93 protein-coding genes, 5 tRNA genes and 1 pseudogene (2 of these 99 cut by a window edge) are annotated in these 115,343 nt (G+C 60.0%); 44 read left to right on the top strand and 55 right to left on the bottom strand.

Annotated features, from left to right (window positions below):
* The 5 genes from LPB405_RS06435 to asd form a co-directional block, all read left to right on the top strand.
* On the top strand, nt 1-2,011 hold the 3' portion of the coding sequence (locus tag LPB405_RS06435) for an RNA degradosome polyphosphate kinase (protein ID WP_219100783.1). The gene continues 263 nt to the left of window position 1, outside the view; only the last 2,011 of its 2,274 coding nucleotides appear in the window; the start codon falls outside the window, past its left edge; the stop codon is at nt 2,009-2,011.
* Nucleotides 2,012-2,262: 251 nt separating this feature from the next.
* A complete protein-coding gene (locus tag LPB405_RS06430) occupies nt 2,263-3,270 on the top strand; it encodes an NUDIX hydrolase (protein WP_219100781.1) in 1,008 nt (335 codons plus the stop codon).
* A gap of 153 nt (nt 3,271-3,423) precedes the next feature.
* Complete coding sequence (locus LPB405_RS06425) at nt 3,424-4,305, top strand: thymidylate synthase (protein ID WP_219100779.1); 882 nt, start codon at nt 3,424-3,426, stop codon at nt 4,303-4,305.
* A gap of 22 nt (nt 4,306-4,327) precedes the next feature.
* Entirely contained in the window at nt 4,328-4,978 is a 651-nt protein-coding gene (locus tag LPB405_RS06420) for a dihydrofolate reductase (protein WP_219102060.1), read from the top strand.
* A 95-nt stretch (nt 4,979-5,073) separates the two neighbouring features.
* The gene (gene asd, locus LPB405_RS06415) at nt 5,074-6,213 is read left to right on the top strand and encodes an aspartate-semialdehyde dehydrogenase (RefSeq protein WP_219100777.1); all 1,140 of its coding nucleotides are present in this window, start codon (nt 5,074-5,076) and stop codon (nt 6,211-6,213) included.
* 125 nt (nt 6,214-6,338) lie between these two features.
* Here asd and LPB405_RS06410 read toward each other — a convergent pair whose 3' ends face one another.
* Nucleotides 6,339-6,635: a PGPGW domain-containing protein gene (locus LPB405_RS06410; protein ID WP_257604877.1), complete on the bottom strand. Its 297-nt coding sequence runs from the start codon at nt 6,633-6,635 to the stop codon at nt 6,339-6,341.
* A gap of 308 nt (nt 6,636-6,943) precedes the next feature.
* Here LPB405_RS06410 and LPB405_RS06405 point away from each other — a divergent pair, with 308 nt between their 5' ends.
* On the top strand, nt 6,944-8,371 hold the full coding sequence (locus LPB405_RS06405; RefSeq protein ID WP_219100773.1) for an MFS transporter: 1,428 nt from the start codon (nt 6,944-6,946) through the stop codon (nt 8,369-8,371).
* Between the two features lie 134 nt (nt 8,372-8,505).
* Nucleotides 8,506-9,465, top strand: coding sequence for a histidine kinase (locus LPB405_RS06400; RefSeq protein ID WP_219100771.1), 960 nt, complete (start codon nt 8,506-8,508; stop codon nt 9,463-9,465).
* Nucleotides 9,466-9,595: 130 nt separating this feature from the next.
* Here LPB405_RS06400 and LPB405_RS06395 read toward each other — a convergent pair whose 3' ends face one another.
* The 3 genes from LPB405_RS06395 to LPB405_RS06385 form a co-directional block, all read right to left on the bottom strand.
* Entirely contained in the window at nt 9,596-10,702 is a 1,107-nt protein-coding gene (locus LPB405_RS06395; protein ID WP_070690990.1) for a UDP-N-acetylmuramate dehydrogenase, read from the bottom strand.
* 247 nt (nt 10,703-10,949) lie between these two features.
* Nucleotides 10,950-11,411 (bottom strand): MaoC family dehydratase, encoded by a 462-nt coding sequence (locus LPB405_RS06390; RefSeq protein WP_005508334.1) that lies wholly within the window; start codon nt 11,409-11,411, stop codon nt 10,950-10,952.
* A complete protein-coding gene (locus LPB405_RS06385) occupies nt 11,411-11,863 on the bottom strand; it encodes a MaoC family dehydratase N-terminal domain-containing protein (protein ID WP_005504824.1) in 453 nt (150 codons plus the stop codon). The genes LPB405_RS06390 and LPB405_RS06385 overlap by 1 nt, the downstream gene beginning before the upstream one ends.
* A gap of 201 nt (nt 11,864-12,064) precedes the next feature.
* Here LPB405_RS06385 and LPB405_RS06380 point away from each other — a divergent pair, with 201 nt between their 5' ends.
* Nucleotides 12,065-13,066: an LLM class flavin-dependent oxidoreductase gene (locus LPB405_RS06380; protein ID WP_049347348.1), complete on the top strand. Its 1,002-nt coding sequence runs from the start codon at nt 12,065-12,067 to the stop codon at nt 13,064-13,066.
* A gap of 183 nt (nt 13,067-13,249) precedes the next feature.
* On the opposite strand, the gene LPB405_RS06375 is transcribed toward LPB405_RS06380, so the two are convergent.
* From LPB405_RS06375 to LPB405_RS06355, 5 genes are all read right to left on the bottom strand, one after another.
* Nucleotides 13,250-13,321: transfer RNA gene (locus tag LPB405_RS06375), tRNA-Thr, on the bottom strand.
* Nucleotide 13,322: 1 nt separating this feature from the next.
* Nucleotides 13,323-13,396, bottom strand: a tRNA-Met gene (locus tag LPB405_RS06370).
* Between the two features lie 38 nt (nt 13,397-13,434).
* Nucleotides 13,435-13,506, bottom strand: a tRNA-Thr gene (locus LPB405_RS06365).
* A gap of 285 nt (nt 13,507-13,791) precedes the next feature.
* A complete protein-coding gene (locus tag LPB405_RS06360; RefSeq protein ID WP_070506996.1) occupies nt 13,792-16,005 on the bottom strand; it encodes a DEAD/DEAH box helicase in 2,214 nt (737 codons plus the stop codon).
* A gap of 648 nt (nt 16,006-16,653) precedes the next feature.
* Nucleotides 16,654-18,498: a DUF2079 domain-containing protein gene (locus tag LPB405_RS06355; RefSeq protein WP_070633757.1), complete on the bottom strand. Its 1,845-nt coding sequence runs from the start codon at nt 18,496-18,498 to the stop codon at nt 16,654-16,656.
* A gap of 224 nt (nt 18,499-18,722) precedes the next feature.
* On the opposite strand from LPB405_RS06355, the gene LPB405_RS06350 reads away from it, so the two are divergent.
* A complete protein-coding gene (locus LPB405_RS06350; protein ID WP_257604875.1) occupies nt 18,723-20,000 on the top strand; it encodes a DNA-3-methyladenine glycosylase family protein in 1,278 nt (425 codons plus the stop codon).
* Nucleotides 20,001-20,096: 96 nt separating this feature from the next.
* Here the strand turns inward: LPB405_RS06350 and trxA are convergent, their stop codons facing one another.
* The 3 genes from trxA to LPB405_RS06335 form a co-directional block, all read right to left on the bottom strand.
* Nucleotides 20,097-20,474 carry a thioredoxin gene (gene trxA / locus LPB405_RS06345; protein ID WP_219100767.1) on the bottom strand — a complete coding sequence of 126 codons (378 nt, stop codon included), beginning with the start codon at nt 20,472-20,474 and terminating at the stop codon, nt 20,097-20,099.
* A 412-nt stretch (nt 20,475-20,886) separates the two neighbouring features.
* A tRNA-Tyr gene (locus LPB405_RS06340) sits at nt 20,887-20,968 on the bottom strand.
* A 237-nt stretch (nt 20,969-21,205) separates the two neighbouring features.
* The gene (locus LPB405_RS06335; protein WP_049341066.1) at nt 21,206-21,592 is read right to left on the bottom strand and encodes a hypothetical protein; all 387 of its coding nucleotides are present in this window, start codon (nt 21,590-21,592) and stop codon (nt 21,206-21,208) included.
* A 141-nt stretch (nt 21,593-21,733) separates the two neighbouring features.
* Between LPB405_RS06335 and LPB405_RS06330 the strand changes: the two genes are divergently transcribed.
* Nucleotides 21,734-22,225, top strand: a complete 492-nt coding sequence (locus LPB405_RS06330) for a YajQ family cyclic di-GMP-binding protein (protein WP_005504808.1) — start codon at nt 21,734-21,736, stop codon at nt 22,223-22,225.
* Nucleotides 22,226-22,426: 201 nt separating this feature from the next.
* Here LPB405_RS06330 and htpX read toward each other — a convergent pair whose 3' ends face one another.
* Nucleotides 22,427-23,311 carry a zinc metalloprotease HtpX gene (gene htpX / locus LPB405_RS06325; RefSeq protein ID WP_219100764.1) on the bottom strand — a complete coding sequence of 295 codons (885 nt, stop codon included), beginning with the start codon at nt 23,309-23,311 and terminating at the stop codon, nt 22,427-22,429.
* A 140-nt stretch (nt 23,312-23,451) separates the two neighbouring features.
* On the bottom strand, nt 23,452-23,715 hold the full coding sequence (locus LPB405_RS06320; RefSeq protein ID WP_219100762.1) for a hypothetical protein: 264 nt from the start codon (nt 23,713-23,715) through the stop codon (nt 23,452-23,454).
* A gap of 194 nt (nt 23,716-23,909) precedes the next feature.
* Here LPB405_RS06320 and LPB405_RS06315 point away from each other — a divergent pair, with 194 nt between their 5' ends.
* Nucleotides 23,910-24,500 (top strand): Fur family transcriptional regulator, encoded by a 591-nt coding sequence (locus tag LPB405_RS06315; RefSeq protein WP_306823283.1) that lies wholly within the window; start codon nt 23,910-23,912, stop codon nt 24,498-24,500.
* A gap of 109 nt (nt 24,501-24,609) precedes the next feature.
* Here the strand turns inward: LPB405_RS06315 and LPB405_RS06310 are convergent, their stop codons facing one another.
* Complete coding sequence (locus LPB405_RS06310; protein ID WP_219100760.1) at nt 24,610-25,944, bottom strand: SseB family protein; 1,335 nt, start codon at nt 25,942-25,944, stop codon at nt 24,610-24,612.
* A 280-nt stretch (nt 25,945-26,224) separates the two neighbouring features.
* Here LPB405_RS06310 and LPB405_RS06305 point away from each other — a divergent pair, with 280 nt between their 5' ends.
* Together LPB405_RS06305 and rarD are read left to right on the top strand one after the other, a co-directional pair.
* Nucleotides 26,225-27,550 carry a DUF6882 domain-containing protein gene (locus LPB405_RS06305; RefSeq protein ID WP_219100758.1) on the top strand — a complete coding sequence of 442 codons (1,326 nt, stop codon included), beginning with the start codon at nt 26,225-26,227 and terminating at the stop codon, nt 27,548-27,550.
* A gap of 164 nt (nt 27,551-27,714) precedes the next feature.
* Entirely contained in the window at nt 27,715-28,686 is a 972-nt protein-coding gene (gene rarD, locus LPB405_RS06300) for an EamA family transporter RarD (protein ID WP_219100756.1), read from the top strand.
* A gap of 95 nt (nt 28,687-28,781) precedes the next feature.
* On the opposite strand, the gene LPB405_RS06295 is transcribed toward rarD, so the two are convergent.
* The 4 genes from LPB405_RS06295 to LPB405_RS06280 form a co-directional block, all read right to left on the bottom strand.
* Nucleotides 28,782-28,925 (bottom strand): methionine/alanine import family NSS transporter small subunit, encoded by a 144-nt coding sequence (locus LPB405_RS06295; RefSeq protein WP_080974509.1) that lies wholly within the window; start codon nt 28,923-28,925, stop codon nt 28,782-28,784.
* Nucleotides 28,926-28,933: 8 nt separating this feature from the next.
* Nucleotides 28,934-30,517, bottom strand: coding sequence for a sodium-dependent transporter (locus LPB405_RS06290; protein ID WP_219100754.1), 1,584 nt, complete (start codon nt 30,515-30,517; stop codon nt 28,934-28,936).
* Between the two features lie 380 nt (nt 30,518-30,897).
* Entirely contained in the window at nt 30,898-31,959 is a 1,062-nt protein-coding gene (locus LPB405_RS06285; protein ID WP_219100752.1) for a polyprenyl synthetase family protein, read from the bottom strand.
* 54 nt (nt 31,960-32,013) lie between these two features.
* Complete coding sequence (locus LPB405_RS06280) at nt 32,014-32,745, bottom strand: demethylmenaquinone methyltransferase (RefSeq protein ID WP_219100750.1); 732 nt, start codon at nt 32,743-32,745, stop codon at nt 32,014-32,016.
* Nucleotides 32,746-33,000: 255 nt separating this feature from the next.
* Here LPB405_RS06280 and LPB405_RS06275 point away from each other — a divergent pair, with 255 nt between their 5' ends.
* The 3 genes from LPB405_RS06275 to LPB405_RS06265 all read left to right on the top strand — a co-directional run bounded on the left by LPB405_RS06275 (nt 33,001) and on the right by LPB405_RS06265 (nt 35,597).
* Nucleotides 33,001-33,840 carry an ABC transporter substrate-binding protein gene (locus LPB405_RS06275; RefSeq protein WP_219100748.1) on the top strand — a complete coding sequence of 280 codons (840 nt, stop codon included), beginning with the start codon at nt 33,001-33,003 and terminating at the stop codon, nt 33,838-33,840.
* A gap of 140 nt (nt 33,841-33,980) precedes the next feature.
* A complete protein-coding gene (locus LPB405_RS06270; protein ID WP_012902971.1) occupies nt 33,981-34,784 on the top strand; it encodes an amino acid ABC transporter permease in 804 nt (267 codons plus the stop codon).
* A gap of 33 nt (nt 34,785-34,817) precedes the next feature.
* Nucleotides 34,818-35,597, top strand: a complete 780-nt coding sequence (locus LPB405_RS06265) for an amino acid ABC transporter ATP-binding protein (RefSeq protein ID WP_219100746.1) — start codon at nt 34,818-34,820, stop codon at nt 35,595-35,597.
* 101 nt (nt 35,598-35,698) lie between these two features.
* Here the strand turns inward: LPB405_RS06265 and LPB405_RS06260 are convergent, their stop codons facing one another.
* The 3 genes from LPB405_RS06260 to LPB405_RS06250 form a co-directional block, all read right to left on the bottom strand.
* On the bottom strand, nt 35,699-36,532 hold the full coding sequence (locus LPB405_RS06260) for an oxidoreductase (protein ID WP_219100744.1): 834 nt from the start codon (nt 36,530-36,532) through the stop codon (nt 35,699-35,701).
* Between the two features lie 267 nt (nt 36,533-36,799).
* Nucleotides 36,800-37,177 carry a cupin domain-containing protein gene (locus tag LPB405_RS06255; RefSeq protein ID WP_005504776.1) on the bottom strand — a complete coding sequence of 126 codons (378 nt, stop codon included), beginning with the start codon at nt 37,175-37,177 and terminating at the stop codon, nt 36,800-36,802.
* 167 nt (nt 37,178-37,344) lie between these two features.
* Nucleotides 37,345-39,012: a phosphatase PAP2 family protein gene (locus LPB405_RS06250; protein ID WP_049341044.1), complete on the bottom strand. Its 1,668-nt coding sequence runs from the start codon at nt 39,010-39,012 to the stop codon at nt 37,345-37,347.
* Between the two features lie 293 nt (nt 39,013-39,305).
* On the opposite strand from LPB405_RS06250, the gene LPB405_RS06245 reads away from it, so the two are divergent.
* The 3 genes from LPB405_RS06245 (at nt 39,306) to LPB405_RS06235 (ending at nt 43,575) form a co-directional block, all read left to right on the top strand.
* Nucleotides 39,306-40,349 (top strand): o-succinylbenzoate synthase, encoded by a 1,044-nt coding sequence (locus LPB405_RS06245; RefSeq protein ID WP_219100742.1) that lies wholly within the window; start codon nt 39,306-39,308, stop codon nt 40,347-40,349.
* A gap of 78 nt (nt 40,350-40,427) precedes the next feature.
* Entirely contained in the window at nt 40,428-42,278 is a 1,851-nt protein-coding gene (gene menD / locus LPB405_RS06240) for a 2-succinyl-5-enolpyruvyl-6-hydroxy-3-cyclohexene-1-carboxylic-acid synthase (RefSeq protein ID WP_219100740.1), read from the top strand.
* A 277-nt stretch (nt 42,279-42,555) separates the two neighbouring features.
* Nucleotides 42,556-43,575, top strand: coding sequence for a glycosyltransferase (locus LPB405_RS06235; protein WP_219100738.1), 1,020 nt, complete (start codon nt 42,556-42,558; stop codon nt 43,573-43,575).
* A 108-nt stretch (nt 43,576-43,683) separates the two neighbouring features.
* On the opposite strand, the gene LPB405_RS06230 is transcribed toward LPB405_RS06235, so the two are convergent.
* Entirely contained in the window at nt 43,684-44,592 is a 909-nt protein-coding gene (locus tag LPB405_RS06230; protein ID WP_049356271.1) for an MBL fold metallo-hydrolase, read from the bottom strand.
* 307 nt (nt 44,593-44,899) lie between these two features.
* Here LPB405_RS06230 and gluQRS point away from each other — a divergent pair, with 307 nt between their 5' ends.
* The 6 genes from gluQRS to LPB405_RS06200 all read left to right on the top strand — a co-directional run bounded on the left by gluQRS (nt 44,900) and on the right by LPB405_RS06200 (nt 52,040).
* Complete coding sequence (gene gluQRS / locus LPB405_RS06225) at nt 44,900-45,925, top strand: tRNA glutamyl-Q(34) synthetase GluQRS (protein ID WP_219100736.1); 1,026 nt, start codon at nt 44,900-44,902, stop codon at nt 45,923-45,925.
* A gap of 381 nt (nt 45,926-46,306) precedes the next feature.
* Nucleotides 46,307-47,794: a sodium/proline symporter PutP gene (gene putP, locus LPB405_RS06220; protein WP_219100734.1), complete on the top strand. Its 1,488-nt coding sequence runs from the start codon at nt 46,307-46,309 to the stop codon at nt 47,792-47,794.
* Between the two features lie 143 nt (nt 47,795-47,937).
* Entirely contained in the window at nt 47,938-48,891 is a 954-nt protein-coding gene (locus tag LPB405_RS06215; protein ID WP_219100732.1) for a 1,4-dihydroxy-2-naphthoyl-CoA synthase, read from the top strand.
* Nucleotides 48,892-49,061: 170 nt separating this feature from the next.
* Nucleotides 49,062-50,456 (top strand): AMP-binding protein, encoded by a 1,395-nt coding sequence (locus LPB405_RS06210; RefSeq protein WP_219100730.1) that lies wholly within the window; start codon nt 49,062-49,064, stop codon nt 50,454-50,456.
* A gap of 126 nt (nt 50,457-50,582) precedes the next feature.
* Nucleotides 50,583-51,497 carry a 1,4-dihydroxy-2-naphthoate polyprenyltransferase gene (locus LPB405_RS06205; RefSeq protein ID WP_219100728.1) on the top strand — a complete coding sequence of 305 codons (915 nt, stop codon included), beginning with the start codon at nt 50,583-50,585 and terminating at the stop codon, nt 51,495-51,497.
* Between the two features lie 102 nt (nt 51,498-51,599).
* Nucleotides 51,600-52,040, top strand: a complete 441-nt coding sequence (locus LPB405_RS06200; protein ID WP_219100726.1) for a PLD nuclease N-terminal domain-containing protein — start codon at nt 51,600-51,602, stop codon at nt 52,038-52,040.
* Nucleotides 52,041-52,149: 109 nt separating this feature from the next.
* Here the strand turns inward: LPB405_RS06200 and LPB405_RS06195 are convergent, their stop codons facing one another.
* The 4 genes from LPB405_RS06195 to LPB405_RS06180 all read right to left on the bottom strand — a co-directional run bounded on the left by LPB405_RS06195 (nt 52,150) and on the right by LPB405_RS06180 (nt 56,838).
* The gene (locus tag LPB405_RS06195) at nt 52,150-52,839 is read right to left on the bottom strand and encodes a histidine phosphatase family protein (RefSeq protein WP_070507056.1); all 690 of its coding nucleotides are present in this window, start codon (nt 52,837-52,839) and stop codon (nt 52,150-52,152) included.
* Between the two features lie 149 nt (nt 52,840-52,988).
* Nucleotides 52,989-53,087: a 30S ribosomal protein bS22 gene (locus tag LPB405_RS06190; protein WP_005504750.1), complete on the bottom strand. Its 99-nt coding sequence runs from the start codon at nt 53,085-53,087 to the stop codon at nt 52,989-52,991.
* A 263-nt stretch (nt 53,088-53,350) separates the two neighbouring features.
* Entirely contained in the window at nt 53,351-55,417 is a 2,067-nt protein-coding gene (locus tag LPB405_RS06185; protein WP_219100724.1) for a GntR family transcriptional regulator, read from the bottom strand.
* A 95-nt stretch (nt 55,418-55,512) separates the two neighbouring features.
* Nucleotides 55,513-56,838, bottom strand: coding sequence for an ArsR/SmtB family transcription factor (locus LPB405_RS06180; protein ID WP_219100722.1), 1,326 nt, complete (start codon nt 56,836-56,838; stop codon nt 55,513-55,515).
* Between the two features lie 422 nt (nt 56,839-57,260).
* Here LPB405_RS06180 and LPB405_RS06175 point away from each other — a divergent pair, with 422 nt between their 5' ends.
* A complete protein-coding gene (locus tag LPB405_RS06175; RefSeq protein ID WP_219100720.1) occupies nt 57,261-58,880 on the top strand; it encodes a TrkH family potassium uptake protein in 1,620 nt (539 codons plus the stop codon).
* Complete coding sequence (locus LPB405_RS06170) at nt 58,873-59,535, top strand: potassium channel family protein (protein WP_005504725.1); 663 nt, start codon at nt 58,873-58,875, stop codon at nt 59,533-59,535. Before LPB405_RS06175 ends, LPB405_RS06170 begins: the two co-directional genes overlap by 8 nt.
* A gap of 132 nt (nt 59,536-59,667) precedes the next feature.
* Here LPB405_RS06170 and proC read toward each other — a convergent pair whose 3' ends face one another.
* Nucleotides 59,668-60,513, bottom strand: a complete 846-nt coding sequence (gene proC / locus LPB405_RS06165) for a pyrroline-5-carboxylate reductase (RefSeq protein ID WP_219100719.1) — start codon at nt 60,511-60,513, stop codon at nt 59,668-59,670.
* 331 nt (nt 60,514-60,844) lie between these two features.
* Here proC and LPB405_RS06160 point away from each other — a divergent pair, with 331 nt between their 5' ends.
* The 3 genes from LPB405_RS06160 (at nt 60,845) to LPB405_RS06150 (ending at nt 64,643) form a co-directional block, all read left to right on the top strand.
* Nucleotides 60,845-62,254 (top strand): chloride channel protein, encoded by a 1,410-nt coding sequence (locus tag LPB405_RS06160; protein ID WP_219100717.1) that lies wholly within the window; start codon nt 60,845-60,847, stop codon nt 62,252-62,254.
* A 470-nt stretch (nt 62,255-62,724) separates the two neighbouring features.
* Nucleotides 62,725-63,468 (top strand): DUF6318 family protein, encoded by a 744-nt coding sequence (locus LPB405_RS06155; protein ID WP_219100715.1) that lies wholly within the window; start codon nt 62,725-62,727, stop codon nt 63,466-63,468.
* 284 nt (nt 63,469-63,752) lie between these two features.
* Nucleotides 63,753-64,643 (top strand): peptide ABC transporter ATPase, encoded by an 891-nt coding sequence (locus LPB405_RS06150; RefSeq protein ID WP_219100713.1) that lies wholly within the window; start codon nt 63,753-63,755, stop codon nt 64,641-64,643.
* A gap of 399 nt (nt 64,644-65,042) precedes the next feature.
* Here LPB405_RS06150 and LPB405_RS06145 read toward each other — a convergent pair whose 3' ends face one another.
* The 6 genes from LPB405_RS06145 to LPB405_RS06120 all read right to left on the bottom strand — a co-directional run bounded on the left by LPB405_RS06145 (nt 65,043) and on the right by LPB405_RS06120 (nt 73,784).
* Nucleotides 65,043-66,062 carry a hypothetical protein gene (locus LPB405_RS06145; RefSeq protein ID WP_219100711.1) on the bottom strand — a complete coding sequence of 340 codons (1,020 nt, stop codon included), beginning with the start codon at nt 66,060-66,062 and terminating at the stop codon, nt 65,043-65,045.
* An 84-nt stretch (nt 66,063-66,146) separates the two neighbouring features.
* Nucleotides 66,147-66,695 (bottom strand): DUF6609 family protein, encoded by a 549-nt coding sequence (locus LPB405_RS09070; RefSeq protein ID WP_257604874.1) that lies wholly within the window; start codon nt 66,693-66,695, stop codon nt 66,147-66,149.
* A 580-nt stretch (nt 66,696-67,275) separates the two neighbouring features.
* Entirely contained in the window at nt 67,276-68,766 is a 1,491-nt protein-coding gene (locus tag LPB405_RS06135; RefSeq protein WP_219100709.1) for a hypothetical protein, read from the bottom strand.
* Between the two features lie 132 nt (nt 68,767-68,898).
* The gene (locus LPB405_RS06130) at nt 68,899-69,870 is read right to left on the bottom strand and encodes a Ppx/GppA phosphatase family protein (protein WP_219100708.1); all 972 of its coding nucleotides are present in this window, start codon (nt 69,868-69,870) and stop codon (nt 68,899-68,901) included.
* Nucleotides 69,871-70,128: 258 nt separating this feature from the next.
* On the bottom strand, nt 70,129-72,945 hold the full coding sequence (gene topA, locus LPB405_RS06125; RefSeq protein ID WP_219100707.1) for a type I DNA topoisomerase: 2,817 nt from the start codon (nt 72,943-72,945) through the stop codon (nt 70,129-70,131).
* Nucleotides 72,946-73,325: 380 nt separating this feature from the next.
* A complete protein-coding gene (locus LPB405_RS06120; protein WP_044145909.1) occupies nt 73,326-73,784 on the bottom strand; it encodes a pyridoxamine 5'-phosphate oxidase family protein in 459 nt (152 codons plus the stop codon).
* 144 nt (nt 73,785-73,928) lie between these two features.
* Between LPB405_RS06120 and LPB405_RS06115 the strand changes: the two genes are divergently transcribed.
* Entirely contained in the window at nt 73,929-75,680 is a 1,752-nt protein-coding gene (locus LPB405_RS06115) for a DUF7059 domain-containing protein (protein ID WP_257604873.1), read from the top strand.
* A gap of 2 nt (nt 75,681-75,682) precedes the next feature.
* Complete coding sequence (locus LPB405_RS06110) at nt 75,683-76,216, top strand: pyrimidine dimer DNA glycosylase/endonuclease V (protein ID WP_219100705.1); 534 nt, start codon at nt 75,683-75,685, stop codon at nt 76,214-76,216.
* 255 nt (nt 76,217-76,471) lie between these two features.
* On the opposite strand, the pseudogene LPB405_RS09175 reads toward LPB405_RS06110, so the two are convergent.
* From LPB405_RS09175 to trhO, 6 genes and pseudogenes are all read right to left on the bottom strand, one after another.
* A pseudogene (locus tag LPB405_RS09175) lies at nt 76,472-76,558 on the bottom strand (luciferase); the annotation flags it as partial.
* A gap of 38 nt (nt 76,559-76,596) precedes the next feature.
* The gene (locus tag LPB405_RS06100) at nt 76,597-77,247 is read right to left on the bottom strand and encodes a cation diffusion facilitator family transporter (RefSeq protein ID WP_049327488.1); all 651 of its coding nucleotides are present in this window, start codon (nt 77,245-77,247) and stop codon (nt 76,597-76,599) included.
* Nucleotides 77,244-77,603: a Cd(II)/Pb(II)-sensing metalloregulatory transcriptional regulator CmtR gene (gene cmtR, locus LPB405_RS06095; protein WP_219100701.1), complete on the bottom strand. Its 360-nt coding sequence runs from the start codon at nt 77,601-77,603 to the stop codon at nt 77,244-77,246. Before cmtR ends, LPB405_RS06100 begins: the two co-directional genes overlap by 4 nt.
* 198 nt (nt 77,604-77,801) lie before the next feature.
* The gene (locus LPB405_RS06090) at nt 77,802-78,905 is read right to left on the bottom strand and encodes an LLM class flavin-dependent oxidoreductase (RefSeq protein ID WP_219100699.1); all 1,104 of its coding nucleotides are present in this window, start codon (nt 78,903-78,905) and stop codon (nt 77,802-77,804) included.
* A 308-nt stretch (nt 78,906-79,213) separates the two neighbouring features.
* Entirely contained in the window at nt 79,214-79,711 is a 498-nt protein-coding gene (locus tag LPB405_RS06085) for a GyrI-like domain-containing protein (RefSeq protein ID WP_219100697.1), read from the bottom strand.
* Nucleotides 79,711-80,622, bottom strand: coding sequence for an oxygen-dependent tRNA uridine(34) hydroxylase TrhO (gene trhO, locus LPB405_RS06080; protein ID WP_049351919.1), 912 nt, complete (start codon nt 80,620-80,622; stop codon nt 79,711-79,713). The genes LPB405_RS06085 and trhO overlap by 1 nt, the downstream gene beginning before the upstream one ends.
* Before the next feature lie 234 nt (nt 80,623-80,856).
* On the opposite strand from trhO, the gene LPB405_RS06075 reads away from it, so the two are divergent.
* Complete coding sequence (locus LPB405_RS06075) at nt 80,857-83,631, top strand: DEAD/DEAH box helicase (RefSeq protein WP_219100695.1); 2,775 nt, start codon at nt 80,857-80,859, stop codon at nt 83,629-83,631.
* Between the two features lie 114 nt (nt 83,632-83,745).
* On the opposite strand, the gene LPB405_RS06070 is transcribed toward LPB405_RS06075, so the two are convergent.
* From LPB405_RS06070 to LPB405_RS06050, 5 genes are all read right to left on the bottom strand, one after another.
* A complete protein-coding gene (locus tag LPB405_RS06070; protein ID WP_257604870.1) occupies nt 83,746-84,330 on the bottom strand; it encodes an Rv3654c family TadE-like protein in 585 nt (194 codons plus the stop codon).
* Nucleotides 84,331-84,337: 7 nt separating this feature from the next.
* Nucleotides 84,338-84,841 (bottom strand): TadE family type IV pilus minor pilin, encoded by a 504-nt coding sequence (locus LPB405_RS06065; protein ID WP_219100691.1) that lies wholly within the window; start codon nt 84,839-84,841, stop codon nt 84,338-84,340.
* Nucleotides 84,842-84,922: 81 nt separating this feature from the next.
* Nucleotides 84,923-85,564: a DUF4244 domain-containing protein gene (locus LPB405_RS06060; RefSeq protein WP_219100689.1), complete on the bottom strand. Its 642-nt coding sequence runs from the start codon at nt 85,562-85,564 to the stop codon at nt 84,923-84,925.
* Between the two features lie 129 nt (nt 85,565-85,693).
* A complete protein-coding gene (locus LPB405_RS06055; RefSeq protein ID WP_219100687.1) occupies nt 85,694-86,947 on the bottom strand; it encodes a type II secretion system F family protein in 1,254 nt (417 codons plus the stop codon).
* Between the two features lie 40 nt (nt 86,948-86,987).
* The gene (locus tag LPB405_RS06050) at nt 86,988-88,571 is read right to left on the bottom strand and encodes a CpaF family protein (RefSeq protein WP_257604869.1); all 1,584 of its coding nucleotides are present in this window, start codon (nt 88,569-88,571) and stop codon (nt 86,988-86,990) included.
* 237 nt (nt 88,572-88,808) lie between these two features.
* Here LPB405_RS06050 and LPB405_RS06045 point away from each other — a divergent pair, with 237 nt between their 5' ends.
* Complete coding sequence (locus LPB405_RS06045) at nt 88,809-90,815, top strand: bifunctional 3'-5' exonuclease/DNA polymerase (protein ID WP_219100683.1); 2,007 nt, start codon at nt 88,809-88,811, stop codon at nt 90,813-90,815.
* Between the two features lie 165 nt (nt 90,816-90,980).
* Here LPB405_RS06045 and LPB405_RS06040 read toward each other — a convergent pair whose 3' ends face one another.
* Complete coding sequence (locus LPB405_RS06040; protein ID WP_219100681.1) at nt 90,981-91,784, bottom strand: NUDIX hydrolase; 804 nt, start codon at nt 91,782-91,784, stop codon at nt 90,981-90,983.
* A gap of 50 nt (nt 91,785-91,834) precedes the next feature.
* Entirely contained in the window at nt 91,835-92,761 is a 927-nt protein-coding gene (gene nth, locus LPB405_RS06035; protein WP_219100679.1) for an endonuclease III, read from the bottom strand.
* Between the two features lie 151 nt (nt 92,762-92,912).
* Between nth and aroQ the strand changes: the two genes are divergently transcribed.
* Nucleotides 92,913-93,353, top strand: coding sequence for a type II 3-dehydroquinate dehydratase (gene aroQ / locus LPB405_RS06030; protein ID WP_219100677.1), 441 nt, complete (start codon nt 92,913-92,915; stop codon nt 93,351-93,353).
* A gap of 116 nt (nt 93,354-93,469) precedes the next feature.
* Here the strand turns inward: aroQ and LPB405_RS06025 are convergent, their stop codons facing one another.
* On the bottom strand, nt 93,470-94,648 hold the full coding sequence (locus LPB405_RS06025) for a MarP family serine protease (RefSeq protein WP_219100675.1): 1,179 nt from the start codon (nt 94,646-94,648) through the stop codon (nt 93,470-93,472).
* 484 nt (nt 94,649-95,132) lie between these two features.
* Between LPB405_RS06025 and LPB405_RS06020 the strand changes: the two genes are divergently transcribed.
* Nucleotides 95,133-95,810, top strand: a complete 678-nt coding sequence (locus LPB405_RS06020; RefSeq protein WP_012902921.1) for a Crp/Fnr family transcriptional regulator — start codon at nt 95,133-95,135, stop codon at nt 95,808-95,810.
* A gap of 156 nt (nt 95,811-95,966) precedes the next feature.
* Here the strand turns inward: LPB405_RS06020 and LPB405_RS06015 are convergent, their stop codons facing one another.
* The 3 genes from LPB405_RS06015 to LPB405_RS06005 form a co-directional block, all read right to left on the bottom strand.
* Complete coding sequence (locus tag LPB405_RS06015; RefSeq protein WP_219100673.1) at nt 95,967-97,142, bottom strand: NUDIX hydrolase; 1,176 nt, start codon at nt 97,140-97,142, stop codon at nt 95,967-95,969.
* Nucleotides 97,135-97,617, bottom strand: coding sequence for a RidA family protein (locus tag LPB405_RS06010; protein ID WP_219100671.1), 483 nt, complete (start codon nt 97,615-97,617; stop codon nt 97,135-97,137). Before LPB405_RS06010 ends, LPB405_RS06015 begins: the two co-directional genes overlap by 8 nt.
* A gap of 185 nt (nt 97,618-97,802) precedes the next feature.
* Nucleotides 97,803-98,006, bottom strand: a complete 204-nt coding sequence (locus tag LPB405_RS06005; RefSeq protein WP_005504647.1) for a hypothetical protein — start codon at nt 98,004-98,006, stop codon at nt 97,803-97,805.
* A 166-nt stretch (nt 98,007-98,172) separates the two neighbouring features.
* Here LPB405_RS06005 and LPB405_RS06000 point away from each other — a divergent pair, with 166 nt between their 5' ends.
* From LPB405_RS06000 to LPB405_RS05980, 5 genes are all read left to right on the top strand, one after another.
* Nucleotides 98,173-100,317 carry a transglycosylase domain-containing protein gene (locus tag LPB405_RS06000; protein ID WP_219100667.1) on the top strand — a complete coding sequence of 715 codons (2,145 nt, stop codon included), beginning with the start codon at nt 98,173-98,175 and terminating at the stop codon, nt 100,315-100,317.
* Between the two features lie 40 nt (nt 100,318-100,357).
* Nucleotides 100,358-101,377, top strand: coding sequence for a metallophosphoesterase (locus LPB405_RS05995; protein WP_219102057.1), 1,020 nt, complete (start codon nt 100,358-100,360; stop codon nt 101,375-101,377).
* Complete coding sequence (locus LPB405_RS05990) at nt 101,377-103,407, top strand: ABC transporter ATP-binding protein (RefSeq protein WP_219100665.1); 2,031 nt, start codon at nt 101,377-101,379, stop codon at nt 103,405-103,407. Before LPB405_RS05995 ends, LPB405_RS05990 begins: the two co-directional genes overlap by 1 nt.
* Nucleotides 103,407-105,281 carry an ABC transporter ATP-binding protein gene (locus tag LPB405_RS05985; RefSeq protein ID WP_219100663.1) on the top strand — a complete coding sequence of 625 codons (1,875 nt, stop codon included), beginning with the start codon at nt 103,407-103,409 and terminating at the stop codon, nt 105,279-105,281. Before LPB405_RS05990 ends, LPB405_RS05985 begins: the two co-directional genes overlap by 1 nt.
* A 109-nt stretch (nt 105,282-105,390) precedes the next feature.
* Nucleotides 105,391-105,464 (top strand) — tRNA-Pro (locus LPB405_RS05980).
* 163 nt (nt 105,465-105,627) lie between these two features.
* Here the strand turns inward: LPB405_RS05980 and LPB405_RS05975 are convergent.
* Nucleotides 105,628-106,761 carry a hypothetical protein gene (locus tag LPB405_RS05975; protein ID WP_219100661.1) on the bottom strand — a complete coding sequence of 378 codons (1,134 nt, stop codon included), beginning with the start codon at nt 106,759-106,761 and terminating at the stop codon, nt 105,628-105,630.
* Between the two features lie 369 nt (nt 106,762-107,130).
* Here LPB405_RS05975 and LPB405_RS05970 point away from each other — a divergent pair, with 369 nt between their 5' ends.
* Both LPB405_RS05970 and LPB405_RS05965 read left to right on the top strand, forming a co-directional pair.
* Nucleotides 107,131-108,642, top strand: coding sequence for a cation:proton antiporter (locus tag LPB405_RS05970; protein ID WP_219100659.1), 1,512 nt, complete (start codon nt 107,131-107,133; stop codon nt 108,640-108,642).
* 594 nt (nt 108,643-109,236) lie between these two features.
* The gene (locus tag LPB405_RS05965) at nt 109,237-110,796 is read left to right on the top strand and encodes a molybdopterin-dependent oxidoreductase (protein WP_219100657.1); all 1,560 of its coding nucleotides are present in this window, start codon (nt 109,237-109,239) and stop codon (nt 110,794-110,796) included.
* 213 nt (nt 110,797-111,009) lie between these two features.
* Here the strand turns inward: LPB405_RS05965 and LPB405_RS05960 are convergent, their stop codons facing one another.
* The 3 genes from LPB405_RS05960 to LPB405_RS05950 are packed head-to-tail and all read right to left on the bottom strand — an operon-like array spanning nt 111,010 to nt 114,102.
* Complete coding sequence (locus tag LPB405_RS05960; RefSeq protein ID WP_219100655.1) at nt 111,010-111,654, bottom strand: LutC/YkgG family protein; 645 nt, start codon at nt 111,652-111,654, stop codon at nt 111,010-111,012.
* Nucleotides 111,654-113,291 carry a LutB/LldF family L-lactate oxidation iron-sulfur protein gene (locus tag LPB405_RS05955; protein WP_005504631.1) on the bottom strand — a complete coding sequence of 546 codons (1,638 nt, stop codon included), beginning with the start codon at nt 113,289-113,291 and terminating at the stop codon, nt 111,654-111,656. The genes LPB405_RS05960 and LPB405_RS05955 overlap by 1 nt, the downstream gene beginning before the upstream one ends.
* Nucleotides 113,292-113,307: 16 nt before the next feature.
* Complete coding sequence (locus LPB405_RS05950; RefSeq protein ID WP_005504630.1) at nt 113,308-114,102, bottom strand: (Fe-S)-binding protein; 795 nt, start codon at nt 114,100-114,102, stop codon at nt 113,308-113,310.
* An 844-nt stretch (nt 114,103-114,946) separates the two neighbouring features.
* Here LPB405_RS05950 and LPB405_RS05945 point away from each other — a divergent pair.
* A protein-coding gene (locus LPB405_RS05945) for an L-lactate permease (RefSeq protein ID WP_219100653.1) crosses the window boundary here: on the top strand, nt 114,947-115,343 show its beginning. The gene runs 1,277 nt beyond the window's last position; only the first 397 of its 1,674 coding nucleotides appear in the window; the start codon lies at nt 114,947-114,949; the stop codon falls past the right edge of the window.

Raw genomic sequence — 115,343 nt, 5'->3', positions numbered from 1 at the left:
GTTCCTGCTGGAGCGTCTGAACTTCCTGGCGATTGTGGCCTCTAACCTGGACGAGTTTTTCATGGTGCGTGTGGCGGGTCTGAAGCGTCGCATTGCGACCGGTCTGGCGGTTCCTTCGGCTGCCGGTCTGAGCCCCGAGGAGCAGATGGAAGAGATCGCTGAACGCGCTCACCAGCTGCAGGCTCGTCACGCTGATGTGTTCCACAACCAGGTGCTACCGGCTCTGGAGGAGCAGAACATCCGTATCGTGGGTTGGAATGACCTGGATACGGACGCTAAGCAGCGTCTGCGTCAGGAGTTCATGCAGGACATCTTCCCGATTCTGACTCCGCTGGCGGTTGACCCGGCGCACCCCTTCCCGTACATTTCGGGTCTGTCGTTGAACCTTGCGGTACTGGTGCGTAACCCTCAGACCGGCAAGGAGCTGTTCGCTCGCGTGAAGGTGCCCGATCAGCTGGACCGTATGATCTCTGTGGATGGTTCGCGTGCCGCCAACACTGCGGGCCGCGAGAGCCGCTACATTGCGCTCGAAGACATCATTGCTGAGCACCTGGATACGCTCTTCCCGGGCATGGAGGTTGTGGAGCACCACGTCTTCCGCGTGACTCGTAACGAGGATCTCGAGGTGGAAGAGGACGACGCCGAGAACCTGCTGAAGGCTCTGGAGAAGGAGCTTCTGCGCCGTCGTTTCGGTCCGCCGGTCCGTCTGGAGGTTGAGGACACCATCAACCCGACCATCCTGGATCTGCTGATTTCTGAGCTGAATATTGATGAGTCTGAGGTGTACCGCCTGCCGGCTCCGCTGGATCTGCGCGGCATGAGCGCGATTGTTCGTGCGAACCGCCCGGCGCTGCACTACCCCAAGCACATTGCGCACACTTCCCGCTGGCTCAACGCCACCGAGACTGCGAAGGCTGCGGACGTGTTCGCTGCCGCCCGCGACCACGACGTGTTGCTGCACCACCCGTACGATTCCTTCGCGACCAGTGTGCAGGCGTTCCTGGCTCAGGCTGCCGCTGACCCGCGTGTTCAGGCGATTAAGCAGACTCTGTACCGCACCAGTGGCGACTCCCCCATCGTGGATGCGCTGATTGAGGCGGCTGAGGCTGGCAAGCAGGTTGTGGCGCTGGTCGAGATTAAGGCTCGCTTTGATGAGGAAGCCAACATCTCCTGGGCTCGTAAGCTGGAGCGCGCGGGCGTGCACGTGGTGTACGGCATCGTGGGTTTGAAGACTCACTGCAAGCTGTCTCTGGTGGTGCGCCGCGAGGGTAACCACCTGCGTCGTTACGCGCACATTGGTACCGGTAACTACCACCCGTCGACCGCTCGTTTCTACGAGGATTTGGGCATTATCACCTGTGATGAGCAGATCTGTGAGGATGTCTCCCGCCTGTTCAACCAGCTGTCCGGTTACGCGCCGAAGACCAACTACCAGTCGCTGCTGGTGGCGCCGCGTACTCTGCGTAGCGGCCTGATTGAGTGCATCGATCAGGAGATTGAGAACCACAAGGCGGGTCGTCCGGCGAAGATTCAGATTAAGTGCAACTCCATGGTGGATGAGGCCATCATCGATTCGCTGTACCGTGCTTCGCAGGCTGGCGTGCCGGTGGATGTGGTGGTTCGCGGTATTTGCGCGCTGCGCCCGGGCGTTAAGGGTCTGAGCGAGAATATTCGCGTCCGTTCGGTGCTGGGTCGCTTCTTGGAGCACTCGCGCGTGTTTGCGTTTGAGAACGGTGGCGATCCGATTGTCTACATTGGCTCTGCCGATATGATGCACCGTAACCTGGATCGCCGCATTGAGGCTCTGGTACCGGTGAAGGATCCGCGCCATGTGAAGTACCTGCGTGACATGTTCACCATCTACATGAGTGATTCTTCGCGTACTTGGCACCTGGATTCTGAGGGTAACTGGACCCGCCACGACACCGATGATCAGGGCAACCCGCTGCAGGATGTGCAGTCGTACTACCTGAGCTCGCGTTCTCGTAAGAACGTGGTGGATAAGGTCTAAGGATGTACCGCTGACCTGCCGGTGATTTCTGGTCGTGAACCCCGTCTGTTCTCGCGCTTTATGGCGTGGGGCAGGCGGGGTTTTCCGCGTGTCGTGCAAAAACGTGCGGTGGACTAGTGCACTTAGCGCAAAAGTGAACAACAGGTTACGTTGAGATTACAACTTGACGCTTCTCTCCCCTACAATTAGACGCGGAGCATGGTGCCCTCTGGCATTGTGCACAAGCCTAGCGAAGAGGTTCAGAGAGAGATATGGCACCGCTGGATTCCCCCTCCATCTACTACTCGGCACGACGTTTTGACGCGGTCAACAGCATTGACCGTTCCCCCGCGAACACTGCGGATATTGTTGCTTCTGGCGCACTGATTTGGCGTATGCGCGATGGTGCGCTTGAGGTCCTGATCATTCACCGCCCTCGTTATGACGACTGGTCCTGGCCTAAGGGTAAGCAGGATCCGGGTGAGTCCCTGGCTGAGACCGCTATTCGTGAGATTCGCGAAGAGGTCGGCCTGCAGGTTGTTCTGGGTGTGCCCCTGGCGGTGACGTCCTACCCGGTGGGTGGCCGTCCGAAGGATGTTTTCTATTGGGCTGCTGAGCTACCCGATGGTGCCCGCGCCCTGGCTGATGAGGGTGAAGTGGATGAGCTGCGTTGGGTATCCACCGACGTGGCTCGCGCTCTGCTGACCAATCATGATGACCTGGCGCCTCTGGAGTCTCTGGAGGCTCTGGCGGAGGCGGATGCGCTGCGCACCCGCCCGATTCTGATTGCCCGCCACGCGAAGGCTAAGCCGCGTTCGAACTGGGCTGCTGCTGAGGATGACCGTCCGCTCGCGGCGACCGGCAAGCGTCAGGCGCTGGCTTCTAGCCGTCTCTTTGCGGCGTGGGCTCCGAGCCGTATTATTTCTTCCCCGTGGTTGCGTTGCGTTCAGACTGTGACCCCGTACTCGGTGGATTATGGTGTGTCGGTGAAGGAGAAGAAGTCCCTGTCTGAGGCGGGCGCTCAGCGTCACCCGGCGCGTGTTGCCCGTACCGTGGCGTCCCTGTTCGATAAGGATTCTTCCTCGCTGCTGTGCACGCACCGCCCGGTGCTGCCTCGGGTGATGGATGTTCTGCGCGAGTACCTGTTTGAGGGTTCCGCGGAGGTTCTGCCGACCGAGGACCCGTACCTGGAGCCCGGCGATGCCCTGGTTCTGCAGGTGACTGAGGGCGATGACCCGCGTATTGTCTCGGTGGAGCGTGTACGCGCTGCTCTGGACTAACACCCATATACTTTGATCTTCTAACGGCGAGCGCGCTGGGCTTTATGCTCAGCGCGTTTGCTCTACCTGCGCCCGTTCGAGGGTTTTACAATAGAGGGGCGGTTGATTCTTTGCCGTCTCTCACGTCTACTGACAGGATTCAAGGTTTTTCTTATGACTCACGCAATCCCCACCCCTTACGAAGATCTTCTGCGCGAAATCCTCGAGGAGAACAAGGACGCCATCGCGGCGGATGCGCAGCGTTCCGACCGTACCGGCACCGGTACCTTCGGCGTGTTTGGCCGTCAGATGCGTTTTGACCTGCGTGAGTCGTTCCCGCTGATTACCACCAAGCGCGTGCACTTCAAGTCTGTTGCCATTGAGTTGCTGTGGTTCTTACGCGGTTCCTCGAATGTGCGCTGGTTGCAGGAGCGCGGCGTGACCATTTGGGATGAGTGGGCTGATGAGAACGGCGATTTGGGCCCGGTCTACGGCGTGCAGTGGCGTTCTTGGCCGGCCCCCGACGGTGGCACGATTGACCAGATTGCGAAGGTTATCGATTCGTTGAAGAATAACCCGAGCTCTCGCCGCCATATTGTTTCGGCGTGGAACCCTGCCGAGGTGGACAACATGGCGCTTCCACCCTGCCACGCACTCTTCCAGTTCTACGTGCACGAACGCGCGGACGGTGTGAAGGAGCTGTCCTGCCAGCTGTACCAGCGTAGCGCGGACATGTTCCTGGGCGTGCCCTTCAATATCGCCTCCTACGCTCTGCTGACCTACCTGATTGCTGAAGAGGTCGGTATGGTGCCGGGCGAGTTCATCTGGACCGGCGGCGACTGCCACATCTACTCGAACCACCTGGAGCAGGTGAAGAAGCAGCTGGGCTACGGCACCGACCCGGAGGGTAACCCCTACCCGCCGCGCGAACCGTACCCGTACCCGAAGCTGGTTATTAAGACCAAGAAGCCTTCTATTTTCGATTACGAGTATGAAGACTTTGAGCTGGTGGATTATAAGCACCACCCCGGTATTGCCGCCCCGATTGCGGTCTAGCTGCAGGTTGTAAGGAGGCATGATGTTTCGTCTGGGCGCTATTTGGGCTCAAACTGATGCCGGCATCATTGGTCGTGACGGGGATATGCCCTGGTACGCTCCGGAGGATTTGGCGCACTTCAAGAAGGTGACGCTGGGTGCTCCGGTGATTATGGGTCGCCGCACCTGGGAGTCGTTCCCGCCGCGTTTTCGCCCGCTACCGGGCCGTACGAATATTGTGATTAGCCGTTCGGTCACCGAGGCAGAAGAACGCGATGGTGCACTGTGGGTTCCTTCGCTGGATGCGGCGCTGTACGCGGCGCGTGACGCCGCGGGTGCAGCGGTCGAAGATATCCCCGCAGATACCGCCGAAGTTGATGCTTGGATTCTTGGCGGCGGCTCCGTGTACGCGGAGGCGCTCTCCCGCACCGACCTGCCCGCCTTTGATCGGGTAGAGACGGTGGAGCGTACTCTCTTCTACTGCCAGGAAGGTAACGAGATCACCGGCGATACGCGAGCGCCCGAACTGCAGCTTGCAGATTCTGCGGGTAACTGCGAGGGTCAATCCCCGAACGGGTGCTGGCGGGTCATCTCCGAGAGTGCCTGGGAGAAGAGCGAGAAGGGCTACCTGCTCGATGAGTCGGGCATGAAGAACCCCATGTACTTCTCGTTCCAGCGGCTCGAGCGTCTGTAGCTCTCGCGCACGTGCCGGTACCGGGCCGTTCCGAATATCAAATTTTTTGTACGGTGTTAGTCCACACCCGCCAGCCTGAGAGTACACTGGGAACCATGAACTTTAATCCCGGTGACTCTGTAGGTTTTGTTGGCTGGCGCGGCATGGTGGGCTCCGTCCTCATGAAGCGCATGGTTGAGGAAGGCGACTTCGAGGGCATTACCCCCGTCTTCTTCACCACCTCTAATGTTGGTGGCGCAGCGCCCACCTTCGACGGCGTGATTGAGCCGTCCGAGCTGAAGGACGCATACGACATTGACGAGCTGCGCAAGCACTCGATTATTGTGACCGCTCAGGGCGGTGGCTACACCGAGGCTGTGCACCCGAAGCTGCGTGCAGCTGGCTGGGACGGCCTGTGGATTGATGCCGCTTCCACCCTTCGCATGAACGATGACTCCATCATCGTGCTGGACCCCATCAACCGCGACGTCATCGACCGCGGCCTGGCATCCGGCGTGAAGGACTTCGTCGGCGGTAACTGCACCGTCTCCTGCCTGCTGATGGGTCTGGGCGGCCTCTTCAAGAACGACCTGGTCGAGTGGGCAACCTCCATGACCTACCAGGCAGCATCCGGCGGCGGCGCCCGCCACATGCGCGAGGTGCTCGCACAGTTCCGCGACCTGGGCAACGAGGTCTCTGAGGAGCTGAACGACCCCGCATCCGCAATTCTGGACATCGACCGCAAGATTCTTGCTAAGCAGCGCTCCGGTGAGCTGGATTCCTCCCAGTTCGGTGTGCCGCTCGCAGGCTCCCTGATTCCTTGGATCGACTCGGATCTGGGTAACGGCCAGTCTCGTGAAGAGTGGAAGGCTGAGGTTGAGACCAACAAGATTCTGGGCCGTTCCGACGATAACAAGATCACTATGGACGGTCTGTGCGTCCGTATCGCTGCGATGCGCTCGCACTCTCAGGCGCTGACCATCAAGCTCAAGAAGGACCTGCCGCTCGAGGAGATTGAGCGCATCATCGCTGAGGACAACCCCTGGGTTCGCTTCGTGCCGAACGAGCGTGAGGCTTCCATGGAGCAACTGACCCCCGTGGCTGCTTCCGGTTCTCTGGAGATTCCGGTTGGTCGCGTGCGTAAGCTCGCGATGGGCCCCGAGTACATTAGCGCGTTCACCGTGGGTGACCAGCTGCTCTGGGGTGCTGCTGAGCCGATTCGCCGCATGCTGCAGATTGCTATTGGCAAGCTCTAAAGCTCACGACAAGCTATAACAAAAGCCCTCGCTACCATTCTTATTGGACGGGAGCGAGGGCTTTTTGTGTCTGCGTATAGCTTGCGCAGACCGGGTGAGCGCGAGCTGGATGAGCGCGGTCTGGGTTAGCGCCGGTTTGCGGCGGCTGCCTTACGTTCTGCCTTGCGTGCGGCTTTGCGTTCCTTACGCTGCTGTCGCCAGGCGCGGTAGCGGTACCAGGCGGTGAGCACCACGTGCTTCATGAAAATATTGGCGCGGCGTGCCCAGGTGAATTCGGTACCCCAAATGCCCAGGCCGATAAAGATGAACAGCCAGCCGGGGCCGGGGGTGACGAGCATAATCAGCCCGGCGATAAAGCAGAAGGCGCCCACGCCGATGACGAGGGGCTTGTAGAGATGACGCATGACCGGATGCGCGTGCATGCGCTCCTTGCGGGCTTCGAGCCAGCGGTGAAAGCGGCTGGTCTCGCTTTCTTTGACTTCATCTTCAAGGGTTTTCAGGGGTGGTCCTTCCAAACGTGCCGTAGGTGAGTTTCACCGGGCGGCGGTGGTTAGAGAATAGCATTCACTGCTGAATGGCGGCTGTGAAAGATTTCTTCATGTTGAGATTTTTCCGTCATCTTCAAAATTTTTTCGTTTCAATAGTGTTCAAGTCGAAAGTACCTTTATACACTGTAAGGGAACAATTCGCCCGGCATCATGCCTAAACACTAAGGAAGCGACCCACTATCGTGTCCTCCTCACGTCCCGTATCAACGGGCTCACCCCGCACCAACGCTGCTGCACCCGCTGGCACCTCTGCGCCCGCTACTGAACGCAACGCCGCTCCGACTCTCAACGAGCGCCTCGAAAACCTGCCCTTCACCCGCGCCCACGGCAAGCTCCTGGGCATCTCGGGTCTCGGCTGGGCGCTGGACGCCATGGACGTCGGCCTCATCTCCTTCGTCATGGCGGCACTCATCAAGGAATGGCAGCTCAGCCCCACCGAAGCCTCCTGGCTCGGATCCATCGGATTCGTAGGCATGGCGCTCGGTGCAACCTTCGGCGGTCTACTCGCCGATAAGCTCGGCCGCCGCTACATCTTCGCCCTCACCCTGCTGGTGTACGGTCTGGCGACCGGCGCCTCCGCCCTGGCAACCTCTCTGGGCGTGCTGCTCGTCTTCCGTTTCCTGGTCGGTCTGGGTCTGGGCGCGGAACTTCCCGTGGCATCCACCCTGATTTCTGAGTTCTCGCCGCGCGCTATCCGCGGCCGCGTCGTGGTCGCGCTGGAGGCTTTCTGGGCTCTGGGCTGGATCCTCGCCGCTCTCATCGGTACCTTCATCGTTCCGCAGGCGAACGGCTGGCGCTGGGCGCTTGCCATCGGTCTGATTCCCGCCATCTACTCGCTCGTGATCCGTATGGGAACCCCGGAGTCGGTGCGCTTCCTGGAGTCGGTCGGCAAGCACGATCAGGCTCGCCAGATTGTTGAACGTTTCGAGGCATCCCCCGCGCTCTTCTCCCGAACCAACAAGAAGCAGACCGAAGACGCTTCCGCACACGGCGCGGCAGAAAGCACCGACAACGCAGAATCCGCGAAGATCCACTCGATCTGGGCTGCCGGTCAGCGCCGCAAGACCATCGCCCTGTGCGTCATCTGGTTCTGCATCAACCTCTCCTACTACGGCGCGTTCATCTGGATTCCGGCGCTACTGAATGCCCAGGGCTTCAGCCTCGTGAAGTCCTTCGCGTTCACGCTCATCATGACCCTCGCTCAGCTGCCCGGCTACGCGGTCGCTGCCTACCTCATCGAAAAGTGGGGCCGACGCGCAACCCTGGCGACCTTCCTGCTCGGCTCCGCGCTGGCGGCTGCCGGCTACGGTATGGCGCACGCCGAGGTATTCATTATCCTCGCCGGCTGCATGCTCTCCTTCTTCAACCTCGGCGCGTGGGGTGCTCTCTACGCCCTGAGCCCGGAGATCTTCCCGACCCACCTGCGCGGAACCGGCACCGGTGCCGCCGCCGGTATCGGTCGTATCGCCTCCATCGCGGCACCGCTCATTGTGCCGCCGCTGGTCGCATTCGGTGGAACCCCGTTGCTCTTTACGCTCTTCTCCACCGCGTTCCTGGTAGCGGCAACCACCGTGTTCCTGTTGCCTGAACGCCGCGGCGAATCCCTCTAACGAGCCGCCCGCCCCCTACACAATGAGCTGTCCCTTCTGAACACTCTTTCCGAGCAGTCAGAAGGGACAGCTCATTTGTCATTTAAGCCCTCTAACCATGCACCACAACCTCAAACTATGAGAGGATACGTTCTATGCTCGATTCCTTCCTCTCCAACCTCTACAGCACAGAGTTCAGCCCCTGGCCCGTGAGCGAACACTACGCCGCAGAACGCGCTGGCGGCGTGCCCGAAGCCATGCTGCTACCCGGCGAACTCACCGTGCACCGTGGCGACGGGGCAAAAATGAGCTACTACCTGGACTGGCCCGAGGAATTCAACGAATATACCCGCGCAATCACCCTGCGCCCGCGCACTAAGAACGGCTACCCGCAGGACTTTATGTTCACCGTCGCCGTACGCGACGGCCAGGCTGTCTTCACCGCAACTGCTCTCAGCTTCTGGGAGCAGCGCGACGGACGCCCCTACGACCGTGAGCCCATCGCCCGCGGCTACGTGGACGTCGCCTCCTACGAATCCTGCGAGGAATACGCCGGCATTTCCGCCGCGCCCGCCCTCATCGGCTGGGATATCGCAGACCCCTACCCGGCACGCATGGCGCTCATCCGCGCCCTCTGCGAAGGAGTCGCCAGCAGCATCACGATGGGCACCCGAATCCTCGCGGACGGGCAGGTACAGGTCGACCACAAGGACGGGGATTTGCTCGCCCTACACGTAAACGCGATCAGCACCGTAGGCGGCATGGTCCGCGCCCTCATCATCGAGCAAGACCGCGTACCCAGCGGCGTATCTACCGGCACCTCCGAGCGTGCCGACCTGCAGACGCGCGCCTACTACGCCAACGTGCTCTCCCCCGTTCCCGGCGAGTTTGGAAATCTCGTCTGGTCCCACAGCGAGGACGCGGAATACTACCCGTACCGACCCACGCGCCATAAGCCGATTTTCCACGCCCCCAGCCCGCCGCAGAAGCTTCCCCTAGCGGTTCAGGTGTTGATGGAGCACCTACCCGCCGCTCCCCTGGCAGCAACGCGCACAGCGCCCAAGCGCAGGCCGTACCTGCCGGGGCAGGTGCGCCTCTCCTCGCCTCGCCACTAGCTCAGCGGGTCAATACAACGGTCAATGCAACGCTTCGGGCGGTCTCCCGATGAAGAGACCGCCCGAAGCGTTTATTCTGAAGCGTTTATTCTATGTGTCCTCGCGCGATGAGAGGCGAGAACTTGAGCGTTTAGATTTCGCCGTTGACCACGACAGGCTCAGGCACCAGGGTCACGCCGAAACGTTCACGCACGCCGTCACGCACAGCGCGGGCGATAGCGAAGATATCCTCAGCGGATGCGCCGCCGCGGTTCGTAATCGCCAGGGTGTGCTTGGTCGACAGGCTCGCACGGCCCTGAGCAATCTCGCGAGACTCACCCTCCAGGCCAAAGCCCTTCTCGAAACCGGCGTGCTGAATCAGCCAAGCAGCCGAAAGCTTCACGTGATCGGGGTCCTCGACACCCGCGGTGAACGGGGAAGTCTTCACGACCACCGGGAAGTTCGGGGCGCCCTCCGGCAGGGAATCCAGGGTCGAGCGCGGAACGATCGGGTTGGTGAAGAAGGAACCGGTGGAGAAAGTGTCACGATCCTCGGGGTTGAGCACCATGCCCTTGGAGCCACGCAGCTGAAGCACCTTTTCGCGTACCAGTGCGGATTCGGCGCGCTGACCGGGCTCAACGCCCAGGCTCCTCGCCAGCTCAGCGTAACGAATCGGGGAAGACAGGCTACCGAGGGTGAACTGGAAATCAACGGTCAGCACCACGTAGCGGGGCGAGCCGTTGACGGTTGCGCGCTTGAGCACCGAGTCGCGGTAGCCGAAGCGCAGGTCTGCGCTCGCGAAGGTCTTCCGAGTGTTCTTTTCGCGGTCCCAGGTGCGTACGGAGGCGATGAACTCGCCCACCTCAACGCCGTATGCGCCGACGTTCTGCACGGGGGTTGCACCCACGGTGCCGGGAATGCCGGAGAGAGCCGCGGGGCCAACCCATTCGTTCTCGATGCTGAGCTTCACGAAGTCGTCCCAGATGGTGCCCGCCTGCACGCGCACGTTCGCGCCGCCGCATGCGGGGATGGGCAGGACCTCTACGCCTTCGGAGGCGATGTGTACGACGGTTCCGTTGAAGCCTTCGTCGGAAACCAGCAGGTTGGAGCCGCCACCCACGATGAGGACGGGTTCGCCTGCGGCGTCTGCAGCGGAGACTGCTTCGATAATTTCTGCTTCGGAGGTGGCGCGGACGTAGGTCTTAGCGGGGCCGCCTACCTGGGCGGTGGTCAGTTCGCTCAACAGCTTTTCAGTCATAGGTTAAGAATACCGGTCGTTGTGCGGGGTCAACACCCGCCACGCGTTAAAGTCACAAAAACCTTATGGTGATTTTGCCTTCATTTTCCGGCGCGCCTCCCACACAAAAGAAGCGCCACCACCCGCCGGCGAGCGCGCAGCCGAACACACAGCCGAGCATGCAAAAGCCCCGGCACCACCGCATCGCGGTAGCACCAGGGCTTTCACATAGCTACTTTCACGCGGTTATCTACCCGCACAGAAAAATCTATGCCGAGAGACGAACCACAGCCTGGCTCTTCATCAGGACCTTCTGCTCCTTGCCTTCCTCATCACGAGCGGTGACGGTCAGGTCAATGCGGGCGGTGCGCTCTTCCTCGTTCAGGGCACCCACCTTACCGCTGATGGTCAGGGCGTTCGTGGGGGTGTCGGGGTTTTCGCCGCCGGGTGCATCCGCCACGGGAACGGGCTTGGTGAATCGAGTCTGGTAGTCCACGATCGCGCCGGGGTCGCCCACCCAGTCACTCACGAGCTGCACGGCGGTGCCCATGGTCAGCATGCCGTGAGCAATCACGCCGGACAGGCCCACAGACTGGGCAAAACGCTCGTTCCAGTGAATCGGGTTGAAGTCACCGGATGCGCCAGCGTAACGCACCAGCGAAGCGCGGGAGAGCTCCACGGTACGCGAACCGATGTCCTGGCCCTTTTCAAGATCTTCAAAACGCACCATTAGTTTTCCTCCTCAGCACGAACCAGCAGGGAAGAGATGCAGGTGGTGACCGGCTCGCCCTGCGCGTCAACGATTTCTTCGCGGGTGGTCAGCATTGCGCCGGCGCCCATGACGCGCACGGAGTCCACGTGGACTTCGGTGCGCAGCTCATCACCGGCAACAATGGGGCGGTGGTGGGTGAAGCGCTGGTCGGCGTGCACCACGCGGGAGAAATCAATACCGGCGGAATCGTCGTTGATGAGTGCCGCGTCAGCTGCCTGCGCCAGGATAATGGCGAAGGTCGGCGGGGCAATCACATCTGCGTACCCTGCCGCGCGGGCTGCCTCAACGTCGTGGTGGAGGGGGTTTTCTGCGTGAACTGCTCGGGCAAATTCGCGGATCTTTTCACGGCCGACAACGTAGGTGTTCTCGGACGGGTAGACCCTGCCCACAATCTCAGGGTTAATGCTCATGGTTTCAGTCTACCGTTCTTATGCACAGTGTTCAGCTCGAACGCGCAGAGTGGACGCATCAGCAAACAGCCAGCATGGATGCACGCAGTATTTCTTAGCATTGTTTACCTTCTAGCGAAGGCGCCCGGCGCGCCCCTACCCGTACAGCCCAAGCAGGCGTAGACTGAATGGGTACCCGCAATCAATCAAGAAGGAAAAGTTGTGTCTTCCAACGTAAAAATTTCGGTGCTTGACCTGATGCCGCACCGCCCCGATCAGCGTCAGCACCAGACCATGCTCAACACCATCGATGCCGCCCGCGCGGCTGAGTCCTACGGCTACGAGCGTTTCTGGGTCGCTGAGCACCACAATGCCGGTTCCCTGCTGTCCTCGGCGACCGTCGTGGTCATGGCGGAGATTGCCGCCGCAACCGAGCGTATTCGCGTGGGTTCGGGAGGCATTATGCTCCCCAACCACGCACCTTACGTGGTAGCGGAGCAGTTCGGTACCCTCAACGCGTTCCATCCCGGTCGTATTGACCTGGGTGTGGGCCGTGCGCCCGGCACTGACCCGATGACCGCCGCCGCTCTACGCCGCGACGATTCTGCCGCCATGAGCTTCCCCGCCGAGGTGCAGCAGCTGCAGCGGTTCCTGGGCGAGCCCTCCCCCATGCACCGCGTGCACGCCATTCCCGGTCAGGGCTCGAAGGTGCCCCTGTACATTCTGGGTTCTTCCCTGTTCGGTGCGCAGCTTGCCGCACAGCTGGGTCTGCCCTACGCGTTCGCTTCGCATTTTGCGCCCGCAATGCTGCAGGAGGCGGTGGACACCTACCGCGCGAACTTCAAGCCCTCGGAGCACCTGGAACAGCCCTACGTCATGGTGGGTGCAACCGCGATGCTCGCCGATACCGACGAGCGAGCACGCTACCTGTACACGACCCAGCAGCAGCATTTCCTGGGTGTGGTGCGCGGCAATCTGTCTTTCGCACCTCCCGTGGAAGATATGGACGCCGTCTGGACCGACGCGGAGAAGATGCACGTTGAACGCATGACCGCCGAAGCAATCGTAGGCTCTCCCGCCACCGCGCAGGCTCGTATTGAGGACCTGGTGGCACGCACGGGCGCTGACGAGCTCATCGTCATGACCGAGGCGTGGGAGCACGAGGACCGCCTGCGCTCCTACGAGCTGCTGTCCCAGCTGCCGGTGGTGCGCCGCGCCTCCTAACGCTTTGATCAGAGCATAAAGACGAAGCCCCCGAGTATTTTTCTCGGGGGCTTCGCTATGCCCGGTATCGAGCCGCAGGGCTGAGTACTATTGAGCGCCTGCAGACCGGGCTTCAGGCAAAGAAAATAGGCAGACAAAATTGGCAAACAAAAAAGCCTGCCTCCGAAGAGACAGGCCTATCTGAGCCCCGACCGGGAATCGATCCCGGGACCTCCATCTTACCAAGATGGCGCTCTACCACTGAGCTATCGGGGCGTAGCGGTGGACGGGCTCGATCCGTCGACCTCACGATTATGAGTCGTGCGCTCTAACCAGCTGAGCTACACCGCCACATCATTAATACGTGCTCTCGCATGAATTAATGAGAGAGCCCCGACCGGGAATCGATCCCGGGACCTCCATCTTACCAAGATGGCGCTCTACCACTGAGCTATCGGGGCAACAGGTAAAACTATACAGGTCTTCAGGAATGCTCGCAAGCGGAGAAGCTATGGCATACGCCACATTTATGCTTATCCGCTCTCCACACTGCCGCATGAGAGCCCAGCATTGACCAGGTATCACCACAACAGCTGATGCAAACACATCAACACACAAATACATAAAGACCGGCAGGAGAGCTCATCACTCCCCTGCCGGTCTTTGAATCATATGCGGATGACAAGGCTGCTAGCCGATAGCCTCAGCAAGCCCCTCGTACCGCAAATCCAGGCTTAGCCGAAATTTTAGTAGCGCTTGCCGCGGCCGCCAAAGTCACGGCCGCCCTCACGGTTACCGCGGTAGCCTCCATCGCGACGGTTATCACGGCCGCCGAAGTCGCGGCCGCCGAAGTCGCGGCCGCCATCACGGTTGCCACGGTAGCCACCATCGCGGCGGTTATCACGGCCGCCGAAGTCGCGGCCACCGAAGTCGCGGTCATTGCGCTTGCCACCGAAGTCACGACGCTTGAAGTCGCGGTCGCCACCGAAGTCGCGGCCACCGTCACGGTTACCGCGGTAGCCGCCCTCGCGACGGTTATCGCGACCGCCAAAATCGCGGCCACCCTCACGGTTGCCACGGTAGCCGCCCTCACGACGGCCACCACCGAAGCTGCGGCCACCGCCGCCACCCTTGGGACCGTTGTCCTTGCGGATGTTGATGAACTCGCCAGCAATCTTGGTGTCACGCAGACGGTCGAAGAAGTCGCGGGGCAGGTCCTCGGGCAGGCCAACAATGGTGAAGTGCTGGCGAATGTCGATGGAGCCAATCTGGGAGCCCTTAATACCACCCTCGTTAGCCAATGCACCCACAATAGCGCCTGCGGTCACGCGGGAGGAACGGCCAACGTTCAGCTTGTAGTTGACCATACCCTCATCGTTGTGCGCGCGCTTTGCCTTGCGGCCGCCGCGATCCGAATCTTCGTCAGAGAAGGGGCGGGACTTGTGGGCGATATCTTCGCTCTCATCGAGGAAGAAGGGGCGACCCTGCTGGGCGATAACAGCCAGTGCGGCCGCAATGTCCTCAGCGGTGGTGTCGTGCTCGTTCTCGTAGTCCTCGATAATCTGGCGGAAGAAGCTCAGGTCCTCAGACTCGATGGTCTCGGTAATCTGCTGTGCGAAGCGCTGCTTACGGGTCTCGTTCACTGCCTCTGCGGTGGGCATGTGCATCGGCTCGACCTTCTGGCGGGTTGCCTTCTCGATCTGACGCAGCATGTACTTCTCACGCGGGGTGACGAAGAGGATTGCGGCACCTTCGCGACCTGCACGACCGGTACGACCGATGCGGTGCACGTAGGACTCGGTGTCGTGGGGGATGTCGTAGTTGACGACCAGGGAGATGCGCTCAACGTCCAGGCCGCGTGCCGCCACGTCGGTTGCCACGAGGATGTCGATGCGGCCGTCACGCAGGGCGTCAACGGTGCGCTCACGCAGCTGCTGGGGGATGTCACCGTTAATCGCTGCCGCCGCGAAACCGCGTGCCTTCAACTTGTCGGCAACTTCCTCGGTTTCCTTCTTGGTGCGCACGAAGACAATGATGCCGTCGTAGTTTTCAACCTCGAGCACGCGGGTCATTGCGTCCAGCTTGTGGGAGTGCATGACCTGCATGTAGCGCTGGGAGATGTTTGAGCTGGTGGTGGTCTTAGCCTTGACGCGAACCTCGCGGGGGTCGTTCAGGTACTGCTGAGCAATCTTGCGGATCGAGTTGGGCATGGTTGCGGAGAAGAGGGCAACCTGCTTGCTGTCGGGGGTGCCTTCGAGGATCTTTTCCACGTCTTCGGCGAAGCCCATGCGCAGCATTTCGTCTGCTTCATCGAGTACCAGGTACTGCAGGTTGGACAGGTCCAGGGACCCCTTTTCCAGGTGGTCAATCACGCGGCCGGGGGTACCGACGACGACCTGCGCACCGCGGCGCAGACCAGCCAGCTGCGGGCCGTAGGGGGAGCCACCGTAGATGGGCAGGACGGTGAAGTCCTCCATGTGGGTTGCGTAGGAGGAGAAGGCTTCTGCAACCTGCAGAGCCAGCTCGCGGGTGGGTGCCAGGACCAGAACCTGGGTGTCGCGGGAGACGCCGTTGATGTCGGCGAGTTCAGCCATGCGGGACAGTGCCGGCAGCGCGAATGCTGCGGTCTTACCGGTACCGGTCTGTGCCAGACCAACCACGTCGTGGCCCTCAAGCAACAGGGGGATGGTCTGTTCCTGAATGGGGGACGGCTTCTCGTAGCCTACCTCTTCCAGGGCTGCCAGGACGCGTGCGTCCAGGCCCAGGTCGGTGAAGCGTACGCCTTCTTCTTCAGCCTTGTCGGCGGTTTCTTCGGCGGGTGCTTCTGCAGTAGCTTCTGCGATGGTTTCTTCTGCTTCTACAGCAGGGCTCTCAACGGTGTTCTCGGTGATGTTCTCAGTGGTCACAACGGTCTCTGCCTCGGCGTTCAGTTCGGCCGGGGTAGCAGTATTCTCAGTCAATTTTTCCTCTATACGGTAGGGGTGGATAGCGCACGCTTTTCGGCGCTTACCGGGTGTCCCCTTCACGGCCCAGCCACACATCATCCCCTGGGGAGTAGAGCGTCCAGGGGTCCTCCGTTACCGGCACATTCTGCAGAGGTGTTCTGCGGATGCTACGGGTAGCGGCTCTTTGCTGGGGGTGGTCTTGAATTTCTCGGCACATTATCCGCACGCTTGTTCGTACTCTACGCTCAACGCACAGTAGTTCCTGTGAATCAGGGTGTACAGGGTGGGTAATGCTCACATGCAATGTCACGTATTCCTGGTGGTTCGCCTTCCCGCTCTACGGCGGTGGTGTGTCTGTTACAGCAGACGCAGCAAAGACGCTGGACCAGAGATCGTTAAGAGAAGCCCGCGTGTACGGTGTAAACCGCAAATTTATGGGGCGTATCAATCGGTGATGGTGAGTACGGCGCACCTACAATTCCAGCACCACCTTGGGTGCCGGGTGCGCACAAGACCTTCATCGGGGGTTCCCGTGTTCTACCTAGTGTACCGCAGGGTCCCCTCCCGGGCTATAAAAAGGTGCTTAAAACCTCATCTCTTAAACGCGAGCGCCCACCCCGCTGCGTGCGGGGTGGACGCTCTTTCAGTTGCTGAGCCGAGGGGCTAGTCGACGCGTCGCACAATATCAATCGTGCCGACGGTCGCATACTTAGCGTAGGAGCTGCCGTAGCGGTCAGCCGCATACTGTGCGGCGTTGGTTGGCGGGTTGCCGCCCCAGGAGTTGCTCATGCGGTCGATGACCACGTAGTCGGGCGCTGGCTTACCGGTGTGTCCAATCCAGTAGACGGTACGACCGGGAATCAGCTGGGTCAGAATCGACAGGTCAGATGCGACCGATACCCCTTCAGGTACCTTCTGGACGGCGTCCTGCTTCATCTGGTCAGTCGTAGTCAGCGCGGAGGCGGTGAACTGCGCATTACCCAGGGACGCGAGGGGCTGCTGGGATCCGGGCACGAAAATCGGGGACGCGGCTAGGAAGAGCGCCACGGCAGGCAGAACCCACACGGGCATGCGGCGCGCCGTGGCGGTCAGGCGGCCGGGCTCGGTATTGGTCTGAGGTTCCTGCGCGGAGGCGCTATCGGCTGCGCGCGCGCCCAAACGCGCCGGAATCGCAGCGGGAACCACTCCGTAGCGTATCCGCATGACAGCGTCGAGCAGGGCGAGGAAGACGACGGGCATGAGCACGAGCGAGTAGTGCCAGGTGCTTGCCCAGTAGGATTCCATGGTGGAGAGTAGACGCCAGGCAAGGGTCGGCAGGGCAATTGCCGCGAGCGGAGAAATCACCCAGAGGACTGCTCCGGTAATGAGCAGCAGGCCGAGGGTTGCCAGCTTGGTGTTGTTGCTGAGCATCTGCAGTGCCGAGCCGAAGGGGTCGCCCAGGGCTGCGGAGAAGTTCACCTTGTCGGCGTAGTCGAAGTTTCCGCCGCTATTGAAGTAGGGCAGGATCACGTAGATGGCGACGGCGGACCAGAATACGCCCCAAATCATGACCATGGTGGATTCGGCGACGGCGGGGGTGCGCGCCCAGGAGGAGTAGAGCTGATGCACGCGGATTCGCATGGGGGCGGGGGTGCCCGCGGAGAGGCGCGGCATCAGAATGTCTACGGCGGTGCTCAGCCAGCCGGTGCGGATAAAGATGATGAGGCCGATGGCTGCGACAGTAATGCCCATATCTTCTTTAACGAAGGCAATGGGTAGAGCCCACCAGCAGGCGTAGGCGAGGTAGCGTGCGCGTTCGGTGCCACTCACTCGTGAGGCGAGCACCAGGTAGCCGAGGCTCATGGCCAGTAGCGGCACGGCGAAGGCTACTTCGTGGAATTGGGCGGCGATAGCTTGCTGAACGCCGAAGCTGAGGGCGAATCCGGCGCCGAGTAGCAGACCGGTGATGGTCGGGATAACGCCCTGAAGTTTTGCGGATTGAGCGTTCTGCGCGGGTTCACTCTTCTGCGCATCTTCAGTTTTTTGGGCGAGCGCGAAGGCACGCTGAGTGAAGCGCACAATGGCGAAGCTTGCGAAGGCGACCAGGGCGTTCTGCACGACCAGTAGCGTGGTCGGTGAGGGGAACAGCGCGTAGATGGGTCCCAGGAGCACCAGAATCGGGTGGAAGTGGTCACCCCAGAGGTTAAAGTCGGGCCCCTTAATGGGCACGATGGGCACGGAGAAGTGCGAGTACGCCTGAGCCATCTGGGTGAAAATCGCCAGGTCCCAGGAGGGGGTAATCCAGTGCTTCATCTGTTGCAGCGAGTAGTAGGTGTACAACGCCATGACGGCGGCGGCAAGCAGCAGGCCGGGTAGTAGTTCGAGGGGGCGGATGCTTTTGACGCGCTCGGTGAGGGACTGACGCGGCTGTTTCTTGGCGCGCTGAGTACGGCCCGCGCTGGTGTCGGTGCTGTTCTTCTGTTCAGGTGCGTCAGTATTCGAGGATGCTTCGTGTGCTTCCGCTGCCATAGGCGTCCTTCTCTCGGGGTGTGTGTCCGGGCTACAGGCGCCCACAGAGCGGGTGGAACGCATCGCCTTTGTCGTTGCCGGTAGCGGAGTTTGCGTTCGTTCTCGCTCTACCCTTTAGGGTATCGCATTAGCGCTGTGCCTGCCCTTCCTGCGCTTTTTGTATCTTGTCCCTCAAATATCTGCCCCGGATGTTGTTGCCCGGTTTGGGCGCATAGACTGGTGTGGTGAGTACGTTTCCTTCCTCAGCCCCCGATGGTGTCACCCCTAACTGTGCGACCCTTGACAGCCACCCGGTAGCGGGTGCTCGGCGCATCCGGCATCCTTTGGCGGCAGCTGGTGTGCCCTATGCGCCAGCGCTTGCGGATGTTCTTCAGGAGCCTACCGTTCTTCACCAGCCGCGCGTTCAGGTTCGTACTCTCTCCTCCGCTGCTTCGGTTCTTCCGGGGGCTCTGGCTCCCGAGGCGTGTGAAGTCGTGATTGAGCCGAATGTTCCGGTGCAGTTGTCGCAGACGTTGGGGTCGTTGCGCCGCGGTGCTCAGGATCTTTCGTATCGTGCGCTGAGCCGCGCGGATGGTGCCGAGAGAATCTGGTTGACGGCTCGCACGCCGTTTCATGAGTTCCCGGCGGTGCTGTACGCCGAACGATTGGCGCAGCCAGCTAAGCTTCCCGAGACTCTCCCCTCCCTGCATCGCCTGCTGATGCGCCCGGTGCGTATTCGTATCTGGGTTTCTTATAGTGCCGCTGATCAGCAGATGCAGGCGCGAGCCGACCTTCAGGCGCTAGCGCAGGAAATGACGTACTGGCTGGGGTTGCACGACCCCGCCGAACAGTTCGGTGCTCTGTCTTCTTTTGAGTCTCTTCCGCCGCGTGTTCAGCAGGCGTGGCGGCAGAATCCGGGGCTCCGCCTCAGCGCCTCGGGGCAGTTGGACCGGCAGATGCTCAACGCCATTGTGGAGCAGCGCATCACCCAGACCGAAGCGTTCAGGACCTTAGGCTGGGTTCTGCGCAAGTACGGCTCCCCCGCCCCTTCGACCGGGTTGGGGAATCAGCCGGAGGGGATGCGCGTCTATCCAAGCGCCCGGACCCTGGCGACGATTCCTACCTGGGATTGGCATCGGGCTGGCGTTGATAAAAGCCGCTACGATGCCGTGTACGCTTACGCTCGTTCCGCAGAGTCTCTAAAAAACATTGCGGCAGAAGGCGACGTCGCACTTCTGGCGCGGAGCCTGCACGCTGTGCGCGGCGTGGGCCCGTGGAGTATTTCCGAGGCCCTGCAGCGTGTGTGCGGGCACCCGGATGCCATCAGCGTGGGCGACTACCATCTGGCGCACGCGGTCGGTGAGCTGTTCATAGGTCAGCGCACCGATGATGCGGGAATGCTCTCCCTGCTGGCGCCCTTTAGCCCGCATCGGCAGCGTCTGGTGCGGCTCATGCATGCTTCGGGCTTTTCGAAGCAGCGCTACGGGGCGCGCATGACCATTGAGGATCACCGCGACCGCTAACGCTCCTGCACCCTCACGAGGTTAAAAGGGGGCGGGGCGCCCCTGCCGGTTGTGCCGGCGGGTGCGCCCCGTTCAAGCTCTTTTGTGGTGGTGAGCTTACTTCTTCTCTGCAGAGCCCTCTGCTGCTGCGATCTCTGCACGGACCTTGTCCATGTTGAGCTCGCGGATCGAACCGATTACGGTCTCCAGCTGGTCTTCGCGCAGTGCGCCAGCCTGCTGGTATACCAGGATACCGTCACGGAAGCCCATGATGGTGGGGATGGAGGTGATGCCTGCTGCCTGAGCGAGCTGGCCCTGGTCCTCGGTGTCGACCTTGCCGAAAACAATGTCGCTGTGCTTCTCCGAAGCCGCCTCGTAGACGGGGGAGAACTGCTTGCAGGGACCGCACCAATCTGCCCAGAAGTCCAGGAAGACAATATCGTTGCTCTCGACGGTAGCAGTCAGGTTCTGCTGAGTAATTTCATTAGTAGCCATGAGATAAAGCTACACCCTCAAGACCCCAATCGCTAATTGTTCGCTCTGGGATTCAAACATGTGAAAGATATGACAAATTGCGGTCATAGTAAATACTTTTTGCGGCTGTTTCAGCCGGTTCACGGGCGTGTCGCGAATACTCTGGCGAATGCCCCTGTAGCCGAATGATGGAGGCGCCCGACCCGGCGGGCGAAGCCCCGTGGTCGTCCCCTACAGCATCCTGAGGAAAGCACCCAATGCGGGCACCCAGAAAATACGGGCGCAACCATGAAAGACCGTTGCTGTGGAAGACCACTGTGGTGGAAGATTACCGCGGTGGAAAGCCGCTGGGTTGGAAAGCGGCTGCGGAATCCGCTATAAAACTGGTTTTAGATACACAAAAGCCCGGTTACTTTCGTAACCGGGCTATTTGTGGCAGGTGAGGGATTCGAACCCCCGTAGGCAGTGCCAGCTGATTTACAGTCAGCCCCCTTTGGCCGCTCGGGTAACCTGCCGCCTAGCTAGGTGCTAGTTGCTCGCTCAAGCGAACAGAGACTACTCTACAGCAGTTTTAGGGACTTGTACACTTCACATAGGGTTTTGTGACGAAGGTTATATGTCTGGTTGTATTTATCGTCTTTTCGTCACACAAGAGCGTCAGCGCACGCTCACCGCGCGCCCATATCTATCGCAGCGCCCACGCTCTCACCTTATGAATAAAGCCGCGAATAAAGCCACCGCCTACAGCAGTTTTAGAAGGAGCGGGAAGGAGTATCGCCATCCTGCTCAAGCAGAAGCACAATCTCCAGGTGCTCCAGATAGCGGCGCGCCTGCTCCACGGTGCACATGTCACCGGCAATCTCACGCTCCAGGTCACGGCGAACGCCACGGAAACGTGCCACCAGCGAAGGTTCCGTCAGGGTGATACCGATACCGTCAAAGAGAGAAGGCTCAGCATCTTCCTCGTGCAGGTCAAGGTGAATATCGTGGTGGTCAGACTCGCTGAGGCGCTCAGCCTCAGGAATATCTTCGGGCTCAGCGCCCAGAGAGGTATGCAAGTCAATGAAGAGCAGGGTTTGCAGGTCGTGAGCTTCCTCGCTCGTGTGTGCGTCCGTTGCAGACAGGTTATGAATGGTCATATCTCTATTGTCCTCTTTTTAGGTTGGTAACGCCTGTAAAACAGGCCCGTATTTCTGTTAGTTAGCTGTGAACAAGAGCCCCAACCCGGTAGGCTAGTACTAACCGGTGCCAGTAGCACCTCATTCACGAAAGGAAAACCCATGGCTAGCGAATCCTCATTCGACATTGTGTCCAAGGTGGACAAGCAGGAAGTTTCTAACGCACTGCACCAGGCGCAGAAGGAAATCTCCCAGCGTTACGACTTCCGTGGCGTTGGCGCAGAAATCGACTACTCCGGCGACAAGATCCTCATCAAGGCAAACGCCGAAGAGCGCGCACTGGCAGTGCTGGACGTTTTCCAGTCCAAGCTGGTCAAGCGCGGCATCTCCCTGAAGTCCCTGGACTCCGGCAAGCCCTACGCATCCGGCAAGGAAACCCGCATCGAGTGCTCCATCAAGGAAGGCATCGCGCAGGATCAGGCAAAGAAGATCTCCAAGATGATCCGCGAAGAGGGCCCCAAGGGCGTAAAGGCGAACATCCAGGGCGACGAGCTGCGCGTCTCCTCCAAGTCCCGCGATGACCTGCAGGAAGTCATTGCAATGCTCAAGTCCGCTGATCTTGAGATTGACCTGCAGTTCGTCAACTACCGCTAAGCTCAGGCGAGGCTCTCACCCTCTATCCCCGCCCAGCGATGGGTGAGGATAGAGGACTAGAAGCCGAAACGTAAAAATCCTCGGGGTGGCTACTTCCACAGTAGCCACCCCGAGGATTTTTTGTCTGCCAACCCGTCATCGCGGGTCACAATCGTCACCCCGGGTCATATTCACGCCCAGAGATGAGGGCGACAAAAAGACTTAGTACTGACCCATCTCACGAGCCTGCTGCTGCAGACGCGCAATACGCTGATCCATCGGCGGGTGAGTAGAGAGCATGCTCTTCAGCGAACCGAAGGGATTCGCAATCATCATGGCGCTCGCCGCCTCAGTGCTACGGTTGTTCGGGTCCATCGGGTACATGGACACGCCGCTCTCCAGCTTGTGCAGTGCCGAAGCCAGAGCCAGCGGGTCGCCGGTCAGACGTGCGCCGTCCTCGTCGGCATCAAATTCACGGGTGCGGCTAATAGCCATCTGAATAATCTGCGTAGCAATGGGAGCCAGCATGGCAACCACAAACATGGCGAGAGGGTTCGAACGTTCACCATCGCGGTTGGAACCACCGAACATCGCGCCAAACGAAAGGAACTGGGCAACAGTACCGATAATGGAGGCGATACCCGCCGCCACCGAAGAGGTCAGAATATCGCGGTTGTACACGTGCATCAGCTCGTGGCCGAGCACGCCGCGCATCTCGCGCTCATCCAACAGCTGCAGAATACCCTCGGTGCAGCACACCGCCGCATTCTGCGGGTTACGACCGGTTGCGAACGCGTTCGGGGTCATGGTCGGTGCCACGTAGAGGGCGGGCATGGGCTGACCCGCGCGGGAGGACAGCTCCTCCACAATGTCGTAAAGCACCGGAACCTCTTCACGGCTGACCGGGTACGCATTCATGGAGCGCAGAGCGAGCTTATCGGAGTTCCAGTAGGTGTACGCGACCGAAGCCAAGCTCACCAGACCCATAATCCAGATGAAAAAAGAGGTGCGGAAGGTCGCCGAAAGCAGGCCACCAATGAGCAGCATCATGCCCACCATGGAGCCCATTAACAGGGCAGTTTTCAGTCCATTGTTATGGCTGTGCATGGGTATCCTCCTGAGCAAATAGGTCAGCGCGTACAGCGTGTACTTGACTCTATAGAATACGTGCAAGCACCCGCCGGCGCACCTTATGGCACGCGGATTCACCCAGAGCGTCACCGACGCACCGAACTATGCGGGAGGCATTAGGGAATGGCGCCCGGGATATTCACCAGGGGCACCTGCTCCAGCACCTGCGCCGTAGCAGTCGGAAAAATACCCAGTAGCAGAATCGTGCCGTAAGCACCCAGAAAAAGAGTGAAGAGCAGACCGAGCATCAACTGCCCCTCCAGATCAAAACCGGTGGTAGTACTGCGGTACTGCCCGTAAATTACGGGGGTCACAATGGGTACACCAAAGAGCAGAACCATCAGCAAAATGTAGATGGGGTTTGTGAAGTCGTACACCATGACCCTATCCTCCTTGATGGTGATCGCCGGTGCGGGTTACTCTAGGTTCTTTGATTGTACGGCATCTCTTCACGCCCGAGGCCAGGGTGAGGAGGGGCGCCACAGAGTGGATGAAAGGGACGCCCCACCGGCTTATTATGAGTTTTTCATAAAATAATGATGAATTTCTCATAATAATGTGTAGACTTAAACCTATGACCGACGCAAAGACAACCTCCGATACGAAGAAGACCCAGCACCCAGACCATCACAATACCGGCTGCGCCCACACCACCGGCCTGCCCCTGCTCTCCGCAATAAGCCCCGAACAGCTCGAAGAAGCATGGACCACCGGTCTGCGCGCCAAGGGCCGCCGCGTCACCAAGCAGCGCCTCGCCGTACTCCACGCAGTGCAGGAACACCCGCACTCCACCGCCGACACCATCGTGCAGGCAGTGCGCGAGCGCATCCCCGCCATTACGGTTCAGTCGGTCTACGTGATTCTTGCCGACCTGACCGATATCGACCTGCTACGCAAGTTTGAGCCGCCGGGAACCCCCGCCCTCTACGAAACCCGCACGGGCGACAACCACCACCACGCCTTCTGCGTACGCTGCGGCAAGGTCGAAGACGTGGACTGCGCGGTCGGCTCCGCGCCCTGCCTGACCCCCAGCGATTTTCACGGCATGGCGCTCTTCAGCGCAGACGTGCTCTATCAGGGCGTGTGCGTAGACTGCCAGACCGAGCAGGAGGCGGCACTCGCCCGCGCTCAGCAGGAAGCGGCAGCACGCATCCTAGCGGCATAGCTTTTAGTCGGGTAGACCCGCTCCTCGGTCATGAGAGCTTTTAAACCGTTGAGGCGGCGACACAACTCGTGTCGCCGCCTCAACGGTTTAAGGTATATGAAGCAGGAACTTAGGCACCCATGCGGGGCTGCGAATCCACAATCTCCAGCAGCTCGCGAATCTGCGCCGCGCTCAGCACGGTCGAAGGGTTAATCGCGTTCACCTTCACGCTCGGTGCGCCAATATCCAGGGCGTAACGCAGAATATCCAGGGCGTTCGCCGAACGCACCTCAATATGCGGGTCCAGTGCCGCAATCTCAATGGGCGAGGTGAACACCAGCAGGCTCTGCGGGTTGCCGTTCTCATCCGGGTCAAACACGAAGGAGGTGCCGGACGGGTCGGCAGGGTCAACGCCCACCAGCAGTACGGACGCTGGGGACACCAGCGAGCCGAGCAGCATCTGCATGTTGTCCTGCACCAGCGCCATCTTCGCGCCGTCATTACGGGGAGAAGTGACAATCCAGTGCACCTGAGCGCGCTCAATGTAGCACTCGTGATCGGTGCCGGGATCAACCACAATCAGATCCAGCGCCTCATTGTTAAGGAAGTCAATGAAGACCTTCATCGCCGGTTCGCGCAGAATCAGCTCGTCACCCTCGGATTCCTGACGTACGTAGCTCTTGCCAATGTGCTCGGAAGAGGAGAACACGCACAGCGCCTGCATGCCGGTCTCGGGCATGCGAATAACCTGGTGAGCCAGCACCGATTCGGGGCCCATCGCGTCGGTCTCGGAGGGAATCAGCAGGGAGCCGGTAGCATCGAGCAGAACGTCACCACCGAGCATCGTACGAACCACGTTAATGAGGGTTCGCTCCTGCACATCGTTACGGAAGGTTTCCAGAGCGGAGACCAGGTACGGGTTCGGAATCTCATGCTCGCTCGAAGACAGTGCCGCGGCGGCGGAGTGGCGGGCACGACCCTCCATACGCTCACGAGCCCACTGCGGGATACGCGACGCATCGCGAGGGAACTCAGCCAGGTGCTCACGCACGTCGGTTGCGGTCAGGGTGCCCTCATTCTTCCAGCTAGCGGGCTCGTCGTCACGGTTGTAGGAGGCACCCACGCTGAACTGCGGGTTGGGCCAGCCGGTAGCCGCAACCACGATGGAGGCGGTAAACCAGGTGCCGCGGTTACCGTCGTAGGCGGCGCGCTGTAGCTTACGGACCTCAGCAATAATGGGCGAGCCGTCCTTGAGCGGGCCGATGGTGCCAATGAACTCTTCGCCGTCGCGGAATTCACGCACACGCACGAAAATCTGACCTGCCAGAGGCTTGACGTCCAGCACCATTTCGCTCCAGCCGGGGTCAACACTAACGACATCCAGCAGCCAGCTTCCAATGTTATTCAGCGCATCCTGGATGCGCGCGGCACGGCTACTCGTCTCGGCAAGGCGGGGTTCAGTCATAGTTCATACATCCTTGAGTGTGAATACGGCGCGGCTGGAGGCATCCGTGTTCGGTCGTAGTGTCGGCTTACAGGGTGCCGGAAGAAGCCGTCCCTTCGATTCTAACGAACACGGGCACTCCACGCAGATAGTTTACGCCGAAAGATATATGCTCTATCTCTCCCTCAGAGCTCTTGGATACGGCTCAAACAGGCGCCTTAGAGCCCAATACGCCTAAAGCACACACTAAAACCGGGGATACACGGCATAGTGAACGCTAAAAGGTTGATAATCTTGAAGCATGACGAATTCTCTGCAGGACCTTATCGACGCATCGATCTTTATCTCCACCGAGTACCAGGCTCGACTCGCCGAGCTCGTGGGTACCTCCGAGTGGAACGTGGATTTCACCTCCCAGTCTCTGGACTTTGAGACCACTCCCCCGCTCTCGCTCAAGCCGCATCTGCTGGGCACTGAATCTGAGAACCGCGGTACTTGGATTTGGTCATGGCAGCAGCTGGGCTACTTCCCCGACTCCGTTGTTTCTGCCGCTATTCAGGCGCGTGAAACCGGTGAGCGTGACGGCCTGACCGAGCTGACCACCGACGAGCTGCCTCTCTCCGAGTCCCTGGCACGCCGCCTGACCCTGGCGACCAAGACCATTAGCGGCCTGTACGCACACTACCCGCTGCCCGCGGGCGCTGGCGTGCGCGCATGGACCCTGCTGGAGGGCGCTGAGCTGACCCTCGAGGCACCGACCTACAAGGGTATTGGCCGCGTCATTGCTAAGACCCTGCAGAGTGAAGAGATCCACAACCAGGTTCTGGCGGTGGACTCCTACGCTCAGCAGCGTGGCTTCCACATTGCCTGGGACACCGAGGCAACCGCAGTGCTGACCGCAACCGACGGTGCCCTGCGCCTGTGGTTCGACGAGGGCCGCATCAGCGGCATCGAGCAGGCTGAACCTCAGGTTGGTCCCGAGGTCCTGGAGCAGTGCGCAGCCGCTGCCGCACAGCGTCGCGAATCCCTCGCGGCACTGCGCGCCGAGATTGAGCGCGTGGCAGCCGCTGAGGCAGCCGCACAGAACGCACAGCGCGAGCAGGAGGCGGCAGAACGCGCCGCCGCACGTGCCGAGGCCGAAGCAGAGCGCGCCGTCGAGATCGCCGAGCACGCACCGGTCGCAGAGACTGAGGTACCCGGCGTCGAGAGCACCGAGAACCTCTACCCCGCCGACGAGGCTCCCTTCGATCAGGAGCCGGCAGAGTACGCAGAGCCCGGCCTGGTCACCGTGGAGACCCTGCCCGGCGAGTACGAGGCAGAAGAGACCGAGCAGGCTCGCGTCTACACCGACGAGTCCATCGGCGCCGAGCAGCCCGAGTACGAGACCGTTGAGGCTTCCGCAGAGTACGCTGAAGAGCCGGTTGCAGCTGAGCAGCCCGTCGAGGTCGAGCAGGATGCAGCAGAATACGAAGAGCAGCACGTGGAGCCCATCCGCAACGCTGGCGCAGCTCCCGACCTGCAGGCAGAGCACGAAGAGGCAGCCCGCCGCAAGCAGGAAGAAACTGCACGCCGCGAGGCAGAGCAGCCCAAGAAGAAGGGCTTCTTCTCCCGCTTCTTCGGCCTCTAAACCGAATACGCAACATTCCTCAGGCGCGGTATCCTCGTGGTGCCGCGCCTGTGGCGTGCCCGGCGGGTAGAGTAGCCTCAGTGCGCATCAATGCCCCCGCTGGCGCATCCCGACGATTAGCATTAGAAGAACGTCACTAAAGAATCAGGTCAGAAGAAGAAACCATGTCAGAAACGCAGAAGCACACCACCCGCAACGGGTTTATCACCATCATCGGCACCTACCTTATTTGGGGCATGCTCCCCCTGTATTTTGTGATGATGGCACCGGCGGGACCGATTGAGATTGTCGTGGCGCGCGTGGTCTTCTCCCTCCTTTTCTGCGCCCTGCTGCTACCGATTTTGCGGGCAACCACTGACTTCCGCCGCGCGCTACGGGACCGCCACATCATGCTGGTGCTGACGGCGGCATCATTCCTCATCGGCGCGAACTGGCTTATCTACGTGATGGCAACGACCAGCGGTCACACCATTGACGTGTCCCTGGGCTATTTCATTAACCCGCTGGTCTCCGTGGTGTTGGGCGTGATTTTCCTGCAGGAGCGCCTACGCCCGTCGCAGTGGGTGTCCGTCGCGATTTCCTGTATTGCGGTGCTGATGATGAGCCTCATCTACGGCCAGGTACCCTGGACGGGCCTGGGCGTGGCGTTCTCCTTCGGCATCTACGGTCTGCTCAAGGCGCGCGTCGCCCACGACGTGAGCCCCATCGTTTCGCTATCTCTGGAGACCTTTATCCTGGCGCCCTTCGGCATCGCAGCATTGTTTATTCTCAACGCACAGGGGCAGATGACTCTCTTCAGTGAGGGCCCCGGACACTTCTGGCTTCTCGCCTCCACCGGCGTGGTCACCGTTGTACCGCTCATGCTCTTTGCGGCGGCAACCAAGGCTCTTCCGCTGTCGATTATTGGCATGGTGCAGTACCTGGGCCCGACCATCCAGTTTGTTCTGGCGCTGACCGTTCTGCACGAGCAGATGAGCGCCGATAAGGTACTGGGTCTGGGCCTCATCTGGATTGCTCTCATTATCTTCACCGTGGATGCGGTGCGTGCCTCCCGCTCCTACCGCGCCTCCGCACTGTCTGACCCGGAAACCGGCATGATCCCGCTCGTGCAGGCAGAAGACGTACAGAGCAAGTAGTGCTCTCCTCAATCCGCATAAAACACAGTGCATAAACACAGTGATGCCCCGCAGACGTTAGCCTGCGGGGCATCACTTTATATCGCGTTCACACGCTAAAGCTCAGAACCCTGAGCTTCAGCAGCATCATCGAGAGCATCCAGATCCGGCTGACGGTGCAGGTTCAGCAGAGCCAAACCCAGACCACCCCAAATGATCAGGATTGCCACAACGAGCATCACAATTGCGGAGATAGACATGAGGGCTCCTAACGGGTAACGGTCGAATCAACGTGGCCGTGCTCAACCTGACCGGCAATCACCGGAGGTGCCGGAGGCTCTTCAGCCGCACGAGACTTCTTCGACCAGGGCAGAAGAGAAACAACAATCGCGCCCACCAGAAGCAGTGCGCTCATGCCCCAACCAAAGATTGCCAGCAGATCCGCGGGGTAACCCTCATACGGAGTCTGAATCAGCTTGATAACGCTCTGAATCAGGGAGTAGCCCAGAACCAGCGGGGTCACGACAGCCAGCAGAATCATCCAGACCCTGCCGACCTTGATGGAGGAGTAGCGGTTCAGGTGCTCAGCCAGAGCGGGCAGCGCACGCACCACGTAAGCAACCACGATAATGGCGCACAGGCCAGCAGCCAGAATACCGAAGAGGTTCACGAAGTTATCGAGAATATCCAGCACGTACAGACCGGTGGTGGTCGGCATCAGCAGCAGCGAAATCAGAGCCATCGGAACAATCACCAGAACGGTAGATGCGAGACGGGAGGTCGCGAACTTATCCTGAATACCAGCAATAATCACCTCAAGAATCGAAATGAGGGAGGTGAAACCAGCAAAGAGCAAGGAGCCGAAGAAGAGGATACCGATCAGCACGCCACCGGGTGCCTGAGAAATAATGGTCGGGAACGCGATGAACGCCAGACCAATACCGCTGGTCGCAACCTCGCTCACCTGGGTGCCAGCAGCCTGAGCCATGAAACCAAGAGCAGCGAACACACCGATACCAGCAAGAAGCTCAAAACCGGAGTTCGCGAAACCAACCACAGCACCGGAACCGGTCAGGTCAGTCTTAGGCTTCAGGTAGGAGGAATAGGTGATCATAATGCCGAAGCCGATGGACAGCGAGAAGAAAATCTGGCCGTACGCAGCAACCCACACATCCGGGTTTGCCAGGGAGTCCCAGCTGGGGGTGAACAGAGCGTTCAGACCATCAATAGCACCGGGCAGGGTCAGCGAGTAAATCACCAGACCAACGAACATGACCAGCAGCAGCGGGATGAAGATAATGTTGGCCGCACCCACGCCCTTCTGAACGCCCAGAGCCATCACAGCGAGCAGAACGCCCCAGATCAGCACCATGGGGACCAGAACATCCATGTTGAAGTCCAGGGAGACGCCGGGATCCTTTGCAACCTTCAGGAACTCACCCTGGAAGAACGCCTTCGGGTTATCGCCCCACTCATTGGTGAAGGAGAAAACCATGTAACGCAGAGCCCACGCCACAATAGCGGCGTAGTAGATAGCAATCACGAAGTTAATACCCATGTGCCACCAGCCGATGAACTCGGTCTTACGGTTCAGACGGCGGAAAGCCAGCGGGGACGACGCACGCGCACGGTGACCGATAGCGTAGTCAAAGAAAAGGAAGGTCAGACCGGCGGTCAGCAGGGCGACAATGTAGGGAATCATGAAGGCGCCGCCGCCGTTATCAAATGCGATGTAGGGGAAACGCCAAATATTGCCCAGACCAACAGCAGAACCGATGGCGGCAAAGATGAAGACGCGACGGCTGGAGAAGCCTTCGCGCTTCGTGGGCGCCTTAGGGGTAGATGCTCCCATAGTTGTAAACCTCGAATGTGTGGGGACGCGGATGGTTGGTGCGAGAATAACCCGTCGGGGTGGGTGGGCTCTGCTCGCGTCCAGAAATAGTAAACGGCTCTCCAACACGGGTTGGGCGTGGGAGCCGTCAAAGGTCTGAGGGTCGGGTGTGCACCTCGGACATGCCTATAAGGTTTACCTTAAAGGTAGGGGCCGGTCAAGAAGACCCCAGCATGCGGAAGCTTTCGGAGGGTAAGAGGAGCCCCAAAGCACCCCTAAAATCGGCGCCGACTAGTCATAACGCAGAAAACCCCCGCCGAATCCGGGCAGATTCAGCGGGGGTTTTGAAGTATGAGACACCCGGAAGTCGTTAGACTCGGGTACACGCTACACGGCGGGTTTTAGCCTTCGCGGTGAACCACAGCGTGAGCGAAAGACTCCAGCGCAGCCTTCGCGGTGGACTCGGGCAGCGGAGCAATCGCGGCAATTGCACGGTCCGCCCAATCGTAGGCGATCTGCCATGCTTCCTGGGTGACCGGGTGGGCGGCGAGCGCCTCCACGGCTGCATCCAGTGCCTCGTCGGAGCTCAGGTCTGCATCCAGCAGGGCGCGAACAGCAATAGCGGGTTCGTCGCCGGCAGCTACCGCACGGTCCAGCAGGATGGTCGGCAGGGTGGGCACACCCTCGCGCAGGTCGGTGCCGCGGGTCTTACCGCTGGTCTTGCCGTCGCTAACGATGTCGATCACGTCGTCAGCCAGCTGGAATGCCACGCCGACCAGCTCGCCATACGCCTTGACCATGGAGATGACCTCTTCGGAAGCGCCCGAAAGCAGGGAGCCGTACTCGCCGGCAGCAGCAATCAGGGAGCCGGTCTTGCCCTCAATGACGGCAATGTAGTGGTCGAGCAGGTCCTGACCCTCGCGGGGGCCGGTGGTTTCGAAGAGCTGGCCGAGCACCAGACGCTCGAAGGTCTGGGCCTGAATCTTCATGGGGCGGGTACCCAGCTCGGACACCAACAGGGATGCTCGGGAGAAGATCAGGTCGCCAGTCAGAATCGCGACGGAATTGCCCCAAATCATCTGGGCGCTGTCCACGCCGCGGCGCTTGGGAGCATCATCCATCACGTCGTCGTGGTAGAGGGTTGCCAGGTGGGTCAGTTCAACGACCACGGCAGCTTCAATGACGTCATCGTTGATTTCGCCGTCTACGGCTGCGCAGAGCAGCGCCAGCAGGGGGCGCACACGCTTGCCGCCCGCGGAGAGCAGGTGACGGGATGCGACGTCCGCCAGGTGGTCAGTCTGTGCGATGGCTTCTGCCAGGCGCTCCTCAATACGTGCGAGAGAGGAGAGAATCTGCGGACCCAGCTTGGGGTCAGCGGCGATGAGTTCAAAGCCTGCGGGCAGTTTCAGGTCGAGGTCTCCCAGCAGGTCGGTTGCGGCAATGGGCTGCTCTGCGTTGCTCACGGTGTCTTCTATCTTCTTGGTGTTGGTGTCTTCGGTGGTGTGTGAACGCGGTGTCTATGCGTTATGTGCTTCGGGCTTGAAGCCGCGGTGAATGGCGACGATGCCGCCGGTGAGGTTGCGGTACTGCACGGAGGTGAAGCCCGCCTCCTTGAACTTCTGCGCCAGTTCCTGCTGGTTAGGCCAGGTGATGATGGACTCGGCGAGGTATTCGTAGGATTCGGGGTTGGAGGAGATTGCGCGGGCAATCGGCGGGATTGCCTTCATGATGTAGTTCTTGTAGACCGCGCCGAAGGGGGCGAAGGTCGGGGTGGAGAACTCCAGGACGACGATGCGTCCGCCGGGCTTGAGCACGCGGTAGATTTCACTCAGTGCCTTGGGGTAGTTGGCGACGTTGCGCAGACCGTAGGACATGGTCACTGCGTCGAAGGTTTCGTCGTCAAAGGGTAGGGCGGTGACGTCTGCCTGCACGAAGGCCATGTCGGGGCGACGGCGGCGGCCCACATCCAGCATGCCTTCGGAGAGGTCTGCTGCGATGACATCCACGCCGGCGTCGGCGAAGGGTTCGGAGGAGACGCCGGTACCTGCGGCTACGTCCAGTACTTTCTGGCCGGGGTGCGCGTCTACGGCGGCGACTGCCTGCTTACGCCAGTAGATGTGCTGGCCGAGGGAGAGGATGCCGTTCATGAGGTCGTAGCGTTCAGCGACGGTATCAAACATGGCGGCAATATCGCCGGTTTTCTTGTCTAGGGTTGCGCGGTTGGCGCGGGTGTTCTTCTCTGCGTTCACGCTCTCAATTGTGGCATGGAGGTTACTAGATTCGATAGTTGGGTAAACCGTAGTAGTGTCGCGCGGTGCGTTAAGGTGCGTTCTGGAGTGGTTTTCGAGTCGATAATTCTGGGTTTTATTCAGTTTTTGGGGGTGTGAATTATGCATATTCAGCAAAAATTTATGAATATTTATGTGTATGCTTGCATTTTTTAACATAGGCGCGCACAATAGACCATAGATTTCATAGAGCACACCCCACACAGGAGCATCCCAATGAACACCGCAATCCTCAAGAAGGCATCCCTCAAGCCCCTCGCGCTGCTGGCAGTACTGCCCCTGGCACTCACCGGCTGCGTCTCCACCGCCAACGAGAACTCCGACGCCAACGGCGAGGTCACCCTCGTCAAGTCCGGCACCCTCAGCGTCTGCACCAACACCCCCTACAAGCCCTTCGAATACGAAGAAAACGGCACCATCGTCGGCCTGGATGCAGACATCGCCAACGCTATCGCCTCCGACCTGGGCGTGAAGGCTCAGCTGACCTCCATCAGCTTCGAGGGTCTGGACTCCGGTACCGGTCTGGCCACCGGTCAGTGCGATATCGCCCTGGCGGGTATCGGCGTGACCGATGAACGGAAGAGCAAGATGGAATTCACCACCGTCTACTTCGATGACAACCTGGCAATCCTGGTCCCCAAGGGCTCCTCCATCACCTCCGCCGCAGACCTGAAGGGTGTGAGCGTTGGTGCGCAGCAGGCAACCAGCGGTGAAACCTACGCCAAGGAAAACGGTGCAGAGGTCATCCAGTACGAAGACACCTCCCTCATGTTCTCCGCGCTGAAGACCGGTCAGGTCAAGGCAGTCGCTGCGAACCTCTCCGTGGTTTCCGAGGCGCTGACCAACGACCCGGACTCCTTCAAGATTGCCTACCAGGATTCCGAAAACACCGAGCAGATTGCCGCAGCAGTTTCCTCCAACAACAAGGCACTGTTGGCCAAGGCAAACGCCACCATTACCAAGCTCAAGGAAAACGGCGAGCTCGACAAGATGAAGGCCAAGTGGGTTGGTGCCACTTCCTCCACCTCCGCGAGCGCCTCTTCCTCCGCTTCCTAAGCATCTAGCCGGTTAGTCTCTCTCTCCCCCCCCAATTCAGGAGTACCCTTATTACTTTTGGGTTGGGGGCTTCTCCGGCCTTCACCCCTTGTGAGCGTGTAGAACGCTCCTAACCGAACAGCACACGGATAAGAAAGCGCATGTCCTCTAAACTCTCACCCCGTCAGAAGCAGAAGCTCTTCCGCTATGCACAGTACGCCCTTCTGGCCGTTATTGCTCTGGCAGCCATTCTTCTGGCTGACTGGAAGACCCTCAGCCAACAGGTATTCAACCTGGACGTTGCGGCTGCCCAGTTCCCCGACGTCATCACCGTGGCGTTGAAGAACACCCTGCTGTACACCACCCTGGGCTTTATCGTAGGCCTCTCCGGCGGTTTGCTGCTGGCACTCATGCGTATTTCCTCCATCGCCCCCTACCGTTGGATTGCGACCCTGTACGTGGAGCTTTTCCGCGGTATCCCGGCGCTGCTGGTCTTCTTCGCGTTCGGTTACGGTATTCCTCTGGCGTTCAAGATTCGCTTCGTGGATAACCTGATTCCGGTGACCCTGTCCCTGGGTATGGTTTCGGCAGCCTACATTAGTGAGGTTCTGCGTGCGGGCCTGCAGGCGATCCCGAAGGGCCAGATGGAGGCGGCACGCTCTCTGGGTATGTCCCACACCCGCGCCATGATTTCGATCATTATTCCTCAGGCGTTCCGCGTGGTTCTGCCCCCGCTGACCAACGAGGTTATCCTGCTGACCAAGGACTCCTCCCTCGTGTACCTGCTGGGCGTGACCGTCTCGCAGTACGAGCTGGCGAAGTTCGGCCGTGAGGGCCTGACCGCCGCTAACGCGGGTCTGACTCCCCTGGTGGTTGCGGGTCTGTGCTACCTGATTATCACTGTTCCGCTGGGCCAGCTCTCCGCATACTTTGAGCGCCGCACCCAGCTTGCGGGCCGCAAGTAAGCGCAACGACAGATACGGATTACGGAAGATACTATGACTGTTTCAACTTCATCCATGGCCGCCTCCTCGGTGCGCATTTCTAACCTGCACAAGTCTTACGGCAAGGTTCAGGTTCTCAAGGGCATTGACATGCAGGTCGAGCCGGGCGAGGTCGTGTGCCTTATCGGCCCTTCGGGTTCCGGTAAGTCCACCCTGTTGCGTTGCGTGAACCTGCTGGAGGAGCCGAACGACGGCACCATCATGGTGGGCGATACCGAGGTTACCGACCCGGACGTAGACATTAACCGCGTGCGTACCCATATGGGTATGGTGTTCCAGCAGTTCAATCTGTTCGGTCACCTGAACATTCTGGATAACTGCACGATCGCTCAGATTAAGGTTCTGGGCCGTTCCAAGGCTGAGGCGGAGGCGGTTGCCCTCGAGCAGCTCGCCAAGGTTGGTCTGGAAGGCAAGGAAGACCGCTTCCCGGCTCAGCTGTCCGGTGGTCAGCAGCAGCGTGTGGCTATTGCGCGTGCACTGTCCATGCACCCGGACCTGATGCTCTTCGATGAGCCGACCAGTGCACTCGACCCGGAGATGGTCGGCGAGGTTCTGAGCATTATGCGCAACCTTGCTGATGAGGGTATGACCATGATCGTGGTGACTCACGAGATGGCGTTCGCCCGCGAGGTCGCCGATAAGGTCGTCTTCATGGCCGATGGCGTGGTCGTGGAAGAGGGTCCCGCCGATCAGGTGATTGGCGCCCCCAAGCACGAACGTACCCGGGCTTTCTTGGCGCGCGTGCTCGATCCGACCCACGCCGTAGTAGACTAGTACTAGCTCTTGAAAAACGTAGCGGGCGGTGCTGTACGAAACATTCTGTTTCGCGCAGCACCGCCCGCTTTTTAATGTTCTAGTTCGCGGCTATTTCGGTTCTAGAAGATACGGCGCGCAACCTTGTCAAAGAGACGGTCGGGCAGCACGGTATGCAGGAACACGGAGGGCTTAGCGCCGAATCCCACGAGGTAGCGGGTCTTGGGGCGGCGCGCCTCCAGGGCTCGCAGAATGGTCCTCGAAATCACCTTGGGCTCTGAGAGACTGGAGGACGGCGAGTAGAGCTTACGCATATTTGCCGCAACGCGCTGCGCCTGCTCAGCGTAGACACCGTTTCGGGAGGATTCCTCCAGGTGGTCTGCCGCGATGAGTCCCCAGGAGGTCTTGATGCCGCCGGGCTCAATAATGACCACGTCAATGCCGAACTCTTCAACTTCCATGCGCAGTGCATCGCTGAACGCCTCGAGGGCGTACTTGGTGGCGTGGTACCAGGATCCCAGAGGCATGGTGATACGCCCCGCCATCGAGGAGATGTTCAGGATGCGCCCGCGGCCCCGTGCGCGCATATGCGGCAGCACCAGCTGGGTGAGGCGCGCCAGGCCGAAGAGGTTCACCTCGAACTGGCGGCGTGCCTCGTCGATGGGGACGTCTTCAATAGCGCCGTAGGATCCGTAGCCCGCGTTGTTGATGAGCACGTCAATGCGGCCTTCTGCGTCAATGATCTGCTGTACGGCGGTTTCCATGGATGCCTCATCGGTAACGTCCAGGCTGAGCGCTTTCACGCCCTCGGAGGCGAGCTCTTCAATCTTCTCAACGCGGCGGGCGGCACCGTAGACGGTGTAGCCGTAGCGCACCAGCAGCGGCGCCACGTCGTAGCCGATACCGGAGCTGGCGCCGGTGAGAAGAACGACGGGGCGTTGCAGTGACTTGGGCATTGCGTATCCTTTCGGCTTGCTCCCCTTTCGGACTGCCCCCCTTCGGGTTGCTCCCTGCAGTGTTAGCGGGGAGGTGTTAGCTGGGGGTACTTCTTAGGGTACGCTCACGCGGGGTGAACCGGCGTGCAGAAAGCTCAGGGCGTAGCGTGAGGGTATTCTCACCGGCATATGTGAGGGCAGGAAGACAGAGAAAAAGCTCGCCGCGGCATCCTGTGCAGATGCGGCGGCGAGCTAAGGTTTTGGGGTCAGGGGTTTAGAGGCCGGGGTTTAGACCTCTTCGACGTCGATGTTAACCTTGGGTTCGGGGTGCGATTCGCCGGTCAGCATGGTCACTAGCAGGGTGGAGTCCTTCACGGCGCGCAGGGAGTGCAGCAGCTTGGCGGTCACGTGAATCGGCTTGCCGGGTACCAGGGTAATATCGCGGTCCTTCACGTGGAAGATAACTTCACCCTTGAGCACCTGCACGAAGACGGGGTGGACGCTGTGGTGCTCGTGCCAGGACTGGCCTGCAGCCAGTTCCATGAGGGTCAGGTTGCCGCCGTCGGCATCAACGATCTTGCGGGCCTGGGGCTTATCTTCAAAGGGGGTCAGCGCTTCGGTGAGCTGGGGGAATACGAGGACGCGGCCTTCATGGGTACCTGCCATGGTACGCACCTTTCTCTTCAGGGGTGAGTGAAAGGGGGCACACACCCCCTCTCTAATATTGGTATTAAAAATACTAAATTTCTTATATTGTATTCCCCTCCCCGCACCCGGACAATATCTCAGCTCACATCAAGCTGAAACATCCCGCGCAGAGAGGGGAACAATACTTACTGGTAGCTCCACACCTTCGAATAGGCGGAGCGATTACTATTACGCGGACGCAACAGGTTCACCATCAACGCCGTCGTACCAAAGCTCACCGCAATAATCATGCAGGTCGCCGCGGTAAACGCACCACCGGGAATCGGCGCAAAAATCGCAATCAGATACAGGATGACCGCGCAGAACGACAGGAACAGCGTCGCAATCGTCATCAACGGCACCAGCACCAAACCGCCACGCGCCGGCACCGCAAAATCTGCCGGACGCACATAACGCAACACGCCCATACCCACGACCGTCCAGATGGCGGTGACCAGAATAGCGGTCACCACATCCGCCGGGCGGTGCCAACCGTTAATAATCGTGGAGGCACCCGTCAGGCAGGTCGCCACCGCCGCGCAGAGAGCCACCGTGGGCCGCAAGAAACGAGGCGCCGCTAGGAAGAGCGCCGCGCCAGCCGCCGCCGCGAAGGTCGTGTGGCCACTGGGCGCCGAGTTGCTCAGCGCCTCCTGAACACCCAGGTCGGGCTTCACGATCAGGTAGTGCTTGAGCAGATATGTACTCGTCACCGCCGCAGCCCCAACTAGCACGCCAATCAGCGAGGGCAGGAACCGGTGCTTCCAAATCAGCACCGCAATCAGACCCAGCACCGCAATCACACCAACAATCGTGGGCAAAGAATCCAGCGCAGTCAGGGTCGGACCGCGGTAACTCTTGAACTGATGCGCATACTCGGTGTACGCCTGCTCATCAACCTGCTGGCCGGTCGCCGTGTAAATGAAGAACACAAACGCACCGTAGAGAGACAGACCCAAGAACAGCAACGCCATCACGTGACGCATCAAAATACCGGTACTCGGAAGATGATGCCCCTGCTCTTCGCCGGGACGATTCACCGGGCGGCCCGAAGCATCCACGGGAACCTGACCGGTCTGAACATACGCACCGTTCGGGTAGGCGGCGGCAGGATACGCCTCGGGAGGATAAGCCACCGGCTGCGGAGGCATCGCACGCGTGGGAAGCGGTTGCTGGGCGCCCATTGGGGAGGCACCCATTTGGGGGGTACCCATCTGATTATTCAGCGGGAAACCGCTCACCGAAGGCTTCGGCGGATCCAGACGGCGCGTAGCCTGCATCGGTTCATCCGCGCTGTAGTTCCCCTGAGAGGCGCGTTCCTGCGGCGAGGGAATCGTCTCAGGAATCTTAATGGGGGCACGGTAGGCGCGCGGCAGAGGGCGGGTCGCGCCAATAACTTCTGTAGAGTCCTGGTGCGAAGAAATAACTTCGGTATTCGCAGATTCAGCGTTCACGGAACCTGCGTTCGCAGAAGCCGCGTTTGCAGAACCTACAGGCGCAGCTTCGTGAGCTGGCGATGAACCGTAATCCGTCAAAACTTTCGTACGGTCATCACTGTGCGCAGTAGCAGGGGTAGCCGTCTCGTGGGAGGCGAGCACCTGGGTAGCATCCTGATAATCAGAAAGCACCGCAGTCGCGTCCTGATAATCAGAGAGCACCGCAGTCTCATCAGAGGAAAACACCGTAGTAGGCGCGTTGTCAGCAGCGGCCGCATGCACATCAGCGGGGTGAAGCACACTGGTAGCATCGAGGTTTTCGGAGCTCTCCCAACCAGAGTTTCCCGAACCCGATGTATTTGCCGGTGTTTTCTTCTTCATAACCCTTCGTACCTTCTTGCCCTCATGTCTGTTAGCCATACCCGAGCCCGCCGATGCCCACCCCTCAAAACGGTAGCCCCCAAGCTGCCGTTTTATGCGAAGCACCGTCCGAGTTCTCGGGCGAATAACTACCTACTATCCCAGGTTAAGCTATGAAAAACTAAAGTTTTTTCGACCACAACCTGAGAGTTTCCAGAGAATACATGACAGGGCGCGAGCGCACCCGCCCGCCCCCAGAATGCTATGGTGAGCTCATAGCGCATCACAGAAGGGCAGATACCTTGAACACCAGTATGAGCGTGCCGCCTCTCGGCTACGGTTTTCACCTCACGAACACTCCCCTGCCGCCACTGCAGGAGGTTCTGGAAAACCTGTTCACGGTCGAAATTCCGATGACGGTCACCTTCCGCGGGGTCAATAGCCGCCAGAGCGCGCTGATTCGCGGCCCGCACGGCTGGGGCGAGTTCGCGCCCTTCCTCGAGTACGGTGCGCAGGAGTCTGCCGCGTGGCTTGCCTGCGCGTTGGAGGCGGCGTGGCTGCCCGCACCGGAGCCGGTGCGTACGCGCATCCCGCTGAACGCGACCCTGCCAGCAGTACCGGCGGAGCGTGTTCCGCAGGTGCTCGCCAAGTACGAGGGCGAGATTCAGGAACTCAAAATCAAGGTGGCTGAGAAGGGTCAGAGCCTCGCCGACGATATTGCCCGCGTGGCGGCGGCACGAGATGCCCTCCCGAATGCGCGTCTGAAGGTGGACGCGAACATGGGCTACACCCTCGGCGGTGCCCTTGATGCACTGCGCAAGCTCTGTGAGTACGACATTATCTACGCAGAGCAGCCCGTGGCATCCATTGAGGATATGGCTGCGCTCCGCTTTGCCATTGCTAAGGAGAGGCTGCCCGCCCGCATTGCCGCGGACGAGTCGATTCGTAAGGCGGAAGACCCGCTGAAGGTGGCGCGCGCGAACGCCGCGGACCTGATGGTTATTAAGGCGGCACCTCTGGGCGGTGTACGCCGTGCGCTCGCGCTGGTGGAGCAGGCGCAGCTTCCGGCGGTGGTTTCTTCTGCGTTGGAGTCTTCGGTGGGCATTGGTGTCGGTGCGTCCCTGGCGGCTTCCCTTCCGACTTTGAAGTACGGGTGCGGTCTGGGCACGGTCTCCCTCATGGCTGAGGACGTCACCGATGAGCCGCTCATCGCCCGTGACGGGTTCATGGACCTGCGCGCCATCACCCCCAGCCCGCAGCGCCTGGAGCGTCTTGCCACCGATGAGCAGACCCGCCAGTGGTGGGTGGAGCGAGTCACTGCCTGCTACCGGGTACTGGAACGCGCCTCCGGACTGTAAAGACTGTAGTTATCAAGGTTGCACCCGTGAAGGGTAACCATAACTGAATGAAAAACCTTACGGCATTAGAATGGTACGGTGACTGAAAACCGCTCAACCCCCACCATGCTCACCGCAGTATCCGTGCTCGATTCGCTAATTCGTGCCGGTATGCGGCATGTTGTCGTGTCTCCGGGTTCCCGCAGTGCACCTCTTGCGTACGCTATTGCCGCCGCCGCTGAAGCCGGCGCGCTCATTGCGCACGTGCGCGTGGACGAGCGAAGTGCAGCCTTTACCGCCCTGGGTATTGCCAAAGCATCCGGCCAGCCCGTGGGTCTGGTGTGCACCTCCGGTACGGCACTGGGCGAGTACATGCCCGCCGTCATGGAGGCGTACCACGCCGGCGTGCCCCTGGCGGTGCTGAGCGCGGACCGTCCAGAGCGTCTGCGCGGTAGCGGTGTGAATCAGACGACCCGTCAGGCGAGTTTCTTCCATCCTTTTGTGCGCGCTGAAGCTGATCTGACCTCCTACCCCGAGCAGGTGGAGGGCGAGCAGACTCAGGCCTTTGCCGCCTGCCTGAATGCGCTGACCGGTCGTAGCGCCGAACACTGGCGCAAGCAGTCGACGGAACCGATTGGCCCGGTGCACCTGAACATTTGTTTCGATACGCCGCTGACCCCCTCTGGCCGTTTTGCGCAGATGCTGCCGCAGTGGGCACAGAGCCTGCTGGAGGATTACGACCCGCAGGCTGAGGGCCGCACCCGCGCCGCCCGCGCTGAAGGTTCCGGGCTCTCCAGCGCTGAGCAGCGTTGGCTTCTGGATTCTTTGGAGGCGCAGGCGGACCTGGCGGAGTTCACCCCGGCGCACCGCACCGTGGTGGTTGCCGCTGATGGTGCCGGTGAGTTCGCGGCTGAGTTTGCGCGTGTGCTGGACCTGCCGCTGTTTGCGGAGCCTTCCTCCGAGGCGCGCCACGGCGTAACCTCCATTCCTCACTACCCGCAGCTGCTCGGCGATGCGTCCTTCAAGCCCGCCGCGCAGATTGAGCGTGTGGTGCTCTTCGGCCACCCGACGCTTTCGCGCCCGATTACCGCATTGCTGGAACGCAAAGATATTCAGTGCGCGTTCTACGCCCCGCGCCGCGCCAGCTGGTACGAGCCGGGCGCTCGCTCCTTCGTGGAGCTGTCGACCCCGCACGAGCTCGCCGAGTTTGCGTGCGCATCCTCTGCTGCCGCTGATGAGCTGGTGGACGAGCTGAGCTGGCTAGAGCAGTGGGTTGAGCCCGCCCGCGAGCTGCAGGATGAGTGCCTGGGCGCCATTGCCGCCTACGAACACCCGGGTGCTGAGAGTTCAGTAGACAGCGCTGAGAGCTCGGTTGACTACACCGATTACCGCAACCGCACCGCTGGCCGCTCCTACGCCCGCCGCGTCTGGCAGGATGCGGTGGCTCAGCGCCGCCTGCTCGTACTGGGATCCTCAAACCTGGTGCGTGATTTGGATGCGGCAGCCCCCGCCCTGGGCGAGCCCGCCCCCGCGCGCGTGTTTGCTAATCGCGGTCTTGCCGGTATTGACGGCACAATTGCGACCGCTATTGGCGTGTCTCTGTCTGGCTACTACCCTGCCGGTGTGGATGAGAACTCCCTCCCGGTCATTGGTGGTACCGCCCTGCCGGTGACCCTGCTGTGCGGTGACCTGACCTTCCAGCACGATGTGTCCTCGCTGAACCTGCCGAATACGGAGCTTCTTCCCGAGCTGCGTGTTGAGGTCTTTGACGATGCCGGTGGCGGTATTTTCACGACCCTTGAACACGGTGATATGGCTCGTCAGGAGCAGTTCACCGCCGCTGTGGACCGTTTCTTCACGGTGGCTGCCGCCCCGAACACTGATTTGGCGCGCATGGCTGCCGGGTTTGGCACCGAATCGGGCGTTGAGGTGCGCATTCACACACCCTAAAACTGTTTCTAAAGGCAGCAGGCTAAGCCCCGTGCGCAGGGTTGAACGATATACTGAAAATTACCTGTGCCGTAGCCTTCCGTGGCTGAAAGCTAGCCGGTCGTAGCGGTTTCACTCGCCGTTGCATTCGTGTTTTTTGCGCGCCTGCTGACGTACGGCACCCTATCTATCATTTATTGACATTCACGCTCTCGCCGCTGATACGCACCATGCGCGACCCGGGGGTTTACCCCGGTGAGCCCGGTGCATGCGGCGGGCGTTGCTCCCAAGGAATCTCATGAGCTCACTCGATATTATTGTTGCTGTCCCCTCCGGAGCCGGTTGGGTTCCCGTACACGCCATGGCGGAGCTTCTCGCCCGCTACACCGGCGGCACCGTACACACCGTGGATGTGGGCGCATCCCTCGGCAAGGAAACGAAGCTTCTGGCCCGTCTGCCCCGCCTCAAGGGTGGCTCGAAGCGTTGCCTGGTGATTGCTTCTGATCCCGGTCAGCTGTACGCCATTTCGCAGCGTTCCTTCGCGTTCCGCCGCTACGGCGCGATTTACGGCTGGGTGATTGATAGCTTCTGGGATGACCGTATTCCCGCGGTGGCTAAGTCCTCCACCTACGACCGTATTTTCGTTGCGGACGTTGATGACGTTCAGCCCTGGACTGCCGCGGGCGTGAAGACTCCCGGCGTTCTGCCCTGGGGTGCGGATGTTTGGAGCAAGTTCAGCGACCGTCTGGCTGCGCTGGAGTCGAAGAGCACCGACCTGCTGCGCGTGGGCCGTCAGCCCGCCGCCTACGAAGATGACGAGGCGACTGCCGCCCTCGCCGCGGAGCTGGGTCTGAGCTTTGAGGGCCGCCCGCCCTTCGGTGCAAATGACCGCGAGTCGGCTCAGCACCTGCAGAATTCTCTGAACCGCGCGAAGTTCCTGCTGGCGTTCTCCACTTCGGTCAGCCCGGCGCCGTACACTCACCCGACCAAGGAGTACATCACCGGTCGTTGGACCGACGCCCTGGCTTCGGGCGTGACCGTGGTCGGCAAGGTTCCGAACACCACCACCGTACGTGAAATCCTTTGGGATGGCGCGACCATCGACATTGATCACGCGGATGCACGCGCGGGCCTCGCGCAGGTTGCCGATGCGGTCTCCCGCTGGACTCCGGCGCAGGGTGAGCATCAGATTCGTCAGGCGCTGCAGCATCTGGATTGGCGTCACCGTTTCGTGCAGCTTTGCGAGGCAATGGGTGAAGTCCCGACTTCTTTGAAGGCTGATTGCGAGGCTATGCGCGCCCAGTACGTTCAGCGCTAAATACGTGCCTTAAGGTTATGGGCATATAAAAGGTGAGGGCTGGTTTCTATCATAGAAACCAGCCCTCACCTGTATTTATACCCCATGAGGCATATTGCATACGGGGTTTTAGTACGAAGCCTGACCCAGAGTAATCGGACCCGTGAAACCACTGGTGTCCGGGTGATCCGCTTCGAGATATGCCGCTACCGGTGCACCTTCAAGCTGAGCCAAACGATCCAGCAGGAAGCGAGTAGCACCCGGTGCATACGGCAGCTTATACATTGCCGCGGTCGTCGCCTCGTCATCACGATTTAAAGTGGAGGAACGAATCGACTCAATAGCGGTCACCATGGTGTTACGCTCACGCTCCACGAAGGTGCGGTCTACCGGCTCACCGTTACCGGGCACAAACACGCGGTAGCGATCAAATTCGAGCACGGCACCGAGAGTATCAATCCAACGGTCGGGGAAAGAATCCTCAAAGTAGGGGTCGGTACCCTCTTCAATCAGACCGCCCATGAACAGCACATCCTCAACACCGACCATAATGTCACCGTCGGTGTGGCCGGGTCCCATGTACATGAGGGTTGCGCTACGCTCACCCAGGTCGATGGGGGTGAAAGTGATGCCGTCGCCCCTATTGGCGACCAGGCGGTTGGGAACAACAATATTGGTGGCGGCACCCTGATTGTGTGCCATTTCCGGTTCCAGCGTCTCGACGTAGGGACGCTGCGCCTCACCGTATTTACGGATTGCACGCGCGGCGCGAGGATGCGCCCAGAATTCTTCGGTACCCATTGCCGCGAAAACATCGTTGCCGAAGAAACGCTCATAGTGTCCGTGAGTGTTTACAACGGTAATAGGAAGGCGCGTGAGACGGCGAACCTCATCATAAATTTCGGTTGCCTGACGGGGACCTGCGCCGGTATCTACGACTAGTGCACGTTCCAGTCCGAGGACCAGTCCGGTGTTCAGTCGGTAGTTGTCGGTCGCAATGCGGTACACGCCGTCTGCGAGTTCAATAGTACGAGCCATAGATACAACCCTACTGGAATTTTTAGCGGCTGAGGAGTTATTCGGGCTTCAGAGAACAGAATTTTACTGTTCGGTAACAATTCAAGGCAATGAAAGTGAATTATTTTGCACAAAATTATCTCTAGCGATAAGAAAGTGGTGAGCCTTATCAACCTCTCCGGATTGTTTGAACAGCACATCATCACCAAAAGAGCCTCTCGAAAAGCCCGGCGCGCATCCGTAGAAGCAATATTTATGCCACGATGCCACTCAACCTAGAGTCGTGCGCACGGTTAACCCGCATCTAACGCCCCTATAGGATAGGAGTATGACTTCTTCCCCTACCCCGTCTTCTAATCCCTCAGCTCAGCCTTTCCCCAGCGGTACCGGACGCTACGCCCCCTCCCCCTCGGGGGATTTGCATCTGGGTAATTTGCGTACCGCTATTTTGGCGTGGGCGATGGCTCGCCGCGGTGGCAAGCCCTTCTATCTGCGCGTGGAGGATTTGGATCGCGTGCGCCCGGGTGCTGCGGAGCGTCAGATCGCTGATTTGGCGGCGCTGGGTCTGGATTGGGATGCAAGCCCCGGCGCCCCGGCAGAGCGTATTGAGGGCAGCGAAAGCACCGAGGGCAAGGAAGCAGGTGTGCTGTACCAGAGCACGCGCCTTGCCGCCTATGAGCAGGCGGTTGCGCAGCTGCGCGAGGCAAACCTCGTCTATGAGTGCTTCTGTACCCGCCGCGAAATTCAGGAGGCTTCGAGTGCCCCGCACGGTGCGCCGGGCGCATACCCGGGTACCTGCCGCGAGCTGAGCAAAGCGCAGCGGGAGGAGCGCCGTGCTCAGCGTCCACCGGCTCTGCGTCTGCGCACCGAGTGCACGAGCTACACGGTACAGGATGATTTTTACGGCACCTACACGGGGCTGGTGGATGATTTTGTGCTGATGCGCAATGATGGCACCTACGCCTATAACCTGACCTCCGTAGTGGATGATGCATTTGTGGGGGTTGAGCAGATTGTGCGCGGTGATGATCTGCTCCCTTCGGCGCCTCGCCAGTCGTATTTGGCGCAGCTTTTGGGTTTGACGCAGCCGCGTTACGCTCACGTGCCGCTGGCACTGAATGAGGAGGGTAAGCGCCTGGCGAAGCGTGATGGCGCAGTAACCCTGCCGCAGCTGCGTGAGGCCGGTGTTGAAATTCCGACAATTTTGGGGTGGATTGCCGCGTCTATTCCGGTGTATAACGCCGATGGCTCCACCCATTCGGCGGATGTTCCGGTGCCCAATGCGGCGGCGATTTTGGAGCGTTTTGACCCGGCTCGTATGGCTTCTGAGCCGTGGGTCGTGAGGGATCTCTAAGCCTCTGTGACATTGTTGTGTAACAGTTCAACACTCCGAACGGCTTTTAAATTTTTCGTTTAATTCGTTTTAGATGCATATGCCGTTGAGCGTTTGCGTTGCTTTTCAACTATATATCTTTCACTCAAGTGCCCGAAACCCTGAAATCCAGGGATTTTTCGGGCACTTTTTCGCACACGCTCCCACAGCACCCCACCTGTACGACCATGGAATTTACACAGCAAATACATATTTATTCCACAGCTTCCCATTCCTAGACGTCAAATAGACTTTATTTTCAGCCCCTCAGAGCCTAGACTGTATCCTATGCCACTCATAAAGTTATGGGGTAGCGCATAAATACACACAGGCGCACACTATCACCAGGAGAGAAGGAACATTATGGCCGCGAGTACATACCAGGTCATCGCGCTGGCGATTTATTTTGTTGCCATGATCGCAATCGGCCTATGGGCAAATAGCAAAAACAACAGTCTTGACGACTATGTGCTGGGCGGGCGACAGCTCTCCCCCACCGTCGCCGCTCTCTCAGCGGGCGCCTCCGACATGTCCGGTTGGCTCCTCATGGGTCTGCCCGGCGCCGTCTACCTCAGCGGCCTCTCCCAGGCATGGCTCGCCGTCGGTCTGACCATCGGCGCATGGTGCAACTGGAAGTTCGTGGCACCGCGACTGCGTAGCTACACCGAAGTAGCAGGCGACGCCGTGACCGTCCCCGTCTTCCTGAGCAACCGCCTCCATGACACCAAGCGCGTGCTGCGCATCGTCTCCGGTGTCGTGATTCTGGTGTTCTTCACCTTCTACGTCTCCTCCGGTATGGTCTCCGGCGGCCTGTTCTTCAAGTCCTCCTTCGGCCAGGAATACCACACCGGTATGCTCCTGCTGGCAGGCATCACCGTGTTCTACACGCTCTTCGGCGGCTTCATGGGCGCATCCTACACTGACATGGTTCAGGGTCTGCTCATGCTCGCAGCGCTGATCGCCGTTCCGGTCATCACCATCATTGACCTCGGCGGTGTAGGCCCCGTGGTTGAGTCCATCAGCCAGGTACGCCCCGACGCGCTGAGCATCTTCGCGGGCACCACCTTCGCCGGTATTGTTTCGTCCCTCGCGTGGGGTCTGGGCTACTTCGGCCAGCCGCACATTATCGTGCGATTCATGGCAATGCGCACCCCCGCAGACGCTAAGTCCGGCCGCCGCATCGGTATCAGCTGGATGGTCCTGACCGTGTTCGGCGCACTGAGCGGCGCGTTCATGGGCATCGCATACTTTGCACGCCACCCCGAGGCGTCCCTCACCAACCCCGAAACCGCAGAATCCGTGTTCCTGGACCTCTCGCAGATCCTCTTCCACCCCTTCATCGCCGGTCTGATTCTGGCGGCGGTTTTGGCGGCAATTATGTCCACCCTCTCCTCGCAGCTGATTGTGTGCTCCTCCGCTCTGGTGGAGGACCTCTACGGTATCTTCTCCTCGAAGAAGCTCAGCGCTTCCAAGTCCCTGTGGCTCGGCCGTGCAGGCGTGGCAATCGTGGCACTGGTCGCAGGTGCCCTGGCGTGGAACCCGAACAGCTCGATTCTGCAGCTAGTCGCATTCGCGTGGGCGGGCTTCGGTTCGGCATTCGGCCCGACCGTTCTGCTCTCCCTCTACTGGCGTAAGCTGACCACCCAGGGTGCACTCGCCTCCATGATTACCGGTGCCGTTGTGGCATTCGCTTGGGGCCAGAGCCCGATGAAGTCCGTGCTCTACGAAATGGTTCCCGGCTTCGCTTCGGCAATGCTGGTCGCAATCATCGTCTCCCTGGTCACCTACAAGAAGAACCCGGTCATTGACGAAGAGTTCGACCGCGCGGTAGAGCTCGCAAAGGTCAAGTAGCCCACAAATAATCGAGACCGGGTAAGGTTCCTTACCCAACCTCTACGGCCCGGACCGCACACACGCGGTCCGGGCCTTCTTATATGCTTGGGCAACCCATGCCACAACCTCAGACAACGCCCGGGCAACGTAGAATAGGGTCTATGACTGCACAACTTCCCGAAAAAGTCTCGGACATCTTCAACCCCGCCGACTGGCGCGTCGTCGAAGGCTTCGAAGACTTCACCGACATCACCTACCACCGCCAGGTTGAGCGCGACGAAAACGGCGAAATCGTACGCGATCTGCCCACCGTACGCATCGCATTCGACCGCCCCGAGGTGCGCAACGCGTTCCGCCCGCACACCGTGGACGAGCTCTACCGCGCCCTCGACCACGCCCGCATGACCTCTAACGTGGGCACCGTACTGCTCACCGGCAACGGCCCCTCCGCCAAGGACGGTGGCTGGGCATTCTGCTCCGGCGGCGACCAGCGCATCCGCGGTCGCGACGGCTACCACTACGCCAGCGGCGACACCGCAGAAAGCATCGACCCGGCACGCGCAGGCCGACTGCACATCCTGGAAGTGCAGCGCCTCATCCGCACCATGCCCAAGGTCGTTATCGCCCTCGTCTCCGGCTGGGCTGCAGGCGGCGGCCACTCCCTGCACGTAGTTGCTGACCTGACCATCGCCTCCGAAGAGTACGGCAAGTTCAAGCAGACCGACGCAACCGTCGGCTCCTTCGACGCAGGCTACGGTTCGGCGCTGCTCGCACGCCAGGTGGGTCAGAAGTTCGCCCGCGAAATCTTCTTCCTCGCCAAGGAATACGACGCACAGCGCATGTACGAAATGGGCGCAGTCAACGACGTCGTTCCCCACGCAGAGCTCGAGAACAAGGGCCTGGAATACGCGGCGCACATTGCTCGCCAGTCCCCGCAGGCAATCCGCATGCTCAAGTACGCCTTCAACCTGCCCGATGACGGCATGCTCGGCCAGCAGGTCTTCGCTGGTGAGGCAACCCGCATGGCATACATGACCGACGAGGCTGTGGAGGGCCGCGACGCGTTCTTGCAGAAGCGTGACCCGGACTGGTCCAACTACCCCTACTACTTCTAAGAGACAGCCCCTTCTACAGAAGTAGTTTCAGATGCATAGGCTCGGAGCCGGATTCAACCCTGAGAACCTCAGCTAAGAATCCGGCTCCGGCGCATTTGATGCCGCACCGGCATATGACACCGGCGCATGACAGCACGCAGCCGCTACAAACAGCCGCTAAGGATTTAGCCATGATGAACACCCCCGTACCCGGGCTCATGCCCTCCCCCGCCCCGCAGGAGGTTGCCCTGCATCCGCAGGCGGTACAGGTGCGTGCCGATCAGCCCGCCGACCCTCACGCCATGCTGGGCGCCTTTGAGCAACTACTGGGCGGGTACGCGGCGGATGCGGGTGCGGAGAGTGCAGAGGCGGAAAGCACGGGCTCTAAGGGTGTAGAGGTTACGGAACCTATTGCCCTGGTGGTGGGCACCTCCGGCTCGACCGGAACCCCCAAACGCACCGCGCTGACCGCGCGAGCTCTTGCCGCCAGTGCGGCAGCTACCGAGCGCTTCTTCGGCTCAAACTCCGATGCCGCCTCGCAGTGGCTCCTGGCGCTTCCCGCGCACTATATTGCCGGTGCTCAGGTGCTCGCCCGCTCCGTGCTCGCCGGTACCGCCCCGGTCATTGCCCGCTCCGTGACCGAACCGGTGCACTTTAGCCCCGAAGTTTTGCTGCAGGCGGTTGAGCGCATGAGCTCGGCGCGCCGGTTTATCTCTCTGGTGCCCACCCAGCTGCATAAGCTGCTCGAAAGCGCGGACGCCAACCCGCACCTGGGCGCTGAAATTCACGAGGCGCTCGGCTCCTTCACCGGCATCCTGCTCGGAGGCGCCCCCGCCAGCGCCGACCTGCTCGCCGCCTCCACCGCGCTGGGGCTAAATACGGTGACCACCTACGGTAGTGCCGAAACCGCCGGCGGATGCGTCTACTCCGGCTCTGTTCTGCCCGGCGTGCGGGTGGAGCTCGTGCCCGAAGAAGGTATGCCCGCCGTGCCGGATGTTGAGGGGAAGCCGGCGCAGGTGGGTCGTATTTGGATCAGCGGAGCGCACCTCGCCAGCGGCTACATTGGCGACGCTGCCCGCACCGCCGAGCACTTCTTCATCGCCGCCGACGGCACCCGCTGGTACCGCACCGACGACTACGGTCTCATGGACTCTGCCAATAGCTCTGCGACCAGTAGCTTCAGCAGTGTTGAGCCGCACCTGCAGGTGCTCGGTCGTAGCGACGACGTGCTCATCAGCGGAGGCGTAAAAATCTCCGCCCGCGCCGTAGCGACCGTCCTCGAAGAGCACCCCTCCGTACGCGAAGCCTGCGTAGTCGGCCTATCCGATGCCCGCTGGGGCACAGCCATCGCCGCCGCGGTCACGCTCGTACCTTCTGCCGGTGCCGCGGCTACATCTACCGAGAATCGCCCCGCCCTGAACGAAGAACTCTGCGCCCTACTGCGTGCCCACTGCGCCGAAAAGCTCGGTGCCCCCGCCGCACCCAAGCAGCTGAGCATCCTGCCGGATTTCCCGCTCACCAGCACCGGCAAGCCGGACCGCGCAGAAATATACAGTATCCTGGACAGAGACTACCGTCAGGGCTAAAGCAAGCTCATCCGCGGGTTGTCACCCCGCACACGCACCCGCCCGCATGCCCTGACCGTCACCGTCACAACCCGTCTCATCACAAAACCCACGCATCATACGCACATAGACCCGGAAGGAACCCCCGTGGCAACTGCCGCCCAATGGATTGAAGGCGCTCGCCTGCGCACCCTGCCGCTCGCCGTCGCCCCCATTATTGCCGGCTCAGCTGCCGCCTACGAGATCAACGAATTCAAGCCGCTCTACGCGTTCTTGGCGTTCCTCGTCGCGTTCTTCCTGCAGGTCGGCGTGAACTACGCCAACGACTACTCCGACGGCATCAAAGGCACCGACGAAGACCGCGTGGGTCCGCTACGCCTCGTTGGTTCCGGCGTGGCAAGCCCCCGCTCCGTCAAGTACGCCGCCTTCACCTGCTTCGGTCTAGCGATGCTTGCGGGTCTTGCCCTGGTGGCTCTGGCGAACCAGTGGTGGTTCCTGGCGATTGGCGCCTCCAGCGTCTTCGCGGCGTGGGGCTACACCGGCGGCAAGCACCCCTACGGCTACATGGGCCTGGGCGATGTATTCGTCTTCGTCTACTTTGGTCTGGTTGCGACCCTGGGCACCCTCTACACGCAGGCGCACACCCTGACCCTGCTCGGCTGGGTTGGCGCTATCGGCATCGGTCTGATTTCCTGTGCGCTGCTCATGGCGAATAACGTACGTGACATTCCCACCGACATTGAGGCGGGCAAGCTGACCATGGCGGTCCGCCTGGGCGAACGCTGGTCGCGCATCACCTACATCGTGGAGATGGCGCTGGCCCTGGGTCTGGGCGTGCTCCTGCTCGATGAGAACCCCTGGTTCCTGCTGATCTTCCTGCTGGTCGGCCCGACCATCCACTCCTGCGTGACCGTGTGGACGCGCGGCGGCCGCGAGCTGATTCCCGTGCTCAAGCAGGCGGGTATTGTGGCGCTCGTGTACTCCATGATTCTTGCCCTCGCCGTATGGCTCGGTTCGCTGGATATTATTAGCCACGAGGTTCAGGTGTTCACCGGATACTAAGCCGACGTACGAATCTACGCCGGGTTACCGCGCCGTTAAGCCGCTAGCGGGCACCCGGTTCATAGTTCCGCAATAACGCGGCGGTATGTCATAGTAGTGCTTATGATTCGAGCCATGCTGATTATTGGCGGCGCCGCCCTCATCGTGGGGCTGACCCTCTACACCCTCTTGGACGCCGTCCGCACCCCCGCACACGAGGCGCGAACTCTGCCCAAGTGGCTGTGGGTTATCGTCACCCTGCTCTTCCCCGTGGTGGGCCCGATTATGTGGCTCATCCTGGGCCGCCCCAAGGAACAGCTAGCAGCACAGCCCGTGGCAGGCGGTCCTCGCCCCGGCTTCGGTCAGCGACGCAACACCCCGGCGCCCTCGGTCTCTTCCCCCGACGATGATGAAGAGTACCTGCGCTGGCTCAAAGCAAAGGCAGAACGCGAACGCCGCAGCCGCGAGGCAGAATCGAACAACAAGCAGGGTTCTGATCATAAGGATTCCGAGCGTAAGGATCCTGAGGACGGCACCCCGAATCAGGGTAACGGGCAGAACTAGTCAGGGTAGCCAGGCTCGCGCACCTAAGATTTACAGCAAGAGGCTGTGGGCACATCCGCGACGGATGGGCTCACAGCCTCTTCTCTATGCTCAAAAACAGCTTTAGGGATTAGCTACCGGGCAGCTGAATCACGCCACCGTACAGCGGCGCGGCAGGCTCCGAATACTCCACAAAACGCGGCATCTCATGCTCAAAATCAGTGGTGCTAAACGCCAGAGTCGTAATCGACGCCAGGTTGCACTCACGCGCGCGCGGGTCATGCTGCAGCATGCGGCCCTCAACACCCAGGCGAGTAATCCAAATCGGCAGCTGATGCGACACAATAATCGCCTCCGCACCCTCGCCGCCGCGCTCGTAGGCGGTACGCGCCGCATCCTGAACAGCCGCAGCCATACGGCGAATCTGATCCAGGTACGACTCACCCCAGGAGGGGCGCGCCGGGTTGTACAGCTTAGTCCAGTGACGCGGGTTCTTCAGCAGCTCCTGCGCGTTCACGTGCAGACCCTCAAAGTAGTTATCCGCCTCAATGACGCGCTCATCCGGCTGCGCGGTCAGGCCCAGCAGTTCCTCAACCGGGGCGGCAGACTCACGGGTACGCTGCAACGGCGAGCAGACCAGATGCACAAAACGGGCGCCGCGCTCAGCACGAGCCGCGAACTCCTCCGCGCTCAGACGCACCATCTGCTGGCCCTTATCGGACAGACGGTAGCCGGGCAGACGGCCGTACACGATACGCTCGGGGTTGTGCACCTCGCCGTGACGCATGAGGTGAACTTTAATGGTGGAAGTTTCAGTCATAATCTCAGTCTCTCAGATAGCGCGCCGCACCCCAAACAGGTGACCCGCACATACGCTCTACAAAACACGGCATAAAACCCAGCCCGCAAAACTGCAGAAACGCAAAAACCCCGCCTCTCCATACGGAAGGCGGGGCAAAAGAAGTCTATTTACTTCTTGTTGCGGCGCTGGTGGCGGGTCTTACGAAGCAGCTTGCGGTGCTTCTTCTTGGACATACGCTTGCGGCGCTTCTTGATAACGGAACCCATAGGATTTCCTCACTTTACTCGTACCCGGCCGAGCCATTCGACTCGGTAGCTACCCGGGGATATTTATACCGGTATAACCGATCCAAAACGCATTTTAGGCACAGAAATACCCTTGCGTTTTAGAGCGCTACCTACCTAGAGTACTAGGTTTACCCCCATTTTCACCATTCGAGAGCGGCTTTTCAGGAGTTTTCCCCTGAATTTCCGCTTTTCCCACGGGCATATCGAGGGTATCTCCGGGTCAAAATGGGGATTCGGCAGCCCTAACGGCGCTTCTTCTTCGACTTCTTCGAGCCCTTAGCGCGGCCATGAGACAATACCGAACCGGAAGAAGCTACAGCACCCTCAGAAGTGCTCTCCTCAGTCTGGAAGTCGGTCTCAACCGGCTCCTCAGCCGATTCCTGCGCGGGGTCCTCAGCGGGTTCTTCAACCGGCTCTTCTACAGAAGCCTTCTCAGCAGAGCTTTCCGCTGCGGATTCTTCCTCCGCTGCCGCGTGCAACGCCTTCAAACGCTCAGCGCGCTCAGCCTCGGCACGAGCCAGCGCCTCCTCGTCAATGACGGGCTGCTCGGGCTGGGGCTCAGGCTTCGTTTCAGCCTTCGCAGCCTGCTCCTTCACAGCTTGCTCCTTCTTAGCGCTCTCCTGGGCTTCATCGTGCTCAGGCTCGTACACGTCCACGCCGAAGAAACGCTTCATCTTCGAGAAGATGCCGCCGCGCTCCTGCACCGGCTCATCATGCGGAAGCTTCTCGTAGGTGTCGTGGATGGTCGCAGCCGCCTCAAGGCGGGTAGGCTCAGCAGGCTGAACGGCGGGCGCCTCCTGGCGCGCAGGGGCAGGGGCACGCAGAACATTCTCAGCCGACTCAGTCTCCGCAGGAGCCGCAGCAGTCACAACAGCCGCAGGACGCACGGTACGGGCAGGCGCAGTCAGCACCTTGCTACGATCCACCGGCTTAATAATGGTCGCACGCACCGGAGAAATAATCTGACCGCTACGACGACGCGGAGCCGCCGTAGAAGCACGCAGAACCTTCGCGGGACCCTCAGCCTCTTCCTGCGCGTACGCGGCAGGGAGGCTCGGCAGCTGACCGCTGGGAGTCTGCGAGGCGGGCGCCTGGGAGGCGGGCGCCTGGGAGGCGGGCGCCTGGACACCAGATACCGGAGCCGCAGAAGCGGCCGGGACGGTGCTACGGCGCGGGGTGCCGAAGCTCAGCGGCACATCCGGGCTCACCGAATGAGCGGCAGGCTGTGCGGTGGCTACGGAAGCCGCAGCAGGTGCGGGCTGAGACGCAGCGGGAATCGTACGTTCTGCCTTGTCAGAAGCAGAAATATCCGCACCAGTTGTAGTATCAGCAGAGGTATCAGTCGGCCCGAAGGAAATCTCAGACCCCGCCTCATCACCGTGGGCAACCTCGGGTTCAGACTGCGCAGACACCGCAGCAGAAACCGGAGCAGGAACCTGAGTCGGCTCATCCGGCGCCGCAACAGGAGCATCCGCGGCAGGAAGTGCCCCCACATCGGCGAAGGACGGGTCATCCTGCATCAAATCATCAAAGTCATCAGCGGCAAACTCATCCACATCAACCGGCGCAAACTCAGAAGCAATCGGCTCACCCGGCAGACCGTTCGCAGAGGTCGCCTCCTGCTCCAAATCAATACCGGCATCGGAATACATGCCGCGCAGCTGACCAATCACCATGGCACGCGCAGTCGCAGCGTCGCCGGCCTTCAGCGCCTCCGCAATAGCGCGGCTCTCAGCACGCAGACGCTCAACAGCGCTACTCCACAGCGGCATACGACCCACCAGAGACAGCATCGACTCAAAACTCGGCTGACGCACCGACGCGAGCAGACCCACCAGCAACTCATTACCACCGCAACGCATCACCTGGTGGTGGAACGTCAGCAGAAGCTCCAGGAAATCACGAATCGACAGGTCGAAGTCTTCCATCTGCGCCAGGACCTCGTCCATCTCCGCGAAAGATGCCGTCTTCGGGTCAATACGCGCAATCGCCCAGCTCTCCAGCAGAATACGGGTCTGCACCAGGTCACGAGTCGGGTAACGCGAGCTGGACATGTGCAGGCGCAGAGCGGCACTCGCAGCAGCGGCAGGCTCATCGCTCAGGTGCACCAGAATCTCCTTGCCGCGACCGTTGTACAGTTGCACCAGGTCCATATCTTCCAGGGTGCGCAGAGCCTCGCGGGTACGGGAACGACTCACACCAATAGCGCGCGCAATTTCGCTATCGCTGGGCAGATCTTGACCCAGCTGAATGTTGCCCTCGAACAGTTCGTTCTCGAGCCAGCGCAGAATTTTACGATGAATAGCCACGTGAATGCGTCTTTCGGTCAAAAAGTGAGTGAGTGTGTGTTTTACAGAGAGTTAATGCCGGAAGTGATCGGCAGGGCAGACCCTAGCCGCCCGTCTTAGCGGCGGCGGCCACGCAGGAAGCCGAAGAGGCCACCACGGTGGTTGTCCTTCGCCTCAGCGCTGTTCGTCTCAGCGTTGGGGCGGTACACAGAATCGTAGGCGGGCATGGTCTGATACTCGGGCTCCTCAGCGGAGGTTTCAGCCTTAGCAGGCTCACCCTCGACAGGCTCATCATTGGTGGGCTCATCATTGGCAGGCTCGGCCTTACCGAGTTCAGCCTTCTCAGTAGCTTCTGCGGGCGAAGCTGCTTCCTCAACAGACTCAGCCTCAACAGATTCAGCCTTCACGGGCTCTTCTGCCGCGGCTTCATCCACTACGTTCTTCTCAATCACAGACTTTTCAGCTGCAGAATCCTCAGCTACAGAATCCTCAGCTGCAAATTCCTTGCGGGTTGCTTCTTCCTTGACGGATTCAGCGGGTGCAACAGGCTTCTCAGCTGCAGCCTTTTCGTCGGTAGCCTTTTCCTCGGCGACCTTTTCAAGCACAACAGCCTCGGGGATCACAGCGATAGGCTGAATCGAGCCACCCACAACCGCAGCGGGGTCGATGCCATAAGGCACCACAGCCGCAGGCTGAGGGAATGCTACCGGCTTCTGCGCTACGACAGGCTTAGCCTCAGCAGGTGCCGCAGGGGTAGTGGGCTGAGCGGGGGTTGCCGACGCCGCGGGGGTCACCCCAGCGTCGTAACCGTAGGATGCGGGAGTGAAGGGGCGCATCGGGGTGCTATCCACTGCCTCTTCCTGCGGGGTGGGCTCAACAGCTCCCACCTTCTCAGCGGCAGCTTCGGAAGCGGTGCTGTCAGCTGCTTGTTCCGCAGGGCGCGAGTAGATGCGCGCGCTGGGGGTCAGGTGCTGTGCGCGGGCGCGCTGAATGCGAGCCTGCTCGATTTCCTCGGGGGTGGGTGCCTCAACGGTGAGAGTCTCAGAGTCGGTCGCTTCGGGCTTCTGAGCACTCTTTTCGGAGGTCTTCTCGACCGGCTTCTCAGCCGTCGCATTGTCGGAGGCAGATGCACTCACGCCACCGGGCAGTGCCACGGGTGCGTGCGCCTCATTGGACTGGCGTGCAATCTGAACGGTCTCGTTAATCCACTCGGTCACGGTGGCGAATACATCCGGGTTCAGGGAGTAGAGGCGACGTTGCCCCTCCACGGTCACGGAGACCACATCTGCATCGCGAAGGACTTTCAGGTGCTTCGAAATGGTCGGCTGGCTCATGCCCAGCTTTTCAACCACTGCACCCACAGTGTGGGTTTGCTCAGCGAGAATACGCACAATTCGGCGGCGAGTCGGATCCGCGATGACAGAAAAAACATCAGAATGCATATAGCGATTATGACATATAAAGTGGCGCCTCAAGCTTAGAATGAGGCTGATACAGAAATTACCTTCAAAAATTCTGAAAGACCCCTGAATACTAACCTAACGTGGAGCCTTGAAAGGGGGAAAAGCATGAAGTGCCTATCACATCTAATGTTGATTTCCTGTATCTCATCCTAGGCATATGCGACCCAGCAAACCCCTCAATACTTATATAACCAATACAGAATATATAGTTTTCGTGGCTCCACCCCACAAAACCAGCCGCACGCCTTCTCCAAGCTCACATATTTACCCCCGAACCACCAGAGCCTCAACCCCCCTCAGCAGGCACCCGGCGCGATACACTAGAAGGCGTTAAACACAGGCTCAAACCGCCGCCCAACACATCAACACACCAACCCCCAGACACTCGCTGAAGGAGGCGCATGGGACGCATACTCCGCCGCACCCGGCGCCGACACCACCACCCCCAGGGCCAGCTCAACCGCCGCTGGGACACCCTCAGCGGTGCCACCTCCGAACCGCAAAAGCAGCAGGTTCGCCGAAGCCGCCGCGACCGCCTCGAAGCTGAAAAGCTCAGCATCCTCACCAGCGTGCCCGGCATCGATCTTGACCGTCTGCCTACCCTACGTGACCACGAAGACCCCAAGACTCAGCGCAAACGAACCCCACTAGAGTTCAACCAGAAGACTCTCGAACGCTTCCGCGACTTCATTGATTCCTCAGTTCTGGCGTCTCCCTCACGCACCGCAATCGGTGCCTTCTTTCTAGTCATCATCTTCTTCACCATCATGCTGTCCCTGCCGATTTCTTCGGCAGACGGGCAGCGCGTCGCGCTACACCACGCGGTCTTCACCTCAACCAGCGCGGTCACCGTGACCGGTCTGACCACCGTCTCCACAGCAGATCAGTGGTCAACCTTCGGTCAGGCAATGATTCTTCTCGCCTGCCAGGTGGGTGGCCTGGGCACGCTGACCATCACCTCCCTGCTGGCGCTGGCTATCGGCCGCAAAATGGGTCTGCGCACCAAACTCATCGCCCAGGAAGACCTGAATATTAGCCGACTCGGCGAGGTCGGCGGCATCGTCAAAGCGGTGGCGTACGCGTCTTTCTCCATCGAAGCATTCATTGCAATGCTCCTCACCCCGCGCTTCCTCGCGCTCGGCGAAGCACCACACGAGGCTCTGTGGCACGGCATTTTCTACTCGGTTTCGGCATTCAACAACGCCGGATTCACCCCGCACTCGGACGGCATCGTACCCTACGGCCACGATCTCTTCCTGCTCGTACCCATCTGCATCGCGGTGTTCCTCGGCTCGCTCGGCTTCCCCGTGTTCATTGCGATTCAGCGCAACCCTTTCCGCCCATCGCACTGGCAGCTCACCGCAAAACTGACCATAGTCACCACCCTCTTCTTCTTCGGTTTCGGTGCCTTCTTCTGGGGTGCTTTCGAGTGGAATAATCCCGCCACCATTGGCAATTATTCGTCCGGAGATAAGATTCTCAACGCCATCTTTGCCTCCGTCATGATGCGTTCTGGAGGCTTCAATCTTGTCGATATGAACAGCATTACCCCTGTCTCCACGCTGCTGACGGATACGCTCATGTTCATTGGTGGCGGCTCCGGCTCGACCGCAGGCGGCGTGAAGGTCACCACCATCGCCGTGATTGCCCTATCGATTCTTGCCGAGGCGCGAGGTGACCAGAAGGTCGTAGCGTTCAATCGCACCATCCCCGAATCCTCTCTGCGCATTGCCATCTCTGTGATCGTTATGGGTGCTACCGTGGTAGGTGTTGGCACCGCATCGATTCTCATCATTAGCGGCGCAGATCTCAAAGAAGTCATCTTCGAGGTCATCTCTGCCTTCGCGACCTGCGGCCTCTCAAACGGCCTCTCCGCGAGCCTACCTCCGGCAGGCGTGTACGTGCTCAGTGTGCTCATGCTCATTGGTCGTGTGGGTACAACAACCGCCGCAACCGGCCTGGCGATGCGTTCACACCGCCGCCTCTACAAGTTCCCCGAAGAAAGGCCCACCATTGGCTAGTGCACATAACGCCCCCGTCCTCGTCATCGGCCTGGGACGCTTCGGTTCGGCTGTGGCTGCCCAGTTGCGCCTGCAGAATAAAGAGGTTCTCGCCATCGAGAAGGACCCCGAGCTGGTGCAGAAATGGTCCGGCGTGCTGACCCACGTGGTCTCCGCCGATGCGACCGATATCGACACCCTGCATCAGTTGGGTGCGGACGATTTCGGTTCCGCCGTGGTGGGCGTGGGCACCTCCGTGGAGGCGTCCGTGCTGATTACCGCGAACCTCGTAGACATTGGAGTGGAGCGTATCTGGGCGAAGGCCATCACCCCCGCGCACGGCAAGATTCTGGAGCGTATTGGCGCGCACCACGTGGTCTACCCGGAGGCGGACGCTGGCCGCCGCGCCGCGCACCTCGTCTCGGGTCGACTGCTGGACTACATTGAGTTTGATGACGACTTCGCGATTGCGAAGATGCGCCCACCGAAGGAAACCCACGGCTTCACCCTCGCCGAGTCGGATATCCGCTCCAAGTACGGCGTGTCTGTGGTTGGTATTAAGTCCCCCGGTGAGGACTTCACCTACGCGGACGCGACTACCCGCATTCACTCGCGCGACATTCTGATTGTGTCCGGTCAGGTGGATTTGATTGAGCGTTTCGCGGCGCGCCCCTGAGCGCGTTTTTCCTCTAGACATAGAAAAACAGCCTCTTCCCGTTCTGCCGGGAGGAGGCTGTTTTCTGTAGTTTTACCCAGTCAAAGGGATGCTACCGGACGGTATTAGTCCCCGCTGGTTAGTCCGTAATGACTAGTCCTCGTCAGCGGTGTACAGCTGGCTCATTTCCGCCGAGCGGGCGGCGCAGGCGCGCATCGCGTCCTCGGTCAGCTGGAAGAGGCCACCGTCCACGAAGGTGTTCAGTGCACGCTCGGTGGTGCCGTTCGGGCTGGTCACGGCGCGGCGCAGGGCGGGCGCATCCGGGTTGGTGTCGAGCAGGAAGCCGGCACCTGCAACGGTTGCGCTGGCAAGCTTGAGCGCGGTGTCGTGATCCAGGCCGAGCTTCTCGCCGGCGGCGGCCATCGCCTCCGCAAGCAGGAACGCGTATGCTGGGCCAGAACCGGAGACGGCGGTGACCGCATCCATCTGGTCTTCGCGGACCTCAACGACCAGACCGACGGTGCCCAGGACCTCTTCGACGAGCTTCTTCTGCTCGTCCTTCACGGTGTCGGTGGTGGAGATGGCGAGCACACCCTTGCCCACGGAGGAGGGGGTGTTCGGCATGCAGCGAACAATGGGCTGACCTGCGGGAAGGCACTCGGCGAGGGTTTCGAGGGTCACGCCAGCAGCAACGGAGACCACAACGGCGTTCGGTGCGAGGGCGGGTGCAATATCGCGGGCAAGCTCGACAATGCCGTAGGGCTTCACGCCGAGCAGCACGACGTCTGCGTGGGCGGTTGCCTTGTGGTTGCCGTCAGCTTCGCCGCCGGTGGTGATGATTTCTACCTTGTCGCCGAGGCGCTGGGCGAGGGCGGCGCGAGATTCTTCGCTACGTACGGTGGCGCGGATGTGGGCGGGGTCGTGGCCTGCAGCGAGCAGACCTGCGGCGATGGAGCCGTTCATGGAGCCGGTGCCGAGAAAAGCAATAGTTGCGCTCATCGTTGATCCTTCCTAATGGGGTGCCTGCGCCCTGCGGGTGCGCGGTGCGCTGTGCGCGGCGGGCATGTGGAGGCGTACCCTTCCAGCATAGCGGGTGCGGCTACGGGCTTGTGACCTGGCTCGTGTTCCATGTGCTTTTCTGCGCGTGCTTTTCTGGGGTGCGTACTCTGGGGCGTCTTCCCTGCTGTGCCGCTCTGCCTTTCAATCTTTGGCACACCGCTGAGAGGGCAAATAGTGCGGGCGTAGAATTAAATCGGCTTCAGCCCGGCGGTTTGTGCCGGGTATGGAGCCTCCAACACCACACAGCACGCAACACACAAACCCCTTTTCTATGTCTTCTCATACTGGTTCTTCCCCAAATTCTTCCCCGAATAGCCCGCAGAATCCTGCGGGTTCCCGTTCTTTTTCGTTTCGCCTCCTGCTGGGGCTGACCCTTGCCGCGCTGGTCACGGGCGTGTTCAGCGGCCTGGGCGCGATTGTTCTGCATTATGTTCTGGATTTTATGCAGGAGCTAACTTTCGGTCAGGCTGAGGGACATCACCCGATGGTCACTGACGGCGCTGACCCGGCGCGGCGTGCCCTGGTGCTGGCGGCTTTGGGGCCGTTTGTGGCGCTGGTTTGGTATTACCTGCAGTCGGGCGGTCGGCGTGTGGTCGGTGTGAAGTCGCAGATTGTGGGTGCTACTGAGGAGGATCGTGCGCCGTCGCTGTGGCGGCAGATTTCGCATTCGGTGATTCAGATTGTTGCGGTGGGTGCGGGCTCTCCTGTGGGTAAGGAAGTCGCGCCTCGTGAGCTGGGTGCTTTGGCGGCTGGCCGTACCTCGAATCTGCTGGAGCGTCTTGGTTTTGTGGGCGCTGACGGTGCCGCGCTGCTGGGTGATCGTGAGCGTCGCCTGCTGGTGGCGGCGGGTGCGGCGTCCGGTTTGGCGGCGGTGTATCAGGTGCCGATTGGTGGCGTGGTGTACCTTGTGGAGGCGATGGCTGCGGGTCTGAGCTTGTGGTCGCTGTATGTGGGTGCGGTGACGGTGTGGACGGCGACAATCACGGCGAATCTGGTGATTGTAAATGAGCCGACGTACCCGGTGCCGCAGCTTCCGTTGGATGCAACGACGCTGACGGTGGCGGCGCTAACGGGTGTGGTGTTGACTCCGCTGGCGTTGGGTTTTAGGGCGTTGTCGCAGCGTGCGGAGAAGATTAAGGCGAAGGATCGTTCTCTTTTGTGGCGTATTCCTTTGTCGTTTGCGCTGGTCGCGGTGGTTTCGCTGTGGCTTCCGGAGATTCTGGGTAATGGTCGTCTGCTGACTCAGCACACGTTTAATGTGTCGTTGGATGCGGCGGCGGGCGGTTTGACCGCGGCGGCGGCAGTGTATGTGTTGGCGTTGGCTGTTGCGAAGGCTGCCGTGGTGCTGCTGAGTCTGCGTTCGGGTTCGTACGGCGGTACGTTGACGCCGGGTTTGGCGTTGGGTGCGGCGGCCGCATTTTGTGTGGCGGCGCTGGTGCTGTGGGCGTTCCCGGGTTTGGGCGGGGTGCCGGGTGGCGCGTCGATGGTGTTGTATGCGGCGGCGTTGACGGGTACGGCGGCGTTTTTGGGTGTGTCGATGAATGCGCCGTTGTCTGCGTTGACGTTGTTGATTGGTTTTACGGGTCAGGGCGCGAGTGCGTGGCTGCCGATGGCGGTTGCGGTGGGCACGGCGGTGCTGACGCGCTGGGCGTGGACGCGGGCGTTCGGCGCTAAAAAGTAGGCTCTGGCAGGTAGCGGGCGGCCCCGGATGCGTGTGCGTCCGGGGCCGCCTGTTTTGTTTGGGCTACTCGGTGCGGGGTGGAGATTCGGTCATGACCTAGCGATTTCGGTAATGACCTAGCGTCTTTGGTAATGGTTAAAACCCCAGCCTAAAGTCACTAACCCATGGTCGAAGTACGTAACTCATGACCGAATTTCCGCAGGCACGGAGCCTCCGCGGGCGCAAAGATATTTGATGCATAAAGCAATGAAATATCCGAATAGTGATGATTCATCACCGTAGCTACCAAAAGAATGCAAACGATGGCAAACATGCGGTATGGTGGTAACTGTAGTGTTCCATGGCGCATTGATGCGTTTGAAGGGCGCGCTACGGGGCTGTTTTCTTCCGGCAGTCGACGTGACCTGTGAATAACGGCCCGACATGCACATATGTATCACACCATCACCGACGATAGGAGCGTACCTTCTATGGACTCGACTATTTTCAACCGCCGTACCTTGCTGGGTAGCGGCGCGCTTATGGGCCTGGGGGCCCTGCTTGCGGCGTGTGGCCAGCAGGCAAATAACGAGGCGGCAGCCACCGCATCTGCCGCGCCGAGTGAAACTGCCTCGGCGTCTGCGGCTACCTCTGAATCTGCATCAGCTTCGGCAACCCCGAGCCCTGTCATTACCCGCGGCTACTCCGGCGGATCAAAGGCACCGGATGGGGAATACCGTGAAGCTGATGAATACGGTATGGCTCAGAACGTCCCTCTTCCCAAGGCTAAGCCGCAACAGTACCCCGAAACCTTCGCTGGTCTCCGTGAGATGATGACTGATTGGGTCAGAGCCCGTAACTACGGTATTCAGACCGGTGATATGCAGTATGTATGGCCCTATATGCTGGATACCTACGAGAAGGATATTAAGTTCCTCAAGGATATCGAGGGCCTTTATCAGCGCGGCGGCTGGGTTATTGCGGGAACCTCAGATTTTCAAGCAGAGAGCACCCTCAATTACGACGATAAAGCAAAAGAGTATTGGGTTCTTACTCGGCGCCTTTGGACCTATGCCATCTATGTCAATCCTGATGGAAGCAGGACAGAGCATTCCAATACCAAGCATGATAATAATGAAGTTTTCATGATGCGTTATCGCTATAAGGATGGTTATTGGTATCTGTCTGGTTATGTTTCCAATAAGCAGCTCCGCGAACAAGGAGTTATTAAATAATGCACAAAAAACAACTATCCCTGTTCTGCGCGACATGCGTAATAGGTTTTATTGGCCCTGCTTCACATCTAATTTACGCTTTAGAGGACACCTCAGATAGCAACAATCATAGTATTTCCGATGTGAAAGCACCATATAGCGTTCCCTCTTCATATGATGACGTAGATGATATATCTCAAACAAATGCTTATCCTAATCATGAGTCTGCCCAAGATGATCTTAGAACTGCAAAGCAACAGCAACAACAAAAATTTGAAGAGACGCATTATCTTGCAAATGATGGCATGGGCGGTCAATATTACGCTTCAACCACCGATAAAGACTCCTGCGTCACCGCTGATCATCAGCCAGGACAGTATTTCCGCACCTGGATGATGCCTGACGACGGCAACGACTACACCGGTTACTACAATACCTCCGGCATCGGAACCTACTGCACCCCAGTAGAATCCCGCACCCTAACCGCCAATAATCCCAGCGAGCCTCGTAAACCGAGCCCTGCTGAAATGCTTCAAGAAATTGAAGACAAATTCGCTAACACCGATATCCGACCGCCTATCCTAAAGCAGTCCTATAACTCCGGTAACGGCACCGGCAGAGCTAAGGGCGACCCCAATATTTACAAGGGCGACAACGTCAATTTCTACGCTGAAGCCCCCGCTGCTTATTGGGAAGGCGAACTCTCAGCTGGTCACGTTGAAATCGAATCCTATCCGGTACAGATGACCGTCCAGTACGGCAACGGTGATGAGGATAGCTTCTACACCATCGGTGAGCCCATCTACCCGAAGTCAGGCTCGAAAGCGCGACCAACTGCGACCAGTTATGTGTATAAGCGTTCGGGCAACTTCCACGCCTACGCAACGGTTTCTTATGCTGGCCGGTACCGCGTTAATGGTGGCCCGTGGCAGGCTATGCGTACTGTCGTTAAGAAGGACACTGCTGAACCGCTGCTGGTGCGTGTGTGGTGGGTTGATGTGGGCCGCGTAGCCGGTGACTGCAGCTACGACGACACTCGCTGGGGCTGCAAGAACGACCCGACCATGGGCAAGCCGGACAACCCGAACCCGCGCCTGCGCAAGGCAGACATCCGTACCGGCCAGCGCTGGCACCTGAACGATAACGGTGACGGGGACACGGAGTATTCGTTGCACCGCGACTGGCCCGACATGTAAACCAGTTTCTAACCCAACATATAAATAACCGCAGCAGGCGGCCCCGGATGCGTGTGTGTATCCGGGGCCGCTCTGTTTTTTAGACCGAGGTTTTCGATAGGTTGGTGTCTTCACCGTGGGTCTTTAACCCGCATTAAAGTCACTAACCTATCGACGAAAAGGCAAGGCATAACCCATGACCAGCTCTCACATACCTGGCGCAGCCGGAGATTCGGTATAGGGTTACGGATTTACGCCATAGGTTAGCGTCTTCGGTCGTAGTTAAAAACCATGGCAGAAGACGGTAACCTATGGTCGAAATTCTATACGATTTAAAGACACTCCCACACACTCCCGATAAGGAAACTATCTTGATAACCTTATTTTCTCTTCGATACTAAAAAACAGTTTTAAAACTTCTCATATAGCCCCCTGTTTCAAATCCTCTTTATCCTCAACCCCAAATATCTCTGGCTTATATTTCCCGTAATAGCCCCATTCTCCATGAATAATTCTAGAAAATAAACACAACACCCAATACGGAGAAGCAGCTATCAAAGACTTTAACAACAATGAGACATATTTAATATTCCAATGAGCAGGGAGGCATACATACTCACTATAATCTCTGTCCCATATTGAAACTCTCACTCTTCCAGCATTTCTACCATAGGTATTTACCATCGCTAGAAGGTTTTTAAGCTCCTTCTTGGACAGATAACCCTGGAGAACCTTAAGATACGAGTACTCAGCAAGATTCTCAGAGCAAACGTAATTTCGAAGAGAGCTAGGGAGATAGACCAATAAACCAATTAAAAACAAAGCAAATATAACTTCAATAATAGTCGATAGATTAAAAATAGAATTCACATCGCGATATACAGGCATAAAAACACTAGACAAGAGCTGAAGGAAAAATATTCCCTGCAGAATGAACTCCACTACCACACTACGCGCTGATTGAAATTTAGGGAAATATCCGGGGAGACTCAGATACTCTCCAACAATAAACCGTTCAGGAAGATTAAGTATCTTTTTCTGGGCATTTGTATCCGAACAGACACTAAGAACTTTTCGCTCCCACACAGCTCGTTCAAGAGCAGCTTTTCGAGATGCTTCAATCTCCCTATATTCTTCAGAAGCTACAGAAAGCGCATCTACATTTCCAAACTTGACAAGCTCTTTATATTTCTCTGACACTTCGAGCCAAGTCTTATAACGAGTTAACTCAGGTGGCATCCCTTGTTTGGAGAGTTCCATCTGCTTAGTCTCCCTGCGAGCAGTCAGTATAAGACTCAAAGCGGCGATAACTGCCGTTGCAATTGGTGCGACGGCGGAAATCAGCACTTTGCCGAGATCCTGGTCATGAGTCCAATACCAGAGATAATCCCAGCTGAATCCCTCAGCTAGCCCCTGCGCTAACAGTAGTTGGTTCTTCATCGGTGATTGTTCCTTTCCTAGCAGGCGGCCCCGGATGCGTGTGTGCGTCCGGGGCCGCTTTTTAGCACATCGACAAACTGCGCCTTATATTTGCTTTGACGGCTTTGAAAGGAATAGCAGATAGATTCCGAAGATGAGCTTAATTGCCGCATCAATATATGCAATTACCTCTAGTGGAACGTCGACACAAACATATCCTGCGAAAACATTAATGGCACAGATAAGACCCAGGTATATCATTGACTTTCCATGCACAAAATAATAAGGGAAGAAATGCAGTGCGGTTGCCATCAGTGCCCCTAGCCAAATCAATCTCCAATTTTCAGTTGCAAAGAATGGGCCACCCAGCAAAACCATTAAGACAAATAGTAAAACAACAGCATACGAGGATACTTTATTTTGAAATTCACTTGAAGGACCATCGGATAGTCTATTCAGCACTTTTTTATTCATGTTGATCGAGAAAAAGCTAATAACGTAGCCAATGCTGAATACTTGCATGTTTATTATTTGCTTTCCTCCGACCAAGGTAGCTATTGCTATAACTACTGCCACCACAATTAGCCACAGGCCGCATGCCCTCTTATAGTTAAATTCTAACTTTTCATCTTTGTTATAGTTTAGAAAACTCATCGATACCTCCAATAGCCTCTCGTAGAGTCACTTCTCTTGTTACTTCACTAAATTTTAATATAAAAAATTCTGCCATGTTTTAGTATACTCCGCCTGTTCTCTCTGCTAATTACGCCCTCTGTGATTATATCAAAATGGCAATAGAGAATTCATCAAAACAACAAAAAAGAAAGGGACAGCCCCGGATGCGGTGGTATTCGGGGCCACTCTGCCTTTTAGACAGAGGTTTTCGATAGGTTAGTGTCTTCACCATGGGTCTTTAACCCGCAGTGAAGACACTAACCTATCGACGAAAAGGCTAAGTCATAACCCATAACCGGCTCTCGCCTACCTGGCGCAGCCGGAGATTCGGTCATGGGTTACGGATTTGTGCCATAGGTTAGTGTCTTTGGTCGTAGTTAAAAGCCATGGTTGAAGACACTAAACCATGGTCCGCTCTCAATACAAGAAGTTCCAGGTGTTTTCAGAGGCGCACATACATAAAAACAGACAGTACCTACGCAATATCACATCTATCTCCATTAAAGTCACTGAACTTTTATTGAAATACCAGACCCCCTTCTAGCCACTCACACAAAGATTACTCATCAATACCTAGCTTATATTCAGAATATATTTTATTAATATTCTTCATTGAACAATAGATATATGCCACAATAATATAATTAACCCCACTCTTATTAAATTTAATATCGAAATCACCTGCAAAAATTCTAGAGATTGCCTCCAGAGAATGCTCCTCAACTCTCGATTTAATCGCACTCCTGACTACACTTTCCAGCAACCAAGCCATAAGAACAGAAATAACTACAGAAATAACAAGGAATAACGCAACCAACAAATTAATTGAAGCCTCAAAAGAAATATTAAATCCTTCAATGAAGTCAGATACTTCACGGAGGAAAATAGTTAACAATCTAACCATAAGCAGGGAGACTACTACCCAAACAAGCACAAGATTAAATATCCTTTGCCAGTAAAACTCCAAATACTTAAATAGTCTATAAACCCCTCTTTTAGTCCCCAAAATATTAAATTTGTAAATTTCGGAAAATAAGTTTATATTACACTGCATATACACAAAGAAGCATGCACCGAAAAGCAAACTAGCAAGAACAAAAAACAGAATCCCCTCTCTGGCTGGCAAAGCAGTCGAGAAGAGCGCCAAGATAAGCCAGAGCACAACAAGTCTCAAAAATTCTACGTTGGCAACAAAAGACCAAGTATCTGTTTTAATTCCAAAACCAATAGATCCCCTATTTAAATAGAATATAGTGCCATATTCAGACTGAACTGCTCCATTGACTTTGGAGACTCCACCTAAGTTACCTACCCCAGCCTCTTCTGCCACAAATGATTTAACTTGAGTCTTATCATACAAATACCGGGCAATATTATACTCTGAGGCGAACAAGATTTCTTTAGATTCTTCCACATTTTTTACCCTACTTAAAACGGAAGCATTCTTAATTAAAATATCTTTTTCACTGTACACTAACATAAGACATGAAGCTAGAGTAAACCATGCAAAAAATATCAAAATCCACAGAGGGATGTCCGCATATCGCTCAATATTCACATCGCCTGGGACAATATTTTTACCCCACCCTACTTTTCTACTCAAGAACCCAACAAAAAGACCATGCCAAAAATTGATAATAAATATAGTAAAAATTACATAAGCAACCAATTCGGCAAATTGTCGATAAGCGGCTCGGCGAGCTTCTCCACGAATCCCATCTACAGTATCAGCATATTTCCCAACACTAACATATAAACTTAAGAGCAAGCTGGCAATAGATGCAATAACTCCAGACCTTAGGTCAAATAAATAATAGGGAATATTAAATATAAATCCCACCAACCAAATGGGTAAATTGGAACTCTTATCCGGATATATAACCAAGAATGGAAAAACCAATAATAACGGCGAAAGATACATTATTGATATGCCACAAAAAGCAAATATTGGCTTTTTAAAAATATTTTCTCTAAATATCTTTCTCTTCTTTTCTTCGTGTTCTTCGCCCCAGGTGCTGTTGACTTCGTCAATAACTTCTTGGATTTTCATCGGTGATTGTTCCTTTCCTACGTCTTTGTCGGCGGGATATACACGTTATAAGCGGTGACCCCGCAGGCCGGTGCCCATTACACACCAGCCTGCGGGGTTCAGCTGCGGCTATTCGGCCACGTCACGCACCGGTTACGCACCCAGGAGGGTCTTCGGGTTGACCGGAGTACCCGTACCCTCCGCCAGATGCTCAATACGCTTCAGAATCAAGCCCTCACGCAGCGCCCACGGGCACACACGCATCGTCTCAACACCAAACGCCTCCATCGCAGCCTCCGCCGCAATAGCACCCGCCAGCATCTGCTCCGCACGCGCCTTCGAAACACCCGGCAGATCGCTACGCTCAGACACCGTCATCGCCTCCATGCGACGAGTCCACAGGCGCAAATCCTGCAGGTGCATCTCACGCTTCACGTGCGGGCCCGCCGAATACGGCGCCGCACCACAAATACGCGCCAATGAACGGAACGTCTTCGACGTACCCACCGTCATATCCGGCGCACCATACTTCAGCAGGTTCTCCGCCACCGGGGCGATCTGCTCACGCACATACTTACGCAGACGCTTCACCTGCTTCGGCTTCGGCGGCTGCTCATCAAAGAACTCACGAGTCAGGCGGCCCGCGCCCAACGGCACACTCATCGCCGCATCCGGCAACGCATTCGTACCCGTCGAAAACTCAAACGAACCGCCACCAATATCAAAATCAAGGATGCGGCCCGCGCCCCAACCCTGCCAGCGGCGCACCGCAAAGTACGTAATTGCCGCCTCCTGGTCGCCCGAAATACCGTTCAGGCTCACACCGGTCTGCTCACGCACCTGTTGCAACACCGCCGGGCCGTTACCCGCCTCGCGGATAGCGCTCGTGGAGAACGCCAGCAGGTCCTCCGCCTCATTCTCAATCGCGAAGTCGCGGGCGCTCGTCACGAAGCGGGTCAGCGCGTCCGCACCCTCCTGCGAAATATTGCCCTCAGCGTCGAGGTACTGCACGAGCTGCAGCGGAATCTTATGCGATGCGTACGGTTCGGGGCGCGCTCCAGGGCTACCGTCAATCAGCAGCAGGTGGACCGTATTCGACCCGACATCCAGAACTCCCAGGCGCACGATGCGCTCCCCTCCCCCGCCCCGCGGCGGGATACTATCTGTGTGCGGTACCGCAGGTGCGGCTCCTCTCCCAGTCTGTCAGAGGCGCGGCTCACTCCGCAAACAATCCGGGCGGATGCCCAGCATCAGCACAGCACGGGCATAAAAACCTTCCTCGGGCACGCAAAAGGCGCAGGAGGCGACCCACCCCACGCGGGGGTTGCGGGACGCATCCTGCGCCTTCAGTTCAGCTCGAACCACACTCGGCTACGCGGCAGATTACTCGGCGGTCTTCTTCGCCGCGGTCTTACGAGTGGTCGTCTTCTTCGCGGTAGTAGACTTTGCGGTCGTCTTCTTAGCGGTCGTTTTCTTAGCCGTGGTGGTTTTCTTCGCGGCGGTCTTACGTTTGACCGGGCCCTTCGCACGCTTGTCAGCCAGCAGCTGCACCGCACGCTCGTGGGTCAGCGACTCGATCGACTCCGCACGCGGAACCGTAATGTTCGTAATACCGTCGGTGATGTACGGGCCAAAGCGGCCGTCCTTCACCACAATCTTCTTCTCGCTGACCGGGTCCACGCCCAGCTCAGCCAGCGGAGGCTTAGCCGCCGCACGACCGCGCTGCTTCGGCTGGGAGTAAATCTCCAGCGCCTGCTCCAGCGTAATCGTGAAGATCTCGTCCTCGCTGCCAATCGAGCGGGAGTCCGTGCCCTTCTTCAGGTACGGGCCAAAGCGGCCGTTCTGCACGGTAATTTCCACGCCCTCAGCGTCGGTACCGAGCACGCGCGGCAGGCTCATCAGCTGCAGTGCCTGCTCCAGGGTCACGGTCGCCAGGTCCATGGACTTGAACAGGGAGGCGGTGCGCGGCTTGGCGGGCTTCGGCTTCTTCTTCGGCTTGGGCTTGCCGTTCTTGTAGTATTCGGTCGGCTGCGCGTCCAGGTACGCCTGAATCTGCTCCTCGGTCATCTCTTCGATGACTTCGGTGACGTAGGGTCCGTAGCGGCCGTCGCGTGCCACGATCTGGTTGCCGGAGACTGGGTCAACGCCAAGCACGCGGCCGTCGGACTTGCCCTGTTCGAGCAGTTCGCGTGCCTTCGCTTCGGTCAGTTCGTCCGGTGCCAGGTCGGCGGGTACGTTCGCGCGGATCGGTTCGGTCAGTTCGCCGGTCTCGGTGTCGAGGGTGCCTTCGGCTTCCAGGTAGGGGCCGAACTTGCCCACGCGCAGCACAATGCCGTCCGCAATCGGGATGGAGTTGATGCTGCGGGCGTCAATCTCGCCGAGGTTGTCGACGATGGGCTTCAGGCCGCGCTTGGAGCCGCCGCCGAAGTAGAACTCGCCCAGCCATTCGACGCGGGATTCTTCGCCGCGTGCGATGCGGTCGAGGTCTTCTTCCATCTGCGCGGTGAACTCGTAGTTCACGTAGGGGCCGAAGCTGGATTCGAGCAGGCGCACCACGGAGAACGCGATCCAGGACGGAATCAGCGAACCAGAACGAACGTTCACGTATCCGCGGTCCATGATGGTCGAAATAACCGCCGCGTAGGTGGACGGGCGGCCAATGCCCAGCTCGTCCAGGGTCTTCACGAGGGACGCCTCGGTGTAGCGCGGGGGCGGCAGGGTCTCGTGGCCGGCGGGTTCAATCGCCTCGGCGGTCAGTGCCTCGCCGGTGGTCAGGTTCGGCAGGCGCTTCTCAGCGTCCTTCGCCTCACGCTCAGCCAAGCGGGATGCGTCAACGCCTTCCTCGTAGGCGGCGAGGAAGCCGCGGAAGGTGATGACGGTACCGGATGCAGCAAACTCGGCATCCTGGCCGTTAGATGCCACGGCGCCCAGGCGCACGGAGGCGGTGGAACCGGTCGCGTCAGCCATCTGGGAGGCGACGGTACGCTTCCAGATCAGCTCGTAGAGGCGGAATTCGTCGTTGGACAGGGAGCCGCGCACAACGTCCGGGGTGCGGAAGGTGTCGCCGGCGGGGCGGATTGCTTCGTGGGCTTCCTGTGCGTTCTTGCTCTTGGAGGTGTACACGCGCGGTGCGGAGGGCACGAATTCTGCGCCGTACAGCTCGGATGCCTGGCGGCGTGCGGCGGAGATTGCCTGCTCGCTCAGTGCCACCGAGTCGGTACGCATGTAGGTGATGTAACCGTTTTCGTAGAGGCGCTGCGCCACCTGCATGGTCACGCGGGAGGAGAAACGCAGCTTACGTGCGGCTTCCTGCTGCAGGGTGGAAGTGGTGAACGGCGCTGCCGGGCGGCGCTTGTACGGCTTGGTCTCAACGGAGCGTACGGAGAACGCGGCGGACTGCAGGGCTGCGGCGAGCGCGCGGGCGGCTTCCTCGTTCAGGTGGGTGACCTTGGAGGTGTTGAGGGTGCCGTTGTCGGCGAAGTCCTTGCCGGTGGCGATGCGGTTACCGTCTACGGCGACCAGCTTGGCGTCGAAGCCTTCGGAGGCTGCGGTCAGGAAGCGTCCGGTCAGGTCCCAGTAGTTGGCGGCGACGAATGCCATGCGTTCGCGTTCGCGCTCAACCACGAGGCGGGTTGCGACGGACTGCACGCGACCTGCGGAGAGGCCGCGGCCGACCTTGCGCCAGAGTACGGGGGAAATTTCGTAACCGTAGATACGGTCGAGGATGCGGCGGGTTTCCTGCGCGTCGACCAGGTGCAGGTCGATGTCGCGCAGTTCGCCGAAGGCACGCTGAATGGCTTCCCGGGTGATTTCGGGGAAGGTCATGCGGTAGACGGGTACCTTGGGCTTGAGGACTTCCTTCAGGTGCCATGCGATGGCTTCACCTTCGCGGTCACCATCGGTTGCCAGGTAGAGCGCGTCTACTTCTTTGAGCTTGCGCTTGAGTTCGGCGACCTTTTTCTTCTTGTCGGGGTTGACCACGTAGTAGGGTTCGAAGTTCTCTTCAACGTTGACAGCGAACTTGCCGACGGGGCTCTTTTTGAGGTTTTCGGGCAGTTCGGAGGGCTGCGGAAGGTCGCGGATATGGCCCATGGACGAGTCGACGAGGTAGTCCTCGCCGAGGTAGCTGCTAATGGTTTTGACCTTGGAGGGAGACTCCACAATCAGCAGGGCTTTTCCGTTCTTTGCCTGAGCGGGCACGGCACTCCTCTATCTGTGTGTTGAAAAGCTACGTATTCAACCATAACCTACGCTGGCGCTTGTGGGCGCCGGCGGGCTGTGGTGTACGCGGGGTGAGGTAATCTGTGGGGGTGTAATTTGTGTTGGGGTTATGTGGTGCGCTCGATGCGTCTCATGCGGCGAGCGCGTGGTGGCCCGGCGCGAGGCGAGCTAGCCCGGTTCCCGTTGATGTGGACCGGGCGTGTTGAGCTTGCACGTGTGCGCAGGGTACTCGGTACATCATACGGTACCGGAAGCGGTGGTGTGTGCACGGGGAGCAGGTGTGCAGGGTGCATAAGGCAGATGCTGGGGCGCACCGCACGGCGCCCGCACCTGTGCTTCTAGCCCGCTTGCCTGCGCTTCTAGCTGGTCAGGGTGTCCGAGTCGGGGTGGGTGCCGTCCAGGTATGCGGGCAGCAGCGGGTATTCGCGGCCGTACACGGTCTGCGGCGCGATGCGCACCCACTGCATTTCGTGGGTTTCGGAGTCGGGCAGGTCGAAGGTGCGCACGATCTGCGGGGTCATTTCCGGCGGCAGCCAGTGGGCGATACCGACCACGATGACGGAGCGGATGCCGTCTTCGAGGGTTTCGTCGATTTCGAAGGCGACGCGGCGGCTGACCACTACGGAGGAGAACTTGTTGCCGCGGGTGGTGCGGATGTAGATTTCCTGCTTGTCGTCTTGGCTGGCGACGGCGTAGAGCACGGGCAGCACATCGACGTGCTGTCCGTCAGTGAGGATGAGGCGGCCGAGAGTGTTTGCGTGCAGACGCTCCCAGCACTTGTCGACGCTGATACTTTCATCGGGGTACAGGTTACTCATGGTTTCAGTGTATGCGATGGGGTGGGCGCTCTTGCGCAGATGACGGTTTTGGTCAGTGGGTGGGTCGGGGCTGTGTCATTGCGCTGCCGCCTATACGCGGTGGGCGCGCCCGGGCAGATGCAGCGGGTGCGTAGAATGGTGTGCATGACTATTTCTGCCGCCTCTTTCGCTCCCGAGTACGCCGCCGTTGCGGATGCTCCCCGCAGCGATGATTACGCCCGCCTGACCCGCATCCGTGAACGCCTGCTGGCGTTGAACTACAGCTATGACGCTGTGCAGGAGCTGCTCGGTGTTGAGGCGGCTGAGGCGATGGCTCGCGACCAGGTGGTTCCGGGTCTGTGGCGTGTGGAGCACATTCTGCGCGGCGATTACAGCGTGGAGGAGAAGAACCTGGCGCGTCTGCTGGCGTTTTTCCTGCTGGCTCGCCCGCTCACCGAGGCTGAGGCCGCCGAGGTTTTCGCTGAGACCCTGGTCGACTTCGAGGATGCCGCACTGATTGAGCGCGACGCCGCCGATTCTGCCCGCTGGTCCGCGAGCGTTGACCTGCGCCCGCACGCCGCCGATGACGGCACCGAAATCTTTGTTGCCGCCGACCTGGGTGCGCATCAGCGCCCCGGCGTGCTCCGTAAGGATCACGTGCTCGGCATTGGTCACGCCTCCCTGACTCTGGCGCAGATTACCGAGCGCACCCCCGTCAAGCGTGCCCTGGATGTGGGCACCGGTTGCGGTATTCAGACCTTCCACCTGCTCGCCCACGCTGAGCACGTGACCGCCACCGATATTTCGGAGCGTGCCCTGGCGTTCACCCGTTTTAACCTGCTACTGAACGCGCAGGTACTCAATATTGACCCGCAGAACCCGCAGGCGCGCGTGAGCCTGCGTGAAGGTTCCCTGCTGGAGCCGGTCGCCGGTGAGCTTTTCGACCTGGTGGTGTCAAACCCGCCGTTCGTGATTACCCCGCGCGTTGCCGGTGAGAGCGCCGAAGAGCAGTTCACCTACCGTGACGGCGGCCTGCCCGGTGACGAAATTGTGAGCACGATGGTGCGTCAGCTTCCGTCGGTGCTGGTGCCCGGCGGTCGCGCGCAGATGCTGGGCAACTGGGAGATTATCCGCGACTCCGAGGACCCGGAAGCACCGCGTCCGTGGGATGAGCGCCCGCGCGCCTGGGTTGCCGACGGCGGCGCGGAGGCGTGGTTTATTCAGCGTGAGGCGCTGAGCCCCGCCTCCTACGCGGAGACCTGGTTGAAGGATGCGAGCGAGAACCGCGACCGCAGCCACTACGAGCAGACCTACGTGGCGTACCTGAACGACTTCGCTTCCCGGAACGTTCATTCTATTGGTTTCGGCATGATTTGGCTGCGCCGCCCGACCGAGGCGACCGCTGCAGGTGCGACCGAGCCCCTGCAGCGTTTCGAGGAGATTACCTACCCGATTCAGCAACCCATCGCCCGCGCCCTCACCGAGTCCGTGCGCCGCTACGACCGCCTCGCCGCCATGGACGATGAGGCGCTCCTCGCCGCACACCTGGAAGTCGCCGAGGACGTCACCGAGGAACGCCACGGCCGCCCCGGCGCCGAGCATCCCAGCGTCATTTTGTTGCGTGCCGGTTCGGGTCTGTGCCGCACCCAGCTGCTCTCCACCGAGACGGCTGGTTTTGCGTCGGCGAGCGATGGTGAGCTTGCCGTGGGTCAGATCGTGGCGGCTCTTGCCATGCTGCTGTCCTGGCCCGAATACGACGAGGCTGCCGCCGCCGCGCGCGGTACGCAGCAGCAGCATCCGCGCGACACCCTGCTGCATGCGGTGCGCGAGCTGGTGCTCAAGAGCTTCCTGCACTTTAGCGACGAGCACGCGGGCGCAGCATCGGCTGACGAGAGCACTGCAGAAGCGCAGGGCTAGGCGTGCGCATTTGGTCCCTTCACCCTTCCCTGCTCGATCGGCGCGCCCTGGTCGCCTGCTGGCGTGAAACCCTGCTGGCGCAGAAGGTTCTGCGGGGTCTGACTCGCGGGTACACGAACCATCCGCAGCTGATTCGTTTTCGCGCGCATCCGCAGCCACTGGAGGCGGTTGCCGCCTACCTGTCCGGGTTGGCGGATGAGGCGGATGCCCGCGGTTATTCTTTCAACCGTGAGCTGATTGGTGCGGGCGAAAATAGCGCTGGCAAAAATAGTTCAGGCAAAAATGACACCGATAAAAACTGCGCTGACAAGGCAGAAAACCCTTATGCTTCGGTTGCGCGTATTCCCGTTCCTCTCGGTCAGCTGGAGTACGAGCTCGCCTTCCTGCGGCACAAGGTGGCGGGGCGTGACCCGGAGTGGGAGCATCGGTTGAGCGAGCGCCTGGCGGCGCGCGGCGAGCTGGCGGCGTGTGCCCATCCGCTGTTTGAGGTGGTTCCGGGCGCTATTGAGCCCTGGGAAAAGACGAAAGATTTTTAGACAGAAGGATTTCTAAGAACGTTAGCATAGTAATGCCCCGGCGGTAACCCTTGCGGGTGCCTGCCGGGGCATTGCTGTATGTATGGCTCAGCTGTATGGGAACAAGCATCTCAGCGCGTCATAGAGCGCTAAAAACAGCTTGGCGCAGGGTCTTTAGCTCTTTACCCCAGTGTCTTTACCTGAGTGCCTTTACTTGGTGGTCAGCGCGGGCTTAATCTCCTTCACGATTGCCTCAAGCATCTTCAGGTTGAAGTCCACACCCAGCTGCAGTCGACTCGCCGCGATGAGGTCTGCCGTGGCGGCAAGTTCTGCCATGTAGAGCGGGTTTTCGTAGCGCATGTCTGGGTTGCAGCACTGGCTCTTCATCGTCGGGTGACGGGTCAGTCGTCCTCGTCTTCGAGGTCCTCTAGCACTTCGAACGGCGACTCGACGTCGCCGCGCCAGGCCTCCAGGCCTTCGCGCACCGCGAGCACCGCCACGACCAGCGCCGCGACCGAGTCAGCCCACCACCAGCCGAACAGGCTGTCGAGGACGAGGCCGATGAACACTGCACCGGAGAGGTAGATACACAGGATGAGCTGCTTGGCGTCGGCCATCACGCTCTTGGAGCCCAGCTCCCGCCCGGTGCGGACCTCAATCCACGCCAGCAGAGGCATGACGACCAGGCTCAGCGCAGTGATACCGAGACCCAGCGGGCTGTGGTCGGGGCCCTCCTGGCCGACCAGGGCCAGCACCGCGTCGATCGAGACGTAGGCCGCCAGCGCGAAGAACGCGATGCCGATGGCCTTGACGGTGACCGTTTCCCACCGCTCAGGGTCCTTGCGGGTGAACTGCCAGGTGACGGCCGCGGCCGAGAGTACCTCGACAACCGAGTCGAGCCCGAAGCCAATGAGCGCCGCGGACGAGGCGAGGACGCCTGCCCAGACTGCGACGATTGCCTCGATTACGTTGTACGTGATCGTGAAGCCAACGATGAAGCGGACGCGCCGGTGCAGCATCGCGCGGCGCGCGGTGGTCAGGGTCTCGCTCATGCTCCCGCCGCCGTTCCACAGCAGCCCGACACCGAGCATTCCGGGTCGATGCACGGCGCGGCCTCGTCCACCGCGAGCGTGACGTCAATCAGGGACGTCAGTGCCGCGGCGAGGTGCGGGTCGGCGATCTCGTAGCGCGTCTGGCGGCCCTCGGGCTCGGCGACGACGATTCCGCAATCGCGCAGGCAGGTCAGGTGGTTGGACACGTTCGAGCGGGTCAGCTCCAGCTCGCGCGAGAGCACGGCTGGATAGCTCGGGCCGCCGAGGAGGGTCATCAGAATCCGGGAACGCGTCGGGTCGGCCATGGCGCGGCCGAGCCGGTTCATGACGTCGAGGCGTGAAGCAATAGTCAGCATACGATGACTATACAGTGATAACTGACCAATTGTCCACTTGTGCGGGCTGCTGCCGCACGTGCTCCGCGCCCTTGCCCTCGGGAGGCGGCAGAGTTCGCGCTCATCAGCGACCACCGCCCATCACGGAAGCGACGGCGGCACGCTGGCGCGAAACCCTGCTAGCGCAGAAGGTTCTGCGGAGTCTTCACCTCAGGGGCTTTACTTAGTGGTCAGCGCGGGCCTAATCTCCTTCACGATTGTCTCAAGCATCTTCAGATTGAAGTCCACGCCCAGCTGGTTCGGGATAGTCAGCAGCACGGTGTCCGCCGCCTGGACCGCCTCATCACGGGCGAGCTCTTCGGCAATATCCGCCGGGTCACCAATGTAGCTACGACCAAAGCGAGAGAAGCTGTTATCGATAATGCCGGTGTAATCCTGTGAGTCCTCCGCGGCGCGGCGACCGAAGTAGCGCGCCGAGGTTTCATCAATAATGGGCAGCACCGAGCGGGACACCGAAACACGCGGAACACCCGAATTGCCCGCCTTCACCCACTCGGAGCGGAAAAGGCGAATCTGCTGCGCCTGCTGCTGATCGAACGGAATACCCTTATCTTCCAGCATCAGGGTTGAAGACATGAGATTCAGGCCCTTCTGCGCGGTCCACACGGCGGTGCTATCGGTACCTGCACCCCACCAGATGCGGTCGCGCAGACCCGGCGACTGCGGCTGTACGGGGGCATACTTGCCCGCCACGCGAGCGCTGGGCGCCATTCCCTCGCCCTCAATTGCCTTGAGGAAAATGTCGAGGTGTCGGCGCGCCATGTCGCCCTCGTTTTCGCCTTCTGCCGGGTAGTAGCCAAAGCTCTCAAAGCCGCGGATAACGGATTCGGGCGAGCCACGGGAGACACCCAGCTGCAGTCGACCCGCCGCAATGAGATCTGCCATGGCTGCAAGTTCTGCCATGTAGAGCGGGTTTTCGTAGCGCATATCAATCACGCCAGTGCCGAGCTCGATGCGTTCGGTCTTGGCGGCGATTGCGGAGAGCAGCGGGTAGGGGGTCGCCTGCTGCTGGTCGAAGTGGTGCACGCGGAAGAACGCACCGTCCAGCCCGATATCTTCAGCACCTACGGCAAGGTCGATTGCCTGGTGTAGAGATTCTGCAGCGGAGGGTACGCGGGAGCCGGGGACCTCAGCCCAGTGGCCGAAGGAGAGGAAGCCGAGCTTCTTCTCGTCGCCGCGCATGGGTTCGAGGTGGCTAATGCGGATGGATTCGTCGAGCTGCGAGTCAAACTGCGGAGTGCCGGGGTTATTGGGGGTGCTCATGATTTTTTCCTTAGCGAGTTGCGCTCGGGCTTGTGTAGTGCCGGGCTGGTGATTTAAATATAAACCCAAATACTTTACATGTCAAGTATTTTGTTTCGGAGTATTACGCAAAGAGCGCCACTCCCCTTTCGCCGCACACACCACCCGCACGCCTCACCCGCCCGGCGCACACATACCGCCACAAAATGCTGGCACAAAATATAGCCGAAAAAGGGCACAAAAAAGCCCGGCGGCACGAACACATCGCACCACCGGGCCCTTCCATTCAACAGTTAAAACTGCAACTAAAACGACAGAAACAAACTGCCCTAGGAACGCTTCGCCAGCGGAACCCACAGTTCCATACGGTAATCAGCCGCCTGCATATCGCCGCGACCGTACACCTCAAGACCACCCACCGGGCGGTACTGCGGATTCTTCGCGAAGAACGCCTCCTCAAAGCTCGCAAAGCCAGCCGGAATGGACTCCGAAATCGGGCCGGTCACCTCAACCACCGCGTAGGTGCTCGCTGGCAACTCCAGCACGCCCAGACCAAGCTTCGCCGCGCTCGCCGGCTCCGACACCAGGAAGCCCGCCGTGTAGCGGACCTGACCCTTCGGGTTCGGCTGAGTGCACACGCCCAGGTACTGGGTCACATTCAGAACATCCAGCATCGCCGGGGACGCCTTCTGATTCAGCTCATCCCACAGCGAGGAGAAGTCGCCATCCAGGGGGAACACCTGCGAGACGCCAGCAACAACCAGCGCCGAGTGCTCCTCAATGCGAGGTTTAGAAATCTGAACCGCGCCGCCCTTAGCGGCTGCCATTAGGCGTTCACCTCAGCTGCTTCGCGGTCCACCGAGCACTCGGGCACACAGCGGCGCTTCGCGTCATCAGCTGCGCACTCGGGGCAGAGCAGAACCAGCTCGCGGCAGTTCTCGTTGGAGCAGTTCTCGAACTTGTTCGAGGGGGCACCGCACTGTTCGCACTTGCCGATGGTGACGGTGTCCGGGGTGAACTCCATGTGCATGCGCTTGTCGAAGACGTAGAGCGAGCCTTCCCAGAGTTCCTTATCGCCGTACTTCTCACCGTAACGGACGATGCCGCCGTCAATCTGGTAAATCTCCTTGAAGCCGCGGTTCTTCATGAGCGCGGAGAGAATCTCGCAGCGAATACCACCGGTGCAGTAGGTGACGACCGGCTTGTCCTTAATGTGATCGTACTTGCCGGACTCGATTTCGCGGATGAAGTCGTGGGTGGTGCGCACGTCGGGAACGATAGCGTTCTTGAACTTGCCAATCTTCGCCTCGAACGCGTTACGGCCGTCGAAGAAGACCACTTCGTCGCCGCGCTCTTCAACAAGCTTGTTAACCTCTTCAGGCTTCAGATGCACACCGCCGCCAACGACGCCGTTCTCGTCCACCTGTAGCTCGTCGGGAGCACCGAAAGCCACAATCTCGTCGCGTGCCTTCACGGACAGGCGAGGGAAGTCCTCCGCGCCGCCCTCGGACCACTTGAACTCCATGTTCTTGAAGCCGGGGTACTTGCGGGTTTCCTTGGTGTACGCCTTGACCGCGTTAATTTCGCCGCCGAGGGTGCCGTTAATGCCGTGCTTGGAAATGAGGATGCGCCCGCGCAGGCCGAGCTTCTCGCAGAGGGCACGCTGCCAGAGCATGACCGCCTGCGGATCGGCGATGGGGGCGAACTGGTAATACAGAATAATCTTATTTTGAGCCACGAAACTATTTTATCGTCATATACGCCTAAAGCATGCAGATTTTTTGATATGTGCGCGCCGACTACGGGGTTGGCGGTGCAAAAGCGGTACAGGAGCGATGCTGGGGCGGGGTTATGCTCGGGGTCAGGTTTAGGGTTGAACTCGGGGTCGGGGCAGGATTCGAGCGGGCTCGGAGCCTGTGTTCAGGACAGCAAGTGACCGGCGACAGGTCGGGGTGTAGCCCGCCGCTCTACAATGGAACCCATGCCGCACAGCAGCCCTTCGCAGAACACCAACCAGCACCCTGAACAGCGCTCCGAGCAGCAGCCTACACAGCAACCCGAGCAGGGGCAGTCTGCGGCGCGCCCAAAAACGCTACGTTACCGCGAGCTGCCCGCGAGCGCCCAGCAGGTGCTGGCGCCCCTACTGCCGGAGGCGGAACGCACCGGAACCCTGCCCGAGCAGGTGACCCATATTCACACCATTGCCGCGAGGGAGGCGAGCTATGCGCCGTGGCCGCAGTGGTTACATCCGCGTGTGGTGGAGGCTTTTGAATCGCTCGGTATTGCCGAGCCCTACGCCCATCAGGTGCAGGCGGCGAACGCCGCCCATGCGGGCCTTGATGCGGCGCTGGCGGTGAGTGCGGCGCGCTACGGTTGGCAGGCGGGGCGTATTGAGGGGTCGGCGGCAACGCGCACCGAAGACGCGAATGGTACCGGCAGCGGCGGGCACGTGATTGTGGCGACGGGCACGGCATCGGGCAAGACCCTAAGCTACCTGATGCCCACGCTGGATGCCGTTTACCGAGCTTCGTGCGGTGAACCGGTGAGCTCAACTTCCGCGTATTCTGGGGCGGAAAATCTCAATAATAGAGCGAACGTTCTCTACATTTCGCCGGCGAAAGCACTCTCCGCCGACCAGCTCACCGCCCTCACCTCCTACAACCTACCCGGACTCCACGCGGCAAGCTACGACGGCGACACCCCCGTCGGCGAACGCCGCTGGATCCGCGAACACGCCAACTTCATCCTCACCACCCCGGACATGCTCAACTACTCGATCCTGAGCAACCACCGGCAGTGGGCATCCTTCCTGCGAGGACTGCGCTACGTGGTGCTCGACGAGGCGCACAGCTACCGCGGCGTTTTCGGCGCGCACATCGCCAACCTGCTGCGCCGCCTACGCCGCGTCTGCGCGCTCTACCGCACCGTGCCCGTGTTCTACGGCGCCTCCGCAACCAGTTCCAACCCGGTCGAGTCTTTCTCCAAGCTCATTGGCGTGCCGCAGCGGGCGGTCACCGCCATTACCGAGTCCACCTCCGCACGCGGTGAAACCACCGTCGTGCTCTGGGAGCCCGAATTCATGCCGCCCAAGGCGCACGATCAGCTCGCCAAGGGCGCCCGCAGCACCCAACAGCAGGCGGTCCAGTCAAAGGCAGAGCAGGAAGCGCCGTGCCGCGTCTCCCCCGTGGAGCAGGGCGCGCAAATGCTCACCGACCTGGTGCTTTCCCGCACCCGCTCGCTGGTTTTCGCCGGTTCGCGCCGCAGCGTAGAAATCCTCTCGCAGAAGACCCAACGCTACCTCGACGAGGTGGAGGCGGGCCTCGCCCACCGCGTCGCCGCATACCGCGCCGGGTACACCCCCGAAGAGCGCCGCGAACTCGAACGCAAACTCCGCAACGGCGAACTGCTCGGCCTGGCGAGCACCTCCGCGCTGGAGCTGGGCATCGACATCTCCGGACTGGACGCCGTACTCGTGGCGGGCTGGCCGGGTACCCGCGCCTCCTTCATGCAGCGCGTGGGCCGCGCGGGTCGAAGCGGTCAGGACGCGCTCGCCGTGCTCATTGCCGACGACAACCCGCTCGACACCTACCTGGTGCACCACCCGGAGGCGATTTTCGGGCAGGAGGTTGAGGCGACCGTTTTCGACCCGACAAACCCGTACGTGCTCTCCCCGCAGCTGTGCGCCGCCGCGCAGGAGGCACCCATCCGCGCCGAAGAACTAAGCCTCTTCGGACCGCACACCGCCGCCCTGCTGGATCGGCTGGTGCAACAGGGATACCTGCGTCGCCGCCCGGACGGCTGGTACTGGACGCACGCCGAATCAGCCGCCGAGCTGGTCGATATCCGCGGCACCGGCGGCGGACCCTACCAGCTCATCGACGCCGAAGACGGCACCCTCGTCGGCACCATGGACGCCGCGCACGCCATGAGCCAGGGGCACCCGGGCGCAATCTACATTCATCAGAACGCGCAGTACGTGGTTGAATCCCTCAGCGAGGGCGAGCGCGTGATTCTGCTCAGCCGCGTCTACCCGGACTACTACACGCGCGCCATTGAGAGCACCGAGGTGCGTATTCTGGCGGAGCGTGCGCGGGTTAGTTACGGTGCGCAAAACATCGTTGGGGAAGCGGTTCCCGGTGAGTCCGCTCCCAGCGAGTCTGCTCTTGAAGAGCCCGTTCCCGACGCACAGCAGCTCGCCCCACTCACCATGCACCGCGGGCAGGTTCAGGTCACCGACCAGGTCACCGGCTACCGGCGGTTCTCCGTCTATGGCGGCGAATACCTGGGCGAAGAGGCACAACCCATGCCGCCGGAAGTGCTCATGACCGAGGCGGTCTGGTTCACCTTCGAGCCCAGCTACCTGTTCAGCGCGGGCGTGGCCGAAGAGGACAGCCCCGGCACCCTGCACGCCGCCGAACACGCCGCCATCGGACTGCTGCCACTCATCGCCACCAGCGACCGCTGGGACTTGGGTGGACTCTCCACGCTGCTTCACGTGGACACCGGCAGGCCCACCATTTTCGTCTACGACGCCGCACCCGGCGGCGCTGGCATTAGCGAACGCGGCTTCAACGCGGTTCACCAGTGGCTGAGCGCCACTCTCGAAGCCATCGAAAGCTGCGGATGCGAAAACGGCTGCCCCTCCTGCGTGCACTCGCCCAAATGCGGCAACCGCAACGAGCCGCTCAGCAAGCACGGCGCGCGGGCGCTACTGCAGGCGATGCTGCAGAGCATGGCGGAGGCGTAGGTTATTACAGGGGCGTAGATTACTGCAGGAGGCACGGGGCGTACAGGAGGCGCGGGGCGTGCTGGGGGGGGGTAGAGCATACCGGAATGACAACTCCCGATGAACGTAAATAGCCTAGTCGGTTAGGTTTTCTGGCTCAGGCGGGTTTTCTGGCTCAACTGGATTCTCTGATTCTGCGGAGCTTTCTGGTGCGGGAGGCTCGGGCGCTGAGTCCTGCGCAGCTTCCAGCTCTTCCTCCAGCTCGGCTACCTCATCGGGGCTCAGCTCCTCCACGTTGCCCGCCGCGTGTTCTTCTTCGGGGCGCCCTTCTTCGGGGTGCTCAGCCCCGGCGCGGGCACGTACCCTCGCCGGGCCCAGCATCCCCATGGGCCCTGCGACAGGGACGGCGACCGTCACCTCCACCGTTTCGGGGCGATCCGGAAAAGTACAGGATTCCAGGTGCGCGCCGTGGCGTTCGGCAAGATCCGCCGCCACCGCACACGGGTCCCCCTCAGTGAGCCCGCGGTAGGCGTCCGCCGCCGCGAGCGCACTTAAATCGGCGGCTGCGGACGCCCTTCGGTTCGCGGACACCACCCCGATGAGCCCGGCAATTACCACGGTCATCACCAGTAGCGCGGCAATAATGGTGAGGGCAAGGACGGTGCCGCTACCCGCTTCGGGGTATTGATTCTCGGAGGCTGTTTTCGGGGTGGGACCCATAGCGGCTCTACTCACCTTCATGACCCGCACCGTTTTCAGCATCGTTTTCAGCGCCGGCTTCAACGCGGGCGTGGGCGTCCGCCCGCAGCACCCAGCCGGTTGCCGAACCAATCACACCGGGGGCGGGGCGGCTCACCCGCACGTGCACTTCCCGGGCGCGCCCCGCCTCTGTCACGACTACATCATCAGGAGAAACGGAAATCTGCACGCTCTGCGCCGGGTCGATGCGGCTGACGGCGGAGCGAATCTGCGCCTCGGAGTCTCCGCGGGCGGCGGCTCGTGCGGCCGTTCGCGCGGACTCCTCCACCTTCAGCTGCGCAACCCCCGTGGAGGCGGCGCCCAGGCAGAGGGCGAGCACCACCGTCACGGCGGGTAGGGCGACCGCAAATTCGGCGGTAATCACGCCCTCTTCTGCCGGGCTCTTGTGCGGGGTCGAGAGCGCCGGTTTCGCCCCGGCTTTTCCTGCAGGGAGAGCGCGTGCCCAAGCACCCAAATTCACATGAGCGTTCATTCTTTATTCCTCCTTTCTAACTTGAATTTCCGCAGAACCTAGCATATAGAACCAAACCTCACGGCAGACTTTTTGCAGACTCTAGAGCAGCCCCGTATTGCCCGCAATCGACAGGGCGTTACGCACAATATCCATGAGCATGGAACGCACCTCATCTGACTTGAGAATCAGCACCAGCAGACCCGCGAAACCGACCGCCGCGAGCATCACAATGCCGTACTCCGCGGTGGAGGCGCCCTCCTCCGGGTCCCCCGCCGGGGCGTACTCTTCGAGTACCTTATCGTCGCTCTCAGCTGGTACATATTCGGTGCAGCCGGGCGCGTGCTCACCCAGGCTGCGGCAGGTGGCGCCGCATTCGTCCAGGGTGCAGCCCTCGGCGAGCGCACGGGCAATGGTCAGCGCCTGCTCGGGGCTCAGGCTGTTCGTGTTCATATCAATCTCCATTTCGTTAGGGTCAATCCTGGGGCCGGTGTGGTTCAGCTCAGCATCACTCAAAAGCTCGGCATCGTTGAAGAGCTCGGGGCATTCTTCGCGTAGCTGCTTCATGGTGGTTGCAATGGCAACGGACAGCGGCACGGGACCCAGAATGGTCTGCGTTTCAGCGCCCTGCACGGCACCGAGCGCGGCGGGCTGAATTTCACGCGGAGCACCGGCCGGGGCGTTTACCGGAGCGCCGACGGGGTGCAGGTCGTGGCGGATTGCTTCGCAGAGGGTGTTCGTCATTGGTTTTCCTTTCGTTGTGCCCTAAACATGCGGGGCGGGGTGGGTGCTCATCCGCGTTCGCTGCAGATGGGCGAGGGTCTAAACTTTTCGGCATTTCAGCTGGTCAACAGCGCTTATGCGCATGGTTCTTTAGCCCGTCAGCGTGGGTAGTAGCGAAATGATGATGGGCACAATACCCAAGCAGATAAAGGCGGGCAGCGAGCACAGCCCGAGGGGTACCACGAGCGCTACGGAGAGCTTTCCGGCGGCGCGTTCTGCCGCGCGGCGCTCGCTGAGGCGGTGCGCATCGGCAAGGGAGAGCAGCAGCGCAGTGCTGGGTGCGCCACCCGTGTAGGCGGGAGCGAGCGCATCCCGAAGCTCACCGAAGGTTCCCGCCGCGGAGCCCGACCAGGCGCTCCCCCAGCTACTGCCCATCTGTAGGCGCTGGCAGACCGTATACAGGGGTCGGCTGTTGAGCGCCTCAGCGAGAGTACCCAAGGCGGCGAGCGGTGCAAGCCCGGCTCTCAACTGCGCGGCGAGTAGTTCCAGTACGAGAGCGGTATCAACAGTCGGTGCATTCAAGGCCTGCTCGCCTCCTGTATGCCCAGCTCGTGTGCTCTCCACCTCCGCCCGATGCACGAGCGCGGCGGTCCAGCGGCGCCCGGCGAAGGCGAGCCCCAGCCCGAACAAACCGGTAAGCGCCCCGAGGATGGAGCCGGTCAGCACGCCCACGGGGTCACTTCCCATGAGCACACCCAACCCCAGGCCGAGTAGCGGCAGCCAGGAGAGAATCCTGCCAGTGGCACGCGGCGCGGCAAGGGCGCTCTGCCGCCCCAGGAGCGCGTCGATGCGTTCTTCGGCGTGTTCTGCGGCGCGTTCCAGGCTCGTGGCGAGCGGCGCACCGGCGCTCTCGCTCATACGCAGGCTCAGCTGCAGGTCGTACAGGCGGTCGCGGCTGTGCGGGCGCATCCGGCTGCTGTTTTCGAGTAGCTGGGCGCAGGCGAGGTGCGCGGGGGCACCCCAGGAGGTAAGCGTGGCGAGCGCCTGCGTGAAGCGGCGAATATCTTCGGCGCACCGCTTTTGCCCGTAGTCTTCGGAAAGGGGCGAGAAGCCTCGTGCCCGTCGAGCTTGGGCGCTTTTCCCAGCGCTTTTCCGGGCTGTTATTTTCTTCGCGTGCATTTTCCCCGCATCCGGCACCGGTTCGTTTTGCCCGAACTGTGCAAACTGCCCGGTGCCAGGGTCGGCGTGCACCGCCTCCTGCAGGGGAATGCCGGCGCGCAGGTTCAGGGCGAGGGTGCGTAGCATGAGCGGCCACATGCGCATTTCCTCGGCGCTGGCGGGTCCGGCGAGGTGCTCAGCCCAGCGTTCGCGAAGGCTTCCTCGACTCGTTTCTTCCCTTTTCATGGTTCCTCCTTTCACGTTTTCCGTTTCCCCTTTACGGGGGCTAGTACCCAACTTCGGAGCCCACAGAAATACGCCTGACCTGCAGATACTCTTCGCTCCCCTCAACTGCGGGGTGCAGGCTGTAGATACCCTCGATACGGCGGTGTCCGTCCCGGTGTTCCAGGTGGATAATGCATTCAAAAGCCGTCGCCGTATGTAGAGCGACCGTTCTACTATCCAGCCCGGCGAGCGCACCCAGGGCGCACAGACGCAGGGGCACCGCCTGCGCACTATTGGCGTGCAGGGTCGTTCCAGCTCCGCGGTGACCGGTATTCATGGCGGTCAGCAGGTGCACCACCTCCGCACCGCGACACTCGCCGACCACGAGCCGATCCGGGCCCATGCGCAGCGCCTGCACAATCAGCTCACCCAGCCCAATTTCGCCGGCACCTTCGGAGTTCGCGGCACGGGTTTTGAGGGCAATCACCTGCTCATGTTGCGGCGCCAACTCCGGGGTGTCTTCGAGCAAAATAAGGCGCTCCTGCGGCGTACACAGCCCCAGCAGGGCGTTGAGCAGAGTGGTTTTGCCGGTGCCGGTACCGCCGCTAATCAGGAACCCGCGGCGCTCGGCAATCATGCGGCGCAGATAGGCGGCGGTCGCCTCATCACACAGCCCCGCGTCCTGCAGCTGCGCCAGGGTAGGGCGCTCGCGGGAGGGTAGGCGCACGGAGAGCCGGGTGCGTTCGCTCAGCGGCGGGATAATCGCGTGGATGCGCCTGCCGTGCTCGTCGCTAATGTCAGCTGCCGGATGCGCGGCATCCAGCTGTCCGCCGTGCCTGCGGATGAGCCGCTCGGCGAGGTCACGCACGCGCCGCTCATTGCCGAGGCTTAGCGCCACGGGGCGGGTGGTTCCGTTGATGCCCACCCAGATATCGCAGGGCGAGTTCACGTAGATATCGGTGATGGTTCCGGCGCGTTGCCCCTCGTCGAGGAGCAGGTCGAGGGCACCGAGGCCGTAGAGTTCCGCGGCGAGGTAGCGCAGCGCGGTCTGCCGGTTGACGGGCACGTATTCCACGCTGGGGTAGCTCCAGGAGGCGGGCGCGGGTTGCACCGTTTTGGTGCGGAATTTTCGGGGCTTCGCCACGCCCGTTCCTTCTGCGCTCGCGTTCCCCAGGTGTCCGCCGTCAATGGCGTAGATTGCCGCGTCCACGGCGTTTTCGAGAATCTCGCGGAGGGGCTGGGATTCTTGGAGTAACCCACCGCCCGCGGCACTCGCAGCGTTTGGACTGCCCGCGGCAGCTACACCCTCTGTGGGCGGCCGCTCCCCTGCCTTCTCGACTCCGGCGCTGAATCCGTTACTGGGTCCGGCACTGAACCCGGCACTAAAACCGCCCAGGGCGATAGCGCTCATCTGCGGCGAACGCAGAATCAGTTCGCGGGCGTGCAGGGCGACGGCGCGGGCGCGATAGTCTTCGGGAATGAGCAGGGCGGGTAACGAGTGCGTGCGGGTGTTCTGGACGCCCGTATTCTGTGCGCCCGGCTGATTCACGCCCTGTGCGGCACGCGGCGGGCAACCGTTGGGGCTACCGGGATTGTTGGCAGGGTGCCCGGCGGGATTGTCGGAGGGGTTCATGGCGGGGTTCATGGCTCTAGGAGAGCATTGCGCCCGCCCTAAATTTTTAAGAGAATGAGCGTTCTGTGGATAACTCCTCGCGTACCCCGAAATATCCACGATGCACGCACTTCAAACGAACAAAACGCACGCATCCGGCGCTTTTATGACAAACCACGGCGCGTTCAGCCAGCCCCCGCCCCTTCCGCAAACCGCCCGCCCGCGACCACAAACCGCGCGCCTTCGCACCCGGTCACCGATAATGGAAGAATGTACGTTCTGCTCAGTCCTGCCACCGGCGCGGGTATTACCGCCCAGACCGGCACCTCCGCGCACCCGGTCACGTCGGCTATTGCCGCGGGTGCGTCCCCGCGCGGTGCTCAGCCGGTGACCTCGTGGGGTGCTTTTCATTTTTCGGCGCCGACCGCTGAGCAGTTGCAGGACCCGACCTTTATTCCGCGGATTACGCGCGCGGATCGGGTGAGTGCGGCAAATCTTCCGGCGTATGTGCGAGAGGTAGAGCGGCAAGCGGCAGATTCGGTACAGGCGCGTTTCCCCCGCTGGATTTGGGCTGATACCCGCCACGTTGACCCGCTGCTTCTGCACCGCGGGGTGCGGGTGCATCTGTGCCATGATTTGCGTCTGGTGCAGCGAATTTTGGCGACTGCCGCTACGCATCCGAGCGATTTTGTGGAGTACAGCCCGGTGCTGGATCTTGCTGATCTGCGTGAGGCGGTGGAGCCTCAGGGGTATCTGCCGGTGGCGCGGCAGATTCAGGGTCAGGAGGAGCTGTTCGGCGCTGATTTTTTGAGTGCCCCCGCCACCTCTTCCGCCGCACCCGCCGATTCCTCTGCAGATTCCTCCCCCGATTTCCTGGAGGCGGCACCTCACGAGCCTTTTGCCCCGCAGTTGGCGGCAGGCCCGGTGACTCTGCTTCCGGAGCATCCGGTGGTGCGTGTGCTGATGCGTGAGTGGTTGGCGCAGGCGCGCGCTATTAGCGAGTCGAGGCACCCGGAGCGGTTGCGTCTTTTGGCGGCGGCTGAGTCTGCCGGTACGTTGGTGGCGGCTGAGATTGGTTATTACGGCATCCCATTTAATGTGCAGGCGCATCATGAGCATCTGTGCGAGTTGTTGGGTCCGCGCCCGGTGCCGGGTGAGCGTCCGCAGAAGATGCAGGAGTTGGCGGAGCAGATTCAGCGCATGCTGTTTATGCCGTCGTTGAATCCGGATTCGCCGCAGGATCTTTTGCGTGCTTTGCAGTCTGCGGGGGTTTCGGTGAAGTCTACGCGTTCGTGGGAGTTGAAGAGTTGGGCGGATGCGATTCCGGCTCAGCGGCAGAAGCGTTGGGCGATGATTGACCCGATTCTGCGCTATAAGAAGCTGTACCGTATTTGGACTGCTAACGGCTGGACGTGGGCTGATACCTGGGTTTCTGAGGGGGCGTTCCGCCCGCATCTTGAGGTGGGTGGAGCCGCGACCGGGCGCTGGGGCGCTTCCGGCGGTGGTGCGTTGCAGCTGCCTGCGGAGATTCGTCAGGCGGTGCAGGCGCCGGAGGGTCAGGTACTGACGGTGACGGATGGCTCGCAGATTGAGCCGCGCATTCTGGCGGCGTTGAGCCGTGATGAGGCGCTCGCTTCGGCGGGTCGTGGCGCTGACCTATATGCGGGTATTGCCGAGTTAGCGCGTCTGAAGGGTGTGGGTTTGACGGAGCGTTCCCACGCGAAGGTGGGCATGCTGGCGATTATGTATGGCGGCCGCAGCGGTGAGATTGGTGCCCTGTTGCCGCATGTGGCGGCGCTTTTTCCGCAGGCGATGGAGTTTACGGAGCGTGCGGCTCGTATTGGTGAGGCGGGCGGTCAGGTGACGACTTTTTTGGGTCGTACGTCCCCGCCGGTGGATGAGCGTTTCCGTGAGATTGTGGCTGATCGGTCTTCGCCGGCGGCTGAGTCGCGTGCGGTGTCGACTGCACGTGCGCACGGGCGTATGACCCGCAATTTTATTGTGCAGGGTACGGCGGCGGAGTGGGCTCTGTGCTGGATGGGCGCGGTGCGTTCTCGTCTGTTGTCGGAGCGGATTTTTGGTATGCCGATGCGCACCCGCATTGTGTATTTTTTGCACGATGAGCTTCTGCTGTGTGGTCCCGAGCTGGAGGCGGATCGCGTGGAGCGTATTGTGCGTGAGGGCGCTGCGGAGGCGGCGCGTCTGCTCTTCGGTCGGGTTCCGGTTGATTTTCCGGTGTCGGTGGCGCGGGTGCGCAACTACGCGGACGGCAAATAATCGGCGGTAAATAATCAGCCGCACATCAGCGGCAAGTAAACGGCACATAACCGTGCAACAGCGAAAATAGGGCGGCAGGTAGCTTCATTCAAGCTACCTGCCGCCCCTATCTGCGCACTATTCTGCCCCTATATCCGCTGGTCAGGCATTTATTTCGGCCGGTTTTTATTCCTCGTAACCGGGTGCCGGGCGCATCTTTTTCGTATCCCAGGGCACGGTCCAGCCGAGCGAGTCGAAGATCCGGTCGAGCAGAATCGCGGTGAATCCCCACACGGTGAATTCTTCGCCGCCGGGCATGCGCACCTCGAAGGCGGGGGTGCGGTGTGAGGTGCGGCCGCGTTTGACGTAGGCGGTGTGTCGGTTGGCGGGGTTGAGCAGGTCGCGCACGGGCACGCGGGCGATGAGCGCGGACTCGTTGTGGTCGACGACTTCGACGGGCACGGGGCTGTTCCACCAGCCGATGACGGGGGTGACCATGAAGTTGCTGATGGGTAGCGGCAGGGTGTGCAGCTGGCCGAGAATCTGCACGCCGGCGGGGTCGAGCCCGGTTTCTTCAACCGCCTCGCGCAGGGCGGCGATGTGGGCGACAGGTTCGCCGGTGGTTTCGGCGAGCGCGTAGTCTTCGGGGTCGATTTTGCCGCCGGGGAAGGCGGGCTGACCGGCGTGTGAGCGTAGGGTTGCGGCACGCACGAGGAGCAGTACATCCAGGTCGGCGCTGACGTTTTCGGGGCAGCCTTCAAATTCGCCGGTGGAGGGCGAGTTGTCGAGCACGCCGAAGAGAATCAGCACGGCGGCTTCTTTGCTCAGGGGGCTGGCGGGTGCGCTGCGCAGCAGGGCTTGCACGTCGAATTCCACGCCGCCTGCTGCGAGAGCCGCCAGCGCCTGCTGGGCGGGGTGCTGTGCATCCTGTCCCGCCTGTTCGGGCTGTACCGCCTGTTCGGGTTGCACCGACTGCTCGGGTGCGCTCATCTATGTACCTCTCTTCTGTGCGGCTACATTCCGGGTTGGTTCGGGCACCGTTAGGCGCTGAGCGGGTAGCCTTCTGCCATGAGTTCGCGGCGGGTTGCACCCTGCAGGAATCGCAGGTGCAGGTCTTCTCGGCCGGGTGCCATTTCGTATTTCATGAGTTTACGTGCTGCTTGTTCGTTCGTCTCCCCGGCTCCATAGGACGGGCAGAGGTCGGCGACGGGGCATACGCCGCAGGCGGGCTTTTTGGCGTGGCAGATGCGGCGGCCGTGGTAGACCATGCGGTGTGAGAAGAGCGTCCAGTCTTTGCGTTCGATGAGTTCGGCAACGTCTTTTTCGACTGCTTCGGGGGCATCTGCGGTGGTAAACCCCATGCGGCGGGCGAGGCGGCCAAAGTGGGTATCTACGGTCAGTCCGGGCACGTCGAATGCGTTTCCGAGGACCACGTTCGCGGTTTTGCGGCCGACTCCGGCGAGTTCTACGAGCTCTTCGAGGGTTGAGGGAACCTGCCCATTGTGGCGTTCCACGAGCTGCTGGGAGAGCGTGACGATGGAGCGTGCCTTGGCGCGGTAGAAGCCGAGGGACTGAATGTAGGGTTCGACCTCTTCGGTGCGTGCAGAGGCGAGCGCGGCGGCGTCCGGGTAGCGTGCGAAGAGTGCCCCGGTGACGGAGTTGACGCGCACGTCGGTGGTTTGTGCCGAGAGCACGGTGGCGATGAGCAGCTCGAAGGGGTTGTTGAAGTCGAGTTCTGCGACGGCGTAGGGGTAGGTTTCGCCGAGGATGCGGTTGATTTTGCGGGCGCGGCGCACGGTGGCGAGGTGGCTTTCGGGTGCGCGTGCGTTGAGGCGGCGTGCGGCGGCTGCGGCTTTGAATTCGGGAACGAATCGGATCTGCAGGAGCGATTCGGTGTTCTCTGCCGTACTGTTCTGTGCTGCGTTGTTCTGTGCGTCTGCTGCGGGCTGGGTGGCGTTCTCGGTCATAGCGCGAGGGTACCGGGCTTGGGTGTGTGGGCGGTAGCGAGGTTCACCGTACTTGGCTCGTTCCCCCTCATCATTTTCTGTATCTCATCATTTTCTGGGCAGTTCGCGCCGCCTAGCGCCCAGCGGGCGCCCGCTGTGCCACACTGGTTTTATGTCAGATACGATTTTTGTGCTTAATGGACCGAATTTGAACCTGCTTGGGCAGCGCCGCCCCGAGGTGTACGGCTACACCACTCTGCACGATATTGAGCGTATGGTGCGTGAGCGCGCGGCGGCTCATGGTTTTGATGTTGAGTTTATGCAGTCGAATCATGAGGGTGCTCTGGTGGATGAGATTCAGCGTGCTCGTACTCGTGGTGCGGCGATTATTATCAACCCGGCGGCGTACACCCACACCTCGGTGGCGCTGCACGATGCGCTGGAGGCGGCTGAGCTTCCGGTGGTTGAGGTGCACTTGTCGAATGTGCATCGTCGTGAGCAGTTCCGTCATCATTCGTTTGTGTCGCCGCAGGCTACTGCGGTGATTGCCGGTGCGGGTGCGTACGGCTATGTCATGGCGGTTGATTTCCTGGCACAGCACCTGGCGGAATAACAGCGCAGCACTTGGCGGAATAGCCCAGCGCCCCGCCTCCTGTCGTTAAATAGTTCAGGCTCCCGTTCCTTACTTGAGGGCGGGAGCCTGAACTTTTATCGCTGTCTAGCGGCTAGTTACTTGCGGCAGGTGCCGGTGGAGACTGCGGCGGTGTTCTCGCCGCCTTCAGCCAGCGCCTGCTTGAGGGTGCTTGCGGTGACGGCGTAGCCGGTCTGGCCGCTGGTTGCCTTACCGAAGATCATGCCGACCACGTTGCCGTTTTCGTCCAGGACGGGGCCGCCGGAGTTGCCGTGCTGCACGTCGGCTGCCAGCTGGTAGACCTGGCGCATGGCGTTGGCGCGGCCGGTGTCGGCGTCGATGGTCTGGGTGTTGCCGATGCCCTGCACGGTGGCGGGTAGTGCCTTGAACGGGCCGCCCTTGGGGTAGCCCATGAAGGTTACGAGGCTACCCGCGGTGGCGTTGGTGCCGATGTTCAGCGGTTCGAGCGGCAACTTGGGAACGCTGATGAAGGCGATGTCCTGTTCGCTGTCCATGTAGACGACGGTGCCGGGCCAGGTGCGGCCGCGGGAGTCCTGCACGACCGGGGAGGTTACGCCGGCGACCACGTGGGCGTTGGTGACGACGAGGCCGTTATCGGCCACGAAGCCGGAGCCGGTGGAGGTGTAGCCGCACTGCTCTGCGGCGCCCAGAATCTCAACCACGGAGGCTGCCGCCTGCTCCAGTGCCGCGGATTCTACGGTCTGGGTGGGGGCGCTGGTTTCGGGGGCGATGAGCTGGCTGACTTCCGGAATGGTTCCGAAGGCGAGCACGTCGTTGCGTACCGTGTTGATGCGATCCTTGACGACCTCGGGGGTGGAGGCGACCATCCAGGAGAGGGTCTTGGAGTCGCTGAGCGCAGTGTTGAGCTGCGGGATGGGTACGGTGCGCATGGAGATGGTCAGTACGACCATGACCAGGGCGCAGGCGGCGAGGTTCAGCACGCCGCCGAAGAAGCGTTCAACTCCCTTGAGCGGGGTGATGTCGGTGACGCGGCGGATGGTGCGTCCAGCGACGAGGCCTAGCCACTGTCCGATGGTCAGGCAGATGATGAGCACGCCGACGGCGGTAATGAGGCTCCACTGGGATCCCACAGATGCTACGGCGAGGGGCACGAGCCAGGCTGCGGCGCAGACGCCCAGGCCGAGGCCGAGGAAGGTTCCGAGGGTGGTGAAGAATCCGCTGCGGACTCCGGCGAGGAAGTAGAGCAGCAGAATGATGGGGATAGCAATATCAAGCAGGTTGATGCCAGTCGTCACGACTAATTGCCTCCTTGGTAGGTAGAAGTGGTCACGGTGTGCCCATCGTGGTTGGTGCGGGCTGTGCCCGGTGAGTGTGGTGGCGCGTTAACACCCGGTGGTGGGTGCGGCGGGCTTGTGTACCCGGGTTTGGGACCGGGTTTGTGCCTCGTCGCATCGTACCGCGTGTGGAGGCAGGAGCCTCCTTGTCATGAGGGCGTCAGCGTGCGTGGTACCGATAAAAGTACACACCTGAATGCCTGATATTAGGCGGTGAACCTGTGGGTAAGCTTTGAATTTTCTCGAAAGAAATAACTTTTGTTGTAAAGCTCGCTGTATCGGAATGCATAAAGCGCTTTTTTAGGGTACGCTCATATCAGTTGAATATGTCACACTAGCTTGAGCCTTCTCACATTTCAGATGTTGAGATGCATGACACCGGTTCGGGCTCACTCACTGAACATTTACGAGTTTCGGCTCATCACCTCATATCTAGGAGAACTTTATGGATCTCGAGATCCTCCGTCGTACCCCTCTCTTTGCGAACCTCGACGACGCAGCTTTCGCTTTGCTGACCGATGACATTCAGGAGATTGACCTCTCCCGCAACGCTGTCCTCTTCTACGAGGGCGACCAGGACGACCAGCTCTTCGCTGTGCTCTCCGGTAAGGTCAAGCTGGGTCGCACCGCCGCTGACGGCCGCGAGAACATGGTTGCAATCATGGGTCCCGGTGACGTCTTCGGCGAGATGGCTCTCTTCGATCCTTCGCCCCGTTCGACCAACGCTGTAGCTGTTTCTGAGACTCGCCTGGCTGCCATCAAGCACGAGTCCTTCAAGCGTGCACAGCAGCTGGATCCCACGATCTCCGACCAGGTTATTAAGACTCTGGCTCGCCGCCTGCGCCACGCTAACGAGGCGCTGGCTGACCTGGTCTTCTCTGACGTTCCCGGCCGCCTCGCTAAGGCACTGCTGGACCTGGCTGACCGCTTCGGCCGCCCCGCGACCGACGGCGTGCTCGTTGCTCACGAGCTGACTCAGGAAGAGCTGGCACAGCTGGTTGGTGCATCCCGTGAGACCGTGAACAAGGCTCTTGCCGAGTTCGTTTCCCGCGGTTGGATCCGCCTGGAGGCACGCGCAGTTGTCATTCTGGACCTGCCCCGCCTGCGCCAGCGTTCCCGCTAAAGCCTCTTTGAGTGAGGGCATTCTAGGGAGCCCTCGCTGAAAGACACGCGACTTAAATAGATCAGGAGCCGTTTCCCTCTGCATGGGGAAACGGCTCCTGACGTCTTTACCGCTTCATCTCACGAGATCTTACGAGCGAGTGGATGCGGCAGCTCGTTAGAGCGCGCCCATCGCACCGGTGTACATGGAACCGGTTGTAGCCGGAACCACCTCGGTAAAGGAAAGCATGCACGCACCATTGTGGGTCACGAGCACGGGCTTCCTCACCTCAATCTTGCGGCGCTTGGACAGCCACGCCACGGAGGTCTGAGCCTTCGCCAGCGATTCGAGCAGGCACATCACACCGGGGGTGATGAGCTGGTCCAAGGTACGGCCCACCGTGTTGGGCTGGCCGATGCGGTCGCCCAGTTCGCTGGTGTCCTTGGCTTCGAGCAGTTCGCGCACGTTCAGCCAGTCACCCCACACGCCCTTACCGAGCAGCAGCTTCGGGTCCTGGCCCACGGGCAACGCCGTGGTGAAGTAGGCGATATCGTAGCGCTTGAGGAAGAAATCCGGGGACTGCCAGCGCGCGACCGGGCGCAGCAGGTCGGCGCGCACGCTCAAACCGCTGGAGGTCAAGAAGTCAGAGAAGCTCTTGTCCTGAGCCGCGACTGCCTCGCGCCACGCCATGAGCTCAGGGGTGCTGGAGCGTTCCACGACGTCCTGTTCGTCCTCACCGGCGAGCAGAATACCGGTCTCTTCGAAGGATTCACGCACGGCAGCCATGACGCTGCGGCGTGCCTGCGCAATATCGGAGAAGTGGAACTGCTCTTCCCAGTAGTCGGCGCCGGGGCCAACCCAGGAGGCAGACTCATCATCACCGGGAAGAGCCGTGCCGCCGGGGAACGCCACCACGCCCAGCGGAGAGGTGCCGGGGCGGTAGGTCAGAATCGTTTCGAGGCCGTTGTCGCCGTCACGCACAAAAATAACGGATGCCGCCTGGCGCATCGTGCAGCCGGTCGCGCCTTCGTTACCGCCTTCACGCCAGCTTTCGGCGGCGGTGCGCATGAACTCAGGGACCGCGTAGAGACGCTGAATACAGGAGGTTCGCGGGTTAGCCGCGGACTGGCGGCCGGTAAACATGCGAGGGCGCTCCACGCCCTCAGCCGGGGTGGGAGTGCCGAAGCGGCGTTCCTGCACCGGCAGGGGTAGAGTCTTGATGTTTTGGGCGGTGCCGTTGTCCTGTGCGGATTCGGTGCGTGCAGTCGTATCAGGAGCGTCCTGTGCTGCCCGCTGAGCCTGGGCAGCACGAATAGCAGACAGCGGCAGTGCGCCGGTGTACAGATTAGACATATTCAACAATGATCTCGACCTCTACGGGCGAGTCCAAGGGAAGAACAGGAACACCCACGGCGGAGCGGGCATGCTGGCCTGCCTCGCCGAAGATTTCGCCGAGCAGTTCGGAGGCGCCGTTAATGACGGCGGGCTGAGCGGTGAAGTTCACCTCGGATGCTACGAAGCCAACAACCTTCACCACGCGCTGCACGCGGTCCAGGTCGCCAATAACGGATTTGACTGCTGCCAGAGCATTGAGCAGGCAGATACCCGCGTACTTCTTAGCGTTCTCGGGGGTTACGAAGCCTTCAGCGCCGGAGTCGGATACCTTACCGGTTTCGGGCAGGGCACCGTCGACGAAGGGCAGCTGACCGGAGGTGTACACGTAGGAGCCGGAGGTTACCGCGGGAACATAAGCGGCAACGGGGGCGGGTGCTACGGGCAGTTCGTAACCGAGTTCGCGGATACGTGCTTCAATACGGGATTCAGTCATGATTACTCCAGAAGGATGGCGGGTGCGGGCACCCAAACGGTGATAGGGGAAATGCCGTAAACCTAAACGCTACTGATATTCAGGCAGCTGTTAAACGGCTAACCGGCGGCCTGCCTCATCTATTCCCACCCTCCCCTATAGGTAGGGGAAAGCGGGCGTTGAGGTGACCGCCGGGTACGCTGCTCTTAGTCAGCCTTCTCGCGCTTAAAGTAGGCGATGGGGTTGCCCTGAGTCGGAGCGACCATGTTCGACGCGGGGGTTGCGCCGGCAGGTGCGGATGCGCCGGGGAGAACAGTTACGAGCTCCCAGCCGTCTTCACCCCAGTTGTCGAGGATTGCCTTGGTCGTGTGGATCATCAGCGGTACAGTTGCGTATTCCCATTTCTTCATACCCTCTAGACTATCGCCCGGTGTTCAATAAGTAAAAGGGATTCACTATGGTTTTGGTCAATATCCGGCGCTTTTGGGGACTTTATTCTTAGGGCTGAGAAACCCGCGTCCCGGTGGGTTGCCGAGACGGGCTTTCTCTCACAGTTTCATGGGATAAACTGAATGAATGGCTTCATCTAAGAAAACCCGTTCGCGTCGCCGTCCGGGAGATTTTTTGCAGTTCCTCGCGTTCAGCGTGATTGCCGGTTTCCTCGCGGCAATTATTGTCGTACCCCCTGCCGTGAGCTTGGGTATGGTCACGAACGCGTCGATGTCTTGGTTCCAGGATCTTCCTGACGACATTGCCGATGGCATCTCTTCCCGTCCTTCTACTATTTACGCTGCTGACGGTAAGACCGAAATTGCGACCTTCTTCGAAGAGAACCGTGAGCCGGTCAAGCTGGATCAGATTTCTCAGCACATGAAGGACGCTATCGTCTCGGTTGAGGACCGTGATTTCTACAATCACGGCGCTGTCTCCGCTATCGGTATCGGTCGTGCGTTCCTGAACAACATCATTAACTCCAACAGCGGCCGCCGTCAGGGTGCATCCACCCTGACCCAGCAGTACGTTAACAACCTCATTGTTGACTCCGCTGTAGCTCGTGGTGAGGACGCAACCGCAACCCTGAACGGTAACAAGACCTACGCTGCAAAGATTCGCGAAATGAAGCTTGCGATCTCTATGGAGCAGAACAAGTCCAAGGACGAAATCCTCGAAGGCTACCTGAACATCGTGAACCTCGGCGGTTCCAACTACGGTGTTGAGGCTGCTGCACAGTACTACTGGGGTATTTCCGCTAAGGACCTGAACGTGGCGCAGTCCGCGCTTCTTGCCGGTCTGGTGCAGGCACCGAACGTGTACGATCCGACTGTGAACCCCGAGCTCGCCCGTGAACGCCGCGACATCGTTCTGGGCACTATGCTCCGCGACGGCAAGATTACCGATAAGGAATACAGCGACGCTATCGCCAGCGACATTAAGCTCAACGTCCACACCAAGTCCCAGGGTTGCTCCCTGGCAGGCGACAAGGCATTCTTCTGCCGTTACGTGGTCAACTACCTGCTGCAGGATGAGTCCCTCGGCGCAACCGCTGAGCTGCGTAACACCGCCATCAAGCGTGGCGGCCTGAAGGTAATCACCACCCTGAACCCCGAGGCTCAGACCGCGGCAAAGCAGGCAGTTGACTCCACCCAGCCGGCAGCAACCAACTGGAACGACGTGAACTCCGCGCTGACCAGTGTTGAGCCCGGCACCGGCCGCGTCATCGCGATGGCACAGAACACCGAGCTCGGTAGCCCCGCAGACGCAAACGACCACTCCAAGACCGAGTACAACTACAACGTTGATAGCGCCTACGGTGGTACCCGCGGCTTCCAGCCCGGTTCTACATTCAAGCCGATTATTCTGGCTCAGTGGCTCATGAGCGGCCACGGTGCGAACGCTACCGTGAACGGTACCCAGCTGTTCTGGCCCACCAGCTTCGGCTGGAACGCCAAGTGCTACGACGGCGGTAAGTACTACTACACCGGTCAGCCGAACGGCTGGTCCTACAAGAACGCAGTCAACGGCGGTCTAACCTACGGTACCGCTGCGTACGGTATTCGCCAGTCCTTGAACTCCTACCTGTACGGTATGCTCTCCCAGATTGACCTGTGTGATGTGCACGACCTGTCGATTAAGATGCACGCTCTGGACGGTACCGGCGAACCGCTGCACAGCATCCCCGACCTGGGTACCAACATTGGTGGTACCAAGTACGGTATCTCCCCGCTGACCAGCGCATCCATGTACGCTATCTTCGCTTCCGAGGGTAAGTACTGCACCCCGCGCCCGATTGAAAAGATCACCAAGAACAATGGTGAGACCATGAAGGAATACCAGAACCAGTGCGAGCAGGTTATGGATCCGGATATCGCAAACGGTGTCAGCTGGGTTCTGAAGGGCGTTATCCAGCCCGGCGGTTCCGCTTCGCAGCGTGGTATTGGTCTGCCGAACGGTTCGGCTGCGAAGACCGGTACGAACGATAACTCCTCCCAGACCTGGCAGGTGGGCTACACTCGTGGCCTGTCCACCGCGTCTTGGGTTGGTTCGAACAACCTCGGCTTCCGCTCCCTGAACGGTGTGGGTATTAACGGTCGAGTCCTCGAGTACGTCGATGGTGCAACCTACGCAGGTGCACAGTGGCAGTCGTACATGAAGGCCATCGCACCGAAGTACAACACGAAGGACTTCACCACCCCCAGCGATAAGATTCTGTCGTACAGCTAGAATCACAGCTCATCAGCTGAAGTCTGAAAGGCGATTGATGATGTGTGAAAACGCAGTCAACGCCCGCGTCCCCGTGGCGGTCCCCGGCGCACGCGGCTCCTCCCCGCTCCTGAAAAAGGTAGCGGGGGCGGTAGCCGCCACTGCAGCCTTGGGGGCCGCCACGGCGGCGTATGGGCACTTTATTGAACTGAATAATTTTCAGCTCCGCACCGAGTCCCTGCCGGTGCTGCCCGCCGGTAGCCCCGACTTTAGGATTCTGCATATTTCAGATATGCACATGATTCCGGGCCAGCAGAAGAAGATTGACTTCATGCACTCGCTGGCTGCCCTGGAGCCGGATCTGGTGATGAACACGGGCGATAACCTATCCCACGTGGACGGTATGGGTCCGCTGTTGGAGGCGCTCGACCCGCTCATGGACTTCCCCGGCGTGTTTGTGCCCGGCTCCAATTGCTATTTCGCGCCGATTTTTAAGAACCCGGCACGCTACCTGTGGCAGCCGCGCACCCCGCAGATGATTGAGGAAGGCTCACGCGTAGCCCTGCCCATTGAGCGGATGCACGACGCCTTCGAGTCGCGCGGCTGGACGGGCCTGATTAACCGCTACGACACACTGAACCTCAAGGGTCTGCGCCTGGAGTTCTCCGGTGTGGATGACCCGCACCTGCACTACGATGAGCACCCCGGATTCGCCCCCGGTGCCTTCGACGAGGGCGAGGAGCCGAGCGTCCGTATCGGCGTGGCGCACGCCCCCTACATGCGTACCCTGCACCGCTTCGTGCAGGACGGCGCGCAGGCCATTTTTGCCGGTCATACGCACGGCGGCCAGGTCTGCCTGCCCGGCGGTCATGCTCTGGTCAGCAATTGCGATTTGCCGCCTTCGCGTGCGAAGGGCGTCAGTGAGCAGTCCGGTATTCCGGTTCAGGTTTCTGCCGGTTTGGGTACCTCTCGTTTTGCGCCGGTGCGTCTGTTCTGCCCGCCGGAGGCAATCCTGGTGACCCTCACGGCTCGCGATAAGGAGCAGGGCACCTCCGCTGCATCGGCGGGTGGTCGGCTCTAATGTCTGAGGCTTCTACAGCGCGCACGACTAAGCGCCGCCGCAATCCTTTCCTGGAGACGGCGAGCGAACCGACCCCCGACCCGATTGACTACGCGCACGGTCAGCGTGCCCCGCGCACCCTCGCCGCGTATGCGCGTCCGATTCGTGTGCGCTGGGGTGTGGGTCTGCTCGTGGCATTCGGTGCCGGTGCCCTTGAGATTTCCATCCCGCAGATGTTGCAGATTATTGTGGATCATCTCTCGCAGAGCACCACCGAAAGCGCCATCTGGATTGCCGGCGGCCTGGTGCTTCTGCTGGGTATTGCGCACGCCTCCTTCATGTACTGGAGGCGCTGGCTGATTGTGGACCCGACCTCCACGATTGAGCTATCCATGCGCATGAACTTCTTTGACCGCCTGCTCAGCGCCCCGCTTTCTCTGCTGGATCGCTGGCCCTCCGGTCAGTTGTTGACCCGTTCCATGAGCGATTTGGGTACGATTCGCCGTTGGCTGTCCTTCGGTATTGTGCAGATGCTGACTATTGCGGTGATGTTCCTGGTCGGTGGCTTCTTCATGCTGCGTTCTTCGCCGTCCCTGGCGCTGGTGTTCGTGGTGACGGTGCCTATTCTGGTGCTGTCGTTGGTGAACTTCACCCGCAAGTACTACCGCGCCTCGCATGAGATTCAGCAGATGACGGGCGATCTGTCCACCCGCATTGAGGAGTCGGTGCGCGGCATCCGCGTGATTAAGGCGCTGGGCCGCTCCCCCGAGCAGATTCAGGAATATTCCGAGTCGGTGGACGCCCTGCAGGTGCGTGAGTACGGCAGGTCGATGCTGGTGGCTCGTGTTGCCCTGTACCAGGGCCTGATTGTGGGTGTCTCCACGGCGGTGGCGCTGGCTGTGGGCGCTTCACAGGTTGCGGCGGGCACCTTGAGTCTGGGCGCAATGACCGCCTACTTTGCGGTGCAGACGACCGTGCTCAGCCACGTGACGCGCTCAACCGCGCTGATGTCTGCCTATTTGAGCTATAAGGTGGCGATGGAACGCCACAACGAGGTCATGGACGAGCCCGGCTTTGAGGCCGTGCCGCTGGTTCGTGGCTCCGCGGCTATGCCTGCGCCTGAGCATCCGCAGGGTGCTTCTGATTCGTCAACAGTAGCTGGAGTGTCTGCCGAGGGCGGCTCCGGGAAGGAAACTATGCAGTACCCCAGCGGTGGCGCAGTATCTGTCACTTTCGATCACGTTCAGTTCAGCTACGATACTGCCGAAGCACCTGTTCCTGCTGAGGTTGCCGGCGCAGGCTCTGAGGTGAAGGCGCCCGAGGTTTCCGTGCTGAAGGACGTCAACTTCAAGGTCTTCCCGGGCGAGATTCTGGCGCTGGTGGGCGCAACCGGTAGCGGCAAGTCGACCGTGCTGTCGTTGGTTCCGCGTTTCTACGAGCCGACCTCCGGTTCCCTGCGTTTTGGCACCCGAGATGCCGCAGACATGTCTATTGAGGAGGTGCGCGCCCAGACCGCGTTCGTCTTTGAGGAGGCGGTACTCTTCTCCGGAACGGTCCGTGAGAACGTGCTGATGGGCGTTGCTGAGCAGTACGAGCGCGGCACCGAGGATGAGGACTACCCCACCGCAGAAGAGCTGGAGGCGACCCTCCAGACCGCACTGCAGCTGGCTGCGTGCGATTTTGTGGCGGAGCTTCCGCAGGGTCTGGATACCGTCATTGGTGAGGAGGGTCTGAGCCTTTCGGGTGGTCAGCGTCAGCGTCTGTCGTTGGCGCGCGCTTTGGCGAAGCGCCCCTCCGTGCTGCTGCTGGATGACCCGTTCTCGGCGCTGGATGTGAACACCGAGGAGCGTATTATTACCGGTCTGCGTGAAGGCTTGGAGGGCCTGGGCGGCGCCACGACCCTGCTGACGGCGCACCGCCCCTCCACGGTGGCTCTGGCGGACCGTGTGCTGCTGATGGTTGATGGTGCTGTGGTCGCCGAGGGCACTCACGCTGAGCTGATGGACTCTTCGGAGCAGTACCGTCAGCTGATGACGATGGAGGAGGGCTAATGGCCCATCATCGTCCGGCGGAGCCGCAGGAGCAGATGAGCCCGCAAGAGCGCGCGGAGACCCGTGAACGCTCGATGGCTCTGCTGCGCCAGATGTTGCGCCCGCACCGTGGGGCGTTGGCTCTGTCGATTATTTCGGTGCTTTTGGTGTCGGGTTCCTCAGCGGTTGCGCCGATTCTGATTGCCCGCGTCCTGGATAGTTCCATTGAGCCGCTCAGGCAGGGTGATGCCTCTCCCCTGTTGACCCTGCTGGTGTTCTTTGTGGTGGCTACCGCGGTGACCGCGATCTTCTCATGGGTCAACGTGGCGTACACGGTGCGCGTGTCGCTGGGCGTGGTGGTGTACCTGCGTAAGCGGGTGTTCCGTCACGCGCAGTCGCTGAGCGTGTCGTTCCATGAGCGGTACACCTCGGGCAAGGTCATTTCGCGTCTGACTAGCGATATTGATACGGTCCGCAGCTTCTTGGACAGCGGCATCAGCCAGTTGGCGATTACTTTGCTGTCCATGGTGATTTCTGCGGTCGCTATTTTCCTTCTGGATTGGCGTATTGGCCTGTTCATGCTGGTCATGGGCGTGCCGATTTACTTCTTGACGCGCTGGTTCCAGAAGACGGCGGTGCCGGTTTTCCGTACGATGCGTACCGAGTCTGCGCATTTGACGAGCCGTTTTGTGGAGACTTTTACGGGTATCCGCGCGGTGAAGGCGTTTGGTGCGGAGGCGCAGATGCGTTCTGAGTACGCTCAGGCGTCGGAGCGTTACCGCCTTGCGGTGATGGATTCCATTAAGATTTTCGGCATCTATTCGCCCGTGCTGATGCTTTTGGGCAATGTGTTTATTGCCGGTGCGCTGGTGCTGGGTGGTTATGCGGTGCTGGGCGGCACCATGCAGATCGGTACCCTGCTGGCGCTGGTGATTTACGCGAACCGTGTGTTTGAGCCGGTCATGCAGCTCTCTGAGTTCTACAACATGTTCCAGTCGGCGATGTCAGCGCTGGAGAAGCTGTCGTCGTTCTTGGCTGAGGAGCCGGAGGTTGCTGAGCCGGAGCATCCGCATGAGCGGGCTGTAGAGTCTGTAGCTGAATCTGCTACTGGCGTTACTGAGGGCGCGTCCGGCACGGTTCAGGGCGCTCTGGTGGAGCTGGATTCGGCGGTCTTTGGGTACACCTCGGATCGTCACGCGCTGAAGGAGACGAGCCTGCGCATTGAGCCGGGTACGACCGTGGCGCTGGTGGGTGCTACGGGTGCCGGTAAGTCGACGATCGCTAAGCTGGTGGCTCGTTTCTACGATGTTTCAGCCGGTCAGGTGCGTATTGACGGCGTGGATGTCCGCCAGCTGGCGGATGCGCAGCTGCGCCGTGAGGTGCTCATGCTGACCCAGGAGGTGTTCCTGTTCTCCGCGTCGATTCTGGAGAATATCCGCATGGGTAACCCGCAGGCATCCGATGAGCAGGTGAAGGCTGCCGCGAAGGCGGTGGGTGCTGACGCGTTCATTGAGCGTCTGCGTGAGGGCTACGAGTCGCAGCTGGGTCGCGGCGGTATTACCCTGTCGGCGGGTCAGCGTCAGCTGGTGTCCTTTGCTCGCGTGTTCTTGGCGAATCCGCGAGTGCTGATTCTGGATGAGGCGACGGCTTCGCTGGACATTCCGAGTGAGCGTGCGGTGCAGGCGGCGCTGCGAACCGTGTTGGCGGGGCGTACGGCGCTGGTGATTGCGCATCGTCTCTCGACGGTTCTGGGTGCTGATCGTGTGCTGGTGATTCATGAGGGCTCCGTGGTGGAGGATGGCTCCCCGCAGCAGCTGATTGCTTCCGGTGGTCGTTTTGCGGCGATGTACGCCTCCTGGGATGAGCTGAATCAGGTTCAGGAGGCTGAAGCCTAGAACCTTTATTTGCCACTCCCCGACCGGTGGCGTGCCGCTGTGTTGCGTTCTGAATTTTTTTGGGTTATCCTAGGTGAGTTGCCTACGGTATTCGCTGATAGGTCAACATCGGGATGTGGCGCAGCTTGGTAGCGCGCGTCGTTCGGGACGACGAGGTCGCAGGTTCAAATCCTGTCATCCCGACAGCTAGCCCCGGTCCACTGGACCGGGGCTTTGTCGTATCCGCAGTATTTCTGTTGCAGACTCCGGCGCAGATTCTGTTGCAGATGTTGAGCACATAGAGGCGACCCCCTACCCGCGCAGGAACGCAGGAAGGGGGTCGCTTTCGTATTGAGTTCAGATTGGGTTAGCCGCGCCCGGAGATGAGGGCGAGAATCGCCTCCAGAGGGCCGCGTCCGGCAATGGAGCGCGCCATACGCGCCCAGAGGGTGCAGAAGCCCAGGGCGATTGCGGTACCGAGCAGCAGGAAGGCGCTCCAGTACACGGCGGTTCCCCAGCCTCCGGTGGCGACGTAGTGCTCGCCGACGGTGAATGCCTTGATGGTGGGTCCGGCGTAGATGATGATTCCGCTCAGCACAATGGAGGCGCTCAGCGACATCTGGCCCAGGCGGGCGATGGGGGTGAGCATTCCCGCCTGTGCGGAGAGCAGGCGCGCGCATTCGGCCCAGAAGTAGAGGGTTGCCGCCAGATTCAGGGTCAGTAGTACCTGCGGGCTGTTGAGGACGCCCAGCTCGGTGTAGGGGTTGAAAGTGCGGTAGACGGCGAGCGCCAGTACGGCGAGTACGACGGGGATTGCGAGCTTTGCCTGCAGATTGTCGTAGAGGCGTACGAGCACGATGCCCAGGCACATGACCCAGATGAGCTGGGCGCTTTGGGCATGGTTGACACCGTGGCTCGCCAGGAAGGGCAGCTGAACGGCGGTCCACGCATCAGCTTGGGCGGCTACATCCATGAGCAGGGTGTAGGTCCAGGTGATGAAGGGGCTGGTGAGCACCGCAAGCGCTGCGACTGCCCAGAGGGGCAGGTGCACGACGAATAGGGTCAGCAGGGTGAGTAGCGCCAGGTGCACGAGCATGTCGAAGGGCAGAGAATAACTGAAGCCCTGTGCCGGTACGGTGACGCCCGGTTGCGGCAGGTAGGTGATGCCTTGCATGAGCGCTACGCCCAGCAGTAGTAGTGCAAGGAATCGCACGATGGTTCCGGCGAAGAGCTGCGGGAAGTTTGCGGTGCGTGCGTACCGCCAGGCGGCTGCGCCCAGGATTGCGGCGAAGAGCGGTTCAGCCGGCACGAGGGTCTGCGGGATCCAGAACGTCCAGGACACCGGGATTAGTTGCAGCCAGTATCCGAAGGGGATGAGCAGGCTGAGCACGGCGAAGGCGCGGGCGAGGTCGAGCCCAAGGTCGCGTCGGGTTCCTCCGAGGGAGGCGGCACGTGCCCCGCTGCTGACGGTGGGGATAGGTTGAGTGCGCCCTGCTGCCATGTCCTCGCTCCTTGTAGTGCCGTGTTTGAGAGTCTGTGCACCCTGCCGGTGGTGTGTGCCCTGCCAGGGTATCTGCCGCATCCGGTGGTGTGTGTCGGATGCTCTGGCATAGGTGTTAAGTGTAACGGTGGAAGCTGTGTCTGCTCGGGTGGTGGCGCGGAGGTTTTGCTCTCATACTGCCTCTCTGTCGGCTGCTGGCTGGAGCTTCTTGCCCTATTGGTGAGTGCTGTTCAAGTGTTGTTGTGTTGCACGAGGTTAGGTGTGTACCATTGGTACGTTCTTAAAGGTGGAGCAACCCCGCGGGAGCATAATTTCGCTCCTTTTACTGTCCCAAACGCGCCCCACCTGCACACACCACGTTGAGGTTTTATGTTTTCGACTTTTTCCCCGCTTTTCTTGACGGATTTGGGGACTTCTGGTGCTCTTCTTGCTTCGGGTACGACTCTGTCGGATGGATCGAGCCACGATAGCGGCCAGTTTGTGTCCATTTTCTGGATTACGTTGGTTGCGTTGCTGTCGCCGATTCTTTCGCGGCTGACGGGTAAGAAGATCCCGGATGTGGTTTTCCTGCTCATTTTTGGTCTGCTGATTGGCCCCAATATGCTCAACCTTGCCAGCAGTGAGGGCGGTATCCCGCTACTGAAGGAGCTGGGCTTGGGCATGCTCTTTTTGATTGCGGGCTTTGAGATTAACGTGTCGTCGCTGCGTAGCCGTCAGGGTTATAGCGCTATTGCCACGTGGGTGGTGTGCTTTGCCTTGGGTATGGCGGGTGCGGCGGTGATTACGTCGTTCTCGCGTGAGCTGAATACGTATGTTGCGGTGGGTGTGGCGCTGAGTTCTACGGCGTTGGGCACTCTGCTGCCGATGTTGAAGTCTCACGGTGCTGCCGGTACGCCGGTGGGTAATGCGGTGCTGGTGCACGGTGCTGTGGGTGAGCTTCTGCCGATTTTCGCTATTTCGCTGCTGCTCTCGTCGCGTTCGCCGGGCATGGCGATTGTGGTGTTGCTGGCGTTTATGGTGGTTGCGGTGATTGTGGCGTTGATTCCGCATCGTCTGTTTGCGCATGTGCCGGGTCTGCGTCAGATTATGGTTGCGGAGGCGAATACGACCGGTCAGACGGTTTTGCGTCTTGCGATGTTCCTGCTGGCGACCCTGATCATGTGCACTGCCCTTTTTGATTTGGATGCGGTGCTCGGTGCCTTTGCGGCGGGTCTGATTCTGCGTACTCTGACCCCTCCGGCGGCTTTGCATATGATGACTCGCCGCCTTGAGGTGGCTGGTTTTACGTTCATGATTCCGCTGTTCTTTGTGGTCAGCGGTATGGGTATTGATGTGTCTGCCGTGGTGGCTAAGCCTTTGGGTCTGCTTGCCGTGGTGGTGGGTATTCTGCTGTGCCGTGGTGTTCCGGTGCTTTTGGCGGAGCATTTCTTCGATACCCGTTCGGGGTTGACCACTCGCGCGCAGAAGGCGCAGTTGGCGTTGTATTCGGCTGCGGGTCTGCCGATTATTGTGGCGGTGACGGAGGTTGCGACCAGTTCGGGTCTTCTGGAGGAGTCCACGGCGTCGCTGCTGGTTGCCGGTGGCGCGCTGACGGTTCTACTGTTCCCGCTGTGGGCGTTGGGTATTCGTCAGGCGTTTGGTTCTGCTGGACCGTCTCAGCAGGCGCCGAGCCGTAAGGAACAGATGAATGCTCTGAAGGCTCAGCGTAATGCTCAGACGAAGCTGACTACGGGTATGATTCCGGTGGTTCGTTTGAAGTCTCAGGCTGAATCTGATTCTACCGAGGTTGAGGTTGCTTCGGCCGATCCCTGCACTGCATCTGAGGATGCGGCAAAGAAGCGCAGGGGCTCTGTAGAGAATACCGATGCTGCGCAGAAGTAGCTGCGGCTATGTGGTGGTTCGGCCTTTCATGGAACGAACTAGTTTGAGCAGGTGCCCCGCATACAGTCACAGCGACTTTATGTGGGATTACCCGATAAAAACCACATAATAACAGGTAGCTACGCTAATCAATTTCACAAGGCATCCCACATATAGGCTCAAAACTCGCCACGCCCTCATCGTAGGGTGTGGCGAGTTTTTTGCATCTGAATCTCCTTATAAATCAGGGGGAGGCAAAAAATTTCCTTAAATTCGGATTTTTTATGCAAATATTACAGAAGATGACGTGTCTTAGCTTTCGCGACTGACACTTTGTCCTATAAAATTGAAAGCACACAGGGTATTTCCCTAAAACACACATAAACCAACATACATACAGAGCCGCTTCCGCCCCAGCGGGAGCTGGTGTACCTCCCCATTCACACACGGGAGGCGCCCCTTTCGGGAGTATCCGCGACGATACCCCGGCGGCTCCCAACCACGGAGGAGGATTATATGGGTCAGAAAGGTAATTATTTCTAACCTCACATCTCAAGGCCTCGCACTGAATCCTAACGATTGTCTGCACACACAGTCATTTCCGAAGGAAAAATCATGCACCAACTACTCCTCACCGCGAGCACTGGTGGCGTAGAGCTAGACTTCCCGTCATGGCTCCGAATTACGCACTTCATCAACTTCATTATGATGGGCTTCCTGATTCGTTCAGGTTGGGAAGTTCTCGCCTCTCACCCCCGTCTGTACTGGAACAACCAATGCACCCCGGGTTCCGAGTGGCTCAAGTTCACCAAGGACAAGGTTTCGACTGTCCCCGGTGAGTTCACTGCCCGCGACGACCAGCGTCGACTGTCGCCGCTTATCTCCCTACCCGGTAACGGCCAGATTGGTCTCGGCCGTGCATGGCACGCTCTAGTTACTTTTATCTGGATTGCTAACGGTCTCGTCTACGTCTCCTTGCTATTCCTGACCGGCCAGTGGCGCCGCATCGTCCCGACCAGCTGGGACATCATCCCGCAGGCGTGGGAATCCATCCAGATTTACGCTGGCTTCCAGATTCCCTCGATTGAGCACTTCCAGCCGTACGACGCTCTGCAGCAGATCATGTACTTCACCGTGGTGTTCATTGTGGCACCGCTGATGATTGCAACCGGCCCGATTATGAGCCCGGCATTCTGCGGCCGTTTCCCCGGCTACGTGCGCCTCTTCCGTAACCGCCAGACCGCACGTTCCATCCACTTCCTGGGTATGGCCTTCTACTGCGTATTCACTGTTATTCACGTGGCTCTGGTGTTCGTGGTTCACCCCCAGTACAACATCGCCCACATGATGCTGAACAAGCCCTATAACGAGGTGGACGCAGCACAGTTCGCTCAGGCAGTCACCATGCTCATTGGCGGTATTGTCTTTGCCGTCGCTCTGTGGATCTTTGCTTCGTACTGGTCCCTGCGCGACCTGCGATTCACCCAGACCTTCATTTGGGGTCTAACCCAGCCGATTCGTAACGTCCTGCTGGACCGTATCACCTCCCGTCAGGTGCAGAAGAAGACCTTCACCGATGCCGATATTTCGCCCTTCCACTGGGTTAACACTCGCCCGCCGACAGAGCGTGAGAGCACCGAGTGGAACCGTCTGAAGGAGCACGAGTTCGTTGACTACCGTCTGGAGCTGGGCGGTCTGGTGAAGGAATCCAAGTCCCTGAGCATTGACGAGCTCAAGCAGCTGGGCAAGGAAGTCAACATCACCATGCACACCTGCATGCAGGGTTGGACCGGCATCGCCAAGTGGGAGGGCGTGCGCCTGCGCGACGTTCTCGCACTGGTCGAGAAGACCGACGAGGCACGCTACGTTATGGTGACCTCCTTCGGCCACGTGGGCCACACCTACGACGGCCGACCGACCGAACCCTACTACGAGTGCCTGGACATCTCCATGGCAATGGAAGATGAGACCATCCTGGCGTGGGGCATGAACGACAAGCCCCTGCCGGATGTGTACGGTGGCCCGCTCCGTCTGCGTGCGGACTCCATGCACGGCTACAAGATGGTCAAGTGGGTTCAGAAGATCGAGTGGATCAAGGATTACCGCGATGTTGGCGATGGCCAGGGCGGTAGCCGCGAGGACTCCGGTCTGCAGCACTTCGACGCACGCGCCTAAGCACCCTCACGGGGCGCTACGACGCTAACCGTCGATACACCACCCTATAAAGCACAGAACGGTGGCGGGTACATGGGCCCGCCACCGTTCGCGTATCTTCTCCGCCGCTCTCTAGCTCTGAAAGATGCAGAAGCCGCGAGGGCATAAAGAAACCGCCCGGGAGCCTTAGCTCTCGGGCGGTTTCTTTAGAGGTTTGCCTTCTGGCGCTGCACCTTAGGCGTCGTAGATGATGACGTCCAGGGTACGGGGGCCGTGCACGCCCTCCACACGGATCAGCTCGATATCACTGGTTGCCGACGGACCGGAAATCATGGTCACGGGGCGGGTGTAGGTGATACGCTCGATCGACTCGGGAACCAGCTCCACCACGGTGGAACGGGGCACCACGCAGATGTGGTGGTCAGGCACCAGGGAAATGGCGCGGCGACCTTCATCGGGGTTGGTGTTCAAGAAGATCGTGCCGGTCTCTGCGCAGGAGACGGTCGAACCGGTGACTACAGCGTCAACTGCGTCCAGTTCCTTCAGGCTCAGGCAGCCGGGCTTGAGGGTGCTACCGGAGTCGGTGACGCGCTTGCGGTCAGCGGTGTCAGCCGGTAGCCACTCCATGTTCAGGCCCTCGGGAACCACGTAGGTGGACTTTTCACCCAGGCGCTCTGCGATGACCTCGGAGATGTTCTCCTTGTTCGCGTGGAACACGTTTGCCTTGTAGTCAATGAGGCGGTCGACGAGCATCTCAATGGTCTGCTCTTCGTTCAGCTCGCTGACGCGGCGGTAGTTACGTACGGGCTCGGGGGCGACGGGTGCGTCAGCCAGGGACGAGCGGATACGTGCGAGGATATCTTCCTTAGCAGAGGACATTAGTTGTTCTCCTTAGCTTCACGGGCTGCCTGGGCGTCCATAGCTGCCTTGGCGTTTGCTGCCGCCTCAGCGACCTTACCCTTGTTTGCCTCGATGAGGGCCTGAATGTCAACGCGCTGTGCGTTATCGCGTGCCGGAGCCTGACCCTTCTCCTTCTTCCACCAGTTGCGGAAAGATTCCTTGGGGGGCTCGGGGATGTCGCGGTAAGCGGTCCAGCCGCTGACGATACCGGGAACAGCGGTGATCTTGTGCTTGCGGCCGCTGATAAGGCGGGACATGGGCAGACCACGCTCTGCAATCGACATCATCTTGCCGGAGGTGAAGAGCTTCTTCGCACCAAGCATCATGCCGTCCATCTGCGAGAAGGGAGCCTTCTTGTTGCCCTCGAACTCGCGGACAGCGTGCTGGGACTCAACATCCTTAGCGCGCAGATGCACGAGGACCTCAGGGAAGTTAATCTTCACGGGGCAAACTTCGTAGCAAGCGCCACAGAGAGAGGATGCGTACGGCAGGGAGTTGTTCTCTGCAGCCTCGATACCGGAGAGCTGCGGGGACAGAATCGCGCCGATGGGGCCCGGGTAGGTGGAGCCGTAGGCGTGACCGCCTGCGCGCTCGTACACGGGGCACACGTTCATGCAAGCGGAGCAGCGGATGCAACGCAGTGCCTGGCGACCCAGCTCGTCGGACAGAACGGCGGTACGGCCGTTGTCGATGAGGATGACGTGCATGTTCTGCGGGCCGTCACCGGGGGTCACACCGGTCCACATGGAGGTGTAGGGGTTCATGCGCTCACCGGTGGAGGAACGGGGCAGCAGCTGCAGGAATGCCTCGTAGTCCTGGAAGGTGGGCAGAATCTTCTCAATACCCATGAAGGTAATGAGGGTGTCGGGCAGGGTCAGGCACATACGGCCGTTACCTTCGGACTCCACGATGGTCAGGGTACCGGTCTCAGCAATACCGAAGTTGGTGCCGGAGACTGCCACGGTGGTGTTCAGGAACTTGTTACGCAGACGGTTACGCGATGCCTCTGCCAGTTCTGCCGGCTCATCGGTGATGTCCGGGTTAATACCCTCAATTTCGCGCAGGAAGATGTCGCGGATTTCGCGGCGGTTGCGGTGAATTGCGGGCACCAGAATGTGGGAGGGGCGGTCGTGGCCGAGCTGGACGATTTCTTCCGCGAGGTCGGTCTCAATAGCGTTGATGCCATTTTCCTCGAGGAATTCGTTCAGGCCGGTCTCTGCGGTTGCCATGGACTTAATCTTGATGATTTCGTCCACGCCCTGCTCGCGAATCAGGTCCAGAGCAATCTGGTTCGCCTCGGTGGCGTTGCGTGCCCAGTGCACGTGGCCGCCTGCGGCAGTGAAGTTACGCTCGAACTGTTCGAGCAGCTCGGGCAGGTTCGCCAGAACGTAGTTCTTGACGGACTCACCGGTGTTACGCAGGTCCTGCCAGTCGGGCACCTCTGCGGTGACGCGTGCGCGCTTGTTACGGATCGCGTGGGTCACGAAGCGCAGGTTGGCGCGTAGCTGCTCGTTCTTGAGCTCTTCCTTCGCGTACTTGGGGAAGGGGGTTTCTTCGAAAATGTTGCCCTCGCCGTAGTGAACGACCTTGGGCATACCAAGCTGAATAGCGGTCATGAGGTCTTATCTTTCCTTAGCCGATCGAGAGCTCAACACGCTCGGAGTTAATCTTGAGCGGGTTTTCCTTGGTGGATGCGAGGATCTCAGCGAAGTGGATGGTCTGAACGTCCGAGCCGCGACGCATCAGCGCACCGCCGATGTTCATCAGGCAGGAGCAGTCGCCGCCGGTGCAGACGGAAGCACCGGTTGCTTCAACGTTGTCTGCCTTGTCGTTGACCATTGCGCCGGAGACGTCAGCGTTCTTGAAGGAGAAGGTACCACCGAAGCCGCAGCACTGGTCCATGCCCTCGAGCTGGGTGTACTTGATGCCTTCGACGGTGCGGACCAGGTCCTGCTGGCGGGTGCCCAGGCCGAGCATACGCATACCGTGGCAGGAGCTGTGGTAGGTGACGTGCTCGGGGAAGTAGGAGCCGAGCTGCTCGGCAGCGTTGGTGATGCCCAGGATGTCGATTAGCAGCTGGGAAAGCTCGAAGGTGCGGGAAGCAATCTGCTCTGCCTTCAGAGCCAGCGCTTCGTCGCCGCGGCTACGTGCGACCATTGCCTGCTGGTGACGCAGGGAAGCAACGCAGGAGCCGGAGGGTGCAACAGCTACGTCCCAGTCCCAGGAGTCGAAAGCTTCAACGTGGTTCTTGATGACTTCGTAACCGTCATCGAAGTAACCGGAGTTGACGTGCATCTGAGAGCAGCAGGTCTGGTTCGGGGGGAAGACAACCTCGTGGCCCAGGCGCTCAAGAATTTCGACGGTGGCGCGTGCTACGCGGGGGTACATGCCGTCAACGATGCACGTAGAGAAGAGTGCAATGCGCATGACTTGTCCGTCCTTTCCTCTGTGTTCAGAGTTTCTCGGTCTCACCGCCTGCGTCTGGGGCAGGCGGGGCACAGTCCGAACAAGTTCGGTCTTCCAAAGAAGCGACTCAGATGTATTGAGTCGGGGAAGCTGGGCCGGATGGTTCCGGCTAATGTGCGCGCCCCAAGTGGAGGTGGGATGCGGTGGGATCAGAAACCGTGGTGATGTCTTTTATCTTTCTAGCCATTTAACACCGTTGGGCGGCTTTTCTCTAGTTGGAATAGCACATACTTTCCTTGTTAAATAACCGGTTAGGTCGACCTGACCTTAAGGTATATTTCCCTACCTTCCGGTACATGTGACCTCATCTCCCATGCACCCCCCGTAAGACCCCTATATTCTTTTCGCAGATTGAACATTTATCAAACACACAGAAGTGGACCATAAACCCCCTAGAAATCCGCCGTTCTGAAGATTTTATGGTTGTTTTATGGGGCTTTTCCTTTTTAAAACAACATTCTTTTCGGGTATATACGTCCAAATGAAGACTCTCCCCTGGGTAAACCAATGACCCATACACCCAACTCGTGATGTATCTGAAAATATTCGAGTTTCAGAACCTGGAATTAACTATCAGAACCGCAATATTTCGGCAGTTTCACTGGAAGCGAGCCCAGGTTCCGGTCGCCTTCCACAAAAATGAGTCAGGTCACTTTTGGTGAAACGCCGCACTATCCGGTACTCTTCTAAACATGCGATCAATGGTCTGACCACATCCCCGTATGGGAAACAATGACTCGTTCCCCGGCGGAATTATCTATGGTCTGACCACATACAAGACACACCCTGAACCAAAGGAGTTCCAGTGGAAACTTATACCGCTGTAACCAATGCAGTGGGAGGTAGCCTCGGCCTCAGCGCACTCGTGGCAACCATTCCCCTCCTCACCTTCTTCGTGATGCTACTGGGCGTCAAGGCACGCGCTCACTGGTCCGCACTCGTGGCACTGGCAGCATCTATCCTCGTAGCAGTCCTGGGCTTCCACATGCCCGCTGACCTCGCCGGTCTGAGCGCCATCCGCGGTGGCATCTACGGCCTGGTCATCTGCTGGGTGATTCTGGGAGCCATCTGGTTCTACCAGATCACCGTCCTTTCCGGCCGCTTTGAAGATCTGCGCCGCGTCTTCGACCGCCTCGGCGGCGGCGACCTGCGCATCCAGGCTATCCTCATCGCATTCTGCTTCGGCGGTCTGCTCGAGGCAC

This window comes from Rothia mucilaginosa (genome assembly GCF_019334805.1).
GTDB classification, from domain to species: domain Bacteria; phylum Actinomycetota; class Actinomycetes; order Actinomycetales; family Micrococcaceae; genus Rothia; species Rothia mucilaginosa_C.
This window is presented reverse-complemented; position numbering and strand designations above follow the sequence as displayed.

Coding starts and splice junctions, on each gene's coding strand:
- LPB405_RS06430 (WP_219100781.1), top strand. CDS start 2,263: ATGGCACCGCTGGATTCCCCCTCCATCTACTACTCGGCACGACGTTTT.
- LPB405_RS06425 (WP_219100779.1), top strand. CDS start 3,424: ATGACTCACGCAATCCCCACCCCTTACGAAGATCTTCTGCGCGAAATC.
- LPB405_RS06420 (WP_219102060.1), top strand. CDS start 4,328: ATGTTTCGTCTGGGCGCTATTTGGGCTCAAACTGATGCCGGCATCATT.
- asd (WP_219100777.1), top strand. CDS start 5,074: ATGAACTTTAATCCCGGTGACTCTGTAGGTTTTGTTGGCTGGCGCGGC.
- LPB405_RS06410 (WP_257604877.1), bottom strand. CDS start 6,635: ATGCACGCGCATCCGGTCATGCGTCATCTCTACAAGCCCCTCGTCATC.
- LPB405_RS06400 (WP_219100771.1), top strand. CDS start 8,506: ATGCTCGATTCCTTCCTCTCCAACCTCTACAGCACAGAGTTCAGCCCC.
- LPB405_RS06395 (WP_070690990.1), bottom strand. CDS start 10,702: ATGACTGAAAAGCTGTTGAGCGAACTGACCACCGCCCAGGTAGGCGGC.
- LPB405_RS06390 (WP_005508334.1), bottom strand. CDS start 11,411: ATGGTGCGTTTTGAAGATCTTGAAAAGGGCCAGGACATCGGTTCGCGT.
- LPB405_RS06385 (WP_005504824.1), bottom strand. CDS start 11,863: ATGAGCATTAACCCTGAGATTGTGGGCAGGGTCTACCCGTCCGAGAAC.
- LPB405_RS06355 (WP_070633757.1), bottom strand. CDS start 18,498: ATGGCAGCGGAAGCACACGAAGCATCCTCGAATACTGACGCACCTGAA.
- trxA (WP_219100767.1), bottom strand. CDS start 20,474: ATGGCTACTAATGAAATTACTCAGCAGAACCTGACTGCTACCGTCGAG.
- LPB405_RS06335 (WP_049341066.1), bottom strand. CDS start 21,592: ATGACCATTCATAACCTGTCTGCAACGGACGCACACACGAGCGAGGAA.
- LPB405_RS06330 (WP_005504808.1), top strand. CDS start 21,734: ATGGCTAGCGAATCCTCATTCGACATTGTGTCCAAGGTGGACAAGCAG.
- htpX (WP_219100764.1), bottom strand. CDS start 23,311: ATGCACAGCCATAACAATGGACTGAAAACTGCCCTGTTAATGGGCTCC.
- LPB405_RS06320 (WP_219100762.1), bottom strand. CDS start 23,715: ATGGTGTACGACTTCACAAACCCCATCTACATTTTGCTGATGGTTCTG.
- LPB405_RS06315 (WP_306823283.1), top strand. CDS start 23,910: ATGACCGACGCAAAGACAACCTCCGATACGAAGAAGACCCAGCACCCA.
- LPB405_RS06310 (WP_219100760.1), bottom strand. CDS start 25,944: ATGACTGAACCCCGCCTTGCCGAGACGAGTAGCCGTGCCGCGCGCATC.
- LPB405_RS06305 (WP_219100758.1), top strand. CDS start 26,225: ATGACGAATTCTCTGCAGGACCTTATCGACGCATCGATCTTTATCTCC.
- rarD (WP_219100756.1), top strand. CDS start 27,715: ATGTCAGAAACGCAGAAGCACACCACCCGCAACGGGTTTATCACCATC.
- LPB405_RS06295 (WP_080974509.1), bottom strand. CDS start 28,925: ATGTCTATCTCCGCAATTGTGATGCTCGTTGTGGCAATCCTGATCATT.
- LPB405_RS06290 (WP_219100754.1), bottom strand. CDS start 30,517: ATGGGAGCATCTACCCCTAAGGCGCCCACGAAGCGCGAAGGCTTCTCC.
- LPB405_RS06275 (WP_219100748.1), top strand. CDS start 33,001: ATGAACACCGCAATCCTCAAGAAGGCATCCCTCAAGCCCCTCGCGCTG.
- LPB405_RS06270 (WP_012902971.1), top strand. CDS start 33,981: ATGTCCTCTAAACTCTCACCCCGTCAGAAGCAGAAGCTCTTCCGCTAT.
- LPB405_RS06265 (WP_219100746.1), top strand. CDS start 34,818: ATGACTGTTTCAACTTCATCCATGGCCGCCTCCTCGGTGCGCATTTCT.
- LPB405_RS06260 (WP_219100744.1), bottom strand. CDS start 36,532: ATGCCCAAGTCACTGCAACGCCCCGTCGTTCTTCTCACCGGCGCCAGC.
- LPB405_RS06255 (WP_005504776.1), bottom strand. CDS start 37,177: ATGGCAGGTACCCATGAAGGCCGCGTCCTCGTATTCCCCCAGCTCACC.
- LPB405_RS06250 (WP_049341044.1), bottom strand. CDS start 39,012: ATGAAGAAGAAAACACCGGCAAATACATCGGGTTCGGGAAACTCTGGT.
- LPB405_RS06245 (WP_219100742.1), top strand. CDS start 39,306: ATGAGCGTGCCGCCTCTCGGCTACGGTTTTCACCTCACGAACACTCCC.
- LPB405_RS06235 (WP_219100738.1), top strand. CDS start 42,556: ATGAGCTCACTCGATATTATTGTTGCTGTCCCCTCCGGAGCCGGTTGG.
- LPB405_RS06230 (WP_049356271.1), bottom strand. CDS start 44,592: ATGGCTCGTACTATTGAACTCGCAGACGGCGTGTACCGCATTGCGACC.
- gluQRS (WP_219100736.1), top strand. CDS start 44,900: ATGACTTCTTCCCCTACCCCGTCTTCTAATCCCTCAGCTCAGCCTTTC.
- putP (WP_219100734.1), top strand. CDS start 46,307: ATGGCCGCGAGTACATACCAGGTCATCGCGCTGGCGATTTATTTTGTT.
- LPB405_RS06215 (WP_219100732.1), top strand. CDS start 47,938: ATGACTGCACAACTTCCCGAAAAAGTCTCGGACATCTTCAACCCCGCC.
- LPB405_RS06210 (WP_219100730.1), top strand. CDS start 49,062: ATGATGAACACCCCCGTACCCGGGCTCATGCCCTCCCCCGCCCCGCAG.
- LPB405_RS06200 (WP_219100726.1), top strand. CDS start 51,600: ATGATTCGAGCCATGCTGATTATTGGCGGCGCCGCCCTCATCGTGGGG.
- LPB405_RS06195 (WP_070507056.1), bottom strand. CDS start 52,839: ATGACTGAAACTTCCACCATTAAAGTTCACCTCATGCGTCACGGCGAG.
- LPB405_RS06190 (WP_005504750.1), bottom strand. CDS start 53,087: ATGGGTTCCGTTATCAAGAAGCGCCGCAAGCGTATGTCCAAGAAGAAG.
- LPB405_RS06180 (WP_219100722.1), bottom strand. CDS start 56,838: ATGCATTCTGATGTTTTTTCTGTCATCGCGGATCCGACTCGCCGCCGA.
- LPB405_RS06175 (WP_219100720.1), top strand. CDS start 57,261: ATGGGACGCATACTCCGCCGCACCCGGCGCCGACACCACCACCCCCAG.
- proC (WP_219100719.1), bottom strand. CDS start 60,513: ATGAGCGCAACTATTGCTTTTCTCGGCACCGGCTCCATGAACGGCTCC.
- LPB405_RS06160 (WP_219100717.1), top strand. CDS start 60,845: ATGTCTTCTCATACTGGTTCTTCCCCAAATTCTTCCCCGAATAGCCCG.
- LPB405_RS06155 (WP_219100715.1), top strand. CDS start 62,725: ATGGACTCGACTATTTTCAACCGCCGTACCTTGCTGGGTAGCGGCGCG.
- LPB405_RS06150 (WP_219100713.1), top strand. CDS start 63,753: ATGGGCGGTCAATATTACGCTTCAACCACCGATAAAGACTCCTGCGTC.
- LPB405_RS06145 (WP_219100711.1), bottom strand. CDS start 66,062: ATGAAGAACCAACTACTGTTAGCGCAGGGGCTAGCTGAGGGATTCAGC.
- LPB405_RS09070 (WP_257604874.1), bottom strand. CDS start 66,695: ATGAGTTTTCTAAACTATAACAAAGATGAAAAGTTAGAATTTAACTAT.
- LPB405_RS06135 (WP_219100709.1), bottom strand. CDS start 68,766: ATGAAAATCCAAGAAGTTATTGACGAAGTCAACAGCACCTGGGGCGAA.
- LPB405_RS06120 (WP_044145909.1), bottom strand. CDS start 73,784: ATGAGTAACCTGTACCCCGATGAAAGTATCAGCGTCGACAAGTGCTGG.
- LPB405_RS06115 (WP_257604873.1), top strand. CDS start 73,929: ATGACTATTTCTGCCGCCTCTTTCGCTCCCGAGTACGCCGCCGTTGCG.
- LPB405_RS06100 (WP_049327488.1), bottom strand. CDS start 77,247: ATGAGCGAGACCCTGACCACCGCGCGCCGCGCGATGCTGCACCGGCGC.
- cmtR (WP_219100701.1), bottom strand. CDS start 77,603: ATGCTGACTATTGCTTCACGCCTCGACGTCATGAACCGGCTCGGCCGC.
- LPB405_RS06090 (WP_219100699.1), bottom strand. CDS start 78,905: ATGAGCACCCCCAATAACCCCGGCACTCCGCAGTTTGACTCGCAGCTC.
- LPB405_RS06085 (WP_219100697.1), bottom strand. CDS start 79,711: ATGGCAGCCGCTAAGGGCGGCGCGGTTCAGATTTCTAAACCTCGCATT.
- LPB405_RS06075 (WP_219100695.1), top strand. CDS start 80,857: ATGGAACCCATGCCGCACAGCAGCCCTTCGCAGAACACCAACCAGCAC.
- LPB405_RS06070 (WP_257604870.1), bottom strand. CDS start 84,330: ATGGGTCCCACCCCGAAAACAGCCTCCGAGAATCAATACCCCGAAGCG.
- LPB405_RS06065 (WP_219100691.1), bottom strand. CDS start 84,841: ATGAACGCTCATGTGAATTTGGGTGCTTGGGCACGCGCTCTCCCTGCA.
- LPB405_RS06060 (WP_219100689.1), bottom strand. CDS start 85,564: ATGACGAACACCCTCTGCGAAGCAATCCGCCACGACCTGCACCCCGTC.
- LPB405_RS06055 (WP_219100687.1), bottom strand. CDS start 86,947: ATGAAAAGGGAAGAAACGAGTCGAGGAAGCCTTCGCGAACGCTGGGCT.
- LPB405_RS06050 (WP_257604869.1), bottom strand. CDS start 88,571: ATGAACCCCGCCATGAACCCCTCCGACAATCCCGCCGGGCACCCTGCC.
- LPB405_RS06045 (WP_219100683.1), top strand. CDS start 88,809: ATGTACGTTCTGCTCAGTCCTGCCACCGGCGCGGGTATTACCGCCCAG.
- LPB405_RS06040 (WP_219100681.1), bottom strand. CDS start 91,784: ATGAGCGCACCCGAGCAGTCGGTGCAACCCGAACAGGCGGTACAGCCC.
- nth (WP_219100679.1), bottom strand. CDS start 92,761: ATGACCGAGAACGCCACCCAGCCCGCAGCAGACGCACAGAACAACGCA.
- aroQ (WP_219100677.1), top strand. CDS start 92,913: ATGTCAGATACGATTTTTGTGCTTAATGGACCGAATTTGAACCTGCTT.
- LPB405_RS06020 (WP_012902921.1), top strand. CDS start 95,133: ATGGATCTCGAGATCCTCCGTCGTACCCCTCTCTTTGCGAACCTCGAC.
- LPB405_RS06015 (WP_219100673.1), bottom strand. CDS start 97,142: ATGTCTAATCTGTACACCGGCGCACTGCCGCTGTCTGCTATTCGTGCT.
- LPB405_RS06010 (WP_219100671.1), bottom strand. CDS start 97,617: ATGACTGAATCCCGTATTGAAGCACGTATCCGCGAACTCGGTTACGAA.
- LPB405_RS06005 (WP_005504647.1), bottom strand. CDS start 98,006: ATGAAGAAATGGGAATACGCAACTGTACCGCTGATGATCCACACGACC.
- LPB405_RS06000 (WP_219100667.1), top strand. CDS start 98,173: ATGGCTTCATCTAAGAAAACCCGTTCGCGTCGCCGTCCGGGAGATTTT.
- LPB405_RS05995 (WP_219102057.1), top strand. CDS start 100,358: ATGTGTGAAAACGCAGTCAACGCCCGCGTCCCCGTGGCGGTCCCCGGC.
- LPB405_RS05990 (WP_219100665.1), top strand. CDS start 101,377: ATGTCTGAGGCTTCTACAGCGCGCACGACTAAGCGCCGCCGCAATCCT.
- LPB405_RS05985 (WP_219100663.1), top strand. CDS start 103,407: ATGGCCCATCATCGTCCGGCGGAGCCGCAGGAGCAGATGAGCCCGCAA.
- LPB405_RS05975 (WP_219100661.1), bottom strand. CDS start 106,761: ATGGCAGCAGGGCGCACTCAACCTATCCCCACCGTCAGCAGCGGGGCA.
- LPB405_RS05970 (WP_219100659.1), top strand. CDS start 107,131: ATGTTTTCGACTTTTTCCCCGCTTTTCTTGACGGATTTGGGGACTTCT.
- LPB405_RS05965 (WP_219100657.1), top strand. CDS start 109,237: ATGCACCAACTACTCCTCACCGCGAGCACTGGTGGCGTAGAGCTAGAC.
- LPB405_RS05960 (WP_219100655.1), bottom strand. CDS start 111,654: ATGTCCTCTGCTAAGGAAGATATCCTCGCACGTATCCGCTCGTCCCTG.
- LPB405_RS05955 (WP_005504631.1), bottom strand. CDS start 113,291: ATGACCGCTATTCAGCTTGGTATGCCCAAGGTCGTTCACTACGGCGAG.
- LPB405_RS05950 (WP_005504630.1), bottom strand. CDS start 114,102: ATGCGCATTGCACTCTTCTCTACGTGCATCGTTGACGGCATGTACCCC.